Origin of the sequence: Streptomyces broussonetiae (genome assembly GCF_009796285.1) — a bacterium.
Lineage (GTDB): Bacteria > Actinomycetota > Actinomycetes > Streptomycetales > Streptomycetaceae > Streptomyces > Streptomyces broussonetiae.
Genome location: NZ_CP047020.1, coordinates 623,619 through 738,961, shown reverse-complemented (window position 1 = coordinate 738,961; position 115,343 = coordinate 623,619). Strand labels below are relative to the sequence as shown.

General features: G+C 70.7%; 92 protein-coding genes and 4 pseudogenes (2 of these 96 cut by a window edge). 56 read left to right on the top strand and 40 right to left on the bottom strand.

What is annotated here, in order from left to right; translation table 11 throughout:
* The 4 genes in view from GQF42_RS03585 to GQF42_RS03570 are tightly spaced (at most 57 nt apart) and all read left to right on the top strand, a layout consistent with a single transcriptional unit that may run on beyond the window.
* Positions 1-2,538, top strand: partial view of a non-ribosomal peptide synthetase gene (locus GQF42_RS03585; RefSeq protein ID WP_233273215.1) — the end only. 3,717 nt of this gene lie to the left of the window's left edge; 2,538 of the gene's 6,255 nt are visible here — the last part of the coding sequence; the start codon falls outside the window, past its left edge; its stop codon occupies positions 2,536-2,538.
* Positions 2,539-2,595: 57 nt separating this feature from the next.
* Entirely contained in the window at positions 2,596-9,852 is a 7,257-nt protein-coding gene (locus GQF42_RS03580; protein WP_158917537.1) for a non-ribosomal peptide synthetase, read from the top strand.
* On the top strand, positions 9,849-11,078 hold the full coding sequence (locus tag GQF42_RS03575) for a cytochrome P450 (RefSeq protein ID WP_158917535.1): 1,230 nt from the start codon (positions 9,849-9,851) through the stop codon (positions 11,076-11,078). Before GQF42_RS03580 ends, GQF42_RS03575 begins: the two co-directional genes overlap by 4 nt.
* 40 nt (positions 11,079-11,118) lie before the next feature.
* Positions 11,119-12,369, top strand: coding sequence for an MFS transporter (locus GQF42_RS03570; RefSeq protein ID WP_158917533.1), 1,251 nt, complete (start codon positions 11,119-11,121; stop codon positions 12,367-12,369).
* Positions 12,370-12,394: 25 nt separating this feature from the next.
* Here the strand turns inward: GQF42_RS03570 and GQF42_RS03565 are convergent, their stop codons facing one another.
* The 3 genes from GQF42_RS03565 to GQF42_RS03555 form a co-directional block, all read right to left on the bottom strand.
* Positions 12,395-15,370 (bottom strand): helix-turn-helix transcriptional regulator, encoded by a 2,976-nt coding sequence (locus GQF42_RS03565; RefSeq protein WP_158917531.1) that lies wholly within the window; start codon positions 15,368-15,370, stop codon positions 12,395-12,397.
* A gap of 155 nt (positions 15,371-15,525) precedes the next feature.
* Positions 15,526-15,759, bottom strand: coding sequence for a hypothetical protein (locus GQF42_RS03560; protein WP_233273213.1), 234 nt, complete (start codon positions 15,757-15,759; stop codon positions 15,526-15,528).
* Between the two features lie 80 nt (positions 15,760-15,839).
* Positions 15,840-19,010, bottom strand: a complete 3,171-nt coding sequence (locus GQF42_RS03555) for a type 2 lanthipeptide synthetase LanM family protein (protein WP_233273212.1) — start codon at positions 19,008-19,010, stop codon at positions 15,840-15,842.
* A gap of 495 nt (positions 19,011-19,505) precedes the next feature.
* Here GQF42_RS03555 and GQF42_RS03550 point away from each other — a divergent pair, with 495 nt between their 5' ends.
* Both GQF42_RS03550 and GQF42_RS03545 read left to right on the top strand, forming a co-directional pair.
* Positions 19,506-20,117 (top strand): helix-turn-helix transcriptional regulator, encoded by a 612-nt coding sequence (locus GQF42_RS03550; RefSeq protein ID WP_158917527.1) that lies wholly within the window; start codon positions 19,506-19,508, stop codon positions 20,115-20,117.
* Positions 20,114-20,725, top strand: a complete 612-nt coding sequence (locus GQF42_RS03545; RefSeq protein WP_158917525.1) for a helix-turn-helix transcriptional regulator — start codon at positions 20,114-20,116, stop codon at positions 20,723-20,725. Before GQF42_RS03550 ends, GQF42_RS03545 begins: the two co-directional genes overlap by 4 nt.
* Before the next feature lie 91 nt (positions 20,726-20,816).
* Here GQF42_RS03545 and GQF42_RS03540 read toward each other — a convergent pair whose 3' ends face one another.
* From GQF42_RS03540 to GQF42_RS03530, 3 genes are all read right to left on the bottom strand, one after another.
* A complete protein-coding gene (locus GQF42_RS03540) occupies positions 20,817-21,557 on the bottom strand; it encodes a Type 1 glutamine amidotransferase-like domain-containing protein (RefSeq protein WP_158917523.1) in 741 nt (246 codons plus the stop codon).
* Between the two features lie 143 nt (positions 21,558-21,700).
* A complete protein-coding gene (locus GQF42_RS03535) occupies positions 21,701-22,483 on the bottom strand; it encodes a 4'-phosphopantetheinyl transferase family protein (RefSeq protein ID WP_233273211.1) in 783 nt (260 codons plus the stop codon).
* Positions 22,476-22,664: an MbtH family protein gene (locus GQF42_RS03530; protein ID WP_360747833.1), complete on the bottom strand. Its 189-nt coding sequence runs from the start codon at positions 22,662-22,664 to the stop codon at positions 22,476-22,478. The genes GQF42_RS03535 and GQF42_RS03530 overlap by 8 nt, the downstream gene beginning before the upstream one ends.
* Before the next feature lie 318 nt (positions 22,665-22,982).
* On the opposite strand from GQF42_RS03530, the gene GQF42_RS03525 reads away from it, so the two are divergent.
* The 6 genes from GQF42_RS03525 (at position 22,983) to GQF42_RS03500 (ending at position 31,731) form a co-directional block, all read left to right on the top strand.
* Positions 22,983-25,307: a lantibiotic dehydratase gene (locus GQF42_RS03525; protein ID WP_158917519.1), complete on the top strand. Its 2,325-nt coding sequence runs from the start codon at positions 22,983-22,985 to the stop codon at positions 25,305-25,307.
* Positions 25,307-26,794, top strand: coding sequence for an amino acid adenylation domain-containing protein (locus tag GQF42_RS03520; protein ID WP_158917517.1), 1,488 nt, complete (start codon positions 25,307-25,309; stop codon positions 26,792-26,794). The genes GQF42_RS03525 and GQF42_RS03520 overlap by 1 nt, the downstream gene beginning before the upstream one ends.
* Positions 26,791-27,894, top strand: a complete 1,104-nt coding sequence (locus tag GQF42_RS03515) for a threonine ammonia-lyase (protein WP_233273210.1) — start codon at positions 26,791-26,793, stop codon at positions 27,892-27,894. The genes GQF42_RS03520 and GQF42_RS03515 overlap by 4 nt, the downstream gene beginning before the upstream one ends.
* Complete coding sequence (locus tag GQF42_RS03510; RefSeq protein ID WP_158917515.1) at positions 27,891-28,142, top strand: acyl carrier protein; 252 nt, start codon at positions 27,891-27,893, stop codon at positions 28,140-28,142. The genes GQF42_RS03515 and GQF42_RS03510 overlap by 4 nt, the downstream gene beginning before the upstream one ends.
* A 53-nt stretch (positions 28,143-28,195) precedes the next feature.
* On the top strand, positions 28,196-30,484 hold the full coding sequence (locus GQF42_RS03505) for a lantibiotic dehydratase (protein ID WP_158917513.1): 2,289 nt from the start codon (positions 28,196-28,198) through the stop codon (positions 30,482-30,484).
* A gap of 203 nt (positions 30,485-30,687) precedes the next feature.
* On the top strand, positions 30,688-31,731 hold the full coding sequence (locus GQF42_RS03500; RefSeq protein ID WP_158917511.1) for an FAD-dependent monooxygenase: 1,044 nt from the start codon (positions 30,688-30,690) through the stop codon (positions 31,729-31,731).
* Between the two features lie 139 nt (positions 31,732-31,870).
* Here the strand turns inward: GQF42_RS03500 and GQF42_RS03495 are convergent, their stop codons facing one another.
* Positions 31,871-34,153: an eCIS core domain-containing protein gene (locus GQF42_RS03495; RefSeq protein ID WP_158917509.1), complete on the bottom strand. Its 2,283-nt coding sequence runs from the start codon at positions 34,151-34,153 to the stop codon at positions 31,871-31,873.
* A 211-nt stretch (positions 34,154-34,364) separates the two neighbouring features.
* On the opposite strand from GQF42_RS03495, the gene GQF42_RS03490 reads away from it, so the two are divergent.
* On the top strand, positions 34,365-35,060 hold the full coding sequence (locus GQF42_RS03490; RefSeq protein WP_199272558.1) for a CocE/NonD family hydrolase: 696 nt from the start codon (positions 34,365-34,367) through the stop codon (positions 35,058-35,060).
* 19 nt (positions 35,061-35,079) lie between these two features.
* On the opposite strand, the gene GQF42_RS03485 is transcribed toward GQF42_RS03490, so the two are convergent.
* A complete protein-coding gene (locus tag GQF42_RS03485; protein WP_158917507.1) occupies positions 35,080-36,525 on the bottom strand; it encodes an EF-hand domain-containing protein in 1,446 nt (481 codons plus the stop codon).
* A 288-nt stretch (positions 36,526-36,813) separates the two neighbouring features.
* On the opposite strand from GQF42_RS03485, the gene GQF42_RS03480 reads away from it, so the two are divergent.
* The 3 genes from GQF42_RS03480 (at position 36,814) to GQF42_RS03470 (ending at position 41,205) form a co-directional block, all read left to right on the top strand.
* Positions 36,814-38,382 carry a purple acid phosphatase family protein gene (locus GQF42_RS03480; RefSeq protein ID WP_158917505.1) on the top strand — a complete coding sequence of 523 codons (1,569 nt, stop codon included), beginning with the start codon at positions 36,814-36,816 and terminating at the stop codon, positions 38,380-38,382.
* 306 nt (positions 38,383-38,688) lie between these two features.
* A complete protein-coding gene (locus GQF42_RS03475; protein ID WP_158917503.1) occupies positions 38,689-40,113 on the top strand; it encodes an alkaline phosphatase family protein in 1,425 nt (474 codons plus the stop codon).
* A 705-nt stretch (positions 40,114-40,818) separates the two neighbouring features.
* The gene (locus tag GQF42_RS03470) at positions 40,819-41,205 is read left to right on the top strand and encodes a hypothetical protein (RefSeq protein WP_158917501.1); all 387 of its coding nucleotides are present in this window, start codon (positions 40,819-40,821) and stop codon (positions 41,203-41,205) included.
* 135 nt (positions 41,206-41,340) lie between these two features.
* Here GQF42_RS03470 and GQF42_RS03465 read toward each other — a convergent pair whose 3' ends face one another.
* Together GQF42_RS03465 and GQF42_RS03460 are read right to left on the bottom strand one after the other, a co-directional pair.
* Positions 41,341-42,042, bottom strand: a complete 702-nt coding sequence (locus tag GQF42_RS03465) for a hypothetical protein (protein WP_158917499.1) — start codon at positions 42,040-42,042, stop codon at positions 41,341-41,343.
* A 762-nt stretch (positions 42,043-42,804) separates the two neighbouring features.
* Positions 42,805-43,770, bottom strand: a complete 966-nt coding sequence (locus tag GQF42_RS03460; RefSeq protein ID WP_158917497.1) for an alpha/beta hydrolase — start codon at positions 43,768-43,770, stop codon at positions 42,805-42,807.
* Between the two features lie 188 nt (positions 43,771-43,958).
* On the opposite strand from GQF42_RS03460, the gene GQF42_RS03455 reads away from it, so the two are divergent.
* From GQF42_RS03455 to GQF42_RS03440, 4 genes are all read left to right on the top strand, one after another.
* Positions 43,959-44,417, top strand: coding sequence for a MarR family winged helix-turn-helix transcriptional regulator (locus tag GQF42_RS03455; RefSeq protein ID WP_199272557.1), 459 nt, complete (start codon positions 43,959-43,961; stop codon positions 44,415-44,417).
* 411 nt (positions 44,418-44,828) lie between these two features.
* Complete coding sequence (locus GQF42_RS03450; protein WP_158917495.1) at positions 44,829-46,067, top strand: MFS transporter; 1,239 nt, start codon at positions 44,829-44,831, stop codon at positions 46,065-46,067.
* A 574-nt stretch (positions 46,068-46,641) separates the two neighbouring features.
* Entirely contained in the window at positions 46,642-47,562 is a 921-nt protein-coding gene (locus GQF42_RS03445; protein WP_158917493.1) for an NADP-dependent oxidoreductase, read from the top strand.
* Between the two features lie 133 nt (positions 47,563-47,695).
* Positions 47,696-49,021: a lanthionine synthetase LanC family protein gene (locus GQF42_RS03440; protein WP_233273209.1), complete on the top strand. Its 1,326-nt coding sequence runs from the start codon at positions 47,696-47,698 to the stop codon at positions 49,019-49,021.
* A 28-nt stretch (positions 49,022-49,049) separates the two neighbouring features.
* On the opposite strand, the gene GQF42_RS03435 is transcribed toward GQF42_RS03440, so the two are convergent.
* The gene (locus GQF42_RS03435) at positions 49,050-49,253 is read right to left on the bottom strand and encodes a type 2 periplasmic-binding domain-containing protein (RefSeq protein ID WP_158917491.1); all 204 of its coding nucleotides are present in this window, start codon (positions 49,251-49,253) and stop codon (positions 49,050-49,052) included.
* A 53-nt stretch (positions 49,254-49,306) separates the two neighbouring features.
* Here GQF42_RS03435 and GQF42_RS03430 point away from each other — a divergent pair, with 53 nt between their 5' ends.
* The gene (locus tag GQF42_RS03430) at positions 49,307-49,879 is read left to right on the top strand and encodes an FUSC family protein (RefSeq protein WP_158917489.1); all 573 of its coding nucleotides are present in this window, start codon (positions 49,307-49,309) and stop codon (positions 49,877-49,879) included.
* 104 nt (positions 49,880-49,983) lie between these two features.
* Positions 49,984-50,187 carry a hypothetical protein gene (locus GQF42_RS03425; protein ID WP_158917487.1) on the top strand — a complete coding sequence of 68 codons (204 nt, stop codon included), beginning with the start codon at positions 49,984-49,986 and terminating at the stop codon, positions 50,185-50,187.
* Positions 50,188-50,292: 105 nt separating this feature from the next.
* Here GQF42_RS03425 and GQF42_RS03420 read toward each other — a convergent pair whose 3' ends face one another.
* From GQF42_RS03420 to GQF42_RS03405, 4 genes are all read right to left on the bottom strand, one after another.
* On the bottom strand, positions 50,293-51,618 hold the full coding sequence (locus GQF42_RS03420; protein ID WP_158917485.1) for an epoxide hydrolase family protein: 1,326 nt from the start codon (positions 51,616-51,618) through the stop codon (positions 50,293-50,295).
* Positions 51,619-52,035: 417 nt separating this feature from the next.
* Positions 52,036-52,641: a CGNR zinc finger domain-containing protein gene (locus GQF42_RS03415; RefSeq protein WP_158917483.1), complete on the bottom strand. Its 606-nt coding sequence runs from the start codon at positions 52,639-52,641 to the stop codon at positions 52,036-52,038.
* A 283-nt stretch (positions 52,642-52,924) separates the two neighbouring features.
* Positions 52,925-53,182 carry a hypothetical protein gene (locus GQF42_RS03410; protein ID WP_158917481.1) on the bottom strand — a complete coding sequence of 86 codons (258 nt, stop codon included), beginning with the start codon at positions 53,180-53,182 and terminating at the stop codon, positions 52,925-52,927.
* 235 nt (positions 53,183-53,417) lie between these two features.
* Positions 53,418-54,842: an IS1380 family transposase gene (locus GQF42_RS03405; protein ID WP_267906120.1), complete on the bottom strand. Its 1,425-nt coding sequence runs from the start codon at positions 54,840-54,842 to the stop codon at positions 53,418-53,420.
* A 23-nt stretch (positions 54,843-54,865) separates the two neighbouring features.
* On the opposite strand from GQF42_RS03405, the gene GQF42_RS45570 reads away from it, so the two are divergent.
* Positions 54,866-55,504, top strand: a complete 639-nt coding sequence (locus GQF42_RS45570) for a DUF4277 domain-containing protein (protein WP_267893319.1) — start codon at positions 54,866-54,868, stop codon at positions 55,502-55,504.
* Here the strand turns inward: GQF42_RS45570 and GQF42_RS03395 are convergent, their stop codons facing one another.
* On the bottom strand, positions 55,505-56,257 hold the full coding sequence (locus tag GQF42_RS03395) for an SDR family NAD(P)-dependent oxidoreductase (protein WP_067045892.1): 753 nt from the start codon (positions 56,255-56,257) through the stop codon (positions 55,505-55,507).
* A 61-nt stretch (positions 56,258-56,318) separates the two neighbouring features.
* The gene (locus GQF42_RS03390) at positions 56,319-57,401 is read right to left on the bottom strand and encodes an aldo/keto reductase (RefSeq protein ID WP_158917477.1); all 1,083 of its coding nucleotides are present in this window, start codon (positions 57,399-57,401) and stop codon (positions 56,319-56,321) included.
* A gap of 263 nt (positions 57,402-57,664) precedes the next feature.
* Between GQF42_RS03390 and GQF42_RS03385 the strand changes: the two genes are divergently transcribed.
* A complete protein-coding gene (locus GQF42_RS03385; protein ID WP_067045898.1) occupies positions 57,665-58,480 on the top strand; it encodes an AraC family transcriptional regulator in 816 nt (271 codons plus the stop codon).
* 11 nt (positions 58,481-58,491) lie between these two features.
* Here the strand turns inward: GQF42_RS03385 and GQF42_RS45565 are convergent, their stop codons facing one another.
* The 3 genes from GQF42_RS45565 to GQF42_RS03370 form a co-directional block, all read right to left on the bottom strand.
* Positions 58,492-59,553, bottom strand: coding sequence for a transposase (locus GQF42_RS45565; RefSeq protein ID WP_233273207.1), 1,062 nt, complete (start codon positions 59,551-59,553; stop codon positions 58,492-58,494).
* A gap of 183 nt (positions 59,554-59,736) precedes the next feature.
* Positions 59,737-60,903, bottom strand: a complete 1,167-nt coding sequence (locus tag GQF42_RS03375) for an alpha/beta hydrolase (protein ID WP_158917475.1) — start codon at positions 60,901-60,903, stop codon at positions 59,737-59,739.
* 219 nt (positions 60,904-61,122) lie between these two features.
* On the bottom strand, positions 61,123-61,692 hold the full coding sequence (locus tag GQF42_RS03370; RefSeq protein ID WP_325100408.1) for an alpha/beta hydrolase: 570 nt from the start codon (positions 61,690-61,692) through the stop codon (positions 61,123-61,125).
* 9 nt (positions 61,693-61,701) lie between these two features.
* Here GQF42_RS03370 and GQF42_RS03365 point away from each other — a divergent pair, with 9 nt between their 5' ends.
* Positions 61,702-62,070: a ketopantoate reductase family protein gene (locus GQF42_RS03365; RefSeq protein ID WP_158917471.1), complete on the top strand. Its 369-nt coding sequence runs from the start codon at positions 61,702-61,704 to the stop codon at positions 62,068-62,070.
* A gap of 127 nt (positions 62,071-62,197) precedes the next feature.
* Here GQF42_RS03365 and GQF42_RS03360 read toward each other — a convergent pair whose 3' ends face one another.
* The 4 genes from GQF42_RS03360 to GQF42_RS03345 all read right to left on the bottom strand — a co-directional run bounded on the left by GQF42_RS03360 (position 62,198) and on the right by GQF42_RS03345 (position 67,240).
* Entirely contained in the window at positions 62,198-63,199 is a 1,002-nt protein-coding gene (locus GQF42_RS03360; RefSeq protein WP_158917469.1) for a zinc-dependent alcohol dehydrogenase family protein, read from the bottom strand.
* Between the two features lie 592 nt (positions 63,200-63,791).
* On the bottom strand, positions 63,792-64,046 hold the full coding sequence (locus GQF42_RS47190) for a hypothetical protein (RefSeq protein WP_158917467.1): 255 nt from the start codon (positions 64,044-64,046) through the stop codon (positions 63,792-63,794).
* Positions 64,047-64,358: 312 nt separating this feature from the next.
* Positions 64,359-65,102 carry an NUDIX domain-containing protein gene (locus tag GQF42_RS03350; protein ID WP_158917465.1) on the bottom strand — a complete coding sequence of 248 codons (744 nt, stop codon included), beginning with the start codon at positions 65,100-65,102 and terminating at the stop codon, positions 64,359-64,361.
* Positions 65,099-67,240: an ABC transporter ATP-binding protein gene (locus GQF42_RS03345; protein ID WP_233273206.1), complete on the bottom strand. Its 2,142-nt coding sequence runs from the start codon at positions 67,238-67,240 to the stop codon at positions 65,099-65,101. Before GQF42_RS03345 ends, GQF42_RS03350 begins: the two co-directional genes overlap by 4 nt.
* Positions 67,241-68,186: 946 nt before the next feature.
* Here GQF42_RS03345 and GQF42_RS03340 point away from each other — a divergent pair.
* Positions 68,187-68,672, top strand: coding sequence for a hypothetical protein (locus GQF42_RS03340; RefSeq protein WP_158917463.1), 486 nt, complete (start codon positions 68,187-68,189; stop codon positions 68,670-68,672).
* A 658-nt stretch (positions 68,673-69,330) separates the two neighbouring features.
* On the opposite strand, the gene GQF42_RS03335 is transcribed toward GQF42_RS03340, so the two are convergent.
* Complete coding sequence (locus GQF42_RS03335; RefSeq protein ID WP_158917461.1) at positions 69,331-70,023, bottom strand: TetR/AcrR family transcriptional regulator; 693 nt, start codon at positions 70,021-70,023, stop codon at positions 69,331-69,333.
* A 53-nt stretch (positions 70,024-70,076) separates the two neighbouring features.
* On the opposite strand from GQF42_RS03335, the gene GQF42_RS03330 reads away from it, so the two are divergent.
* Together GQF42_RS03330 and GQF42_RS03325 are read left to right on the top strand one after the other, a co-directional pair.
* A complete protein-coding gene (locus GQF42_RS03330; protein ID WP_158917459.1) occupies positions 70,077-71,201 on the top strand; it encodes an FAD-dependent oxidoreductase in 1,125 nt (374 codons plus the stop codon).
* A gap of 177 nt (positions 71,202-71,378) precedes the next feature.
* Positions 71,379-71,918, top strand: coding sequence for a MepB family protein (locus tag GQF42_RS03325; protein WP_158917457.1), 540 nt, complete (start codon positions 71,379-71,381; stop codon positions 71,916-71,918).
* A gap of 709 nt (positions 71,919-72,627) precedes the next feature.
* On the opposite strand, the pseudogene GQF42_RS47585 reads toward GQF42_RS03325, so the two are convergent.
* Positions 72,628-73,065 (bottom strand): annotated as a pseudogene (locus GQF42_RS47585) (glycosyltransferase); the annotation flags it as partial.
* A 26-nt stretch (positions 73,066-73,091) separates the two neighbouring features.
* Positions 73,092-73,379, bottom strand: coding sequence for a hypothetical protein (locus GQF42_RS03320; RefSeq protein ID WP_158917455.1), 288 nt, complete (start codon positions 73,377-73,379; stop codon positions 73,092-73,094).
* A 241-nt stretch (positions 73,380-73,620) separates the two neighbouring features.
* Between GQF42_RS03320 and GQF42_RS03315 the strand changes: the two genes are divergently transcribed.
* The 7 genes from GQF42_RS03315 (at position 73,621) to GQF42_RS03285 (ending at position 79,529) form a co-directional block, all read left to right on the top strand.
* Positions 73,621-74,319, top strand: coding sequence for a TMEM175 family protein (locus GQF42_RS03315; protein WP_158917453.1), 699 nt, complete (start codon positions 73,621-73,623; stop codon positions 74,317-74,319).
* 480 nt (positions 74,320-74,799) lie between these two features.
* A complete protein-coding gene (locus GQF42_RS03310) occupies positions 74,800-75,744 on the top strand; it encodes a heavy metal-binding domain-containing protein (RefSeq protein ID WP_158917451.1) in 945 nt (314 codons plus the stop codon).
* A 13-nt stretch (positions 75,745-75,757) separates the two neighbouring features.
* Positions 75,758-76,618 carry a heavy metal-binding domain-containing protein gene (locus GQF42_RS03305; protein ID WP_233273205.1) on the top strand — a complete coding sequence of 287 codons (861 nt, stop codon included), beginning with the start codon at positions 75,758-75,760 and terminating at the stop codon, positions 76,616-76,618.
* Between the two features lie 49 nt (positions 76,619-76,667).
* Entirely contained in the window at positions 76,668-77,105 is a 438-nt protein-coding gene (locus GQF42_RS03300; protein ID WP_158917449.1) for a hypothetical protein, read from the top strand.
* Positions 77,106-77,242: 137 nt separating this feature from the next.
* Positions 77,243-77,674: an Rrf2 family transcriptional regulator gene (locus GQF42_RS03295; protein WP_158917447.1), complete on the top strand. Its 432-nt coding sequence runs from the start codon at positions 77,243-77,245 to the stop codon at positions 77,672-77,674.
* A gap of 87 nt (positions 77,675-77,761) precedes the next feature.
* The gene (locus tag GQF42_RS03290; protein WP_158917445.1) at positions 77,762-78,517 is read left to right on the top strand and encodes an SDR family NAD(P)-dependent oxidoreductase; all 756 of its coding nucleotides are present in this window, start codon (positions 77,762-77,764) and stop codon (positions 78,515-78,517) included.
* Between the two features lie 742 nt (positions 78,518-79,259).
* On the top strand, positions 79,260-79,529 hold the full coding sequence (locus GQF42_RS03285) for a hypothetical protein (protein ID WP_158917443.1): 270 nt from the start codon (positions 79,260-79,262) through the stop codon (positions 79,527-79,529).
* Positions 79,530-80,263: 734 nt separating this feature from the next.
* On the opposite strand, the pseudogene GQF42_RS03275 reads toward GQF42_RS03285, so the two are convergent.
* Positions 80,264-80,407 (bottom strand): annotated as a pseudogene (locus tag GQF42_RS03275) (transposase); the annotation flags it as partial.
* Positions 80,408-81,037: 630 nt separating this feature from the next.
* On the bottom strand, positions 81,038-82,288 hold the full coding sequence (locus GQF42_RS03270) for an arylsulfotransferase family protein (protein ID WP_158917439.1): 1,251 nt from the start codon (positions 82,286-82,288) through the stop codon (positions 81,038-81,040).
* Between the two features lie 1,117 nt (positions 82,289-83,405).
* Here GQF42_RS03270 and GQF42_RS03265 point away from each other — a divergent pair.
* Positions 83,406-84,575, top strand: coding sequence for an alpha/beta fold hydrolase (locus GQF42_RS03265; RefSeq protein ID WP_199272554.1), 1,170 nt, complete (start codon positions 83,406-83,408; stop codon positions 84,573-84,575).
* Positions 84,576-84,784: 209 nt separating this feature from the next.
* Here the strand turns inward: GQF42_RS03265 and GQF42_RS03260 are convergent, their stop codons facing one another.
* The 4 genes from GQF42_RS03260 to istA all read right to left on the bottom strand — a co-directional run bounded on the left by GQF42_RS03260 (position 84,785) and on the right by istA (position 89,052).
* Positions 84,785-84,952 carry a hypothetical protein gene (locus tag GQF42_RS03260; protein ID WP_158917437.1) on the bottom strand — a complete coding sequence of 56 codons (168 nt, stop codon included), beginning with the start codon at positions 84,950-84,952 and terminating at the stop codon, positions 84,785-84,787.
* 29 nt (positions 84,953-84,981) lie between these two features.
* On the bottom strand, positions 84,982-85,110 hold the full coding sequence (locus tag GQF42_RS46845; RefSeq protein WP_267906119.1) for a hypothetical protein: 129 nt from the start codon (positions 85,108-85,110) through the stop codon (positions 84,982-84,984).
* Between the two features lie 1,897 nt (positions 85,111-87,007).
* Positions 87,008-87,805, bottom strand: a complete 798-nt coding sequence (gene istB / locus GQF42_RS03255; protein ID WP_158917305.1) for an IS21-like element helper ATPase IstB — start codon at positions 87,803-87,805, stop codon at positions 87,008-87,010.
* On the bottom strand, positions 87,805-89,052 hold the full coding sequence (istA, locus tag GQF42_RS03250; RefSeq protein WP_199272553.1) for an IS21 family transposase: 1,248 nt from the start codon (positions 89,050-89,052) through the stop codon (positions 87,805-87,807). Before istA ends, istB begins: the two co-directional genes overlap by 1 nt.
* A gap of 126 nt (positions 89,053-89,178) precedes the next feature.
* Here istA and GQF42_RS03245 point away from each other — a divergent pair, with 126 nt between their 5' ends.
* A complete protein-coding gene (locus GQF42_RS03245; RefSeq protein WP_158917435.1) occupies positions 89,179-90,081 on the top strand; it encodes a helix-turn-helix domain-containing protein in 903 nt (300 codons plus the stop codon).
* A gap of 170 nt (positions 90,082-90,251) precedes the next feature.
* On the opposite strand, the gene GQF42_RS03240 is transcribed toward GQF42_RS03245, so the two are convergent.
* On the bottom strand, positions 90,252-91,106 hold the full coding sequence (locus GQF42_RS03240; RefSeq protein ID WP_158917433.1) for a hypothetical protein: 855 nt from the start codon (positions 91,104-91,106) through the stop codon (positions 90,252-90,254).
* A gap of 468 nt (positions 91,107-91,574) precedes the next feature.
* Between GQF42_RS03240 and GQF42_RS03235 the strand changes: the two genes are divergently transcribed.
* The 7 genes and pseudogenes from GQF42_RS03235 (at position 91,575) to GQF42_RS03205 (ending at position 97,832) form a co-directional block, all read left to right on the top strand.
* Complete coding sequence (locus tag GQF42_RS03235; protein WP_158917431.1) at positions 91,575-92,528, top strand: SDR family NAD(P)-dependent oxidoreductase; 954 nt, start codon at positions 91,575-91,577, stop codon at positions 92,526-92,528.
* Positions 92,529-93,006: 478 nt separating this feature from the next.
* Positions 93,007-94,227, top strand: a complete 1,221-nt coding sequence (locus GQF42_RS03230) for a glycosyltransferase 87 family protein (RefSeq protein ID WP_158917429.1) — start codon at positions 93,007-93,009, stop codon at positions 94,225-94,227.
* 96 nt (positions 94,228-94,323) lie between these two features.
* Positions 94,324-94,581 (top strand): hypothetical protein, encoded by a 258-nt coding sequence (locus tag GQF42_RS03225; RefSeq protein ID WP_158917427.1) that lies wholly within the window; start codon positions 94,324-94,326, stop codon positions 94,579-94,581.
* A gap of 418 nt (positions 94,582-94,999) precedes the next feature.
* On the top strand, positions 95,000-95,170 hold the full coding sequence (locus tag GQF42_RS03220; protein WP_158917425.1) for a hydrophobic protein: 171 nt from the start codon (positions 95,000-95,002) through the stop codon (positions 95,168-95,170).
* Positions 95,171-95,496: 326 nt separating this feature from the next.
* The gene (locus GQF42_RS03215) at positions 95,497-96,342 is read left to right on the top strand and encodes an RNA polymerase sigma factor SigF (protein WP_158917423.1); all 846 of its coding nucleotides are present in this window, start codon (positions 95,497-95,499) and stop codon (positions 96,340-96,342) included.
* A 555-nt stretch (positions 96,343-96,897) separates the two neighbouring features.
* Positions 96,898-97,341 (top strand): annotated as a pseudogene (locus GQF42_RS03210) (DUF2867 domain-containing protein); the annotation flags it as partial.
* Between the two features lie 167 nt (positions 97,342-97,508).
* Positions 97,509-97,832, top strand: a complete 324-nt coding sequence (locus GQF42_RS03205; RefSeq protein ID WP_158917421.1) for a hypothetical protein — start codon at positions 97,509-97,511, stop codon at positions 97,830-97,832.
* A 13-nt stretch (positions 97,833-97,845) separates the two neighbouring features.
* Here GQF42_RS03205 and GQF42_RS03200 read toward each other — a convergent pair whose 3' ends face one another.
* Both GQF42_RS03200 and GQF42_RS03195 read right to left on the bottom strand, forming a co-directional pair.
* Positions 97,846-98,223, bottom strand: a complete 378-nt coding sequence (locus GQF42_RS03200; protein ID WP_158917419.1) for an ATP-binding protein — start codon at positions 98,221-98,223, stop codon at positions 97,846-97,848.
* Positions 98,224-98,536: 313 nt separating this feature from the next.
* Entirely contained in the window at positions 98,537-99,022 is a 486-nt protein-coding gene (locus GQF42_RS03195) for a MarR family winged helix-turn-helix transcriptional regulator (protein WP_199272552.1), read from the bottom strand.
* 146 nt (positions 99,023-99,168) lie between these two features.
* On the opposite strand from GQF42_RS03195, the gene GQF42_RS03190 reads away from it, so the two are divergent.
* The 7 genes from GQF42_RS03190 to GQF42_RS03160 all read left to right on the top strand — a co-directional run bounded on the left by GQF42_RS03190 (position 99,169) and on the right by GQF42_RS03160 (position 106,314).
* Positions 99,169-100,329 carry a PP2C family protein-serine/threonine phosphatase gene (locus GQF42_RS03190; RefSeq protein ID WP_233273204.1) on the top strand — a complete coding sequence of 387 codons (1,161 nt, stop codon included), beginning with the start codon at positions 99,169-99,171 and terminating at the stop codon, positions 100,327-100,329.
* 141 nt (positions 100,330-100,470) lie between these two features.
* Positions 100,471-101,355: an STAS domain-containing protein gene (locus tag GQF42_RS03185; protein ID WP_158917415.1), complete on the top strand. Its 885-nt coding sequence runs from the start codon at positions 100,471-100,473 to the stop codon at positions 101,353-101,355.
* Complete coding sequence (locus tag GQF42_RS03180) at positions 101,352-101,765, top strand: STAS domain-containing protein (protein ID WP_158917413.1); 414 nt, start codon at positions 101,352-101,354, stop codon at positions 101,763-101,765. The genes GQF42_RS03185 and GQF42_RS03180 overlap by 4 nt, the downstream gene beginning before the upstream one ends.
* The gene (locus GQF42_RS03175; protein ID WP_158917411.1) at positions 101,765-102,208 is read left to right on the top strand and encodes an anti-sigma regulatory factor; all 444 of its coding nucleotides are present in this window, start codon (positions 101,765-101,767) and stop codon (positions 102,206-102,208) included. Before GQF42_RS03180 ends, GQF42_RS03175 begins: the two co-directional genes overlap by 1 nt.
* Entirely contained in the window at positions 102,208-103,266 is a 1,059-nt protein-coding gene (locus GQF42_RS03170) for a SpoIIE family protein phosphatase (protein ID WP_158917409.1), read from the top strand. The genes GQF42_RS03175 and GQF42_RS03170 overlap by 1 nt, the downstream gene beginning before the upstream one ends.
* The gene (locus GQF42_RS03165) at positions 103,253-104,977 is read left to right on the top strand and encodes a PP2C family protein-serine/threonine phosphatase (RefSeq protein WP_158917407.1); all 1,725 of its coding nucleotides are present in this window, start codon (positions 103,253-103,255) and stop codon (positions 104,975-104,977) included. Before GQF42_RS03170 ends, GQF42_RS03165 begins: the two co-directional genes overlap by 14 nt.
* Before the next feature lie 119 nt (positions 104,978-105,096).
* The gene (locus GQF42_RS03160) at positions 105,097-106,314 is read left to right on the top strand and encodes a PP2C family protein-serine/threonine phosphatase (protein WP_158917405.1); all 1,218 of its coding nucleotides are present in this window, start codon (positions 105,097-105,099) and stop codon (positions 106,312-106,314) included.
* A gap of 10 nt (positions 106,315-106,324) precedes the next feature.
* Here GQF42_RS03160 and GQF42_RS03155 read toward each other — a convergent pair whose 3' ends face one another.
* From GQF42_RS03155 to GQF42_RS03145, 3 genes are all read right to left on the bottom strand, one after another.
* Positions 106,325-106,834, bottom strand: coding sequence for a MarR family winged helix-turn-helix transcriptional regulator (locus GQF42_RS03155; RefSeq protein ID WP_158917403.1), 510 nt, complete (start codon positions 106,832-106,834; stop codon positions 106,325-106,327).
* Positions 106,835-107,398: 564 nt separating this feature from the next.
* Positions 107,399-107,566 carry a hypothetical protein gene (locus GQF42_RS03150; RefSeq protein WP_158917401.1) on the bottom strand — a complete coding sequence of 56 codons (168 nt, stop codon included), beginning with the start codon at positions 107,564-107,566 and terminating at the stop codon, positions 107,399-107,401.
* Between the two features lie 91 nt (positions 107,567-107,657).
* The gene (locus tag GQF42_RS03145) at positions 107,658-108,650 is read right to left on the bottom strand and encodes a substrate-binding domain-containing protein (RefSeq protein WP_158917399.1); all 993 of its coding nucleotides are present in this window, start codon (positions 108,648-108,650) and stop codon (positions 107,658-107,660) included.
* A 102-nt stretch (positions 108,651-108,752) separates the two neighbouring features.
* On the opposite strand from GQF42_RS03145, the gene GQF42_RS03140 reads away from it, so the two are divergent.
* Both GQF42_RS03140 and GQF42_RS03135 read left to right on the top strand, forming a co-directional pair.
* Positions 108,753-109,403 carry a TetR/AcrR family transcriptional regulator gene (locus GQF42_RS03140; protein ID WP_158917397.1) on the top strand — a complete coding sequence of 217 codons (651 nt, stop codon included), beginning with the start codon at positions 108,753-108,755 and terminating at the stop codon, positions 109,401-109,403.
* 338 nt (positions 109,404-109,741) lie between these two features.
* Positions 109,742-110,878, top strand: a complete 1,137-nt coding sequence (locus tag GQF42_RS03135) for an ABC transporter substrate-binding protein (RefSeq protein WP_158917395.1) — start codon at positions 109,742-109,744, stop codon at positions 110,876-110,878.
* A gap of 156 nt (positions 110,879-111,034) precedes the next feature.
* Here GQF42_RS03135 and GQF42_RS47580 read toward each other — a convergent pair.
* Positions 111,035-111,262 (bottom strand): annotated as a pseudogene (locus GQF42_RS47580) (LysR substrate-binding domain-containing protein); the annotation flags it as partial.
* A 182-nt stretch (positions 111,263-111,444) separates the two neighbouring features.
* Between GQF42_RS47580 and GQF42_RS03125 the strand changes: the two are divergent.
* The 3 genes from GQF42_RS03125 to GQF42_RS03115 form a co-directional block, all read left to right on the top strand.
* Positions 111,445-111,849 carry a hypothetical protein gene (locus GQF42_RS03125; RefSeq protein ID WP_158917393.1) on the top strand — a complete coding sequence of 135 codons (405 nt, stop codon included), beginning with the start codon at positions 111,445-111,447 and terminating at the stop codon, positions 111,847-111,849.
* Between the two features lie 503 nt (positions 111,850-112,352).
* A complete protein-coding gene (locus GQF42_RS03120) occupies positions 112,353-113,126 on the top strand; it encodes a phytanoyl-CoA dioxygenase family protein (protein ID WP_158917391.1) in 774 nt (257 codons plus the stop codon).
* 57 nt (positions 113,127-113,183) lie between these two features.
* Positions 113,184-115,343: the 5' portion of a B12-binding domain-containing radical SAM protein gene (locus GQF42_RS03115; protein ID WP_158917389.1), read on the top strand. 177 nt of this gene lie beyond the right edge of the window; only the first 2,160 of its 2,337 coding nucleotides appear in the window; its start codon is at positions 113,184-113,186; the stop codon falls past the right edge of the window.

The following is a 115,343-nucleotide window of genomic DNA, read 5'->3' as shown; positions in this document are numbered from 1 at the left end:
TTGACGGGCGCTCCGGTGCTGGAGCTGCCCACGGACCGGCCCCGGCCGGCCGCGTTCACCGGCCGGGGCGGAGCCGTCGAGGTCGACCTGCCCGCCCGTCTCGTCGAGCGCGTGGACGCCTGCGCCCGTGAGCGCGGCGCCACCCGCTTCATGGTCCTGCTGGCCGTCGCCCAGGCGGCGCTGGCCCGCTGGAGCGGCCGGACGGACGTGTCCGTGGGCACCCCCGTCGCGGGGCGCGGACGGCTCGAGCTGGAACCGCTGGTGGGTTTCTTCGTCAACACCGTCGTCCTGCGCACGGACCTGTCCGGGCGTCCGACCTTCGGCGGTCTCGTGGACCGGGTGCGCGACGTCGTACTGGGCGCGTTCGACCACCAGGAGGTGCCGTTCGAGCGGGTGGTGGAGCGGCTGCGCCCGGAACGTGACCTGTCCCGCAACCCCTTGTTCCAGGTCATGGTCGACGTCCAGGACGCCACGACGGGCCGCTCCGGCCTGCCGGGCCTGGACGCCACCGGCTTCGCACTGCCCTGGGGTTCGGCCAAGTTCGACCTGACCGCGACCTTCGTGGTTCAGCGGGACCGGTTCGCCCTCAACGTCGAGTACGCCGCCGACCTGTTCGACCCCGCCACCGCCACCCGGTTCGCCCAGCACGTCGGCCGGCTGCTGGAGGCCCTGCTCACCGGCCCCGGCGTCCGCGTCGACGAGGCGTCCCTGCTCACGGCCGGTGAGCGGGACCACCTGGTGGCCTCGGCGGGCGGCGACGCCCCACCCGCGGCGCGGTTCCAGGTCGCGGGCCGGGCGGCTGCGCCTGCCGTCGTCTGCGAGGGCACGGCACTCGACCACGCGCGGCTCGACGCCCTGACCGGCGGGCTGGCCACCGCGCTGGCCGACGCCGGAGCGGCTGCGGGCGACGCCGTCGGCGTGTGCACGGGCCGGGGCGTGTGGTCGGTGGCGGCGATGCTCGCCGTGTGGCGGGCGGGCGGCGTGTACGTACCGCTCGATCCCCGACTGCCCGAGGAACGCCTGCGGTTCATGCTCCAGGAGGCCGGAGTGCGGCACGTGGTGTGCGACGCGCACACCCGGGACACGGTGGCCGCGCTCGGGGCCGCCACGGTCGGCGTCGACGGCGTCCGGCCCGCCCCGGGCGGCCCCCGGCACACACCCGATCCCCGCGACCTCGCGTACGTCATCTTCACCTCGGGCTCCACCGGCCGCCCCAAGGCCGTGGGCGTCGAACACCATGCCCTGGACGCCCATGTGGCCGCCGCCCGGGAGAGATTCGCCCTGAGTGCCGACGACCGCGTGCTCACCTTCGCCTCGACCTCGTTCGACGCCTCTTTGGAACAGATCCTGCCTGCCCTGAGCACAGGGGCGACCGTGATCGTGCGCCCGGACGAGATCTGGACACCGGAGCAGCTCGCCGACCGTGTCGCGCGGGAGCGGGTGACCGTCATGGAACTCACCCCGTCCTACTGGGCGGAGCTGGTGGCCCGCCTGGACACCCTGGCGCCCCAACTGAGCTGCCTGCGGCTGCTGGTGACGGGCGGGGAGGCGCTGCCCGCCGATTCTCTGGAGCGCTGGTTCGCCCATCTGCCCGGCGTCCCCGTGATCAACACCTACGGCCCCACCGAGGCGGTGATCTCCGCCACCGCGCACACCCTCGGCACCGTCCCGCCGGGCCGGGTGCCCATCGGCCGCGCCCTGGGCAGCCGCCGTACCTACGTGGTCGACGGCCTGGGGGAACCGGTCCCGGACGGCGTGCCCGGTGAACTGCTCGTCGGTGGGCCGGAGTTGGCGCGTGGATACCTGGGGCGGCCGGCCCTGACCGCCGTCCGGTTCGTGCCCGACCCCTTCGGCCGTCCGGGCGGCCGGCTGTACCGCACCGGCGACGTCGTACGCCGAGTGCCCTCCGGCGAGCTGGAGTTCCTGGGCCGCGACGACGACCAGGTGAAGATCCGCGGGTTCCGCGTCGAACCCGCGGAGGCCGAGGCGGTCCTGCGCGGGCACCCCGGAGTGACGGGTGCGGCCGTCGTCGTGCGCACCCTCCACGGCGAGCCCGCACTGGTGGGATACACCGCGGGCGGCGGGGCGACGGAGGAGTCCCTGGAGGCGCACTGCCGGGCTCACCTGCCGCACTATCTGGTGCCGTCGGCTTTCGTGCTGCTGGACGCCCTCCCGCTGACCGTGCAGGGCAAGCTGGACACCGCCGCCCTGCCCGAGCCCGCCACGCACGCACCACAGGCCTTCGTGGCGCCGCGCACCCCGGCGGAGACCGTCGTCGCGCAGGTGTGGTGCGAGGTGCTGGACCTGCCCCGGGTCGGCATCCATGACGACTTCTTCGTCCTGGGCGGCCACTCCCTGCGTGCGGTCGCGGTCGCCTCCCGTCTGCGGACCGCGTTCGACTGCCCGCTGGAGGTCCGGGACCTCTTCGAGCACCCCACCGTGGAACGGCTGGCCGCCGAGGTGGAACGCCGGCTGCTGGAACTCATCTCGCAGATGAGCGACGACGAGATCGACCTGTCCCTGACCGCGGACCTCTGAGGGCCTCACCGCCCCGACACAGGCTTTGTCCAACGGAGTTGAAACCGGAGTGCCCTCATGACCACATCCGACGTGCGTCCCGGCCCGCTCACCCCGGCCGGAGGCCTGTCCCCGGCCGCCCGGCAGCTCTTGGAGCAGCGGCTGCGCGGCCGGGGCACCGCACGGGACGACCGCCCGGCCCGCCTCTCGCCCCGCCCGGACCGGGTCCCGCTGTCCGCCGCCCAGCAGCGGCTGTACTTCCTGGACCGGCTCGACCCCGGCGCGCCCACCTATCTGCTGCCCGCCGCCTGGCGCTTCACCGGCCCGCTCGACATACCCGCACTGCGCGCCGCCGTCGCCGACCTCGTCGCCCGGCACGAGCAACTGCGGGTGGTCTTCCCCGCGCACGAGGGCGTCCCCCACCAGGTGGTCCTGCCCCCGGACGGCGCGACCCTCGACGTGCTGGACGTCGGCGGTCCGTGCGACGACGACCGCGAGCGGCGCCTGGCTGCCGCCGTGCACGCCGCCGCGCTGCGCCCCTTCGACCTCGCCCGCGAACCCGCCTTCCGGGCCACCCTCGTGCGAGCCGCCACCGACGACCACGTGCTGGTGCTCGGCATGCACCACATCGTCTCCGACGGCTGGTCGCTCGGCCTGATCGTCCGTGACCTGACCGAGCTGTACCGGGCCAGGACGCTCGGGCACACCGCCCGCCTGCCCGAACTGCCCCTGGACTACACCGACTACGCGATCTGGCAGCGGGGCCGCGACCAGTCCGCCGCCCTCGACCACTGGCGCTCCCGGCTCGCCGGTCTCACCCCACTGGAGCTGCCCACCGACCACCCCCGCCCGGACACTCCCGGCAGCCGCGGCGCCGCCCACACCCTCACCCTGCCGTCCGACCTGACCAAGGCGCTCACCGCCCTCGGCCGACGCACCGGCACGACCCCGTACATGACCGTGCTGGCCGCGTTCCAGGCGGCCCTGGCCTTCCACAGCGGGCAGCACGACATCGCCGTCGGCACCGTCGTCGCCAACCGCGAGCAGGCCGAGACCGAGCGCCTCGTCGGGTTCTTCGTCAACACCCTCGTGCTGCGTGGCGATCTCTCGGACGATCCGACCCCGGCCGCTCTGCTCGCGCGCACCAAAGAGCGCGTACTGGAGGCGTTCTCCTACCAGTCGCTGCCGTTCGAGCAGATCGTCGACGCACTCAGCCCGGAGCGCGACCTCGCGCGCAACCCGCTCGTCCAGGTCCTCTACACGCACACCGACGTCACGTCCGCCGACCTAGCCCTGGGCGAGGCGAGCGGGACGCCGTACCGGATCGACCTCACCACCGCCAAGTTCGACCTCACCCTCGACCTGCGCGACGGCAACGGGCACACCGACCTGGTGTTCGTCTACCGGCCCGACCTGTTCGAGGAGACGTCCGTCGCCGCCCTCGCCCGGCACACCGTCGCCCTGCTGGAGTCCTTCTGCGCCGGCCCCGACACCCCGCTCAGCGCCGTCGACCCGCTCAGCCCGGCCGAACGCGCCCACCTGCTCGGCCCCGACGGGCCCGCGCACACCGGCGACGACCGCGGTCCCGCCCCGCGCCCCGCGCCCGGCCGGCTCGCCGAGCACGTCGGCCGCACCCCGCACGCGCTCGCGGTGAGCGGATCCGGGCGCTCCCTGACATACGCCGGGCTCGACGCGGCGGCGAGCCGGCTGGCCCGTCGGCTGCGCACCGCCGGGGTCACCCGCGGCTCGCTCGTCGGCGTCTGCCTCGAGCGCACCCCCGACCTGGCCGTCGCCCTGCTAGCCGTCTGGCGCGCGGGGGCCGCCTACCTGCCGCTGGACCCCTCCCACCCGAGGGCACGCCGTGAGTTCACCGTCACCGACTCCGGGATCGAATGGATCGTCACCGACACCGCCACCCGTGCCGCCGTCGAGGGACTGCCCGTCCGGCTCCTCACGGTCGACGAGGACCACCCGCAGGACCCGGGTGAGACCGACGACGTCCTCCCGGCCCCGGACGACCTCGCCTACGTCATCTACACCTCGGGCTCCACCGGCCGCCCCAAGGGCGTCGAGATCACCCACGGCAACCTCGCCTGGCTGCTCGCCGCCGCCGACCGGCACTTCGACTTCGGCCCCGGCGACGTGTGGACACTGATGCACTCGCCCGCCTTCGACTTCTCCGTGTGGGAGCTGTGGGCCCCCCTCACCAGCGGCGGACGTGTCGTCGTCCTCACCGGCGACGAGGTGCGCGACCCGGCGGCCGTGCACCGGGTGCTGCGGGAGGAGCGCGTCACCGTCCTCAACCAGACCCCGGCCGCCTTCAAGGGACTGCGCGCACACCTGAAGGACACCGGCGCCCGCTTCTCGGACCTCGCCCTGCGCACGGTCGTCTTCGGCGGCGACGCCTTCGACGTCCGCGACTACCGGGACTGGTTCACCATGCCGGGGCACCGGCCCGCCCTGGTGAACATGTACGGCATCACCGAGACCACGGTCCACGTGACCATCCGAACCATCACCGAGGAGGACGTCACCGGAACCGTCCGCTCACCCATCGGCCGTCCGCTCGCCGGACAGCACGGCTACGTCCTCGACTCCTGGGGCCGGCTCGTGCCGACCGGCAGCGTCGGCGAACTGTACGTCTCGGGCGGCGGTGTGGCCCGCGGCTACCGCAACCGGCCCGAACTGACCGCGGAACGCTTCCTCGAGGACCCCTTCGGCGCACCCGGCGCCCGCATGTACCGGACCGGCGACCTGGTCCGGGTCCTGCCCGACGGCCGGCTGGGATATGTCGGCCGCGCCGACCACCAGGTGAAGATCCGTGGCTACCGCATCGAGCCAGGCGAGATAGAGACCGCCCTGCGCGCCCTGCCGGGCGTCGCCGACGTCGCCGTGGTGGCCCGCCGCGACGGCGACAGCGCGCGCCTGGTCGCACACGTCGTCACCCCGGAGGCCCGGCCCCTCGACCCGCCCGCCCTGCGCCAGGGACTGCGGCTGGCCCTGCCCGACTACATGGTCCCGGCTCTGTTCGTCCGTCACGAACGGCTGCCGCTGACCGCCAACGGCAAGGTGGACCGGGCCGCGCTCACCGCCGTCGTACCCGCCTGCACCGGACAGCGTGCGCACGTGCCGCCCGAGGGGCCGGTGGAGCAGACCCTGGCCGGGGTGTGGAGCCAGGTGCTCGGTGCCGAACACGTCAGCCGCACCGACAACTTCTTCGAACTGGGCGGCGACTCCATCCTCGCGCTGCGCCTGGTCGGCCTTGGCCGCCTGGCCGGGCTCGCCTTCAGCGTCGCCGACGTCTTCCGGGCCCGTACGCTCGCCGACCTGGCCACGCTTGTCACCGACGCGGCCGACGCCCCTGCCCCCGTCGCCCCCTTCTCCCAGCTCGACCCCGCCGACGCCGGACGCCTGCCCGACGGCCTCGCCGACGCCTACCCCCTCACCATGCTCCAGGCCGGCATGCTGCACGAGATGCTCGCCGACCCCCGGCGCGGCGCCTACCACAACGTCACCGACCTCAAGGTCACCGTGCCCGAGGGCTTCGACCTCGGCGCCTTCCAGGCGGCCGTGGACGCGGTGGTCGCCGGGCACCCCATCCTGCGCACCTCCGTCGACCTCGTCTCCTACCGCGAACCCCTCCAACTCGTCCACCGCGCCGCCCGCCTGCCCGTCGGCTACACCGACCTGCGCGGACTGCCCCGCGAGGAGCAGCGGGCCCGGCTGCGCCGGTTCGTGGACGAGGAGTTCGAGCGCCGCTTCGACCTCGCAGCCGCACCCCTGATCCGTATCCACCTGCACCACATCACCGACCACGACCTGCGGCTCGTCCTCACCGACTGCCATGTCGTCCTGGACGGCTGGAGCCTGACCTCCCTCGTCGCCGATCTGCTCGCCCTGCACCGCGAGGCCGTCGGCCACCAGACCGACCCGCAGCCGCCGAACGCCCCGGCCTTCGCCGAGTACGTCGCCCTGGAGCGAGCCGCACTCGACAGCGAGGAGTCACTGCGGTACTGGCGGGACCGGCTCGCCGACCTGCGGCCCGTGCGCCTGGGCCGACGCCAGGCCGGACCGGAGACCGGGCAACCCCCGGTGCACGAGGTACGGCGCTCCTACGCCCACCTCGCCCAGGGCATCGGCAGGCTGGCCAAGGAGGCCGGCGTGCCCCGCCGTACGGTGCTGCTCACGGCCTTCCACCACACCATGAGCCTGTTCGCCGAGCGCGACGACAGCGCCCTCGGCCACAGCATCGGCCTCGTCACCAACGGACGGCCCGAGGTACCGGGCGCGGACAGGATGCGCGGACTGTTCCTGAACACCGTGCCGTTCGGCGTGGCCCGCCCGCGCGGCAGCCGGCTCGCCCATCTGCGTGACGTCTTCGCGGCCGAGCAGGAGATGCTCCCGCACCGCAGGGTGCCACTGGTACGCATCGCCCAACTGCGGCCCACCGAACCGAACCTGACCGACGTCGTCTTCAACTACGTCAACTTCCACCGGCTTTCGCACGACTCCTGGGACGACTCCCTGGAGATCGCCCGGACCATGTTCCCGCTGCTCGTCAACGCGAGCGTCAACGCCTTCACCCTGGACGCCGACCCCCAGTTCGTGGCGCCCGCCACGGCCGAGCAGCTGGCCGACGTGTTCCTCGCGCAGCTGGAGGCCATGGTCGCCGACCCGCACGCACGGGTCACCCGGCCCGCACTCACCGGGCAGGCCCGCGCCACCGCCCTCGACGCATGGGCACGTGGACCCGAGACCCCCTCCTCGCCGCTGATGTTCCACGAGCACATCGCCGTCCACGCCGCCCGGACCCCGCACGCCGTCGCCGTCGAGCACCGAGGACAGCAGCTCACGTACGCCGAACTCGACGAACAGGCAGAGCAGTTGGCGCGACGGCTGCGCCGGCTCGGGGTCGGCCCGGAGACCGTGGTGGGCATCTGCGCGCAGCGCGGGGCGGACCTGGTGCGCGCCGCCGTGGGCGTGCTCCGCTCGGGCGGTGCCTTCCTTCCTCTCGACCCGCAACACCCCACCGAGCGGCTGGCGTTCATGGCCCAGGACAGCGGGATGCGCGTCCTGCTGACCCAGCGGGCGCTCGACGCAACCGTGCCGTTCGACGGGCCGGTGCTCCACCTGGACACCCCCACGGAGCCCGTCGGGCCCGTCCCGGGCCCGGAGCCGGACGCCGACACCCTCGCCTACGTCATCTACACCTCGGGCTCCACCGGAATCCCCAAGGGCGTCGCCATCCCGCACCGGGGCCTGTCCAACATGCTGGAAGGCCAGCGCGACCTGGTGCGCCCCACCCCCGAGGACCGGGTGCTGCAGTTCGCCTCCTTCGGGTTCGACGCCTCGATCCTGGAACTCACCTGGTCCCTCGCCAACGGCGGACGCCTGATCACCGCGGATCGGGAGGACCTGCGCCCCGGCCCCGACCTGGCCCGCACGCTGCGCGAGGCGCACGTCACCGGCGCCATGCTGCCGCCCAGCGCGCTCGCCGTGCTCGGCGAGGACGACTTCCCCCGGCTGCGGGTGCTCCAGGTCGCCGGAGAGGCCTGCCCGGCCGAACTGGCCGACGTCTGGGCCCGCGGCCGGCGGTTCCACAATGTCTACGGCCTGACCGAGACCTCCGTGTGGTCCGTCGCCGCCGAACTGACCCCCGGCCAGGGCCGCCCGCCCATCGGCGCCCCGATCCGCAACACCCGCATCCACGTCCTCGACGACGACCTCGAACCGGTCCCGGTCGGCGTACCCGGCGAGATCTACCTGGGCGGGCAGGCCGTCGGCCGCGGCTACCTGGGCCGCCCGGCCCTGACCGCCGCCACCTACGTACCCGACCCCCATGGCGCTCCCGGCGAGCGGCTGTGCCGCACGGGCGACCTCGGCACGCACCGGCCCGACGGCTCGGTGGAGTGGCTCGGCCGCCGCGACTCACAGGTCAAACTGCGCGGATTCCGCATCGAACTCGGCGAGATAGAGCACGCGCTCGGGCAACTGCCCGCGGTCCGCCAGGCCGTGGTCCTGCACCGTGGCGACCTACCCGGCGAGCCCGCCCTCGTCGCCTACCTCGTGGTCCACGGCCCCGAGCGGCCGAGCCCCGAGGACCTGCGCCGGTCCCTGCGCACCAGCCTGCCCGGCTACATGGTTCCGGCCCGGTTCGTCGTCCTCGACGAGATGCCCGTCAACCGCAGCGGCAAGATCGACAAGCGGGCGCTGCCGCTCCCGGCGGCGGACGTCGCCCAGAGCGACAGCGTGTACGTCGCCCCGTCCACTGCGGCCGAGAAGATCCTCGCCGAGATCTGGCGCGAGGTTCTCGGACTGTCCCGCATCGGTGTCCACGACGACTTCTTCCGCATCGGCGGCAGTTCGCTGTCCACCGTCCGTGTCTCCCTGATGGCCGTCGGCCGCGGGCTGACGGTCTCGGTCGGCGATCTGATCGAACACCCGACGATCGCCCAGCTCGCCGCACACGCCACCCGGGCGGCCGGGGCGGGGCTGCCGGCCGCCGTCACCTCCGAGGTACGGCTGCGCGAGGGCGTGGGCGAGCCCCTGTGGTGCGTGCATCCCACCGGTGGCAGCGCCGCCTGGTTCGTGCCGCTCGCCCGCGCCCTGCCGCCCGGCAGGCCCGTCCACGCCTTCCAGGCACGCGGGCTGCTCGGCGGGGTCGACCCGAGCACCGTGACCGGCATCGCCGCCAACTACGTGTCCGAACTGGCCGACCGGGACGGTGCGGGCCCGCACGCCCTGCTCGGCTGGTCCATGGGCGCCAACATCGCCCTGGAGATGGCCACCCAGCTCGACCGGGCCGGCCGGCCGGTGGTACCCCTGGTCCTGGTCGAGCCGTACCTGCCCAACAGTGCGGCCCGCGCCCGGCTGAACGGCGTCACCCAGGACCTGCGAGCGGCGCTGCGCCTGCGGGACGCACTGCGCCGGATGCCCTCGTCCCCACAGCGTGACCAGGCCGCGGCCGAACTCACCGCCGTCCTGCTGGGCGCCGGCATGAGCCCCACCGAGGCGTCCCTGGTCGAGGGAGCCCCGATCGAGGTGTGGCACTCGCTGCTCGCCGCCCTGGCCGCCTACGAGGTCCGGCCGTATCCCGGCCACATACACCTCGTGGTCGGCAGCGAGGCGGCCGGACTGCCCCGGGGCCGCACCATGCCCGGTCTGGACGTCGACTACGACACCTATGTCGACCGCTGGCGGGAGGTGGCAGGCGGTGGGCTCACCCTGCACATCAGCGACGGCGACCACATGTCGATGATGGCCGAGCCGAGGGTCGCCGGCATCGCCGAACTGCTCGAGCGGATCGAGCGGATCGGGAAGGAGGACGCCCGATGACCGCCGCCGCACCCGCCTTCACCGAGCGGTACCTGCTCTCGCCCGAGATGATCGCCGACCCGTACGGCCACCTCGACGCCCTGCGCGAGCACGCGCCGGTCCACTGGAGCCCGATGCACCACGCCTGGCTCGTCACCGGCTACGACCAGGTGATGCACTGCCTGCGCGAGCCCGCCGTCTCCGCGGACCGGGTCGGGCCCCTGATGGACGCCGTACCGCAGGGTGCCCGGGAGGACGCCGAGCGGGCCTTCGGGATCCTGTCCCGCTGGATGGTCTTCAACGACCCGCCGCACCACCGCAGACTGCGCCAGGTCTTCCAGGAGGCCTTCGCCGCCCGGGCGGTGGCCCGCTACCGCGCCTTCACCGAGAAGGCGACCTCGGCCGTACTCGCCCGCCGGGCCGTTCCGGGCCGCACCGGCGACCTCATGGCCGACGTCGCCAAGCCCCTGCCGGCGTTCGTGTTCGCCCGCTGGCTCGGCATCCCGCGCGCCGACGCCGCCGCGTTCTGGTACTGGAACGCCCGCGTCGCCGATCTCGTCCTCGGCACGGCCCAGGAGGAGAGCGAGTACCGGGCCTGCCTGCAGGCACTGGTGAGCCTGGAGGACTATCTGGCCGGCCTCGTGGCCCGACGCCGTGCCGAGCCCGGCGAGGACCTGATCAGCCAGGTCCTGAGCGAGGGCCGGGTGGGGGAGTCGGTCACCGAGGAGGAGTTCGTGGGCATGCTCACCCAGATGGCGTTCGCCGGCGGGGAGACCACCAGCAACCTCATCGCCAACACCGTCCTGGCCCTGCACACCCGCCCCGAGCAACTCGCCGCCGTCCGCGAGGACCCCGAACTGGCACAGGGGGCGGTGGAGGAGACCCTGCGCCTGGACGGTCCGTCGAAGATGTCGATCCGCACCGCCGCCCGCGACCTCGACCTGGAAGGACACCGGCTGCGCGCCGGTGACCGTCTCTTTCTCGTCACGGCCGCCGCCAACCGTGATCCGGGCCGCTTCGCCGCCCCGGGCCGGTTCGACGTCCGCCGCACCGGCGCCACCCATCTCGGCTTCGGCTTCGGCGCCCACTTCTGCATCGGTGCCGCCCTGGCCCGGCTCGTGGCGGTGGCCGCCGTGGGCACCCTGGTCCGCGAGCACCCGGACCTCGCCCTGGCCGACCCCGCCCGGCTCACCTGGCAGCCCTCGCTGCTCAACCGCAGCCTCACCGCCCTGCCCGTCCACTACTGACCGGACCTGGTGAACACGTCCGCACGACGAAAGGCACATCATGGCCACCACCCTCGCCGGCGCAGGTCCGCGGCTGTGGGCACCCGCGCGGCACCGGCCGTTCCGACTGCTGTGGCTGGGACAGTCGTTGTCCCTGCTCGGTGATGGCTTCAGCGTCGTCGCCTTCTCCTGGATCACCCTCGGCCTGACCGGCTCCACCCTCGCCCTCGGTTACGTCCTCGCCTTCCAGGCCGTGCCGCGCGCCCTGCTGACCCTGGTCGGCGGTACCCTCAGCGACTCCTGGTCCACCCGCACCCTGATGATCGCCTCCAGCTGGACCCGGGCCGCGCTGATGGCCGGAGTCGGAGCGGTCGGTCTGACCGGTCATCTGACGGTGTGGATGCTGTGCGCGGCGGCAGCCGCGTTCGGCGCCGTCGACGCCTTCTTCCAGCCCGCGCGCGTGTCCATCCTCCCCTCCGTCGTGGACGAGAGCCTCCTCACCCCGGCCAACGCCCTGCTGGGCGCCGGTGCACGAACCGCCGCCGTGATCGGCCCGGCCGTCGGCGGCCTGGTCATCGCCATGACCCGGGCCCCGGTCGCCTTCCTGGTGGATGCCGTCTGCTTCGCCCTGTGCGGGTGGTGCGTGGCGAGCATCCGCACCCGGCCCAGGCCGGCCGGCCCCCGGCAGAGTGCCGACACGACTCCGCAGCCGTCCCTCGGCGCGAGGATCCGCGAGGGCGTCACCTTCACTCTCCGCGACCCCCGGCTGCGCACGATCGTCGCCCTCGACACCGCCGTGAACTTCTGTTACGCCGGGCCTTTCACCGTCGGCTTCGCCACCCTCGCCGACCAGGTGCTGCGCGGCGGCTCCACCACGCTGGGCGTACTGAACGGCTCCCTCGCGGGCGGCGCCATGCTCGGCACGCTGGCGGGCGGCGCCCTCGGCGGCCGGCCCCGGGTCGGACTGCTGGTGGCGGCGCTCGCCGGCTGGCTGGGTGCCGGGATGGCCGTGCTCGGTCTGGTCCACAGCACCCCGGCCGTCGTGGCCACCGTGCTCGCCATGGGCTTCGCCATCGGATTCCAGGGCGTGTTCGGACTCAGCTGGATCCAGCGGAACATCCCGCAGGACGTGCTCAGCCGGGTCGTCTCGGTCGACATGGTCCTCGGTTACGCGGCCGCCCCGCTCTCCCTGATCGTGTGCGGCGCGCTGGCCCGGATCGACACGCTCGCCCTGTTCGGCGCGGTGGCCGTGGTGCTCGTGCTCACGGCGGTGGCGGTGCTCGGTTCCCGGGCGGTGCGCGGGATGCGCTAGGTGGGTGCCAGGCCCTGTCGTCGAACTACCGTCTGCCCCGCGAAGCCCACTCTCCGGGCGGACGGCGGGAATCCGACGACACGACCCAGGCGTCCCGCAGGGCGGCCGACCGGGCGCACAGCTCCGCCCGGTTGGCCGCCCCCGTCTTCGTGATCAGACTCGCGATGTGCTTCTCCGCCGTACGGGGCGAGATGAACAGCCGGTCGGCGATGTCCTTGTTGCCCAGGCGTTCAGCGAGCAGCCGGAACACCTCGAACTCACGGACGGTGACGCCCTGGGCGCGCAGGTGGTCGGGGATGCCGCTGGTGCCGGTGCGGTGCTGGTGCACGGGGGCACCGAGCCGGCGCAGCCCGGCCCGGCAGGCTCCCGTCACGGCCGGGATGTCGCGTTCGTGGAAGTAGTGCTCCGCCCGCCGCAGCCAGCTCACCGGATCGCCCCAGCCGTCCTGGTGCGCCGGGTCGGAGACCAGTCGCAGTCCCAGGTGCTGGGCCAGCGGATAGGGCTCCGCCACCGTCAGTGCCGACTCGACCGCGGCCGCGGCCTCGGCTCCCGCGCCCTCGCGGCCCAGCAGTACCGCCTCGGAGAGCAGTACGAACTGCCGGTTCCAGCGCATCCGGGCGACGGCGGTGGCGGTGATCTCCTCGTGCCGGGCCCGGTCCGCGGCCCCGGCCAGCACGTCCAGCAGCAGAAGGAGCCCGTGGGTGCCGCCGAGATGGTAGGTGGAGGGGTTGTCCGCCTCCAGCGCCAGCACGTGCCCCAGCACGGCCCGGGCCCCGGCGCGGTCCTCCTCCAGCAGGGCACAGAAGGCGCGGGCCAGACCGTGGCTCAGCGGCTCCTCCTGCGAACCGGCGCCGTCCCACTCGGCGAAGGCTGCCAACGCCGTCTCCATCGCCGGGGAGTTCGCGTGGTGCGCCTCCAGCACGGCCTGCGCCATCAGCACGTACCGCACGGCGGGGGCGAGACGCAGGCGGCGTACGACGGCCAGGCACTCGGCGGCGGCCGAACGGGCCTCGTCGTACCGGCCGCGCAGGACCGCGTCGAGTACGAGGATGCCGTCCACGGTGTGCACGATGTTCACCGAGCCGAGCCGCAGGGCCTCCTCACGCGCCGCCGCAAGTCCTGAGGTGTCGCCGTCGGCGAGCCAGGCGTTGCCGCCCATACGAGTGGCCGCGTACATGCGTTGCAGGGGCAGGCGGTGACGTTCGGCCGTGGTGAGGGCCTTGCCGAGCATCGCCTCCGACTCCTCCGGGTCCCGCTCGCGGGCGACGGTCGCGAGGAGTTCCTGCGCCTGGCAGGCCACGACCGGCAGGCCGTGGCGCTCGGCGGTGTCGGCGGCGGACCGGGCGAGCTTCTCCGCATGCAGGGTGCGGTCGGAACCGGGCGTGTCGAGGGCCAGGTAGGCGGCCGTGACGTCGACGGCCGCGGTGCTCGCCTCGTCCGGTGAGGCGGCCAGCACCTCGCGGGCGCGGGCGATCTGCCGGTTGCCGTCGCTCCATCGTCCCGCCGTGTGGGCGACCTTGGCCAGACGGGTGTGCAGGGTGGCCAGGCGTACGGGGCTCAGGCCGGAGCCGCCCAGCACGTGCAGGTCCTCGGCCAGGTCGAGGGCGCGGGCGAAGTCACCGGCCTCGGCCAGGGCCGGCAGCAGGTTCTCCAGCACCGCGGCGCGCGCCTGCGGATCGCCTGCGCCGGCCAGCAGGTTCTCGGCACGTGTGAGCAGGGTCACGGCGGAGCCGAGCGCGCCGGCGCCCAGAGCACGTCCGCCCGCGTCGGCGAACAGCAGACCGGCCTCCTCCTGGTCCCCGGCCTCGCAGCGCAGTCCCGCCGCGAGCGCGCACCAGTCGCCGCCCAGGGCGGGGTGCAGCTCCTCTACGGCCTCCGCACCCCGCCGCGCCAGCTCCGCGCGCCGGCCCGGGGTCATCTGGGTGAACAGAGCCTCGACGGTGAGGGAGTGACGGAAGGAGTACCAGTCAGGCGCGGGTTCGTCCGGTAAAACCAGCCGCGCGGCCACTGCGGCGTGCAGATGGCTGAGCAGGGCCCGGTCGTCGACGCCGGTCATGCGCTGGAGCACCGTCAGCGGGAAGCGCCGTCCGAGCACGGCAGCCGCCGACAGGAGGGTCAGGCCCTGCGCGCCGAGCCGGTCGATTCGGCGCAGGATGCCCCGGGCCAGCGTCGAGGAAACGTCACTGCGGAGATCTCCGACCGCACGCCAGCCGTCCGGTGCCTGCACCAGTGTGCCCGCCCCGATCATGGACTGGAGCAGCTCCTCGACCAGGTACGGGCTGCCCGAGCTGTCCGCCCACAGCCGCTCCAGAACCGCCCCCGGCACCTCCTCCGGGCCCTTGGCGCCGAGTTGGGCGGCGATCATCTGGTGCGCCTGGGGCCGGGTCAGCGGCGGCAGTTCGACCAGCGTGGCGGCGCCACGTCGACGGGCGGACTGAGCGAGGTCCAGGGCGTCGCTGAAGTCCGTCCGTACGGTGGCCAGCAGCAGTACGGGGGTGTACTCGAGGTTGTCCACCAAGTACTCGAGGACGCCCAGTGTCTCCGGGTCGGCGTCGTGCAGGTCCTCCAGCAGCAGCAACTGCGCCTGTCCGCGCCCGGCGGCGATGAGCAGACGCAGCACCGCCTCGCCCAGGATGACCATGGAAGTGCTGTCGCGCTCCCCGGTGTCCCAGTCGGGAATCAGCCGCCCGAGCACCGGCCGGTACGGACCGAGAGCCAGGTCGTCCATGGGCTCGCCGCCCCGGAACAGCGACATCAGGGCCTCGGTGAGCGGCCGGAACGGTACGGCCGGCCCCGTGGTGCTGCTGCGGCCCCGCAGGACCCGCATGCCGGCGCCCAGTGCTCCGCCCACGGCCTCGGCCGCGAGCCGAGACTTGCCGACGCCCGCCTCGCCCACCAGGAAGACGACACCGCCGCGTCCCTGTCGAGCGTCGGCCAAGGAACGTTCGAGCAGGGCAAGTTGAGAGTCCCGCCCGACCAGGGAAGGCGCATGGGAACGCATGAACGCAGATGGTAATAGGAAAATTGGGACCTGTGGCAGGTCGCACACACCCGAACCCGTTCCGTCACGACCGATGTGGGGTTCGGTGCCGACACGGCGGCGCGGGCCCGCCGGACGGGCCCGCGCCATCACGCGGTGTCAGGGCTGAGGCCGGGTCACCGCGGCGCGGAGACCGAGGTGTCGAGGGTGCTGAGCGTGATGACGATGCCGCTGGTCAGAACCATGCCGGCCAGGACGCGGGCGCGGGCGCAGGCGCGGTTGCGGCCCTTGAGGGTGATCCCGCCCGCGGCGTCCTGCTCGGTGGTGGTCTCGGTGACGTCGGCGGTGGTCTCGGTGAGGTGCTTGTCCATGACGGTGATCCCCTTCGGGTGTCCCGTGCCGGTGCGCACGGGGGCGGACGGTGGACGAAGTTCCGTGGCGCTGAGGAGGTGAGGAGGTGATGGGCTTGCGGGCAACGGAGCGTGATCGGTCAGTGGCCGGGCTGTCCCAGGAGCAGGACGGAGGGCACGGTCTCGGGATGGGCGAGGCGGAGTAGCCCGTAGCCGATACCGGACAGTCCGGTCAGCAGCCCGGGGGAGGGGACGTGGTCGGGGGTGGCGCAGCGGTGGCTCTGCGCCTCGACGACGGCGAGCACCTGGCCGGTCCGCCGGCTCAGCGCGCCGGCGGCGGTCGCGTCCCCGCGCTCGGCGAGCACGGCCAGGGCCTCCAGCGTGCCCAGCGTGCCGTGTCCGAGGCTGAGGTCCGGGCTTACGCCGACATCCGCGAGCCGGGCCGACAGCGCGGCGGCAGCGGGCAGATGGGCCGTGGCGGCGGCCACTCCGGCGCACCCGGAGACCCAGGAGCCTTTCGTGCACACGCCGTTCGGGTACTGGAGCGAGGCGCGCAGCAGGGTGTCCGCCGCAGCCTCGTGCGCGACGGCGCGCTCCGGGCGCCGGGTGGCATAGCGGCGCAGTGCCCAGCCGATGCCCGCCGAGCCCTGCGCGAAACCGATCGGGCCGACGGCGGCTGCGGGACCCTGGTCCCACGGGGTGCCGTCCGCGCTCCCGGGGCACCGGTGGTCCCGCGCGGCACCGGCCGTGCCCCTCGCCGGTCCGCCCACCCTGACCAGCAGTCGGTCCGCGACGATGTCCGCCAGCCGCAGTGCCTGCGCCGACCCGGTCGCCTCGTGGGCCGCCACGGCCGCGGCCAGTGCTCCGGCCGTGCCACCGGCCGGCCCCGGCTCGGGGCAGACGGCGGCGGCGTGACCGAGCGCCGTGAGTGCGTCCGGCAGGCATTCCGTCAGATCGTCCCCGAGCAGCGCCGACAGCCGCACCAGCGCGTACACGATGCCGGCGAGCCCGTCGTAGGCGCCGGGCCCGGCCGCCGCGCTCAGCTCGGGATCGGCGGCCAGCGCCTTGAGCAGGACGGGTAGCGGCCGGACCGCCTCGCGGGCCAGCGCCGCGTACCGGCCGGCCCCGGCCAGCGCGTCCGTCTGGGCCAGGAAGAGCGCGACCCCGCAGTAGCCCTGCGCCAGCCCCGCGCCCATCGGCAGCACCGCCCAGTGCGGCCCGGAAACCCGTTCCAGGCCGAGCCAGTTGGTCCGGCCGCCACCCCGCACCGCGCGTGCGGCGATCTCGTCGGCGATCCCGCACACGGCCGCCAGCAGCCGCGAGCCGTCGGGCGCGACCGCCGGTACCGGCCCGACCGCGAGTTCGGACCTGGGCCGCCCCAGCGGCGAACCGGCGCCCCGCGCCGCCAGCGTGGCCGAGATGATCCACTCCTGGTCGCGGCAGTCGACCTCGTCCATGCGGGCGATCTTCGCCCGGACCGAGGGCAGGCTCGCCACGGGCAGGACCTGCGGCAGCCAGGTGCCCTCGGCCGTCCGGACCCCCGTGCCGGACGGCCGATGCACGAACAGGGGTACATCCCCACGCCACAGGTCGGCCGTCTCGTGCTCGATGAGCCGCCGCCGCGCCTCGTCGTGCTCGGACTCGGTCCACAGCACCGCGAACACGCTGTCCCGGGCGAGTGCGTCCCGGAGCAGGGACGGATGGGTGGACTCCTCCAGCAGCGTCGCGTACAGACGCGTGGAACGAACGATGAGCCGGGCCGGACTGTCGGCACGCTTCATCAACGGGCCGTCTGTGGCAAGGAGTTGGTGACGGTGCTCGGCGAGGCACGTGTAGGCGGTCCGGAAGCCGTCCAGCAGGGCCGCCCGGTGGTCGGCGCCCGCCGCCGGCGTCGCCCGGGGCAGGGGCTGGTTCTGCGCCGCCGGGCTGACCACCGGGGCGCGTACCACCCGCATCGTGTCCTCGCCGCTGTCCTCCCAGCACAGGCCCTCGCTCGGGAACGTGCCGTCGGTGGACCGGCCGAGCGCGGAGATGTCGAGCGCGCGGTGCTCGCCGATCAGCAGATGGGGCAGCAGACAGGTGCGGTGCACGGAGGTGTGCAGGGCGTCCGCCGCCGGGTCGGCGCCGGCCGTCATGGCCTGCGGAAGCCCGGTGTGCAGCAGGGTTTCGGCGTCCACCAGCACCGGCTGGTCACCGCAGGCGATCACGTTCTCGTAGTGCATGTCGGCGCCGTCCACCGCGTACAGCAGGGCCAGCAGCGCGCCCTGACGCCGGTAGAAGGCGTCCGTCTCGGTCACCGACCGGCACCAGCGGTGCTCCACGAACTCCAGCCAGCCGTACGCACCCCGGCGCACGCTGCGCGCGGTGCGCAGTGCCGGCCCGGGCACCCTGATGTTGAGCCAGCCCACCAGATCGTCGAGCAGAGCGTGCTGCTCCAGCGGCCGGGGCTTGTAGACGAGCCGGGCGCCGCCCGCGAAGCGCAGGACCGCGACCGACCGGTTGCCCTGGTGGGCGTCGCCGAGACCCAGGTCGACCCCGGCCAGCGCACCCGGGGCGCGGTCCCGAAGGAGAGCGACGGCCAACTCGTCCCTGTCCGCCTCGAAGCGCTCCACCAGTTCGCCCGCCGCGGCCGCCGCATCCAGTGCCGTCTGCCCCAGCATCCGGGCCAGCACCGGGTAGGCGGCGAACAGCGCCGCCAGGCCCTGCCGGGCGCCCGTCGCGGCGACGAAGGAGACGAACCGCTCGCGCGGGTCCGAACCGGCGAGGCGCCCGGCGCGCCGGGCGACGTCGAGTTCGTGGACCAGGGTCCGCGCGGCCAGCCGGACCAGCTGGTGCGTCAGACGGCGCTCGAACGCGCCCTGCCACACAGGCCGTTCGACCTCCGGGACGCCCGATATCAGACCGGCCAGCCAGTCCGCCGCCGGTGCGACGAGCGGTCGTACGACGGCGGCGAAGACATCCGGACCCGTGCCGTCCGCGCTCGTTTCCTCCAGGATCTCGGGCGCCGCGGTCAGGGCAGCTTCGGCGTACTCCGCCCAACCGGGCTTCGCCGCCCGGGCCGCGAGCCTCTCGGCAGGCTCCGCCGCGAGGGCCGCCGCCGTGGCACCGTCCACTCCGAGGTGGGCCAGCCGCAGCGCGAAGCCCTCCGCGTCCCCGGCGGCCCAGGGGGCGGACCCGGCGGCGGTGGAAGCGGCATCCGCCACCGGACGTCCGGTGGCGGCGAGCCGTTCCGCGAGGGACAGCGCCGGGGCCCACCACGCGAGCGGTAGGCCGGCGCTCCGTGGAGTGGGGAGGCTGGCGGTCTCAGTCACGAGAAAGAAGGTCGCAGACCTCCCACGACCCCCACATGGGGAAGCAGCCCCCATATTCTGCGCGGGCCTGCCCCACCCGTGGGGAACGGTCCGCGCACGACCTCCCCGCACACACGGAAACAGCAGGTCGGACACGCTTGCCCAGCGCGCCCGGGTGGGCGCCGGACGGCCGTGGGACGTACCCGTGCGGACGCCGGAACCTCTCCCTGGCGCGGCCCGCACACGGGGTGACCCCCATTGCGGTGGCGTGCCGCCCGCATGTCCGCCCACCTCTCCGTCCCCGTACGCAGCCGCGCGGCGGTACCGGGCGCCGAGCAGGCCGTTCCTGCCGCGTGCCACCGGTGTCCGCCCGCCCACCCGGCGGGCCGGAGCGCGAAAGGTGGGGACCGACTACCGATGCCCCCGCACGGTCGTCGCCCGCACGCTCTGGTGCAGTACCCCCCAGACCGCCCGCAGTCCTCACGACGGGGCGGACGACCTTCCAAGGAGCAGCAGATGGGAGCACCCGTACCCGTCGGTGTGGTCGCCCTCGACCCGGTGCTGGAAGCAGGCACCCGCAGCACCCTGCTGGCGTGCCAGGAACTGACACTGTGCGAGCCGGGCGACGCCCGGGTCGCCGTGCTGACCGTGGACCGGCTGGGCCCGGCCGAACTCGACATGGTGCGTACCACCCGCGCCCACCGGCAGCGCCCCGCCGTCGTGCTGGTGGCCGGCGCCCTCGCCTCCGGCGACGCCCTGCACGCCCTCGCCGCCGGTGCCCGGGGCCTGTTGCTGCGCCGCGAGGCCGACGCCCCCCGCCTCGCCCATGCCGTGCGGGCTGCCGCCCAGGACGACTGCACCTTGCCGACGGACCTGCTGGAACAGGTGCTGGACCGGCCGGCCGACACCCGGCACGGCAGCGGCGGCTGGGCCGGCGGCATGCTCTCGGACCGGGAGCGCTCGGTGCTGCGGCTGGTCGCCGACGGACACGAGACGGCGGAGATTGCCCAGCAACTCGCCTACTCGCCGCGCACCGTGACGACCGTCGTGCACGACATCACCCAGCGGTTCCGGCTGCGCAACCGCGCGCACGCAGTCGCCTACGCCCTTCGGGCGGGTCTGCTGTGACCGCCACCCTGATCGCCGCGCCCGGTGCCCCGGCCCGACTGCGCGTCCTGCCCGCACAGGGCGCCGACCGGGTGCGTGCCCTCGCCCGCCGCGCCGGCCTGAACTGCACGCCCGGCCACGCCGGGCCCGGCACCGTCACCGTGGTCGTCGCCCACGACGTCGAACAGGCGCTGCGCGGCCCACGGGAACCCGGTCCGCTGCTGCTCGTGTGCGACACCGTCGGCCGCGGCGGCCTGCTGCGGGCACTGCGCGCGGGAGCGGTCGTGCTCAGGAGTGCGGCCCTCACGCAGGAGAGCCTGACGGCGGCCGTGCGACGCGCCGGGCACCCGCATCCGACCATCCCCTACCCGGAGCTGTCCCAGCTGCTGACCGCCGGCCCCCTTTCCGGCGACCCGGCGCAGTCCGACGCGAGGCCACCGGCACTGACGGCCCGTCAGACCTCGGTGCTGCGCCTGATGGCGGAGGGCCACGCCAACGCGGACATCGCCCGGCTGCTGCACTGCTCCGAACACACCGTCAAGAACGTCATCTACGAGATCATGGCCCGCCTCCAGGCCCGCAACCGGGCTCACGCGGTCGCCCACGCGGTCCGCCACGGACTGATCTGACCACCGAAGACGTCGACGCGGGGGACGGGACACATGGACGGCCCCGCAGCCGCCCTCCGTCACCCCGCGCGGTCGCCCCCGGTGCCCGGTGTCAGAACCGGGGCGCCGGCAGCAACCGCGGTTCGACGCGCTCCTCCACGGCACGCCCGCCTTCCCGGCGCACCATGTAGGCACTCTTTCCCGGCAGTTCGGCCACGGCCTCGACCAGCTCGGTGTTCCGGTAGACGAGCCCCACCCCGTCGTCGGTGCAGTGGGCCGCGGGAAACACGCCGTCGGCGACCAGCCGGTGGATCAGGGGCCGCCGGCCCGCGTCCGAGTCGTAGTGCACGCCGTTGCCGTACGGCAGCAGCCCCAACCCGTCGGTCACCGGCTGAAGTTGCGGCCCGAAGGAATCCGTGGCGCCGCCGTCGAACCAGCAGATGGAACCCGCGCTCACCCCCGCGAGCACCACGCCCGCCCGCCACGCGCGACGCATGACACCGTCCAGACCGTGCACCCGCCACACCGCGAGCAGGTTGGCCACCGAGCCGCCCATCACCCAGACCACGTCGTGGTCCAGGACCGTGCCCTCGATGTCGTCGACGTTCGGCATGGGGAACAGGTACAGGGGGGTGAGGTCGAAGCCCGCCACCCGGGCCGCCTCGGCCACCCGCGCCGTGACGAGTTCGGCGTCCCCCGTCGCCGTACCGACGTACAGGATGCGGGGGCGCCTGCCGTGCACCCCCGAGAGGTCGACCGCATGGTGGACCAGCGCGTCGAAGAGCACCCGGGTGCGTGTGCCGACGCGGTGCCCGCCGGAGGTCGCGAGGATGGTGGGTTCCGCAGCCGTCACGCGCGTGATCGTATCGTGCGGCGGTGCACGTCGGGCATGGGGAAAACGTGAAGGCGAAGCGTGCTGCCGCGCCGGTTCGGCGCGGCAGGAGACACGGCGGGGACCGGCCACCAGGCCGGTCCCCGCCCGCTTTCGTGTGGGTCTCACGGCCACCGCAGGGCCACCGCCGCCGCGTATCCCGACGGGACGAGTACGTCCCGCAACGTCCACGCCGGCGCGGGGTCGGCCGGTGCCGGACCGGTGCCCACGTAGTCCAGCGCGGGATCGCGCACCAGCCCCGTCCCCAGTCCCTTCAGGTAGGCCTCCTTGCGGACCCAGGCCCGGGTGAACGACGCGGAACGCTCGTGCGCGGGCAGCCGCGCCAGCTCCTGCGCCTCCGCCGGGTGCAGCGCGGACTGCGCACCGAGCACCGCCTGGGCGGTGGCCAGCCCCTCCACGTCGATACCCACCGGAGCCGGGGCGAGCGCCACCAGCACCAGGTCCCCGCTGTGCGACAGGGAGAAGTGCACTGCGGAGCCCCGCAGCGCGGGCCGCCCGTGCGGGCCACCGCAGCCGGCGCACGGTTCGCGCATCAGCGGCAGTGCCCCGGCCCGGACACCCAGCAGCGGGCTCAGCAGGCTGCGCAAGGTCGCGTGCGCGACCGCGTACGCATCGCGGTCGCCGGGCCGGCGGAAGGCGCCGGCCCGTGCCCGCTCCTCCGCGTCCAGCAGCTCACGGGCCTGCCGCAGCGCCGGCTCCCCCTGCGTCCCCACCTCGGCGAGGTACAGCTCCAACGGCCCCCGCAGCGCCCGCGGGCGCGGTACGTACGCAGGGGAGCGCAGCCCGGACAGATCCAGGACTGCGGGACACAGCCGCTCAGGGAGCGGTGCCGTCGGCGGGGCATGGGCCGGCAGGGCCAGCAGCGGACCCGGGCGCGACTCAGACATCAGCCCCGGCCAGCCGGCGACGCAGGCTGAGCGGGCGCATGTCCGTCCAGACCACGTCGATGTGGTCCAGGCACTCCTGGCGCGTGCCCCGCCGGCCCTCGGGGTGCCAGCCGGCCGGCAGTTCCCGGTCCGCCCGCCAGATCGAGTACTGCTCCTCGTCGTTGCGCACCACGAGATACACCTCGTCGGTGCCCGGGCGGGCCTCGTCGCCGGCCGCGCCGGTCGCGGAGTTGGGTTGCGTCACGGTGAACCTCCCGCAGGTGATGGGCCGGCCCGCAGGTCAGGGGCCGACGAGGTCAGCATGTCCGCCGCCGGCCGCCCCGGTCAGGGACGAACGCGCCGAACCCGAGGCGCACGTTGCTGCCGGATCTTCTCTGGTGAGGGGTGGCCGCGACGCGGGACCGTGCTGTCCGGTCGAGGGCGCCCGGCATCCCGGCGGCGCCCGCCGCCCGGCCGAGCCGCGCGACACCCGCGCACCCCATTCCGGAAGGAGCACGCGATGTCGGACGAGCACGAACCTGTCCTGCTGCCGGGCGGAGGCTGGCGGCTGTGGGAGCAGTTCGCGCTGCGCGGCCCCGGCTTCCCCGCCGACGGCGTACTGCGCCTCGCCCCGCCCGCACTGGCCGAGGCCGCCGACAAGTTCGGTCCCGGCGCCGAGCTGACCGGTCCGGAGTGGCAGGCCTTCGCCCGGGACCTCGCCACAGCCGCCGTGGACACCGCGCGCCACCTCCAGGAGATCGCCGCCCAGCCGCGCTTCCAGGCGGCCCTGGCCTGGCAGAACCCGGCTGTCCTGCGCACCGGCATCGCCCCGTTCCTGCGCTGGACCCCGGGCGCGGAGAGCCGCAGCAGCATGCCCCGCCAGCGTGAGGAGCTGGTTGCGCACTACTGGCAGCGGTTCTGCGTGAAGAACGACACGATCGGCTTCTTCGGCCCGGTCGGCTGGGGACGCTGGGACCCGGCCGCGCCGGGAGCCGTCGCCGTGAATCCCGGGCAGGGCTTCCTCGCCGCGCAGGAGGTGTACTTCTCCGGCTGGGCGATCGATGCCCTGGCGAAGCCCCTCGCGGAGGACCGCGAGCTGATGCGCTGGATCCCGCCGCGCCGGGTGTCTTTCGTGCACTGGGCCGAGGGCACCGTACGGGTCCCGGGACGCCCGCCCCAGCCGATCGGCGCATGGGAGCTGGCCGTCCTGGAGCGGTGCGACGGCACCCGGTCCCTGCCGGACATCGCCGCCGAGCTGGATCTCGACGAGGCCGAAGTGAAGCGCTTCGTGGGCCAGTTGGTCACCCGCCGCTGGGTGCAGTGGCGACTGGAGGTGCCCGCCGCCACCCACCCCGACCGCGCGCTGCGCGCCCTCCTCGAACGCGTTCCCGACGAGGCCGTACGCGCACGGGCGCTGGAGCGGCTCGCCGTACTCGAACGCGGCCGGGACGCCGTGCGCGCCGCCGGTACCGACGCCACCGCGCTGACCACCGCCATCGGCGCCCTGGAGGCCGACTTCGCCGCCCTCACCGACAGCGAGGCCCAGCGAGCCAAGGGCGAACGCACCGCGCCCTGCCGCGGGTTGGTGTACTCCGACGCCCGGCGCGCCGCCACCGCCACGGCCGGCACCGCACTGCTCGCCCACCTGGAACCGCTGCACCTGTGCCTCACGGCCGCCCGCTGGATGACGAACCGCTTCGCCGACGCCGTCCGCGCCCGCCTGCGCACGGCGTACGACCGGCTCCTGACCACTGGTGAACCGGTGAACCTGGCCGCTCTGTGGCTGCACACCCTGCCCTCCCCGCACCCCGACGCCGGCCGGCTCATCGACGAGATCCAGGCCGAGCTGCGCGCCAGATGGGCCCGCATCCTCGGCCTGCCGCCGGGCGTGCGCCGGGTGCGGCTCACCACGGCGGAGCTGGCCGAGCGGGTGCGCGAGGAGTTCGACGAACCGGGCGACGGCTGGTCGCTGGCCCGGTACATCAGCCCCGACGTGCTCGTGATCGCCGAGGACGAGGCCGCCCTCGCCCGCGGAGACGTCGAACTCGTCCTCGGCGAGATGCACTGCGCGCTGAACACGATGGGCGCGTCCCTGTTCGTCCACCAGCACCCCGACCGGGACGAACTGCTCGCCGAGACCACCCGTGACTTCCCCGGGCCGCGCCTGCTGCCCATGCTGCCCAAGGAACTGCCCCTGAAGTGGTCCACGCGCAGCAGGCCCTCGCTGGACCGGCCCGAGGACCACTACGTGGCCCTGGTCGACCAGACCGGCGACCTGCACCGTCCGCGCACGGTGATGAGCGCCGACGTCGCCGTGGAGGACAGGGACGGCCGGCTGACGGCCGTTCTGCCCGACGGCACCGCCTACGAGCTGCTCGACGCCTACGCCAACACCCTCACCCAACGCGTCATGGACCGCTTCACCCTCCGCCCGCAGGGCGAGCACACTCCGCGGATCACGGTGGACCGCGTGACCGTCGCCCGCGAGACGTGGGAACTTCCCGTCGCCGAGATCGACTTCGCCGACGAGAAGGCGGAGGCCGCCCGCTTCGTGCGCGCCCGGCACTGGCAGCGCCGGCACGACCTGCCCCGTTTCGTGTTCGTGGTCTCGCCGACCGAACCGCGCCCGTTCTACGTCGACTTCGACAGTCCCGTGTACATCACCATCCTGGCCAAGGCGGCCCGCAGGCTCGCCCGCAAGGACCCCGCTGCTCGCCTGAAGGTCAGCGAGATGCTGCCCACCCCCGAGCAGGCATGGCTCACGGACGACGAAGGACGCCGCTACACCTCGGAACTCCGGTTCGTGGCTGTCGACCGGACCGTCACCGACGCGGCGGAGAAGTGATGCGCACCATTGCCGACGACATCGCCGCACACGCCGCCCGCCACCCGCAGCGCGTCGCGCTCAGCACACCCGACGGCGACGTCACATACGCCCGCCTCGCCGCCCGCATCGAGGAGATCGTCCGCCTGCTGCGCGGCCACGGGGCGGGCCCCGAGACGGTCTGCGCCGTCGCCCTCGAGCACGGCACCGACGCGGTGGCCGCCATGGCCGCGGTGCTGCGCTGCGGCGCCGCGTTCCTCACGCTGGACGTCGGCCAGCCCCGCGACCGACTGGTCTCCTTCCTCCGCAGCGCGGATGCCGCCCTGCTGCTGACGTGTTCGGCCCTGCCTCCGGCACGGGACCTGGGTGTGCCCACGGTCCTGCTGGACGAACCGGAGCCGACGGACGGCCCGCCGCCCGGTCCGGTCGACCCGCACGCCCTCGCCTACGTCAGCCACACGTCCGGCAGCACCGGCGAACCCAGCGCCGTCCTGATCGAACACCACGCCCTCGACACCTACCTGCGGGACACCGCCCGGGCCTGCGGCCTCGGCACCGGCACCGTCGCCCTGCAGACGGCCCCCCTCGGCTACGACGCCTCGATCCGCGACACGTTCGTACCGCTGCTCGCGGGGGCCCGGCTGGTGATCGTGGCACGGTCCCGGCTGCTCAGGCCGCAGGAGTTCGCCGACACCGTCCGCGAGTACGGGGTGACGGCCCTGCTCAGTGTCACCCCCTCCTTCCTGTCCCACCTGGCCGGCCGGCCGGATCTCGCCGACCCGCTCGCGGGTGTCACCCTGGTCGCCTCCAGCGGCGAGTCCCTCAGGCCCTTCCTCGCGGCCGGCGGACGAGCGGTCGTACCCGGCCGGCTCCTCAACCAGTACGGCCCGACCGAGTGCACCATGACCACCACCCGCCACAGCGTGCCCGCTCCCGCGGACCCCTCCGCCGACCTCGTGGGCACGCCCCGCGCCGGAACCGTCGTACGCGTCCTGGACGCGGACCTCGCCCCGGTCCCCGACGGCACGGTGGGCGAGGTGTACATCGGGGGAGCGGGAGTGGCCCGTGGCTACGGCGGGTGTCCGGCCCGCACGGCCGCCTGCTTCGTCCCCGACCCGCTCGGCCCGCCCGGTACCCGCCTCTACCGCACCGGCGACCTCGGCTGGTGGGGCACGGGGGGACTGCATTACGCCGGCCGCACCGACCGTCAGATCAAGATCCGTGGCTACCGTGTCGACCCCGCGGAGATCGAGGGCGCTCTGCTGGCCCACCCGGGCGTGACGGGCGCGGTGGTGACCGCGCACACCGACGAACGGGGGCGTACGTACCTCCTCGCGCACGTCACCGGCGAACTGGCCGGCACCACGGACGCCGAACTGCGCACCCACCTCGCCCGGTCCCTGCCGCCCCATCTGATGCCGCGCCGGTTCCTGCGCCTCGACGCGCTGCCCCTGACGCGCGGCGGCAAGGCGGACCGGCGTTCGCTGACCGCAGGGAGAACTCCGTGACCACCGTCGACCTGTGGCAGGGCAACGCCGGCGGGACGACCGGCAGCGTCGCGGTGCGCCCCACGACAGGTGCGGGGCCGAGTCCCGGCAACCCCGACGTACGGCTCGGCGCCGCCGATCTGCGTACCGCCGCCGTCCGCATCGCACCCCACGTCGTCCGTACGCCCCTGCTGCCCGGTCCCGCTCCCGCCGCGTCCGGTCCGGACCTGCTGCTGAAGGCCGAACACCTCCAGCTGGGCGGCTCGTTCAAGATGCGCGGTGCCGCCAATGCCGTCCTCGCGCTGGGCGCGGAGCAAGTCGTCACCGGCTCCTCCGGGAACCATGCCATCGCCCTCGCCCGGCTGGCCCGGTGCCTCGGCATCCGCCTGACCGTCGTCCTCGCGGCGGGTGCGGCGCCGGCGAAGGCCGCCGCCGTGCGGGCACTGGGCGCCGAGACCGTGCAGGTGGGTGGCGGGGTGGCCGAGCGTGAGGAGCGCGCCCGGCGACTGGCGGCCGAGCGCAACGCCGTCCTCGTCCCGTCCTCCGATCACCCCTTGGTGGTCGCCGGACAGGGCACGGTCGGCACCGAGCTGCTCGCCGACGCGCCCGACACCCAGACCGTCTACGTGCCCACCGGCGGCGGTGGACTCCTCGCGGGCGTCTGCCTTGCCGCGCGGGACCTTCCGGTCCGGGTGGTCGGCGTCGAACCGTCCCTCACCCCGCGCTACGCCCGCTCCCTGGCCGCCGGCCGTCCGCTCCAGCTGCCGCCCTGCTCCACCGTCGCCGACGGGCTGCGCGGCCAGCGTCCCGGAGCCGTCCCCTATCCGATCATCCGCGACCGCGTCGACGACCTGATCGCGGTCGGCGACGCCGAGATTCTCGCCGCCACCGCCCTGCTGCGCAGGTACGGCGTCGACGCCGAACCGAGCGGAGCCGTCGCCCTGGCCGGAGCGCTGCGGGCAGGTCGCCGCGAACGGGCCGTGGCCATCGTCTCGGGCGGCAACACCCCCGGTCGTCTGCACGCCCTGCACCGCACCCTCACCCACACGCAGACCGACAGCGACAGCGACACCGACAGCCACGTCGACACGAACACGAACACGAAGGAGCACACGTCATGACCCCGAACGCCCCCGCCACCACCACGGTCGACCTGCTCGTGGGCATCTTCCGGGACGTGCTCGGCCTGCCCGATCTCACCGCGGAGACCGACTTCTACGAGGCGGGCGGCGACTCGCTCACCGCCTTCCAGATCACGGGCCGTCTCCAGGAGTTCCTCGGCGCCGACGTCCCGGTCTCCCTGGTCTTCGCCTACCCGACGCCGCTCGAACTGGCCGAGGTCGTCGAGGCCGACTACGGCACCGTCTGACCGGCACCCGCCGGCCAGGACCGTACACCGCGCTCGCCAAGGAGAGCCGTGCCATGACCGAAGACCTCGTGCCGTCCCTCGGCCGCTGGCGGCTGTGGGAACAGTTCGCCCTGCGTGGGCCGGGCTTCCCCGCCGACGGCGTGCTGCGCCTCGCGCCCGCCGGACTGGCGGAGGCGGCCGACAAGTTCGCCGCCGACGACCCCCTCGACGGCATCCGCTGGGAGGACTTCGCCCGGCTCTTCGGGGACGCCGCGGTGGACACCGCGCACACCCTGCAGAACATCGCCCGCATGCCGTCCTTCCGGAAGGCGGTGGCCTGGCAGAACCGGCCGGTGCTCGCCTCCGGCATCGCCCCGTTCCTGCGCTGGACGCCGAGCGTGGAGAGCCGCAGCAGCATGCCCCGCCAGCGTGAGGAGCTGGTTGCCCACTACTGGCAGCGGTTCTGCGTGAAGAACGACACGATCGGCTTCTTCGGCCCGGTCGGCTGGGGACACTGGGACCCGGTCACCCCGGGTGCCACCGTCGACACCGGTACCGGTCTGATCGCCGAGTCCTCGGTGTACTGGGCGAGTTGGGGCATCGACGCACTCGCGAAGACTCTCGACGCCGATCCCGCGCTGCGCGAGTGGATCGCACCCCGGCGCGTTCCCTTCGTCGCGCTGGACGGGAACCGCGTCCGGGTGCCCGGCCGGCGGGCGGTGACCGTGTCCGCAGAGACGGCGGCCGTCCTTGCCCGCTGCGACGGCGCCCGGGCTGCCCGGCACATCGCCCTCGACCTCCCGGACGTCGACGTCCCCGCAGTCCTGAGTGACCTCGTCGCCCGCCGCTGGGTGGTGTGGCGGCTGGAGGTGCCCGCCGACACCCACCCCGACCGGGCCCTGCGCGCCTGGGTCGAGACCGTCGGCGCGGCCGGGCCGCGCCGACGGGCACGGGAGGCGCTGGACCGGCTGGAGCGGGGCCGGGCCGCAGTGGCAGCCGCTCGTGACGCGGACGGCCTGATCGAGGCGATGACCGCACTCGAGCGTGACTTCACCGACCTCACCGCCACGGCTGCCGTACGGGAGAAGTCCGCGTCGACGGCACCCTGCCGGGCCCTGGTGTACTCCGACACACGGCGGTCCGCCACCGCCCGCCTCGGCCCCACGGTGCTCCAGGCGCTGCGCCCGCTGCGGCTGCTGATGGACAGCGCCGGCTGGCTCACCTCCGGGCTGGCCACGACGGTCACGCAGGAGACGCGCCAGGTGTACGACCGCCTTGCGGCCGAGGGCCCGGTGGACCTGGCGTCGTTCTGGTTCGCCTGCCTTCCGGTGCTGCACGGCGCCGCCCGTGCCGCGGCGAGCGACCTCCAGCGGGAGTTCGCCGCGCGCTGGCAGCGGATCCTGGCCGTTCCGGCGCAGGCCCGCCGCGTGGCCGTGGCGTCGGCCGACATCGAGGCGGCGGTACGGGAGCAGTTCCCGCACACCGGTGATGGCTGGACGGCAGCCCGCTACCTGAGCCCGGACATCCTGATCGCGGCCGACGGCACCGAGTCGATCGCACGCGGCGACTTCACCCTCGTCCTCGGCGAACTCCACCTGGCCGCCAACACCCTGGGCGCCTCCCTTTTCACCCACCAGCACCCCGACATCGGCGAACTGTTCCGCCTCACCGACCGCGACCACCCCGGCCCGCGTCTGATGCCCCTGATCCCCAAGGAGCACCGGGCACGCCTCTCGGCCCGGGTCCGCCACACCCTCGTACGCCCTGAGGACCACCAGGTGGCCCTCGCCGACTTCACCGCCGACCCGGCCCGGCCCCGCACCGTCCGCAGCGCCGACGCCCTCGTCGAGGACCGCGACCGTGGCCTCGTCGTCAGGCTTCCGGACGGCTCGGCCTTCCCCGTGCTGGACGTGTTCGCGCACGTCCTGACCACCTTGTCGATGGACCTCTTCCAGTTGCTGCCGCTGGCCGGGCACACACCCCGTGTCACGGTCGACCGCCTGGTGGTCGCGCGGGAGACCTGGCGTCTGCCGGCGGCGCACACGGAGTTCGCCGACGAGAAGGACGAGGCCCGCCGTTTCGTCCGCGCCCGCCGCTGGCGCGCCGAACTGGGCCTGCCGCGCTATGTGTTCGTCGTCTCCCCGACCGAGTCCCGCCCCTTCTACGTCGACTTCGACAGCCCCGTGTACGTCACGATCCTCGCCAAGGCGCTGCGCCGCCTGGCCCGCAAGGACCCGGACGGCACGGTCACCTTCACGGAGATGCTGCCCACGCCGGAACAGACGTGGCTCACCGACGACGAGGGGCGCCGCTACGCCTCGGAGCTGAGATTCGTGGCCTTCGACACGGCCCCGGGCACATGAGCCATGCGCCACACCGGCCCGCTGCTCCCGCGCACTTGAGGGAGCGGCGGGCGAACGGCGGCGAGAACCGGCCGTTCGGGACGGTACGAACGCGCTGGTTCAGGACCTGATGCCGATGGCTGAAACCGCTGTTGATCACCGGTTCGGGTCGGGGCGAAGCTGAGGGTCAGGACGGATCTACACATATAGACAGTGGAGGCCGCATGAAGATTCTGATCTCTGGAGCAAGTGTCGCCGGCCCGGCCCTGGCCCTCCTCCTGCACCGCGACGGGCACCAGGTGACCGTTGTGGAACGAGCCCCGTCCCTGCGCCAGAGCGGCTGGGCCATCGACTTCCGGGGTGCCGTTTTCGATGCGCTGGAAGAACTGGACATCCTGGCGGAGGTGCGCACGTACGCGACCGGGATCACCGGCACCGACCTGCTGGACGCCCAGGGCGAACGGATCGGTGAACTGCCCGCCGAGGTCTTCTCCGGCGAACTGGAGGTGCCCAAGCGCGACCTGACGCGCATCCTTCACGCACACACGGCGGACGCGGTGCGCTATGTCTTCGGCGACTCGATCAACCGTATCGAACAGGACGACAACGGCGTGAGGGTCGGCTTCGAGCGGGCCGAGCGTGACACCTACGACCTCGTGGTCGGCGCCGACGGCATCTTCTCGGTGGTGCGCCGCCTGGTCTTCGGCCCGCACGCCGAGGCGGTACACCACCTGGGCCTGTCCGGCACCGGATTCACCACGGCGAACCACCTCGGCCTGAACCACCGGGGGGCCATGTGGCAGTCTCCCGGTCGCACGGCCTACCTGTACAGCGCGGCGGACCCCGCCCGGATGTCCGCCAACCTCTTCTTCACCACCGACTCCCCGGCACTGGACCTGCTCAGCCGCGACGAGCAGGAGCGCGCCATCCATGAGCGCATGGCCGGTGCCGGCTGGCTCGTGCCCCGGCTGCTGGCGGACATGGCGACCGCCCCCGACTTCTACTTCCACTCCGCCGCCCAGGTGCGACTGGACCGCTGGTCCGCAGGCCGGGTCGTGCTGCTGGGCGACGCCGGTTACTGCGCCGCCCCCACCTCCGGCCTGGGCACCTCGCAGGCGCTCATCGGCGCGAGCACCCTGGCCCGTCACCTCGCGCAGGCCGGCACGGACCACACCAAGGCCTTCGAGGGCTACGAGCGGGAACTGCGCCCCTACGTGGCGGAGAACCAGCGGATCGGGCAGGACGGGGCGCAGCGCTTCGTCGTCTGATGCCTCAACGGCCCGGCGTCACGGGCACGGGAGCAAGGGCCGGGCAGCATGACGGCCCCGCCGGCGGGCGCATGTGTCGCATGGGGCGGTTCGCCGGCAGCGCTCGTCGACGTGCTGCCGCGGGAGCCTCCGCCCAGGGTCACAGGCCCTTCTCGTAGCGCAACGTCCGCTGCGCGTTGAGCTGTTCGACGAGTGTGAAGACGGCGACGGCCAGTGGCTTCAGCCGGGCCGTCGGTATGTTGTCCTTCATACGGCGCAGTTCGGCGACGACTGCCTCCTGGTCGGCCTGCGGTCCGACGAGGTTCTGCTGGGCGCCGAGAGCGCCCAGGGACTTGTGGACGGCTCGCGCGCCGTCCTCGTCGTCCACCGTGTTCCGCTCGGCGTCGGTCAGGTGCTCCCAGTTCTTGAGCAGGTCCGAGCCGGACGGCAGGGCGCGCAGCCAGGCGTTGCGGGTCAGTTCGACGGTGGTCCGGGTGCGGTCGTTGGCCAGACCTCGTTCGACCTCGTTGCCGAAGACGCGCTCCTCGCCGTGGCCGGTCATGTTCGCCGCCTGCAGGACGAGCGCGGCGAACGCGTCAGGGTTCGCCTGGAAGTGTCCCGTCAGGTTCGCCGGCAGCAGGCTGAAGGAGTGGGCGAAGTCGGTACGGGCCATCAGGGCCCCGGCGATCGACTTGGCGTTGGCACCCGGCTGGAGGTTCTGGCCCTGGATCAGGTACGCGGCAAGGTGCATGACGAGGCCTGTGAGTGCTTTGGTTTCGGCCCCCGACAGCGGGAATCCGAGCTGGGGGAGGAGTGCCGCGATCGCCGCGTCGGCGCCGGCCCGCGCCACGGGGAGGTCACCGAGACCGCCCGCCGACAGGTCGGCGGACGCCTGCCTGCGGCCCTTGACGCGCCCCGCCCCCAGCACGGGCACGCGCTCCAGCACGCTCAGGGGCCTGCGGTTCTCGAGGTAGTCGATCAGCTTCGGCAGACGCTCCAGGCGCGCTCCGAGAGTCGCCTGCGGGGCGAAGCTCAGGGCGTTTCCGTCCGGGTAGATCCGCAGGTTGGGCCGGGGGGTCCCGCCGCCCGCGGTCACCTCCTCGGAGCGGATGTACTCACTGTTCTGCCGGCCGTCGAGGAAGCGGGCCATGGCGGTCACGTTGTCCATGACCGTCCCGACCTCCGCGAGCGAGGTGAGCGGGTCGGTGATCCACTCCAGGTTGGAGCCGCCGGTGGGGCTGGCGTCCGCGGTCAGGTCGAACTTGTTGCCCGCCACGACGAGTCCGTCGACACGTCCCTTGCCGAGGTTCTCGCCCGCCAGGGGTTCCTCGGACACCTGACCTCGGACCATCAAGGTCGTCACCAGGCTCTGACGTTCGTCGGCGGTCACGTCGAGGCCTTCGAGGCGCTGCGCACCGGCGGAGGTCAGGAAGCCGGCGTGGTCGAACCACTGGGCCCGCAACGCCTGATCGCCGCCCTGCGCCACCTGCGTCTGCTCCTGCGGGGTGAGCCGCCTGTGGTACGGAGAGTAGGGGGAGAGGAAGATCTCCAGGATCCTGGCGTCGATCAGCCGCTGCCGTTCCTGGGAGCGCTGTTCGCGGACCTCCTGCGAGTTGGCCTCCATCCTGCGCACGTTCCACTGTGCCTCGAACTCGAACCCGACGGCGCGCTGTACGGCGGGCGTCCCGGCCTCGCCCGGGTGCCGCACGGAACGGGAGAGCGAACCGGCAAGGTCGGTGTGTCCGTCGTCCCCCGTCCGGTGCGCGGACGGCAGCGGCGCCGCCATGGCTCGCCTCGCGTTCGCCTCGGCCGCCCGCTCGAAGTGGTCCGAGGGATCACTCACACGCACTCCGGCGCCGTTGTCGGTGCCGGAGACGGGACCCTGACGCTGCTGGATGACATGGGTCAACTCGTGGGCGAGCGTGTGCTTGTCGGTGCCCCCTGCGCCGATGACGACGTTCTCTCCCGATGTGTACGCGCGGGCACCCAGTTCCTGCGCCGAGCGCCGGGCCGCGTCGCCCGTGTGCAGCCGTACGCTGGAGAAGTCCGCACCGAGGCGGGCCTCCATCTCGGTGCGCAGCGGTGCCTCCAGCGGCCGGCCCGCCGAGCGGAGCACGGTGTGCGCGGCAGCACGCCGTACGGGTTCCTCCTGGGCGCGGTTCCCGGTGGCCGCACGCTGGACCGGCTCCCCGTGGACGTGGTCCCCGGCGGGTGCGTGCCCCTTGTCGCGCGCGTGCCGGTCGGCGAGCATCGCGGCCACGGCCTGGTTCCCGACGGTGCGCTGCAGTGCGAGGAGGCCCTGGGGAGAGAACGCCCCGGGGAGGTGCACGGGGCCGGCACCGTCCGACGCGACCTTTGCCAGGCGGTCGGGGGCGGTGGGCGCGGAGTGTCGCGTCGACCGCTCCGCCGCACGGCCGTCCCGGCCGGGGTCCTGAACGCGCATGGCATCTCCGGTGGTTCCGACGGTACCGACAGCGAGGGCCGCTCCAGGATGACGGCCGGCAGGGCATGGCGGAAGATCCCCGGGGGTAACGCCTGGGCAGACTTCCTGCCCTGTCCTTGCCCGCCGCACGGGTGTGGCCCGCACGGCACGCGCTGCTGACAGAGTCCGTGCCCGGAGGGCAGACAGGGCACACGACAAAGGAGGCCGGCACATGGTCGTGATGGTCGAAGAGGATGTCCCCGCCACCATGCGTGACGGCACCGTTCTCCGTGCCGATGGCTACCGGCCCGGTACGGGCGGACCGTGCCGGGTGTTGCTGAGCCGGCTGCCCCACGGCAAGAGCGTTCCGGTGATGACCGGCCTGCTCGAGCACTGGTCGCCGACGTGGACCAGCCGGCCACCCGCGGGTACTGGGAACTTCCGTGGCGCGCTGCTGATGTCCGGCGAGTTCCGGGCAGGTCCGCTGGACCAGGCACGGGTGGAGGCCCGGCCGGACGTCCTCGTGTACACCAGCGAACCGTTGGCCGAGGACCTCGAGGTCACCGGGCGCGTCCGCGCCTTGCTCCACGCGGTCACGGACGCCCCGTCGACGGACTGGGTGGTCCGGCTCTGCGACGTCGGCCCGGACGGGGTGTCCCGCAACGTCGTCGACGGCACCGTGCGCCCGGACACCACTCCGGGCGAGTTCACCGAACACGCCGTCGATCTCTGGTCCACCAGCTACGTATTCCGCGCAGGCCACCGCCTACGCGTCCACGTCACCTCCAGCAACTTCCCCCGCTGGGACCGCAACCCCAACACCGGTGAACCCCTCGACAGGGGCACAAACGGCCGTCCGGCTCGGCAGGAGATCGCACACGACGCCGTACGGTCCTCCCGCATCGTCCTCCCGGTCGTCAGGCCCTGAACCGGCGCACCCGGGTCGCCTATGGCCGTCCGAGCAGTTGGCTGCCTGCGGCGGTGTCGCTGCGGGCCGTGAAGTATTCGGTGAATGCGTCGAGAAACTCCTCTTCGGTGATCCGGCCGTCGCCGTCGGCGTCCAGTTGGCGGAAACCGTGATTGAGTTCGGCCGGGTGCACACGGGAACCGCCGAAGACGGTGCGGTATTCGTCGGGCCCCAGGTATCCGCTGCTGTCGGTGTCGGCGGCGTGGAAGAGCCCGCGTACGGCGACATGCAGGCCCTTGTCGAGGTAACCCGGGTCGTGGTCGACACCGGCGAGCATCGAGGTGACGAACTCGGCACGGCTGACGCGCCCGTCGTCGTCGGTGTCCATGGTGCTGCACATGTGCTGCCACCAGGTGGCGAAGGCGGCGTGGACCTCGTCCTCTCCTTGAGGAGTGAGTTCGAGCTGCCAGCAGACGTTGTGGGCCATGGCCTGCAGGTCCGCCTCGTCGACAAAGCCGTCGCCGGTCTGGTCGAGGACCTGTCGGAAGAACGTCTCCAGCCGCCTGCGGCGCGTGTCGCTCGCGTGCGGGCGGCGGGGCCGGGGTACGTGTCCTGAAGGCACGGGGCCGGTGACGGGGCCGGGCGAGGTGTCGGTGGCGGGGGAGGCGGACGGTTCGACACCGGTGGGCGGGATGCGGTACCGCAGCCGGTCCGGCAGGCGGGTCAGCACCTGCCGCGTGCCGTGGTGCAGCGCCCATGACAGCATCCCGGCGCCCCGGGGCCGGGGGAGGTCGAATCGCTCGCGGAAGACGGGCGGAAGGTCCGCGACGGTCAGCACCCGCAGCGTGTGGGCGGCAAGGGTGCGCAGCAACGGCCAAGCGGGCGCCAGGCGGCCCAGCCGACCGGGCGCCGGGGACTGATGCAGCATCTCGAACAGCAGGTGGTGCACAGCCCGGTTGTATTCCAGCGTGTCACGGACCACGGTGTCGACATAGGTGGGCACGTCGGCGGCGGTGGCGGGGAGGACATGGTCGGGCAGGCCGAACTCGGCGCACACGGCCCGGAACTCGCCGTAGAGCTGGTCGGCCTCGGCGGGGGTGTACGGGTTGCCGGACAGCTCACGCATCGCTGTGATCGACTCGTACAGCGTGACCAGCACCCATGCGCGCACCCCGGGATCCTGCGCGTCGAAGGGCCTGCCCTGCTCGTCCGTGCCGCGAATGCGGCGGTGGCTGCGCTCCAGACGGGCGATCTCGCGGCGCAGGCCCTCGCGGTCGGAGAAGAACAGCCGGACGCCGCTGTCCATCGTGTGCTCGATCCGGCGCCAGGGGTGGGCCCGGTAGGTGGAGAAGCGGGCGACGCCGGCGCCGACAGCGGGGTGTGCGTTCTGCAGCACCAACAGTCGCCAGGCCACGAGTGCGATACTCCACTCTCCGATACCCCTGCGCAGCAGCGAATCGGGACCGGGAAGGGTGAGGCGGCTCATGGGTGTCTCCTGGGGCCTGTGGTGTGCGGGAGTTGAGGGGGGACGCAGGCAATGACGGCCCTGCGAGCGGGCCGACGGGCCTCATTACTAGCTCGCGCACCGGCCGCCCCGGACGGTGCCCGCCGCAAACCACTCGTCGGTGTGGCTGTCGACGACACACGGCTCGTGGCCGGGCCCCCTGGTGACCTCACGTCAGAGGTGACGGAAGCACGGCCAGAGCGTGTTTGACGTTCCGTTCATCCGGACCTCACCGTGCCGTTCACCGGCACCCCGCAAGAATCCACGGTCATGAACTCTCCTGACTCTGTTGTCCGTTCAGGCCCCAGCAGGCGCGCTCTGCTGGCGGGTGCCTCGGGAGCGGGGCTGGCCGGTGCGGCGGGGCTGGCCGGTGCCACGCCCGCCGCGGCGAGCCCGGTGCTGTGGGAGAAGCCCGGCGCCCTCGGTGCACCGCGGGTCGCCGGGCTGCATCTGCAGTTCGGGGCCGATGCCTCCCGTGAGGTCGTGGTCTCCTGGCACACCACGGCGTCCGTGTCCCGGCCCCGTGTCCTGCTCGGCACCCCGGCGAGCGGTCTCGGCCGTACCGTCGCCGCGCAGACCACGACGTACCGCGACGCCAAGTCGGGCACCGAGGTGCAGGTGCACCACGCCCGGGTGCACGGCCTCAGGCCCGACACCGACTACGTCTATGCCGCCGTACACGAAGGCGCGCAGGCCGAGTTCGGCACCGTGCGCACGGCCCCGCGCGGCCGGTCGGCCTTTACCTTCACCAGCTTCGGCGACCAGGGCACACCGACCCTCGGCCAGAAGAACGCCGCCGGGATCTACGTCAACGACAACCTCGGCTCCCCGGCCGCGGGCGACACCACCGCCGGTGTCGAGCGGATCGCTCCCCTGTTCCACCTGGTCAACGGGGACCTCTGCTACGCCAACCTGTCCACGGACCGGCTGCGCACCTGGTCCGACTGGTTCGAGAACAACTCCCGCTCGGCCCGCCACCGGCCCTGGATGCCGGCCGCCGGAAACCACGAGAACGAACTGGGCAACGGCCCCATCGGCTACGGCGCCTATCAGACCTACTTCAGCGTGCCGGATGCCGGAGCGGACGACGAACTGCAGGGCCTGTGGTACGCGTTCACCGCAGGATCGGTCCGGGTGATCAGCCTCAACAACGACGACGTCGCCCTCCAGGACGCCGGAAACTCCTACGTTCACGGCTACTCCGGCGGCGCCCAGAAGCGCTGGCTGGAGACCGAACTCGCCGCCTCCCGCGCGAACCCCGACATCGACTGGGTCGTCGTGTGCATGCACCAGGTGGTGATCTCGACCGCCGACAAGTTCAACGGCGCCGACCTCGGCATCCGTGAGGAGTGGGTGCCCCTGTTCGACCGCTACGGCGTCGACCTGGTCGTCTGCGGCCATGAACACCACTACGAGCGCTCGCACCCGATCCGGGGCCAGCAGCCCAACGACACCCGTACGCCGATTCCTGCCGCCACCGACACGCACACCGTCGACACCACCAAGGGCACCGTGCACATGGTGATCGGCGGGGGCGGCACCTCGGCCCCCTCCAACCAGCTGCTCTTCCCCACCCCCCAGTGCCGGGTGATCACCAGGGTCGGCCCGGCCGACCCGGCGACCGGCAAGCGCCCGCCCGTCTACGTCATCGAGGACGCCCCCTGGTCGGCGGTGCGCGACGCCGAGCACTCCTACGGCTTCGCCGCGTTCGAGGTCGACCCGGGACGCCCCGGCGGCACGACCTCGATCCACGTCACCTACTACTCCGTCAGCGGGCCCTACGGGGACCTCGTCCCCGTCGACCGCTTCACCCTCACCCGCCCGCGTGGCGACCGCTGACGGCAGCCCGTCCCCGTGCGGGGAATCCGGTGCCGGGACGCTCGGTCGGAGCAGAGCGACGGTCCCGGCGCCGGACGCGGCCGGGTCCCTGCAGCAGCCACCCTTTTCTCAACGCAGGGCAACATCGGTGCAACATACAGGCGTTGAATGTCATGGCTTGGCCAACTCCTTCCCGCGCGTTGGTCACAAGTTCACGGTCCTTCCCTGATGCGCCTTGCTGTCCCCGGCGAAGGATGATGACGGCCCACCTTTTCGCCGGGCCGGCCGTCACTCCTAAGCGCCTATCTCGCCTGAGAAAGGGCCGTCATGGCTGAGTTGACACGCCGTAGACTGCTGGGTTCCGCAGCCGCGCTGGGCGGCACCGCGGCTCTCTCCCTCCTCCCGCCGAGCGTCCAGAAGGCCGTCGCCGCGGGGCCGTCCAGCCAGGGATCGCTGAGCGACATCGAGCACGTGGTCATGCTGATGCAGGAGAACCGGTCGTTCGACCACTACTTCGGCACCCTCTCGGGTGTCCGGGGCTTCAACGACCCGAACGCCCTGAAGCTCGGCACCGGACGCTCCGTCTTCTACCAACCCGACGCCGTGAACCCCAAGGGCTATCTGCTGCCCTTCCACCTCGACACCCACACGTCGAGCGCCCAGGCCATCCCGTCCACCAGCCATGCCTGGGCCGTACAGCACCAGGCCTGGAACGGCGGCAGGATGGACCAGTGGCTGCCCGCACACCGCAAGGCCGACGGCGCCAACGGCCCCTATGTGATGGGCTACTACACGCGCGACGACATCCCGTTCCAGTTCGCGCTCGCCGAGACCTTCACCATCTGCGACAACTACTACTGCTCGGTGTTCGGCCCCACCTGGCCCAACCGCCTGATGTGGATGACCGGCACCATCGACCCCGGCGGCACTCGCGGCGGCCCGATCACCAGCAACGTCGCCCCCACGCCGTACCGCTGGACGACGTACGCCGAACGGCTCCAGGCGGCCGGTGTCAGCTGGAAGGTGTACCAGCAGGACGACGACTACGGCTGCAACCTGCTGGAGCAGTTCGCCGCCTTCAAGAACGCGCGGCCCGGCTCCGACCTGTACGAGCGAGGGGTACGTCCGCAGCCCGAGGGTACCTTCGAGGACGACGCACGCAACGACCGCCTGCCGGCCGTGAGCTGGATCATGCCGACGAGCTACCAGTCGGAACACCCCGACTACCTCCCCGCGGCCGGCGCCGACTTCGTCGCCTCGAAGCTCGAGGCGATCGCGTCCAACCCCACGGTGTGGAGCAAGACCGCCTTCATCCTCAACTACGACGAGAACGACGGCCTCTTCGACCACGTGGCCCCGCCCACCCCGCCCGCGGGCACGGCGAACGAGTACATCCAGGGCCTGCCGATCGGTGGTGGCTTCCGTGTCCCGGCCATCCTCATCTCGCCCTGGACCGTGGGAGGTTGGGTCGCCTCGGAGGCCTTCGACCACACCTCGGCCCTGCAGTTCCTGGAACGGTTCACCGGCGTGAAGGAGCCGAACATCAGCGACTGGCGGCGCGCCACCTTCGGCGACCTCACGACCGCCTTCCGCTTCAGCGACGCCACTGCCACCCCGCCCCAGCTCCCCGACGACACCGCGGAGCAGCTGGAGAAGGCCAAGGAGGAGGTGGCGACCCTGCCCAAGCCGACGCTGCCCGGAGCGAACCAGACGTTCCCCCAGCAGGAGGGCGGCAGCCGCCCGCACGTGTGACCCCGAGGGCCCGCGCCGCTCGTGCCCGGGCCCCCTGCCGGTGTCATCGGCCCTGCGGTGATGCCTTCGACCGGTTCCGGCGGGGTGCTGACGCGCCGCGTCCGGAGCCGGACCCGCCCCGACCTGGGCGCGGACGCCACAACCGTCGAAGAGTTCACCCGCGGGGAGTTCACCCGCGGGACCGGTGCGCCGCGCATGCCCAGCCGGTGAGCGTCGCGCTGCGCGCACCGTTCCTCGCCCCGGCCCCTTGCGGCCCCCGCTCGTGCCCCGGTCGCCACGGGCAAGCACGCAGCCGCCGGTCGAGGCTGACACCCACGCCAGGATCAGCGTCGAACTGACCGCGCGCGAGAAGGTCGACGCCATGGAGGTGGCTCCCGTCGTCCCGGCGGGCCGGCAGGTGCGCACCGTGACCGCGCCGCCCACGTCACTGGCCGCGGGCGCCTCGGCGACGGCCGTCTACGACGTCGCGGTCCCCGGCGACGTCACCGGAGGCGGGCACCGCTCGCTGATCACGGCGCGCGGCCGGTCGGCAGAGCGGTACGTGCTGGCCGACGGCGAGATCAGTCCCGTACCGCCGCGTCCGTCGAAGGTCATCTGCTCGGCGAGGACGTCGAGTCGGTCACCGGGTCCCTGCAGCCGTCGGGCGGTGTTCTCGGCTGGACGGCGACCGCCCCGGCGGGCTGGAAGGTCGTCAACGCCCCCGCCATGCCGCAGGGCACCCCGCGGCTGCAGGGCTGGACCTTCCACACCAAACGCCTGTGGCAGACCGGCGGGCAGGACCGCGCCGACTTCGACCGCGCGCTGGGCGTCGTAGCCGTCGCAGACCCGGATGACTGGGACGACACCGGCTCGCCGTCGAGCAAGGGCCGTTTCGACTCCTCGCTCGTCTCCCCGGCGGTCGAACTGCCCGCCGGTGCAACGAGGTCGTACGTGTCCTTCGACTCCCATTACCGCCAGGAAGCCCCGCAGGAGGCGGAACTGACCGCGGCCTTCGACGACGGAACCACCGTACGGCTGCTCCACTACTCCTCGGCCGCCGCTCGGCCCGACGTGCACGACAGCGAGTCGGGACGGGAGTTCCCGGATGGGTGAGGTGGCGGGCGGACAGGGCTTTGCCCGGGCACCGGGGTTGTGGTGTTCGGTGTCCGGGACTGGAGCGTGTGCCAGGTGGTGGGGGGTGGGGTCCCCGGCCCGATTCCGGCGGGCCGGGGTGGTGCGGGTTTCGGGTCAGTCGTCGTCGTGGTGCCGGATCACGCGGAAGCTGGCCACTACGCCGTCCTTGACGTGGACGCCCTCGGGAGGGCACGCGTGCACGCCGAAGCTGGCGCTGTGGGGGCCGACGGTGGCAATGGGCGCGCCGTTGTCGCAGACCGCCCCGCGGAAGACCTCGACGGTCTTGTGGCTCTCGTTGCGGACGTTCAGGCTCCTGGCGCCGAGGCCGCTGACGACGGTGATGCAGTCGCCGGGGTGCGTGGAGTAGGACCGCTCGTTGATCAGGATCCTGCCTCCCCGGCGGCCTTCGCCACCCCAGCCTCCACCACCCCAGCCACCGCCGCCGCGACCTTCGCCGCCGCGACCCTCGTCACCGCGGCCCTCACCGCCGCGACCTCCGTCACCGCCGCGGCCTCCTTCGTCTCGGCCTCCGTCACCGCCGCGGCCTCCCTCGCCGCCGCGGCCTTCATCGCCCCGGCCGTCGTTGCCTTTGCCTTGTCCGGAGTTGCTGCCGACGGGGGCGGCAGCGGGGGCCGGGGCCGTCTGGGGCGCCGGTGTGACGGCGGCCGGAGCTGCGTGGTGTGCTGGGGCGACTGCGGCCGGGGCTGCCTGGGGCACGGGGGCTGAGGAAGCCGAGGCGTAGGTGATGCCGGTCACGGCAAGTGCCGCGGCGGCTCCGGCAGTGGCGGTCACCATGGTGGAACGGGCGAGCTTCATGTCGCTTCTCCTGTCGGGTATCTCGGAGATGCCGGCTCGTCAGCCGACTGCGACCAAACGTACCTATGACGGCCATATCGGTCATATCGGAAGGTTGCGACAGGGGGCCGAAAGGGGCATGGCCGGGCCTCGCTTGTTGCGCTGCGAGAGTGCCAAATGCCCCAAAAGGCAGGCATATTGAAGTACTATTAGTCCGTACGGGGGATCTAGTGGTGTCTATCCACCTTCTGATGGCGGCGAGTCGTTGCGTCTGACGCTCGGTGGGCCGTGTTAAAAGGCCAACCGCGCGGAAATCCGGTCCCCTGTCCGGGATGGGTCGAGGGCTTGGAGCGCATGGTTCAAGGCCCGGCCGGCGGCGTGTCTGTGGTCCGTCGTGGGCGAACAGTGATCCGCCCTCCGCGCGGACCCGCAGCGGCCGTACGGGCGGCGCCGCGGATCGTCTGCGGGTCGAACCGATGTGCGAAGGACGGCATCTCCTCTTCCGCCGCTTGGATTCTCCCGCCACTTTTGCTTGGCCGCGCCCGTGGACCGCCCCGCGGTCGTGGTCTGCGAAGGTCGCCTCTCACGACGGCGGGGCGCGTTTCCGGGCTCGGTCACGCCGGGGACGCCGGCCGTTCCCGCAGTCCGCAGTCCGCAGTCCGCAGTCCGCAGCCCCAGTCGGCAGCCGGCATGGGCCGGGAGAAGCCGGGCCTCGTCACCAGTGGCCCCGCATGGAAACGCGCAGCCCCGCCGTCGTCATCTCCCGGATGCGGTCGAACTCGCTCAGGCGACGCCGAACGCGGTGCGCAGAGTGGTGATGGCCTGGTTGATGGCCGCTTCGGCGGCGTGGGTCTCGCGCAGGGCGTTGAGCATCACGAAGTCGTGGATGACGCCCTGGTACCGGACGGCCGTGACGGGCACGCCCGCCTCGCGCAGCTTGTTGGCGTAGGCCTCGCCCTCGTCGCGCAGCACGTCGGCCTCGGCGGTGATGACCAGGGCCGGGGGCAGGCCGGTGAGCTGCTCGGTGGTGGCGCGCAGCGGGGAGGCCGTGATCTCGGCGCGCTGCCGCTCGTCGGTCGTGTACTGGTCCCAGAACCACTGCATGGCGTCCCGGCGCAAGAAGTAGCCGGTGGCGAACTGGTGGTACGAGGGCGTGTCGAAGGCGGCGTCGGTGACCGGGTAGAACAGCACCTGCTGCACCAGGGGGACGTCGCCGCGTTCCTTGGCCATCAGGGTCAGCGCGGCGGACATGTTGCCGCCGACGGAGTCGCCGGCCACCGCGATGCGGGTGGCGTCCAGCCCCTTGGAAGCACCGTCGGTGATGATCCACCGGGCGACGGCGTAGTTCTGCTCGATCGCGACGGGGTAGCGGGCCTCGGGCGAGAGGTCGTACTCGGGGAAGACGACCGCGGCGTTCGCGCCGACGGCGAGTTCGCGCACCAGGCGGTCGTGGGTGTGGGCGTTGCCGAAGACCCAGCCGGCGCCGTGCAGGTAGACGATCACCGGCAGCGGTCCGTCGGCGTCGGTCGGGCGGACGATGCGGGCCCGCACCGATCCGGTGGGGCCGCCCTGGACGGTCACCCATTCCTCGTGGATCTCGGGCTTGTCGATCTCGCCGGACTGGACCTCGTCGACGGCCTTGCGTCCCTCGACCGGGCCGAGGTCGAACAGGTACGGCGGGTTGGCGGTGGCCTCGGCGAACGCGGCGGCGGCCGGCTCCAGCACCGGGCCGGTGGTGTGCACGGACATGGGGACTCCTTGAGCTGATGCCGGGGCCGGTGGCCTCGACGGCTGGTGCGCCCGGCCGTTCGGCGGGCACGGATAGAACTGTAGCGCTCGATTTGGTCGTGCACAACTTAATCGAGCGATACATGGTCGTGGGCGTCTGGAATGGGTAGAATGGCCTCTGTTGATCACCGGAGGTAAGGACCGCACTCATGGATCAAAGCGCGCAAGACGACATCGAAGAGGGTTCACTGCTGCTTCAGGACCAGCTCTGCTTCGCCCTGTATGCCGCCTCGCGGTCGGTCACCACCCGCTACCGGCCCCTGCTGGACAAGCTCGGGCTGACCTACCCGCAGTACCTCGTGATGCTGGTGTTGTGGGAGCAGGACCCGGTCACGGTGCGGGACCTGGGCGACGCCCTCCAGCTGGAATCGAGCACCCTCTCGCCGCTGCTCAAGCGCCTCGAAGCCGCCGGTCTGATTCACCGCGAGCGCCGCGCCGAGGATGAACGCTCCGTCGCGGTACGCCTCACCCGAGCCGGGGCGGATCTCCGGGAGAAAGCCCGCACCGTTCCCCTCGCCATCGGCGAGGCCATGGGCCTGACCCCCGAACAGGACGCCACCGCGAAGCAGCTGCTCCGCCTGCTCACGGCGAACGTCACCCATGGCTGAAGCACCGGCGTACGGCCGCACCCACTGACGGAGGGCTCGCTGCCGCGACGCCCTGTCGGATCCGACTGCCGCTCGGCGTCTCCGGGTGGAGAGGTCCTCGTGGGCAACCCGGGCAGGGGGGCGCGGTCGGTGCGGGTCACTTGTGCGACGCGGCGAAGTCGCCTCTGCTGTTCGTCCCTTGGCACAGACGGCGGAGCGGCAGCCGCAAGGGCATGGACATCGCCGCCCCTGGCGATGACAATGGCCGCCGACAACACATCAAGATTTCTGCCCGGTGATGGAGTCGGTGCGGGGCGCGTGCCCCCTCTCCGCGCCACCACTGGACGGTTTCAGGCGGCGACCAAGGGTCGGTACATCCGGGCACCGACGACCCAGGTGGGCCGTCCCGCCGGGCAGCGAAAAGGACTCGCCGTGCCGTCGGCGAACTACCGTTCCCTGCTGCGTACCCCGGGTGCTGCAGCCTTCTTCCTCCCGGCATCGCTCGGACGCGTCGGCGTCGCGATGACCAGCCTCGGCATCGTCTGGCTCGTGCACAGCCACACCGGCACCTTCGCCGCGGCCGGCCTGGTAGGTGGCGGGTTCGCGGTGTCCGAAGCGCTCGCGGCGCCACAACTGGCCCGGCTCGTGGACCGGTTCGGGCAGACCCGGGTCCTGCCGCCCTCCCTGCTCGCCCACGCCCTCGCGGTGGCGGTCCTCGTGTCCCTGATCGCCGCGGACGCCTCCGACGCCCTCCTCGTTCTGGGCGGTGTCCTGGTCGGGGCCAGCGTTCCCCAACTCGCCGCGATGTCCGCGGCACGTTGGGCGGCACTGCTGCGCACCGGCCGATCGGCGGAACTGCCCACCGCCTTCGCACTGGAGTCCGTCAGCAACGCGGTGGGCTACCTCGTGGGCCCGACGTTGATCAGCGCACTCGCCGCGTCCGGACATCCCGTCGTCGGAACGGTGCTGGCTGTGTCCTTGTCGGTGGTCGGCGGTCTGCTCCTCGCGGCGCAGCGCGGCAGCGCACCCGTGCCCTCGCCGGCGGTCGACAGCGCCCCGCACACCCGTGGGGAGCGGTCGTTGCTGCGCCGGGAAGTCGTTGTACTGGCGGGCCTCAACCTCGCCATCGGGGTCTTCTTCGGTGCCATGCAGGTGTCGGTCACCGCCTTCGTGGTGGAGCGCGGCGCGCCGAGCGCCGCCGCCCCGATCTTCGCCGTCTCCAATTGCAGTGGATTGCTGGCCGGTTGGCTGTACGGGCTGCGCCGGTGGCGCGCCACACCTGAGGCGCAACTGCTGGTGGCGACGAGTGCGCTGCTGCTCGGCACGCTGCTGTTGCTCACCGTAGCCTCACCGTTCGGGCTCGGGTTGGCCGTGGTGGTGACCGGTGCCACGATCCCACCCCTTCTGGTGCTCTTCTCCGTGCTCACCGAGTCGACCGTCCACCAGGCCGTCCTGACCCAGGCGTTCTCCTGGCTCGGCTCCGCAGGCGCGGCGGGCTCGGCCGCCGCGGCGGCAGTCTCCGGCTGGGCGATCGACTCGCTCGGGCCGCGCGGCGGCTTCGCGGTCACCGCCGGGGCCGCCGCCGCCATGACGCTCCAGAGCCTCGCCGGCCTACGCCTGCTGCGCTCACCGCAGGGGCGGTCGACACGTACGGAGCCGACGACGAACTGAGCCCACTCGCATGCGCCCGCATCGTGCGGGCGAGTGCGAGCCCGAGCCCGACGGGGTCACTGTTTGTTCCACGGACGGTGGTGCAGGCCGGGCCGCGGGCCGCGGACGTGCACCGGTGGGTCCACGGCGGCTCCTACGGCGTCGACGACGGGCCTTGCCGATCGCCGAGGTGCTGGGCACCTCCGTGCCGCCCGACCGCCCGACCGCCCGACCGCCCGACCGCCCGACCGTCCGCCCGGCAGCACGCCTCACGGACGCGACGCCGCGTGGCTGAGGCGAAGCAGGACACGCCGCAAGCGCCCAGGGCGGAGAGGGAACGCGTGCTCGACGCCTTCCGCGCTGCCTACGAAGCCGGGGATCCGGCCGGCCTGGTCAGGAGGCTCCATCCGGAGGCCGCCCACGTCACCGACGGCGGCGGCGAGATCGCCGCTGCCCGCAGGCTGAAGCCGGAACGCCCAACGAGACAGGGGCGTCAAATCACCATGTGGTCCAAAAGCATCGCCCATGATTGTCGGAGACGATGCGCTCCCCATTCATGGTGAAATGCCCTGCTGTGCGGCAGGAAGGACCTTTCATGCAAGCCATCACCGTGCAAGACCGCGAGGCTGGTATCGGCGGCCTCGCTCTGCGGGATATTCCCTATCCCCACGCCGCCGAGAACGACGTCGTCGTGCGGGTGCATGCTGCCGGGTTCACACCCGGAGAGCTGGAGTGGCCGGGAACGTGGACCGATCGTGCGGGCCACGACCGCACTGCGAGCGTGCCCGGCCACGAGGTGTCGGGAGTCGTCGTCGAACTGGGGTACGGCACCACCGGCTTGAGCGTCGGCCAGCGAGTGTTCGGGCTGACGGACTGGACCCGCAACGGCTCCCTGGCTGAGTACACGGCGGTGGAGGCCCGCAACCTAGCGCCTCTTCCGGCGGACGTCGACCACATCACGGCCGCCGCACTGCCGATCTCCGGGCTCACCGCCTGGCAGGGGCTGTTCGACCACGCCCGCCTCACCACCGGCCAGACCGCCCTGATCCACGGTGTCGCCGGCGGCGTCGGTTCGCTCGCGGTGCAGCTCGCACGCGAGGTGGGAGCTGGGGTCATCGGCACAGGTCGGGCCTCCGACCGGGACACCGCCCTCGCTCTCGGCGTGCACACCTTCCTGGACCTGCAGGCCGACAAGCTGGAGGACGCCGGCGAGGTCGACGTGGTCTTCGACATGATCGGCGGTGAGATCCTCGACCGTTCCACCGCTCTCGTCCGCGCCGGTGGCACGCTCGTCACGATCGCTCAGCCGCCCACCGTCCAACCCGAGAACGGACGGTCCGTCTTCTTTGTCGTCGAACCCGACCGCGACAGGCTTGCGGATCTTGCCCGGCGGCTGCGGGACGGGCGGCTGAAGCCCATCGTCGGTGCCGTGCGCCCGCTGGCCGAGGCGCCTGCCGCGTTCGCCCCGGAACGGCGTACCGCGGGAAAGACCATCATCCGTGTCGCGGAAGACTGAGTGTCGAAGCAACCCTCCGAAACGCTGTTGCCGCTGTTGCAGAAGAAGCTGCCGAACCTCAAGGGGAAAACGTTCACTGCGGCAGTTGTCGATCGATGCAGGTGGCCCGGTCGGCGGGTTGTAGCGTGACCTGGTGAGGGGCGACGTATATCGGGACGTGGGCGAGGCCGCCTGGGCCTGGGTGCTGCGTCAGGTGCGCGAGGACGAGGGTCCGTGGCTGGTGGAGACAGTGCCGGAGGACGGTCCGGGAACCATGTCACCGGCGAAGGACCGCGACTCGCTGTACGCGGGGATCGCGGGCCTGGCCCCGGTGCTGGCCGAGATCGCCCAGTACCGGAAGCTGAGCGCGAAGGAAGCAGCACTGGCGACAGGCATCGTGAGCAGACTGTCGGCACAGGCCGGGCAGAGAACGGAACCGTCGTTGTACGACGGCCTCGCAGGCGACGCCATGGCACTCAGACTCCTCGCCCCGGGCGAGGAAGCGGTCGCCCTGCGGCGGCTCGCCGTCCTGGCCACCAGCGAGGGATGGAAGACCACCCTCGATTTCGAACCGGCTTCCGACGTGCCCCTGACCGACGTCGTGATGGGCACCGCGGGCGTGGTGATGACGGCGGTCTGGGCGAACAGCGAGTTCACCGAGGCGATCGCCACGCTGGGAGGCGAGGCACTGCTGCGCGCGGCGGATCGTACGGAGGCGGGCCTCGACTGGGGCATGACGCCGGGTAGGCCATCGAGGGCGCCGAACTACTCCCACGGAACCGCCGGGATCGCGGCCGCACTGGCAGTGGCCGGCACCGCCTTGGACCGGAGCGACTTCGTCGAGGCTGCGGTGGAGGGCGCCCGGCACGTCCTTTCGGTGGGGTCGTTGGCGGACGCAGGTTTCATCGTCCCGCACACGATTCCGCCGTCGAGACGGGAGGTGGAACCGGTGACGTACACGTGGTGCCATGGCCCGGCGGGCACCTCGCACCTGTTCGCCGCACTGTCCCACGCGGGGGTCACAGAGGTGGCGGGTCACGAGGTCGACGCGCTGCGGCAGCGCTGTCTGACCTCGATCCTGACCTCGGATCTGCCGGAACGCATCCGGCCCGGCTTCTGGGACAACGACGGCCGCTGCTGCGGAACGGCGGGCGTCGGAGACGTACTCCTGGACGCGGCTCAGGACTGCCGGGCACCAGCGAGGAGACAGATTCTGCTCCAGGCCGCGCACAGGATGGGCGACGCGTTGCTGGACCGGGCCATCAGGGACGAGACGGGCGCCCGTTGGCGCTTTCTGGAGCACCGCAAGGACCCACCGCTGCTACCCCCCGGCACGGCGTGGATGCAGGGCGCGGCAGGCATCGCGGCCTACCTGCTGCGCCTCGCCCGGTACGTCGAGACCGGGCCGGACGCCCTGGTCGTGGACCGCCCGGACCAGTGGTGGGCCGTGCCGGCGCGCCTGCGCAGCACGGGATCATGACAGCAGCGGTCGCAGCGCCGTCGACCTTTCAGGCTCGTGCTGCGGACGCCTCGTTCATGGCGGCCGTCGCGCTCAGTGCGTGGTCGAGGAACCGCTGTGGCGCCGGCGGCAGAGTGCGGGAGCCCAGCCAGGCGGTGCCGATGTCGCGAACGGTCTGCACGTCGGTGACTTTCAGATAGTGGATGGGGAGGTCCGCGCTGGGCTGCGGGAGCGTCGCGGTGTCGGGCGACACGGGGGCGGTCCACGTCGTCCGGCCCCAGACCGGACGCCGGCAGGGAGCATTCGATGTCCTCGGGAGCGTCCACCGACAGGTACACGCCGCCGGGGCGGCGGTACCCGTTCAGTACCCAGGTAGGCGTTCTGAGCGGCGGTGACAGGGCGCCACGCCTTCCGCTGGCCGTCGTGGCGGGTGCCGCCGAGGCACTGGTTCAGGCCACGGGAATGTTCGAAGGACGCTGGGCGGTGCTGACGGTGTTCCTGGTGCTCAAGCCGGACTTCACCGCCACGCTCCAGCCCAGCGTGGGCCGGGCCCTGGGCACCGCCGTCGGCTCGGGCGCCGCGGCGTTGGTCGCGCTGGCCGCCCCCGGCCCGGTCGGACTCAGCGCAGCGGCCGTGCTCGCCATCGCGACGGCGTATGCCCTGTTCGACGCCGGCTACCTGCTCTACACCGCCTTCCTCACCCTCTACATCGTCATCCTGCTCGACATCCTCGGCCTGCCCGCGGACTCCACCGCGGCCGCACGCCTGGCACAGACCGCCCTCGGCTCCGCGATCGCCCTCCTCGGCTACTGGCTGTGGCACTGTGCCGCTGCCGGCTGGGCGTCACCCGAGACCAGAGCGCGTGTGACGCTTCTGTGAAGGCGGCCGGATTCCAGACTGCGAACGCAGGGGCCTGGCCGCCGATGCCTTCCCGCTACGTATGCTGGCGCATCGAACTGCCGGGCGGCTGAGGGGGTTTGCACGTGCCGCTGCACAAGGACGACCCGAGATCCATCGGTGGCTACAAGCTGGTCGATCGGCTCGGAGCCGGCGGCATGGGCATGGTGGACAGCGGGCTTCTGCCCACCGTGTGGTTCAACAAGGGCGCCCTGGTGCTGGCGACCTCCGACGGCACTCTCTTCACCCTCGACCCGGCACACCCCGAGCGGAAACCCGTCCCGGGGTGATACGGACCGGCCGCCACTGCCGAGGCGGGTCGGGCATGTGCGCGGCCCGAATTGGCCGGCATCCGGTGGGCAGACAGCAGTCGCTGTCGCGCACCGCTCCGGGCATCACTTTCCCGTGACTCCCTGTGAGCTGCGCAGATCCCTGAATGCGGCCCGGAGTTCGCTTGTGAAGATGTCCGGCACTTCCCAGGCTGCGAAGTGCCCGCCGTTGCGGACTTGATGGAAGTAGCGGAGGTCGTGGTAGCTGCGCGTTGCCCAACTCCGTGGCGCCTGGTAGATCTCTCCGGGGAATACGGTGATGGCAGCCGGTATGGATACCGACACGGCGTTGAAGTTGTTGGCGTTGTTCTCCCAGTAGAGACGCGAGGAAGAAGTCGCGGTGTTCGTGACCCAGTAGAGCGTGATGTCGTCGAGCATCTCGTCCTTGGTGAGTACACGCTCGGGATGGCCGCCGCTGTAGGTCCAGGCGGCGAACTTGTCGTACATCCAGGCGGCCAGTCCGACGGGGGAGTCCGTCAATCCGTATCCCTCGGTCTGTGGACGGGTGACCATCATGGCCGAGTAACCGGATCCGGTCTTGTAGAAAGTGGCCAGCTGGTTGTACGCGGCTTTCTCGTCTGGGCTCAGGCCGGCTGGTACGGGATCACCGCAGGCGAGTTTCCTGGCGATGTCCGGCGGGACGGTGGCGGGAAAATTGACATGGATACCGAGCAGTCCCGCGGGTTGCTGTATCGCCATCTTGTCCGAGATCACAGCGCCCCAGTCGCCGCCCTGGGAGACATATCTCTTGTACCCCAGTCGTGCCATCAACACGGCCCAGGCGCGTGCAATGCGGTCGGGGTTCCACCCGGTACTCGTCGGCCGTTCCGAGAAGCCGTAGCCTGGCATCGACGGTATGACGAGGTGAAAGGCGTCCTCGGCGCGTCCTCCGTGAGCCGTTGGGTTGCTGAGCGGCCCGATGACCTTCAAGAACTCCAGGATGGAACCGGGCCAACCATGGGTCAGAATCATGGGGAGCGCGTCCGCATGGCGAGAGCGGACGTGGATGAAGTGGATGCCGAGTCCGTCGATCTCTGTCATGTACTGCGGTAGCGAGTTGAGTTTCTCCTCGATATTCCGCCAATTGTAGACTGTTCCCCAGTAACGGGCGAGTTCTTTCATCGTGGCCAGTTGGACACCTTGGGACTGATCGTTGACCGTTTCCCGATCGGGCCACCGGGTGGCCATGATGCGTCGACGAAGATCAGCAAGGTCGCGCTCCGGGATGCCCACGCGGAAGGGGCGAATGCTCTGCCTCCCGCTCGCCGATTCCGGCTTTCCGGGGTAATCCAAGGCCTGCAGACCGAAAGCCCCCGTTGCCGCCATGGTTCCAGCAGTGGCCGATGTGTAGATGAACTTTCGGCGAGAACACATCCGGGAGAAGTCTGGCATAGCGGATCTCCTTGGAGCATCCCATTGGTTCCAGGGGTGAGAGTGCACGGGGGAGCGCATCCCCCTGTACTTTCTCGAACTTATTCGGCACGGATTCAGACGCCGATCCCGTCACCCAATGCGACGATACCTATCTCTCTGTGAGTGCGCAATTTGGCGTAGCGGACCGAATACCGGCGCTCAGCGCGAGCAATCCGGGTGCGCGGGTCCGCGGGCGGCCGTTGGGGGAGCCTCCGGGCCGGGATGCCCGGCGGCGGGACGGTGTCCCACCGGGGCTGCCGCTCCTGTGCCTGCGCCGGTGGTGCGCGTCAACCGAGAGCCGTTCCTGCGCGTGCGAACTTCATGCGCTCGGGCCTGCTGCAGAACGCACCGATCCGGCTGCTGTCCGGCGAATGACGGTATACCGAGAGCCGATTGTCAGGCCTGGTCGGCAGCAGCCCGCTTGCGCGCACGATAGTTGCGCAGATTGGCGGCGTTGCCGCAGACGCGGACGTCATGCCAGACGCCGCTGTTGTTGCGGGAGCGGTCGTAGAAGGCAGTCGCACAGCGGGTGTTGCGGCAGGTTTTCAGGCGGCGCAGACTGTCGGTGCACTGTGCCCGATAGGCCTCGATGAGGGTGAGTGACGCCACTTGCCGCCATCCCGTGCCGCGCGGCTCGGCCTGGATGGTCCCGTGCTCGTCGAGGCGCAACGCCATGGGCAAGGTCATCAGCGAGGCCGTCGGGCCGGTCTCCGGTGCCGTCTCGGCGGCCTGCGCCCGCAGGATCTGGTTCAGGTCATGGCGGAAGTCGCGGAGGCTGCGTACGTCCTCGGCCGTCAACTCCACAGCGGGTGTGGGCTGGTGGGTCTCGCTGCTCCAGCTCTTCAATGCCTGGTCGAGCCAGTCATTGGCTTCTTCGGTGGTCTGCAGCAGGTCGGGTTCGCGCGGCTTTCCGGCGGACTGTGTGTTGAGCAGGTCCTGTACGAACGCCAGCTCGCCCGGGGCGGGCTGCAGACCGTAGCGGACCGTAGCACTCCAGTACATTTTCGGATCTCTTTCCGTGGCGGCCCTCGCGACAACATGCCCATAGCCATTTTGCCTATTACGGACAGAAAGTAACCCTGCGGCGGGTTGGTGTCACCTCGCCTGAATTTTCGTAGAGACTGTGGCCCGTTCGTCTCCTGGCCTGCGCAGCCTGGATCAGTTCACCAACAGAAGCATCTGGATGTCGGGTCTGATTTCGCCCGCGCCGATCGGTGCCTCCAACCACCCGGTTCACCCTTGAGGCGGAGCGCCGGTCGATGACGGCGTGCGACGCAGCGGCCGGTCAGCCCTTGGCGGACCTGGCCGAGCCCCACAGCGCACCCTGGTTGACGCGGTCGGGATGCAGTTCCAGCATCCCGCGGTAGAGGTCGATGGTCGTCGCGGTGCGCTCTGCGACTGCCTCGAAGTCGTGGATGTACCGCCGGGTTTCGTCAATGACACAGTCGTATCTGTGCGAAACACAGTCGTATCCCTGCGAAGAGGTGAGCGGGTAATGGACTTCGAAGAAGTACTCGTACCCGCGGTCCCTTTCCGTGATCACGATGGCGCATGGCTTCGGCGGAGTCGGCGTTCAAATCGTCGGTCGCAGCTGGTTGGCCTCGATCCTTCAGCTGCCTTCGTGGGGTGATCGACTCGGCGGTTCGCCCGTAATGTCCCCATGGTCATCAGGGCGGGCCGTCGCGTGACGCTGCGGGGGCGCCGGCTTCCACGGGGCCGGTGTCCTGCCGTTCCACTTCCACTCCTTCCTGGTCCTCGTCGAGGCGGTGGCCGGAGCGTTAGGTGACGTCCGGGAGGTCGGTTAGCCGTTGCCAGGCCAGGGTGAACGCGTGGGCCCAGGACCAGGTGCGTTCGATCCGCAGCCACCGGCGGCGGGCATGGCGGGCCAGGCGGGCGGGCAGGTGGTAGATCCGGTACCGCATCGTGTCGGGCTCGGCTCGCACCAGATCGTCCTGGTCGTGCAGGGCCAGGAGACGGACCCAGCAGTCCAGGTCATGGCCGATGTTCGCGGCGAGCACCCAGCCCTGGTTGACCTGCCACTTCTTGGACGGCAGGTTGCGCAGGCCCATCGCCTTGTCGCCGCGCACGCGGTCCTCGACCGTGGCGTGGGAGCGGCTGAGGGCATCGAGCCACTGCGGCTGGTGGGAGCCGGCGATGCCCCACATGTGGCGGATGTTCGTGGCGACGACCGAGTCCTTCCAGCCGGTCTTCTTCTCGAACGCGGTCAGCTTCTTGACCTGCCGCCCGGACGGTTTGACCCGACGGACCAACAGCCGCATCCCGTCCGGCCAGCCCGACCGCTGGTTCAGCCCGGTCAACTCCGCCACCCCGTAGCTTTCGTGGGGTGTGCCGTCCTGTTCGAGCAGCGCGTCCCACGCCCGCTCGGGCAGGTGGGCGATGGCCTGCTCGTCGTCGGCGGTGATGGTCCAGCCGGTCAGGTAGCGCACAGTGCGCCGGGCGGTGTTCAGTTTCTCCAGATGCTCCAACAGTTCGTGGGTGGCGCCCGCGCCGTCGACGCGGACCAGGATCTTTGCCCGGGAGCTGTCGGGGATCTGCCCAAGCGCGTCCGCGAGCACGGCAAGGTGGTCGGCGACCGTGTTCGATCCGGCGTTGCCCGGCCTGAGCAGCATGGCCAGCGATTCCTGGGTGTTGGCGCACCACGCCGCCAAGGGGTGGAAGCCGAACGTCTTCTTGAAGGTGGCCGCGGCGCCCTCCTTCTTGGAGGAGGCCAGGATGACCGTGGCGTCGATGTCGATCACGATCCAGCCGGTCAGCACCTTGCCGGCCACCGCCAGCCAGGGGAAACCTCCCGGTCGCAGTGCGAGCAGGCTCCAGAGGTGCCGCCGGACCCGGGCTCTCGCCCTGGCGATCCGCCCCAGTTCCCGCTCGTCCATCCCCGCCAGCAGCCGGTGCGCGGTCGAGTCAGACCCGGCCGGGCCGAGGATCGCCTGATGGTGGGCCTGGAGCTGCTCGGCCTCGGACAGGTTCGTCGCCCCGAGCACGATCGCCGAGGCCAGGCCGAGGAGCACATGCGCACGGTTCCGCCAGGTTGCGCTCCCGCCCGCCGGCCACAGTCGCTGGAGCGCGACGGTCAGCCCGACCCGGTCCGCGACCCGGTGCAGCAGCACCGCCCCAGCATGCCCAACCAACCCCCTCCCGTCGGCCGTCACAGACAGCTGCCGGCCCCACCCGGTACGCTCCACCACCAGAAAGGTGCACCTGCTCTCTGCGCGGACACGACTTCGACACTCGTATCCTCGCAGGCCACGAGGCACCTTTCGCTAACTCTGAGTCAGACCAACTCGCCCGGCTCAATACCCGAGGCCAGTTCCTGCGCCGTCTGGACGTCGCCGGGATCATCGATGGGCTGTGTCCGATGCGGACCGAGGTCACCCACATCACCCACAGACAAGTCATCGAGGCGTTGATCGCCAACCGGCTCTCCTCGCCGATGCCGATGTTCAAGGTGAACAAGTGGGCTGAGCAGTGGGCGGTGGACGAGGTCTTCGGCATCACCCCGGACTTCCTCAACGACGACCGGATCGGCCGTGCTCTGCACGCGATCGCCCCGCACCTGGCCCAGATCAACGGCTCGGTGGGCGCCAGGGCGAAAGCCGAGTTCGGGATCGACACCACGCGCTGGCACTGGGACATGACCAGCATCTCCCTGCACGGCGCCTACGACTCCATGGCCGCGGTCGTGGGACATTCACAAGCACCACTGGGCGTGGATGTCCGGGAAGTGCCTGCTTGCCGCAGGGTACGGCCGCCCGGGGTCGGGCAGACCCCGGGCGGCTGGGAATGTGCTGAGCGGCATTGCGTCCAGTGTCGGCCGGTTCATACGCCGCCGACGTCTCGCCCGTGACTACGGGACGCTGTAGCCGCCGTCGACGGGCAGTGCGATGCCGGTGACGAAGCTGGACTTGTCGGAGGCGAGCCAGACGACGGCGTCGGCGATCTCCTCCGGGCGGGCGATCCGGCCCAGGGGGTGGGCAGCGCCGAACGCCTTCCGGTCCTCCGCTGGCATGTCCGCGATCATCGGGGTTTCCACCAGGCCGGGGCACACGGCGTTGATGCGGATGCCCTGGGGTGCGACCTCGAGGGCGGAGCTCTTGGTCATGGCGACTTCGGCGGCCTTGGTAGCCGTGTAACCGGAGAACCCGGGGACACCCACCAGTGCCGCGCCGGAAGACATGTTGACGATCGCGCCGGAGCCCTGCGCCACCATGTACTGGAGCTCGTACTTCATCGACAGGAACACGCCGCGCACGTTGAGGGCGAGCATGTGGTCGAGCATGTCCGTGGAGTAGTCCTTGGTGAGCTGGTACTCGCCGTCGTAGCCCGCGTTGTTCAGGGCGATGTCCAGGCGGCCGGTGTCCGCGGTCGCGGCCTTGACGGCACGCTCGATCTGAGCCTCGTCGGTCATGTCCGCCACCACATGGCGGGCCGAGCCGCCGGCGGCCTCGATCAGGCGCACCGTCTCCTTCAGGGTCTCCGCGGTGCGGCCCGCGACCGTCACCAGCGCCCCTTCGGCGGCAAGGGCCAGGGCGGACGCCCGACCGATACCGGATCCGCCGCCGGTGACCAGTGCGGTCTTGCCTGCGAACTGCTGGGTCATCTGCGTCTCTTTCATTCGTCGTGTCGCGTCGTATGCGTCGCGTGCGGGTGGCGACAAGTGGTCAGTAGCGGGTGGCACTGGCCTGAAGCAGGGGCGAGACGATGGTTTCCTGGCCGTCGACCGTCGCGCCGGCGAACGCGAGCATGGCGGCGAGCGTCCTGTTGTTCTCGGCGGGGAAGTTCAAGGTGGGGGCGGAGACCTCGTCGAGGGTCGCGCGCTGGGCGTCGGTGAGGGTGACGGCGAACGCGTCGAGGTTGGTCTCCAGCTGTGCCAGCCGGCGGGCCCCCACCAGGGTCGAGGTGATGCCGGGGCGGTTGTTCACCCAGTTCAGGGCGACAGCGGCCGGGCTGGCACCGACCTCGGCGGCGATCTCGTTGAGCGCGTCGATGACGACGTAGTCGCTCTGGCTCGGGGTGCCCACCAGGGCCGAGCGCGCGGTGTCGACCGGTCCGGTACGGGCGCTGGAGTACTTGCCGGACAGGAAGCCGCTCTTCAGCGGACTCCACGGCAGCACGCCCATACCCTTGGCCTGGGCCAGCGGAATCAGCTCCCCCTCCGAGGAGCGCTCGAGCAGGGAGTACTCCAACTGAAGCGCGACGATAGGAGCCCAGCCCCGGAACTGTGCGAGGGTGGCAGCCTCGGCGGTCCGCCACGCCGGCACGTCGGAGAATCCGATGTAGCGGACCTTGCCGCTCGCCACGAGATCGTCCAAGGTCCGCATGGTCTCCTCGACCGGCGTCACGGGATCGAAGTTGTGCAGCCAGTAGATGTCGACGTAGTCCGTCTGCAGGCGCCGCAGCGAGTTCTCGAGCTGCTGCACGATTCCCTTGCGGCCGGCCCCGCCACCATTGGGGTCCTTCGCGTAGAGGTTCCCGAAGAATTTGGTGCCGATCACGACACGGTCGCGCAGCGACCCCTTCCCGGCGATGTAGTCGCCGATGATCTTCTCGGAGTGCCCGTTGGTGTAGATGTTGGCTGTGTCGATGGAATTGCCACCGCGTTCCAGATAGGCCGCGAGAATGTCCTTCGACTCCGCCGGGCTGGTGCCCCAGCCATGGTCCTCACCGAAGGTCATGGTACCGAGGGTGAACGGACTGATTCTCAGCCCCGAGCGGCCGAGCGTGACGTACGAGTCCAGCGCCATGGTGCAACTCCCAATGTGTCAGATAACGGGAACCGGCGGAGCGGATCGGCCCCGCCGCCAGTACCTCCATCCGACCACCGACCTCGTCCCAGCCCTAGGCCAATACGCTCAGAGCAATGCACGATCCGCTCAGCTTCGCCGGGATCGTTTGCCGTCCCGGTGTGGGCGCGTGGTGGAATGGGACGGTGGACAAGCTCGACGAACTCTGCGCACAGATCACCCGGCTCGCGACGCGCAACGCCCCGCCGACACGGCTCGACGGAGTGCAGGTGTTCGCCACCGACCGAGTGACGGAACCGCTCGGCACAGTCACCGAGCCGTGCCTGGCCATGGTTGCCCAGGGGGCGAAACGCTCCGTCCTCGGAGAGCGGATCTTCGACTACCGTGCCGGCCAGTACCTGGTGGTCACCCTCGACCTCCCCCTGACCTCACAGATCACGCGCGCCGACGCGGCCGAGCCCGCCCTCTTCTTCGGGCTTCGGCTCAAGCCCGCGGTCATCGCACAGCTCCTGCTCGACGCCGGGGCCGCTCCCGGCACGGGAAGGGGAGACACGGGCGCAGCCATTGGCACGAGCGACGCCGACGACGATCTGATCGACGCAGCAGTCCGACGCCTCCGGCTCGTCGGCAACCCCGTCGACCAACGCGTCCTCGCGCCGGCGATCGAGCGTGAGATCCACTGGCGCCTCCTGACCGGCCCCCAGGCGGCCATCGTGAGGCAGATCGGACTCGCGGACAGCAGGCATTCCCTCGTGGCACGCGCCATCCGCTGGCTCCAGGCACACTATGCCGAAGTCATCCGCATCGACGACCTCGCCGCCGATGTCGGGCTGAGCATTTCCTCACTCAACCGGCACTTTCGCGCTGTCACAGCCATGAGCCCGCTGCAATACCAAAAGCAACTGCGTCTCCAAAAGGCTCGCATCCAACTCATCGCCGACCCCCACGACATCGCCGCGATCGGGCACGCCGTCGGCTACGACAGTCCGTCCCAATTCAGCCGCGAATACAAGCGCATGTTCGGCGCACCGCCCGCCCAGGACGCGGCCAGACTTCAGGGGGTGTGCGTCTCGATTTGATTTGAAGAGCATCATCGAACTGATGTGGCATCAGAAGCAATTTCCAAACCGAGGGATACAGCTGCTGCTCGAGCTTCCGCGCGCATCAGCCTCGTTCGGGTGATCGCTCCGCAGCCAGCGCATAGGAGAAGGGCCTCCTGCACAGTTCGGTGATATCGACCTCGATTCGTCTGAGCTTCTGATCGGCTGACGGTTTGTCGATTCGCCCCTTTCGTCTCGCACGGTTGTGGGCAGGGTCTTCGCGTGTCGCTGCGGCTGCGCCCGGGCTCCACGGCACCGGGGTTGTGTGTGTTCGCTCCTTCCTGCTCTCGCCGGGGTGCTGGCGGTGAGTCAGCTGGGGGCGGGCAGTGGTCGAGCAGGTCGTGGGTGGCGCCGGCGCCGTCGATCCGGATGAGGATCTTGGCGGCCGAGGAGTCGGGGATCTGCCGCAGGACGTCAGCCAGGAGGCGCAGATGGTCGGCCACGGTGTTCGCTCCCGCGTTGCCCTCGCGCAGCAGCATGGCCAGGCATTCTTGGGTGTTGGCACACCATGCCGCGAGTGGGTGGAAGCCGAACGTCCGCTTGAAGGTGGCCGCGGCCCCGGCCTTCTTGGACGCGGAGGCGATGATCGTGGCGTCGATGTCGATGATGATCCAACCGGTCAGGCGCTTGCCGACCACGCTCAGCCAGGGGAATCCGCCCGGCCGCAGTGCGACCTGACTCCAGACATCGCGGCGGACCCTCGCCCGGGCCTTGGCAATCTTCGCCAGGACTTTCTCGTCGATCGCCGCGAGCGCCCGGCGCATCGTGGAGTCCGAGGCCGGCACCCCGAACAGCGCGGCCTGGTGCGCGAGCAGGACCTCGGCGTCCAGCAGGCTCCTCGTGCCGAGCACGATGGCGACCGCCAGCATCACCACCAGCTGGCCCCGCTCGCGCCAGCCGGCTCCCGACCCGCGTGGAAGCACCTGCCCCAGCACGCCCGTCAGCCCGGTGCGGTCCGCGCAGCGGCGCAGCAGTGCCGCACCCGCGTGCCCGACCATGCCCTTGCCGTTGACCTTGTCCGACAGCCGCTCGTCCCAGCCGATAGCCTTCACCCAGAAGGTGACCTTGCTCCTGCGCTGGATATGACCTAAACACTCACATCCTTGCAGGTCACGGGGCACCTTCTACCGACTCAGCCTCAGCTCACCTCAGCCACTGAATACCCAAGGTTGGAGCCCCCCAACGCGCCACCGTCCGCACCCCGAAGCCGGGCGGCTCCATCCGCCGCGGAACGGTCACTTGCCGCCGCTTGCCCTGTGGCCGCGTGCCTTGCCGTCGTGCAGCGCCGTGTAGAGCGCGTCGGTGACCTCGGCAACGGCCTTCTTGTCCGATTCGGTGTCGGACAGGGCGTTGAGCATCATGAAGTCGTGGGTGATCGCGGGGTAGTGGGTGGCAGTGGTCGGGACCCCTGCCTTCTTGAGCTTGTCCGCGTAGGACGTCCCCTCGTCGAACAGCACGTCGGAGTCCGTGATCACCAAGGCGGACGGCAGGCCGCGCAGCTGGGCGATGGTCGCGCGCAGCGGGGCGGCGATGGGGTTCTCGCGGTCCTTGGCGTTGGGGGCGTACGTCTTCCAGAACCACTTCATGGCCTCACTGGTGAGCCAGCAGTTCTCCGCGAAGCGCTGGTAGGAGGCGGTGTCGAAGTGGGCGTCGGTCACCGGGTACATCATGACCTGCTTCTTGAACTGCGGACCGCCGCGCTGCTTGGCGAGCAGCGTGACGGCAGCGGTCATGTCGCCGCCCACCGAGTCGCCCGCAACGGCGACGTGTGAGGCATCGACGCCGATCGTCCGTCCGTTGGAGGCGAGCCACTTGGCGACCGTGTACGCCTGCTCGACCGGTACAGGGAACTGCGCCTCGGGCGACGGGGAGTAGTCGACGAAGACGACCGTGGACCGCGATCCGGTGGCGATCTGCCGCACCAGCCGCTCATGCGTCTTGAAGTTGCCCAGAATCCAGCCTCCGCCGTGGATGTAGACGATGCCCGGCAGATCGCCCGTGACGCCCTCGGGGCGAACGACGTGCACCGTCACCGGACCGGTCGGTCCGCCGGGCACGCTGCGTTGGCTGATCTCGGCCGCCGGCATCTGCACCGGCCCGGCCTGCAACTTGTTGAGCGCCTCCCGGGCGGCGGAGTAGGAGAGCTTGTACAGCGGCGTGCCGTCCGCGGCTGCCAACTGGTTCAGGAACGCCTGGTCCTGCTTCTCGAGCCGTACGGGCGGGTTCCCGCACGAGACATGGGAGGTGGATGCCGCGACCGCAGGAGCGGCGTCCTGTTCAGTGCCGACACTCTGCGGGGTTCCGCAGGACGTGAGCCCCGCGGCGGCTGTGAGCGCGACGGCTATGACGCCGACGCCACGGGATCTGCCGCGTGACGTGATGGGTGAGTGGGCACCGCGCATCGATGGCTCCTAGCTGACGTGATTGCCCCCGGCCAGCGTGCGATCATCCCGGCAGCCCGGACAAGCGGAGGTCGGCCAGGAGAGTGAAGAGTCGCGCACAGCGCTGGATCGGTAGCCCTCGCAGAGGGTCCGCAGTTCCTGCACGTCCATGTCCGGTCAGTCGATGAAGTCGCCGCGGCCGTCGTCCATGGAGTGGGCCGCTGGGGCACGGTCGGTCCTTCAGCTGGTTCCGGCGGCACGGTCCGCAGCGGGTCGCCCCCTCATCAGGTGCTCGCGGAACCAGGCGCGGGCGGCGGCGCTCGCCTGGTCGAACTCGCTGGTGTACGGGTCGAAGTGGCCGCTCGGCATCACCCGCAGCCGCTTGGGCTCGAGCGCACGCTCATAGGCGGCGAGCGCCATGTCGGTGAGGGTCACGGTGTCGTTGACGGCCGCCACCCTGAGCAGGGGGGTGGGGGAGACACGGGTGATCCAGATCCCGGGCTCGTACCTACGGGCCGCCCGGGTGGAGCGGACCGTGACCGTGTTCTCCCATACGCCGTCGGGAACAGGCTGTAGGCAGAAGTCGATGGCGTCCTGCGACCGGTACGACGCAGGGACGGCCGGGTCGCTGCTGACGACGGTCTGCGTCCGCGGGGCCTCGCCCCGGAACCGTGCCCGCTCGTCCTCGGAGAAGGTCTCCTCGAGGGCTGCGACGACCTCCGGCGCGACGCGGCGCAGGCCCTGCTCGTGGCCGCTGATGGTCGGCATCTGGGAAACCACGGCGCGCAGCCGGCGATCGGTCGCGCCCAGGACGATCGCGTGGCCGCCGGCGTAGCTGGTACCCCAGAGCCCGATTCGTTCGGCGTCGGCCTCGTGGCCGTCCCCGGCGGGGCTGCCTTCGCCGCGGACGTGGTCGAAGAGTGCGCCTCCGTGGCCGCCGCGGCCGGCTACCCCGTGCCTGCCCCTGCCTTGCGGCAGACGCTCGCGACCGTCACGGAGGAGGGCTCCCCGCTCACCTCGTCCCTGTATTGCGATGTGGCGGAGAACCGCAGTGCCGAGGTGGAACACATCATGGGCGACCTGGTCTGCCGCGCTCACCGGCTCGGGCTCACCGTTCCCTTGCTGGACCTGGCCACGATGCAGCTACGACTGCACCAGAACCGCGTCGAAAGCGCCCACCGCGGATGACGCGACGCCATCGTGTCCGCATGGCGTGACCGTGCGACGGGCGGGGCCGGGCGAGATGGCCGCATCCGAGGACAGTCCATGGCAGTCCATGGGTAACCAGGCCGGCACCGCGTGCGGCGATCGCCTGCTACTTGCCTCCGGGGACAAGGAACACCTTTCCCTGCCTGCCCTTCTGCTCCGTCTGAACGACTGCCTCGCTGATGTCGTCGAGCGAGTACTTACGCCCGGGAGAAGTCTCCACAACTCCAGCACGCATGAGATCCACGATGTCCTGGCCCAGCTGCCTTCGCTGCGCGTCAGTGAGCCTTGGCAGCCAATATCCCAGCCAGTAGACCTCCAGGATGCGGCGACCGGCCAGGATGAAACGTGGGTCGTCGCCGACGCGGATCGGCTCGCCCGTGAGAGAGCCGTAGACCAGCATGCGTCCGTCCTCGTGGAGTGCCTTGAAGATCTGCGTGCCGGTCTCTCCCGCTACAGGGTCAATGGCGTATTTGACGCCCGCCGGGTCAACGACCTTGCGCACCTGTTCGTCGATCGGCCCGTCAGCGGTGACGAGCACGACATCGGCGCCGAGTCGCTCCAGTTCTTCTGCGGACTCTCGTCTGCGGACGATGTTGACGGTACGAATGCCGTCCCGCTTGGCCAGTCTGATGACCATGCGTCCCAGTTCGGGCCCGGCCGCGGACTGGAGCAGCCATTCTCCTTGGGGGACTGCCAGAACATGGCGGACCATGAGAATGACAGAGGCCGGATTGATGACGAAGGAGGCCACTTGGTCGTCAGGGATCCCGTCCGGTACGAGGAACAGGTCGCCGGCCGGGACGACGGCATATTCGGCCCAGTTGCCGCCCTGGCCGTTGACGACCGATACGCGTTGTCCTTCAGTTACTTCGGTCACTCCGGGTCCGAGAGCTTCGATGATGCCGACGCCTTCAAATCCGGTCGGTGCCGGGAAATGTGGCTGTACACCCGCATAGTGTCCCCGCACATAGAGGAGGTCGGACGGATTCACCGGCGTCTGCAGGATGCGGACCCTCACTTGTCCTTCGCCGGGCTCCGGAACGGACACGTCCTCGACGACAAGGACATCGGTAGGCTCCCCATGCCGGGCGAAACGAATAGCTTTCATTCTCGACTCCTGGGCGTGGTCGGCGCCAGAACAGACGATGGAGGCCGCCTCTGTCGCTCATGGCGTTCGGGGGCACGGCGCGTTCGGGGGCACGGCGCGAAAGACGGTTTCGTCGGTGCCCCTGCCAGGACGAATGCCTGGGGGTCAGAACTCCGCCCAGCGACAATAGCTCGCCTGACCAGGCGCCGCATGTCGAGTCCTGTGCCGTCGGAATTCCGGTGCCGGTTGGCGATCACTGGCGTTCGGAGCGAAGACGGGTGGGTGGGTCCGCGAGGTCAGATGGCCACTACCGGGCGGTGGTTCGGCTCTCACATCGCGGCTCGGACCACGGTGTTGATGTCGTCGCCGATGGTGGTGCGCGCCGCGCCACGCCGTCGCGGGCCGCGGCTCGGGCAACAACCGTGGCCACGGCGGCAGAGGTCTCACGCAACTGCTGAGTGGGTGGGAGCAGGGGGCTCCGGGAGCAGTGGAGCCGAGGGAGTCGTAAGGGTCCTGGAACATGCCCCCGGTGCAGGGGCGCCAATTGCGCGTCGAGGCGGGGATGCCCCGGACAGGTCAGCGCAAGCGGCCCGAACGACGTCGTCATCCCGCGTCACGGCGCGATTGTGGCGCCCGCGAGTGTGATTCCGGCGCAGGTCATGGCGTCCAGGTGGGGCTGAGTCCGGGGCTGGTCGGCACAGCCGATGTCCGCTGCCACGCGTGCGGCACTCTGCCCTGCCGAGAGCCGGCGAGCCGCGTGGTCGAAGGGGACGAGCCGAGCGGCGCGCTCGGGGGTGAGGTCGAGCCGGAACGGGACCGGGACCACGGACGCACCGGTCGGCCAGAAACACCAGGAGATCCGGTCCATCTCCGGGACGCAGGGGCCGCGTTGGGAGATGGTGGTCCCCGTATCTGGTCCAGGCCCGGGCGTTGACGGCTTCGGGTTCCGTGCTGCGCGTGGTGCTCCTTGGTGTCGGGGCATGGACGGGGCCGCGCCGGCCGGCGCGGCCCCGTTGACTCGTGCTCGTGCTCGTGGTCGCCGGTCAGCGGTCGTGTCGACGCCGAGTGTGAAAGCAGCGTTGCCAGTTGATCCGGCAGTTCACGCGGCGCCTTGCCATGCCCACTGCTCGACCGTGTCCCGGATCCGCGCAGCGGAGCACGAGATCCGGGTGGGTGGTGGTCAGTCCGTCGGTTCGAGATCTCGTGAAGCGATCTTCTTCAGGTGCTGGTCGAACCGGCTCTGAGCCTCGGCGGGCGTAAGGCGCTCGAGAGCGACCATGGCCGTGGTGATCACGTCGCACACTTCGGCCTCAACGTCGTCCCACGTGTGGGAGAAGCCCTTACGAGGATTCTGCCCGCACACCCCGACGACGGCTTCGGCCACCTCCCCGAGTTCCTCTTGCAGTTTGATGATCTGCATGAGGACCCGCTGTTCGCGCGGTAGCCCGCTGTGCCTTTCGAGCCTCTCGTTCAGACGTCCGATGGTTTTCCAGACGTCGATGAGGCCGCCCGCCTCCTCCTGGTGCCGTTCCGCCAGTTGCAGACTTGGATCGAACAGGTGCAAGCACTTCTGGGCGAAGTCGCTGATGTTCAGCATGTGAAGCTGGCGGGCGTTGAACCAGCGGAACATGATGCCCTCGGTCACCTCCAGGGCATCGGCGTCGCCGTCCCAGTGGGTGTGGAAGACGGCAACCTCCGCGCCGTTGCGCTCAAACGTGCCAAGGGCGGTGAGGGAGAGGTCGAGACCGCTCTCCTCCACCAGCTCCCGGTACGCGTTCTCCTCGGGGCTCTCGCCGGGCTCGCGCATGCCTCCGACGGTCGCCCACGTGCCCGGGGCGCAGATGCCGGCCTTGTAGTCCCGCAGGTGGAGCAGGAACTCGCCCTGGGAGTTGGTGATGACGACGTTCGCGGAATCGTTGCTCATGCGGAGTGCTCCTTGCCGGGGGCGCGTGGAGGTTCTGTGACTTCGCGCGCGCTGGTTTCTTCGGAAACGTCGGAATCCGGGCCGCGTCGACCGGGTGTACGCATCGCTTCGGCCGCGGCGTGGTCCGGCGACGGCTCACCTTCGGTATCCACCTTGGTCGCACGATCCATTGCGTACTCAGGCGCGGATGTGCGCATGGGGTGTGCACCCTCAGCCGATGTTGCACATTGAGCCGTGGATTCTGCGGCGTGTTGGGAGGGGATGCCGCGGTCGTTCTGGAGCAGCCACAGTTCCCGGAAGAGCCCTGGGGCCGCGACGAGTTCGGAGAACGTTCCGCTCTGGATGACGCGGCCGCGGTCGAGCACCACGATCTTGTCGGCGACGGCCACATTGGCGAGGCGGTGTGTGACCAGGACGACGGCCCGGTCGGTGGCGACCTCCCGCAGGCCGGTGAAGATGCGGTGTTCGGCGCGGGCGTCGAGGGCGCTGGTGGGCTCGTCCATGACGAGGAGGCCGGCCGGCCGGTGGAAGGCCCGTGCGATGGCGATGCGTTGCCACTGCCCGCCGGACAGCTCCACGCCGCCGAACCACTCGCGGGCCAGGAGGGTGTCGAGGCCGCTGCGCAGGCTTTCGACGACTTCGTGGGCTCCGGAGCGTTCGGCGGCCTGGTGCACGCTCTGGTCGCCGCCATGGGGCTGGCCGAGTGTGATGTTGTCGCGGGCAGTGAAGGGCCAGTGTGCGAAGTCCTGCGGCACGACGGCGGTCTGGCTCCACAGCGCGTGCGGGGCGAAGTCGCCGACATCGCGGCCGTCCCAGGTGACCCGGCCGGAGGTGGGCAGGTACAGGCCGGTCAGGAGCTTGGACAGGGTCGTCTTGCCGGAGCCGTTCTCACCGACCAGCGCGAGGACTTCCCCGCGGCGCACGGTCAGGCTCACGTTGTCGAGTGCGGGGTGGTCGGCACCTGGGTAGGTGTAGGTGAGTCCGTCGGCGCGGACGGCTTTCGGGGGTTCGGGGGTGCTGGTGCCGCGCTGCATGCGGTGTCCGCCGGCCTCTTCGATGAATTCGACCCAGTCATCGAAGTACAGGCCGGTCCTGAAGAGCTGGGTGCCGTAGCCGACGAGGCCGCGCAGGGAGGACCCGATGCTGCGCAGCGCGAAGACAGCTGTGCCGACAGAGGCCACGGACATGTGGCCGGTGGCCAGCAACAGCCCGAGCACGCTCCACAGCAGCGCGGAGGCGAGCCCGCCGACGACGGCGCCGACGAGGGCGTAGCGGGCGCCCTGATGGACGGCCCGGTCGGTGGCGGCGTCCACGCGCGCGCCGATGCGCCGGTAGAGGGCCAGCAGGAACGGTGCGATCGTGCCGGACCGCACTTGGTCGGCGACGTCCTTGTCGGCGATGTACCAGCGCAGCAGGCCGAGGGTACGACGCTCGGCGGCCATGGCGCGGCTGGAGGCGTACTGGACGCGGGCACCCTTCATGCTGGCGACGCCCTGCGGGAGGACCGCAAGGACGATGAGGGGCAGTAGCACCGGATGCAGGAGGGTGAGGACGGAGGCGGCGGCGACAATAGAGGCGACGCACGACATGAGCTGCTGCGACTCGGTGATGAGGTCCTTGGCGACGTCGGCACCCCGGTCGGCGTTCTCCCAACTGTCGTTGAAGCCGGGCTGGTCGTAGGCCGTCAGCTCGGTGCCCACGGCGGCTTCCAACATCTCCAGTTCGGCTTCACGGGACAGACGCGGGGACAGGCGCGAGGAGAGGTTGACGACGGCGATTGCGAGGAGCGCCCGGCCACCGGCAGCTGCACCGATGACCCCGATGGGGGGCAGCGCGCTGCCGAGACGGTCTTGGATGTGGCCGGAGGAGATCAGGGCGCTGATGGTGCCCGTGGTGGCCACGAGCCCGAAGGCTTCCAGCGCAGCGGATGCTGCCTGACAGGCCAGGAGGAGGACGACTGCGCGAGAGTCGATCTTCCAGGCGAGAGCCAGGGCACGGCGTACGAGGTGAGGGAGCCGCCGCGTCATGGACCAGGTGGTGACCGACGCCTGTTGTTCTCGGGTGAGGAACTGCGATTGGTACCGGAGTTCCTCGGACGGTGTGCCGCCCGGATGTTCGTTGTCAGTCTCCGTACTCAAGTCGGTCCTTTCGTGAGGAAGTTGAGCATTTCAAGAAGTACTACCTCTTCCCGGTGCAGCGATGCCCCCGATCTCTCGCTCGGCACAGCTGAGCAGAGCTGTGGGCAAAGCCGTCGCGTTACTCACGCCCCCACCTCGGTGACGGTCGTGATGCGGAGGTGGTCGGGGCACTGCGAGCGTCCCCCGGGCGCTGGAGCACCGGGTGCTTGACGGGCCGAGCGGGAGGATTTTCGAATGCGGGGTGGGTGGCAGGGAGAGAACGCATCGGATCCACGGATTTCTCTTCTGTAGGGATCGGTTGGAGCACCCCGGACAACGTGGCTGATCACGGAGCCGATACGGGGCGGAGAGGGCGACGGGTCGAGCGCAGGTTCGAGGTGCGGTGCGGCGGGCAGGCGCGGGCGGGGCCCAGGCCCGTTCGATTCACTCGTCAAGGGGACAGCGGCGAAGGCGTAACCGAAGGGGGATTGCGTGCAGGCGTCGAAAGCACCGGTCTCCTCGATGAGGCGTGATGGGGCTGTGGACGGAACCCTCGGCCACACCACTGACAATCAGGCGGGTGCGGTGCCGGGATCCGGACAATCCGAGCGGCCCATCCGGCGTCGGGCAACGGTTCTGGAGCCGGCCCGATGGCCTGGGGCGGAGCCGGGAGAAAGGATTCTCGAACCGGTCGGTGGACTGCCGAAGTTGAGCGGTTGGTGAAATGGCTTGAATTGTCCGGACCGTGGGGTCGGTGAGGTCGGGCTGCGGAGTGGCGGACCGCGGTCAGGCGGACCGGCGGCTGGAGTCAGTACCTTCGACGTCGGTCGCCGGGCGCCCGCGAGGGCGGAGCTCAGCAAATCCGTGGCGCGCCGGGCCGGAGCACCGATACGTTCGGCTCCCCGGCCGGGCCCCGTCTGCTCGGCCGTTAGCCGTGGCCTGCGGGAAGGTGACGAAGGGGCGCAGCATGGCCATGGCCGGCCCGCAGATCCACGAGGCGATCGCCGCCTGCCTGCGTGGCCGTCCAGCCGAGCAGGTACTGCTTCAGCCCCTCCTCGACCGCCTGGCGGCCGGCCGCGACGTCACCGACGGCACTGAATTCCACGGTCACATGACCAGCTCGGGCGTCGTCAACGATTACGACGAAGGCCTGCTGATCCACCACAAGGCTTCGGAGCGACGCATCCAGTCCGGCGGTGAGGACAAGTATCTTCACCGCCGTCACCGCAAAGGCCGGGGCGGCGACGGCCGCTTCGTTGCCGCTCGCGACATCGACGACTACTTCATCGCCACCGTCAACGCCAACCGCGAGCACACCGGCCTGGAGGAGATCCCCGAAGCACCGGTGCGGCCCCACATGCTCCGGCACACCGTGTCGATCACCGTGGCCCGGGAGTCCGACGGCGAGATCACGCTCGGGCTGCGACTCGAGCACGACGCACGGCGGGCCTGACGAACCGCACCACCCTCGCCTACGGCAAGCCCGACGCGCGGTGGTCCGCGGAGCGCCAAGGAGTTCGACATCCAGCTGCAGGTCGCCGCGGCCAAGAAGCTGGTCCACCTGCTCCAGGCCCGCCGGGCCGGTCGGACCACCGCTGTCGGTCCCGGTGCCGCGCGTTTCCACGCCGGGCTCGACAAAGTCAACGACGTCATCGAGCAGCGTTCGACACTTCCTGCCCGGCTCGCCGACGAACGCCTGGAGTTCACCCTGCTTCGGGACGAATTCGTCAACCTGCACCTCGGCACGGTCAACCACCGCCTGTGGAACGCCCCCACGACCGAGTGCCGGAACCAACTCCGGCCCGATCAGCGCGGGCAGGCCCCGCTGTCGGGAGCCCGCCTGCCGTCCCGATGCCGTAACTCGGTACTCGCACTCGCCCATGCGCCGATCTGGAGGAGGTCCTGGCCGAGTTGGATGCCCGGGTCGCGCATCCCGTGCTCCGTACGCCGGGAGAAGTCCAACGCGACGAGACCATCGCCGACTTGCGCCGTCGTCAGCGCTGCGGCCAAGCTGGGGCGCCCGGTGATGCGAAGAATGCGAAGACGAGGCCCCGGAAACGGTTGCTGATGTCCGTCAGGGGCCGGCGGTCGCGTTCGGCCGGAGCTGAGCGTCACGCCGGCGGCCGTGTCAGCTTGGCGGCCACGGCGTCGAGGACCCATTCCAGGCAGGTCGCGAAGGATGTCTCGGCGTCCACGTCCGTGCCGTCGTACACGGCCTTGGTCAGCGCCGGGAAGCGGCCTGTGGCCAACATTCTCGTCACGTGCGGGCCGGAGGCGCGCTGCCAGTCGCGTTTGGACAGGCCCGTGGCGCGCTCGGCCCGCAGGTTCGCGATCTCGCGCCTGATCGCGCCGGTGCAGTAGGCGCTGACGGTCTCCACCACGCGCATGACGGTGTCGATGTCGGTGAGGCCGTCGAGAGCGGCCAGCCTGGCCTCGGTCACGGCGAGGCCGTTCGGGCCCAGGGCCGGTCGGCCGCCGAGCAGGTCGGCCAGCCATTCGTGACGAAGAGCGGTCTGCCTGGTGCGGTGGGCGAGGATGCGCAGCGCCTCGCGCCAGTCACCGGACTGCTCCTCGGGGAGAATCTCGGCATGGATCTCGTCCACCATGAGGTCGAGCAGCTCCTCCTTGGTGGACATGTATCCGTACAGCCGCATCGGGCCGGCGTTCAACCGGGCGGCGACCTTGCGCAATGACACCGCTTCCAGCCCGCCCTCGTCAGCCAGCGCGATGGCGGCGGCTACGATCCGCTCCCGGTCGAGCGGCACGGGGCGAGTCGGCGGCTCCGGCCGGTCCCACACAGTCATGGTCACACCGTTCTCTTGCGATGCATCGTATTGGGGAAATACAGTGTATCGGCATGAGACATCGTATCGCCGTGGTCGGGAGCGGCCCTGCCGGCCTTACCTTTGCCCGTGTCCTGCACCGCCATGGCTACCCCGTCGCCGTCCTCGAACGCGATCCCGCCCCCGACGCCCGCCCCCCGGGCGGCACGCTGGACCTGCACGCCGGGCTGGGACAGCTCGCGCTGGACAAGGCTGGGCTGCTGGCGGAGTTCCAGGCGCTGTCGCGCCCCGAGGGGCAGGCCATGCGCATCCTGGACGCGGACGGGACCGTCCTGCGCGAGTGGCGACCCCGGCCGGATGACCGGGCCAATCCCGAGATCGACCGCGGGCAACTCCGCGATCTGCTGCTCGGCCCTCTCGATGTCCAGTGGGGCCGGGGTGTGACGCAGGTGGTGCCGGGGACCCGGGATGGCGTACAGGTCCATTTCGCCGACGGGCGACAGGAGACGTTCGACCTCGTGGTCGGCGCGGACGGCGGCTGGTCCCGGATCCGCCCGGCAGTCTCGTCCGCGACGCCGCACTACACCGGCGTCACCTCGGTCGAGACCTCCCTCGACGACGTCGACGCCCGCCACCCTGACCTCGCCCGGTTGATCGGCGACGGTTCCGTGGCTGTGTACGGCGTGAACCGATCCCTCGTCGCCCAGCGCAACAGCAGCGGCCACGTCAAGGTGTACGCCAAGTTCCGCGCGCCGCTGGACTGGCACACACACCTGGACCTGGCTGACGTCGAGGCCGTGCGATCGAGTCTGCTGGCGCTGTTCGACGGCTGGGCCGCTCCCGTCCTCGAGCTCTTCCGCCACGGCACCGCTTTCGTCCACCGCCCCTTCTACGTCCTGCCCGTGTCCCACACCTGGACCCACGTCTTCGGGGTGACGCTACTGGGCGACGCCGCCCATCTGATGCCCCCCTTGGGGGCGGGCGCGAACCTCGCGATGCTGGAAGGAGCCGAACTCGCCGAGGCCATCGTCGCCGCGCCTGGGCCTGGAGATCTGGACGAGGCCGTCCGTGCCTTCGAGGAACGGATGTGGGCACGGGCCGGCAGGTGGGCGAAGATCACGACGGCCGGTCTGGAACGCCTGGTGAGCACGGACCCCGCCGAAGCCCTCGCCCTGTTCGACCAAGTCCAGCCATCCTGACTGCTAAGCGCGAGGGCCCAGGCGTGCAGGCACATGACCCCCGGCTCGTACGTGCAGGCTCAGCGGGCTCTGGGCGACGAGACGCCCGGCGACGTCCGAGACGCCGGCTGGGTGTGGGGAACCCGGTGGTGTGGCGGGGCAACCCGACGCGCACGGGCTCGATGGCACGATGAGGCCATGGTGACGAATCAGCCGTGGGTAGGACTTCACAGTGACCTGCTGTCGGCGAAGGCGTTGGTGTACGACCCGGGCAGCTTCGCTTGCTCGCTTCCGGTACCCGAACCCGAGAGCGCCGAGTACGCGGCTTGCGCGTTCACGGTGGACGGCCGCTCGGTCCGGTTCCGCTCGGCCAAGACCACTCCGACGAAGGTAGGCCAGTTCGTCACCGTGTGGCAGCGGTCGGAGGAAGGGCCGATCCGGCCCTTCGACGCCGACGACCGAGTGGACCTGTTCGTCATCAGCAGCCGCGACGACAGCAGCCGCGACGACGACCGTTTCGGGCAGTTCGTCTTCCCGCGCGAGGTGTTGTGCGAGCGTGCCATCGTGTCCCGCAACGGCTCCGGCGGGAAGCGCGGATTCCGCGTGTATCCGCCATGGGCGACCACGCCCAACCAACAGGCTCGCAGCACTCAGGCATGGCAGGTGAACTACTTCTTCCCTCTCGGCCGACAAGGCTCCGTCGACCTGGCACGCGCCCACGCCCTTTACCACCCGTAGAGTCCCGGAGCGGGTGCCCCGCAGACATCTCGCGAAGCCATGAGGTGAAGCCGCAGCGGCGAGCACGGTGGCTGTTCCGCTGTCCCGGAACCCCGATTTGGGATCCTGGCTTGGCGGAGTGTGCGTCCGGAAACGGGCTGTGGTCGCACGCACTCAGGCTCTCGGCCAGTCGCCGCCCTGCCGCCCCGTTGTCCCGTTGTCCCGAACAATGGGGCGGAAGGGCCGGTGGGGGGCCACCGGAGGGTTCCGTGCCCGAACTCCGGGAGGCGTCCGCACCACTACGCGCAGCCACGCCGTGCGCCGCTTCATCCACTCGTGGTGGGCTCGGGATGGATCCCGCTGTGTTTCGCCTGCCGAACGAGGTTGATGGAGGTGTCGCCACAGCGGGCTTCTGCTCATTGCCGCCCTCGCCGACCTGGTCCCCCTGCACAGGCATCGCCGTGCTGACGGCCGGCATCCGCTCTCTGCTGATGGGGCTGACCGTGAAGGCCATCGATGGCCACATGGCCACACCTGGACCGAGGCCGCTGTGCCGCCGGTCGACGTCGGAAGCCGTGGGTGAGATTGTCGGTGATGTCTCCGCCGGCGGGGACGACCACGGGGATGTCGGAGGCCATCGCCTCGACGACGGTGCGGCCGAGGGTCTCATAGGGGGATCCGGTGCAGAACGTGTGGCAGGAGGCGGGAGGGCGCCGCGGACGAAGCCGAGGAGATGGATCCGGGGTGAGACCGCGGCCAGTGCCGTCATCTGGTCGGTGACGTCAAGGGGGCCGTCCCCGGCGATGAAGAGGGAGAGGCCTTCGTTTCCGGGCAGGTCGCGCAGCCGGTGGAAGGCCTTGATGATCAGGTCCAGACGCTTCTCGCGGGCAAGGCGGCCCAGGTGGAGAAGGCGTTTGCCGCGGCCGTCGTGGCGCGGTGCCTGGGCGAGTTCAGCGACGGGCCGCCGCGGCGTGCGGGGTGGCGCACAGAGCTGCGTCGAAGTGGCGGTACACGTACCGCATGACGGACCGGACACCGGGGTGCGCAGGTGGCGCCAGAAGGGGTGGCTACGGGCGAAGTTGAAGTAGTCGCTCTGATACTGCGCCACATACGGCACACCGTGCCGCCGCGTGCATGCGTGCCCGGGCCGCCCCCACGCGCCGAACATGAAGAACCGTCCGGGGTCGGTGACGATCACCAGGTCCGGAGCAATGTTCTCAGCATGGCGTCGATCTGTGCGAGCGCGGCCCGACGTGGAGTGCGCACCATCGCGTGGGGCAGCCACGGCTTGGCGGCATACGGGAACAGCTCCAGACCGGAGGTGTCCGACCCGGTTCGCGTCACGCCGTCGGGAAGATCGGGCACCAGCAGGCACAGCCGTACGTCCCGCCGTGCGGCGAACCACCGGGCCCGCTCCGGATTCCCCAGTGAGACGCCGCTGACCCCAGGTGGAAAGCCCGCGGTGAGCCATACGACGGTCAACGGAGGGGGTTCGGCACGCGGGACCAACAGGCGACCGCCCTATGGGACTTGGCCGACCCGGTTCCCAGGAGGGTGGGAACGCCTACAACGACACCGTCCGAGACCATGGCATGAGGCTGCCTTGCCCATCCGCGCCTTCTTGGTGTCCAAGAGCGCACAACGCCTTGCTCGGTGGACGCTGTGAAGCAGACAGCACACGGATACTTGTGAACGACATTGAGCCAGTACTTCAGGAGCCTGCTTGTCCCGCACCCGCCCCCGCAAGTTCTCACGTTCCGAGACCACACGGGCCGAGGCATTCAGCGACGGTGTCTTCGCCATCGCCGTCACTCTTCTCGTCCTCAATCTCGCCGATCCTCCGCACAGACCGGGCGGCCTTGGCCGGGCTTTGCTGGCTCAATGGCCTGCCTACCTCGGCTACGTGGCGTCCTTTGGCTACGTTGCGGTGATCTGGCTCAACCATCACCAGGCGTTCGTCCGCATCAGGACCATGGATCGCGGGCTGCATGCCGCCAACCTGTTTCTGCTCCTCACCACGGGTTTGCTTTCCTTTCCGACCGCGGTGGTGGCGGACGCGCTGCAGGCCGATCCGATGGGTACGGACGCACGAGTGGCCGTCGCGCTGTACGCCGGCATCGCCGCGGCGATGTGCCTGAGCTGGGTGGCCTTCTACGAACAGATGACCCGCCGGCCCGAGCTACTGGACCCCGACGTGGAGGACGCATACGTGCGGCATGGGCGGCTTCGTTCCTGGGCCGGTGCCCTCGCGTACACCATGGCCGGGCTTCTTGGGGCGTTCGTCGCACCGTTGCTGGCGATCGCCGTGTTCGTCCTCCTCCCCGTCTTCTACTTCGTCACCAGCGAGGGCCTGCCGGGCGGAACGGTTCCGCCCGGTGCCGGACATCGGGCCGACCAGACAGGTCGTGACGGTGCGGTCTGACGTGTCCTGACACCCGGGGGGCACGTCGTCGGCCAGCCAGGGGTGCCGCACGGATGTCCGGTGTCCTGGATCAGCCGAGGTGATCCCCTTGCGGTCTGCGACGCGGACGGCCTGCCGTTCTTCTTGGCCAGGAGGATGAGGCGCCTTCGGTTGCCGCCCTCGCCCAACCGGGCGGCCATCGGCTCTACCGACCTGCGCCGGCAGGCGGAAGGGGCCGCTGGCTCGAGGGCGTGGGCGTCTCGTCCGTCGAGAAGGTGCGCAGACCAAGCCGGTACGGCAGGTACGTCGCGTCGTAGCACCCGACTGCCGGCCTTCTGATGCGTCGTGGCTGTTCGGCCGCCCAGCGCTTTCGTCCGCGTCACCGTGGCCCCGGTGCGTCATCCGTACCTTCCTCGAGTGCCCCGGACGGCCGGGCGTAGACTCGAGCAGCCATGCCCGCGGGGAGGGCAGGGCGGGGCGCGACGTGGGGAGTTGGTGTCCATGAGCGGGGAATGGACGGGGGCTGGGCTGCCCCCGGTGGCAGCCGCCCGCATTGCGGAGGTGCGGAGCAGCGGGACGTGGTCCTCGGCTCTGTCCACCGGTGAGTTCACCGCGCTGCGCGCCGTGGGGTTCGAACCGGTGGGTCAGGTCATGGGATCGGCCGTCTACCACGTGGGTCGCAGCGGCCGGTACTGGGGTTATCACGACTGTCTTTACGCGGGCGCACGGTACACCTTCGGCGGTGGTGCCGCGCCCCTGGCCCTCTCCGGACAGGGCGCCCCCTCCGCCGGGCTCGTCCAGGTTCTCGACCAGGCCCGTCGTTCGGCTCTTGAGCGGATGACCGCGGAGTGCTCGGTCCTCGGCGGAGACGGAGTCGTCGCGGCGCAGCTGACGGTGGCCCCCTTCGTGGCACAGCCCAACTGCCTGGAGTTCAAGGTGATCGGGACCGCGGTGCGCGCGGCCGGAACCGTACGCGCGCCGCAGCCGTTCACCTGCCACCTCGACGGCCAGGGGTTCGCGAAGCTGGTGAGCGCGGGATGGGTCCCCGTGGAGCTGCTGTACGGGATGTCCGTCGGTGTACGCCACGACGACTACACCACCCGCGCACAGGCGCGCTCGTGGAGCAACGTCGAGGTCACCGGCTGGAGCGAACTCGTGCAGGCGGTGCGCGCCGACGCCCGCGCGCATCTGCGTGCGCAGAGCGGGCGGCGGGGCGGCGACGGTGTGATCCTCTCCTCGGGCCGCCTGCGCATCTGGGACGAACCCTGCATACGCAGTGGCAACAACGACCAGAAGGACCATGTGGCCGAGGCGACGCTCCTGGGCACCACCGTCGCCCGCTTCACCACGGCTCGCGAGCAGCCGCCCCGCACACTCACCGTGATGCCGCTCGACCCGGAACGCCGCCGGCGGACCACGCGCCGCACCGCCACCGACATGCGATGAGGGGAACCCGCACATGACCGTCTTCAACCCCGCCGATGGCACTCCTGACGGCATGTCCGCCCAGGGCGTGCCGGCCGACGCGATGCGGCGGCTGGCCGAACTGCAGCCTGGCCGACCGGGTTCGATCTTCACCAGTGACCTGTCGGTCAACGAGTTCCTCCTGGTGCGCGAGGCCGGATTCAGGCCCATCGGCCTCGTACTGGGCAGCTCGATCTACCACGTGGGCATCCAGCTGGGCCGCTGGGGCAAGAACCAGGAACTGACGACGCTCAGCCAGGCGATGTACCACGCCCGTGAGCTGGCCATGACCCGCATGGAGGCGGAGGCGGCCCAACTGGGGGCGGACGGCATCGTGGGCGTACGGCTGAGCGTGGAGGCCCGTGAATTCGGCAGCGACATCGCGGAGTTCATCGCGATCGGCACCGCCGTCAAGGCCGACCACCCGGCGCCGGGCGGTAACGGCGGCAGTTGGCGCAACCTCAAGGGGCAGCCGTTCACCTCGGACCTCAACGGCCAGGACTTCTGGACGCTCATCCGCGCCGGCTACGCCCCGCTGGGCATGGTGATGGGCACGTGCGTGTACCACATCGCGCACCAGAAGATGGGGCAGATGTTCTCCAACATCGGCAAGAACGTGGAGATCGAGCAGTTCACGCAGGCGCTGTACGACGCGCGGGAGCTGGCCATGGCGCGGATGCAGCACGAGGCCGAGGAACTGCGGGCCGAGGGCATCGTCGGCGTGCAGCTCAACGCGCACAACCACCGGTGGGGCGGCCACACCACCGAGTTCTTCGCCATCGGAACGGCGGTGCGGCCGCTGCGCGACGACCACGTCATCGAGCGCCCGACCATGGTGCTCAGCCTGGACGGCTGAGCGCCCGGCAGCGGACTTGGATCAACCGGACACCACGAGAGGCGCCGCGATGACCTCGCCACACGACCCTGTTCCGTTCGAGTCCAACGGGGAAACGGACTCCATCGACCTGCTGACGGCCGCGCTGCGCAGGGACGCCGCCGATCTGGAGGTCTACGCCCAGGTACTCACCGGGACTCTCACGGAGGCGCTGCCACCGGGTTCCGTCACCGCCCAGCGCAAACGGGGCTTGGCCGACCGGCTCGCGGGGCGGGACGGCCGCGTCGAGCGGGTCGAGGTCTTCCTCGGTGAGCAGCGCCTCGTGCTCGACCTGGCCGGCGGGCGTCCCAAGGGCGAGGTGTGCAAGGAGGTCCGCGGCGTGGTGCTCTCGCGGCGCCCGGTGGCGCTCGACGAGTGGGTACGCGAACTTGCCCTCGCGGTGGCGGTCCGCGCACGGTCCGACGCACGGGCACGGGCGGTGCTGGAGCGGCTGGTGCACGGGGAGTAACGATGCCGCCCCTCGGCCGCCCCTCGATATCGCACAGTCCCGCAACGGGCTGCCACGGCAGGCATCGATCTCGCCGGGGTACTTGCCGCAAGTAGTCGTAACGATTACAGTTACAACATGGTCGGAGGTGGTGAGCGATGAGTGCCAACAGTAGATTGACCGTCGCCGCACACGCCCTGACCTGGATCGGGCTGTATCAGCGCCGCGGCCACGAGGTCGCCACGTCCGAGCAGATCGCGACAAGCGTCAACACCAATCCCGTGGTGATCCGCCGCTTGCTGGCTCAACTGCGCAAGGCCGGCTTGGCCGACTCGCGAAGGGGTGCGGGCGCCGGTTGGACGCTGTCGCGGGACCTGTCGGCGATCACCCTGCTCGATGTCTACGAGGCGGTGGGACCGGGGCCGATCTTCGCCCTGCATCCCGCCACTCCCGACCCCGAGTGCGTCGTGGGTCACGGCATCGGGGCGGTGATGGGCGCCGTCTACGACGGGATCGAAACGACCCTCCGCAAGGAGCTGTCAAGAACCACGCTCGAGGACGTACTGCGCGACGTACTGAAAGCCGCCTAGCCCCGACCGTCGGCCCGGCCGGGACGAGGCGCTTTCTGCACCCTGAAATGTAACAGCAATGGTTACATCAAGAATCCGGAGTGACTCATGGGACAGCTGGACAACAAAACCGCCCTCGTGACCGGGGCCTCCACCGGCATCGGCCTGGCCGTCGCCCGGCGGTTCGCCCTCGAGGGAGCGACCGTGTACCTCACCGGCCGCCGCAGGGCCGAGCTGGAGGCCGCCGTCGAGCAGGTCGGCAACGGTGCCATCGGTATCCAAAGTGACGTATCGAAACTCGACGACCTCGACCGGCTCTTCGGCGAGATCAGCGAGCGCAGCGGTCATCTCGACGTCGTCGTGGCCAATGCCGGCGTCGGCGACTTCGCTCCTCTCGGCGCGATCACCGAGGAGGCGTTCGACCGCACCACCTCCATCAACCTCAAGGGCACGGTCTTCACCGTCCAAAAGGCGCTCCCGCTACTGTCGGCCGGTGCCTCGGTGATCCTGCTCTCCTCCAGTGCGGCCCTGCGCGGCGTTCCGGGACTGGGCGTGTACGCCGCCACCAAGGCCGCGATCCGCAGCCTCGCCCGCACCTGGGCCGCCGAACTCGCCGGTCGCGGCATCCGCGTCAACGCCCTCACCCCCGGCCCTGTGGCAACCCCCGGCGGCGACGAGTTGCGGGCCGCATTCCCGCAAGGCGATCAGGCCTCCGCGGCGACCGAGTCCGCTGCGCCGACCCCGCTCGGCCGAGCCGGCCGTCCCGACGAGGTCGCCGCCACAGCCCTCTACCTGGCCGGGGACCAGAGCTCTTTCACCACCGGCGCGGAACTGTTCGTCGACGGCGGTGCCACCCAGCTCTAGACCGACGCTGTTGCTCGCCGCCACCGGTCCGTGACCTGCCCGGCTTGGGGCGCACCGTTGCGGATCACGGAACGGTCCAGCCGGCGGAAGCCGAGCGGCCGGACTTCAGACACCGTCCCGCCGCGGATCAGGGGCCGGCGCCGGGCGGAACCGGCCCCATCCGCGCACCGTTCGTCTGCGCCCCGCGCTGGACGGCCCGGCACATCCGCAGATGGTGGGTGCGTCCCGTCCGGTGCCGGTGGGCCCGGCGAGTCAGTTGCTGGCCGCGCTTGCCGCGGTGGCCGCCAGTACCGTGACGCCTACGCCGAGATGCACTGCAGGCTCTGCCTGCTGGATCGTGTTGCGCTCGGCGTGGACACCCGTCTGGCCCTGGTCTGGCTGTTGGCGGCGGGGGGATGGTGAGGCCGGGCGCCGTTACCGGCTGTACGCCGGGTGGATGAAGCAGGGCAGTGTCGTCCCGGTGCTTTTCCCGTCCGGCGGGTCAGGGGCTGGTCGGGGCCGGGTGGGGTGGTGATGCGCTGCGTGCCCGGGGGAGAGGATCGCGGTGGCCGGGCCGGGGTCGGCCGCCTTCAGCTGCCCCATGGCCGACGTGCGGCTGTCGGGTCTTCCCGGGTGACTGAGAAGCCTGGGGCTGGAACTGACACCGCGTGACGTCATCCTGTTGGCCTGCGCCGACCGGCAGAACTGTCCGGCCGCGGTGAGGATGAGCGGGACAGGAGGGGGGAACCGAAAGGAGCCGATCATGTTCCGCTCGATGGCCACGGTACTGGCCGCTACTGCCCTCACCGGATTCCTGGGCGCCGGTATCGCCAGCGCCGTGCCCGACCAGTCCCCGGCCCTTGCGGCCGTCACCCAGCAGGTACGAGGCGGTGACGGCGACGGTGTCGGTGGCGTCGGCCCCGGCGGCAGCGACGTCGGTGTGGGCGTCGGTGGTCTCGACGCCAGTGGCACCGTCGGTGTCGGCGGTCTCAACGCCAGCGGCAACGAGGGCACCGGCGTCGGAGGCCTGTGAGGTTCCCGCCACTGTTTCCTGTCGGCCCCCGCCTCGTGGCGGGGGCCGACAGGCTGCGGGGCACCGCCCGGCGTAACGTGGCTCCTCACGGCATTTCCCTGCACCAGGGCTCGCGCTCATGCGGGCGTGGCCCCAGACTTCGGGCGGCGGCAGCCGCGGGGCGAGTGATCACGGGCTCGTGCCGGCCGCCGGATAGGGCCGGCTCCCCGCCTGCCCGCACTGGCCCGGTCCGGCCCGATGGCGCTTGAGGCCCTCCCGTTGCGGTGGCTGCTGGAAAGCACCCCGGCATGACGGGCGAAGACCAGTAGGTTCGTCTGGTCGAGGGAGATGACCGAGCCCGCTCGCAGGTGCGTTCCAGTGACTGCGCCGCCGGTGAGGGCACAAGCGCATCCCAGGTCGATATCCTCGCTCGCGGTACTGGATACTCGATCCGTCACATGATCGGTTCGCAGCTCGGCGAATGCCGTCGCGCCCACCTCAGAAGGCAGCTCCCAGCGTGTTCCATGAAACCCCGATATTCAACCGTCTTGTCGCCGAACGTGGAGATGTGCCGGCCCAGGCTCGTGGTGAAGCCGACCGTGTACGCCACGAGCTGGCGCGGGTCTTGCCCTCCGCTCCCTGGCCTGTCGCCCGCACGGTTCGTCAGCAGCCTCAACTGCCCGGCGGAAGCGTCTTTCCGGCCGCCCTGTGAGACACGCGTCCGGGGCCGCCGGGCCGCACGATGTGCCGATGTCGTAGTAGGCGCGGGAGGCGGGGCCGGCCAGGGCAGCGAACGCGGACAGGAAGAAGGCCCGCCCGAGCTGCCTGCTTCCCCGCCGGGAGGGCTGTTCGCCCCGGATCGAGGAACCCGAACTTCTGGTTTCCCGGGCGTTGCCAGAGACGCCTTCCACCACGTCCCGTGGCAATCATGCAGCTCCGGTACTTCGCCCTGGACCATTTGCTCGGGCCATCGGACCTGGGCGTCCAGGACGTCGGTGGGCGTACTCACCCGTCCATGGGCGAGTAGTACCTATTGCCGTCGCCCCGCGGCCCTCCACCAGGTCGGCTCCGCCGTCGCGTCTCCCATCGTATGCAGTGCGGTTGGGCGCGAGAAGACCGGCGCACCGCGATCCCGTGGACCGCGGCGGCGCCGGCTACCCGGCCGGGCACGCCGCTGGACTGAACGACCGACGCCGCCCTGTTCTGCCGCAGACGATGCTGTGGCCTTCGCCGTCACGCAGTGGCCGGCCGGAGTGCCCGGCCCGGCCAGGCCAGTTGAGCCGCGTCCCAGGCGGCAGAACCACTGTGCGGCCGGCTGCCGCGTTTTCCCCCGCCCGGGTGCATTGCGGCGAGTGGTTCCTGGAGAGCGAATGCCGTCGTCTGCGCTCGGGCGGGTCGATAGCACCGTGATCACCCCCGCTGCTCATCCCGCCCGGGGCTACGCCCACTCCACACCCAGCTGGGCGAATGCTGCCCCCTGGGTGCTGCCGTCGTAGACGAGGTCCCCACCGGCCGACGTTCGGAGGCCCTTAGGCAGGCTGCTGCGCCCTCTCGAGACCGGCCTGCTTCCAGGGGAAGCGGTACGCACGGTAGGTGTTCACGCCCGTGGGGAACTGGGCCTTGAACACGACCTTCCCGGAGGCGTTGAACTCGGAGACGTACGGAAGCGACCCCCATCCGACGAACACTCCTCCCCGGCGCAGCGGCTGCGCGTTGCCCTGCGAGGACGCGCTGAGGCCGTCCGGCTGATTCACGGACTTCACCAGCGTCGCCGTACGCGTCTTCTCGTCCACGCGGACGGTGACCACCCGGCTGAACGGAAGCTCCTCCACCGTCCCGGCCCCCGTGTTCGCGACCCCCGCGGACTCGTTGTCGAACCAGCTGTACAGGCCGCCGCCGAGCGGTTCGGGATCGTGCTGCCAGGAGAAGATCGTCCCGGCCGTGTTCAGGTACTGGCCGGGCGCGGCCTGCTCCTTGAACGTGCCGGCCTTGCCGCCGAGCTGCCACAGCACGGTGCCGTCGTGCCGGTCGACCTTGTACGTGGTCCACGTGTTGCGGGCATCGATGAGCAGGTCACCATCGGTGTCGGGCTTCACCGCGTTGATGTGGAACCAGTCCCACGGCTTGTCCGGCGACGACGGCAGCGGCTGCTCACTCTGCGCGTACGGCACGTGATCGGCCGCCTTCCACTGGAACAGGACCCGGCCCGTACGGATGTCTATCTCCTGTACCACGCCGTCGATGACCGCCTGGTGCGCCGATCCTCCGATGCCCGTCAGATCGGCCGTCTCCTGCTTGTACGCCAGGATCAGCGCGGTGCCGCGACCCGTGATCAGGAACTCGTGCCCGTCGGCGGTGTACCCGTTCCCGGCACGGACCTCGGCGACCTTCTGATACCGGTTGTCATAGACGTAGTTCACCCCGCTCGCGAGGGAGCCGAGCCCGGTGCCCTGCCACCAGGTCAGAACCGGCCTGCCCCGGTAGGTCTGGGCGCGGAAGTCCGTCGCCTGCTGCCCGGCCGGCACCTTGTGAGACCACACGACGTGCCTACCGTTGCCGCTCAGGATCTCCACGCCGTTGGAGTAGGCGCTGTTCGCCGAGTTCGGCGAGACGAAGATGTCCCCGTGGCTTGCTGTGCCCCTGTCGGCAAGGACGGTCAGTGGCGGCAGCGGCTTGCCGTCCGGGGCTGCGGATGCGGTGCCGGCCAGGGGCAGCAGGCCGGTGACGGCAGTGGCGGCAGCCGCGATCAGGACCCGCGCGGGTATGGAGTTGTGACGCATCAGGTGTCCGTTTCTGGCAGCCCGAAGCCGAACCGGTCGGCACGGTCACGGGCATGCGAGGAAGGCGCACACCCGACCGGGCATGCGCAGTGCGAGATGGTGACTTACAGGAAGGTGCTACAGGAAGGTGCTGCCGCGCACAGCCCGTGAGGCTGTCGGGCGCGGACAGGTGCCGCTGGAGGCTAAACGGCTCTCAACAGGGGCGACACGCGGCAGAACACACCCGCATGTGGTCGATGTGACCGCGAGTCGTGAGGATCTTCCGCCGCTGCATGGGCCAGAACGTAGCCGCGCACGGACCGGCGCGTCAATCAATGTCCACACAGCGAACAGCACGAAGCGCCGCTCACAGCGCCGTGGAAGAGGCGACAGTTGGGCACGGCCCGGAGGTGCCTCGCCTCCTTCCCCCGGATCCCACCCCGCTTCCTGGTGCGGGTCTGACCGTCGGACCGTGACTGGGCCACCCGGTGGCGGCAACTCGACGGTCGGACAAGCAACTTGACAGGTTTTCGCAATCCGGATGGGGCCGTCGATGTACGCGACGTCGACGGTAGTGGTGCCCAGGCGCACGGGGCCGAGGCGCTGCGCGTAGACGTCCATACCGATCTCGCTTCGCAGCGGAACAGACCGGCGGTCTTCGTGTCCCTGATGGGCAGCGGCGGCGACATCGACCAGGGAGCGGACCGCTCCGATGGCCCAGCTCGCCGGGCTGCGACTGCCAGTGTTCTGCCGTGCCCAAAGGTCCGCACGTCCCTTCCGACTCGGGCCATGTGTCGCCAGAGCCCAGCGTTCCTCTCGGAGCAGGCGGTGTCGGATTTGGACCGTCTGCTCGGGGCGACCTGCACGGCAAAGGAGCGGACGGAGTCCGGCCGGAGAGCTTTCGGGCGTCCTGTTGCAGCGGATCGCGATGTGGTGTTTGCACAGGTGGGCGCCGTTGGCGCGGGAGGGGCAGCGGAGGGCCGTACTCCTGGCGGGGTAGTCGCACAGCCTCTCCACAGCGGATGTGTCCGGTGATCGCCGCGGCGCATGCTGGCCGCTGTCACCGCCACGAGGTGGTGCACATTCATCGGACAGGGGGCGAACGATCATGCCCGAGCTGAGCAGGAGGGCGTCGCGCGTGGGCAGGAGGTCATTGCTGGCCGCAGCGCTGGGTACAGCGGCCGTGGGTACGGTCGGGGCTGCCGCGCCGGCGGGCCGAGGGCCGGAGCGGCGGCCCGAGGGCTCCGTGGAGGGCGGCCCGGCGATCCGCCACCGGGTCGTACGGACGAACGGCATACACATGCATGTGGCGGAGGCGGGTCAGGGACCGGCTGTCCTTCTCCTGCACGGCTTTCCCGAACTCTGGTACTCCTGGCGGCATCAGCTGCCGGCTCTTGCCGCGGCCGGATTCCGGGCCATCGCTCCCGACCTGCGGGGCTACGGCCGTACGGATGCCCCTGCGGACGCCCGTAGCTACAGCCTGCGCAACAACCTGGCCGACCTGGCCGGCCTGCACGACGCGTTGGGCATCGACTCCGCCGCCCTCGTCGGCCACGATCAGGGTGCCACGATCGCGTGGGCGGCGGCGCAGCTGATGCCTCGACGATTTCCGGCGATGGTCGCGCTGGGGGTGCCGTATCCGGCTCGTCCCCCGCTGCCCATCACCCAGCTGATCCGCAAGAACAACCCGGGCAAGTTCAACGTCGTGCTGTACTTCCAGCAACCCGGCGTCGCAGAGACCGAGTTGGACGCCGATGCCGCCCGCACACTGCGCATGACCATGTACGCGCTGTCCGGCCAGGCGCCCGCCGATCTGGTTCCGCGCTGGCTGCTCGACACGCCGGAGCCCTCCGGCTACCTCACCCCGCTCCCCGACCCAGGGGCCCCGGCCCACTGGTTCCCATGGCTCGGCGACACCGAACTCGACTACTACGCAGACGAGTTCAGGCGCACGGGATTCGCCGGCGCGATCCGCCGCTACCGCACCTTCGACTTCGACTGGTCGGACCTGCCCGAGGTCGGCACACTTCAGGTCCACCAGCCCACGCTGTACATCACGGGCGAGCTCGACTCCGCCTACCGGTTCAGCTCCCTGGACCCCATGCGTGCCCTGGTGCCCGGTCTGCGGGACATCATCAAGCTGCCCGGCTGCGGCCACTGGACCCAACAGGAACGCGCCCCTGAGGTCAACGATCACATCGTGTCCTTCCTCCACTCCGCATACGCACCTGGTGGCTCTCGGTACAGGAACCGCGACGCCCAGGTGTCGGCTTCGGGTGTGATCAGGCCGCCTGGCAGAGTGCATTGATTCCGTGACGGCAGCCGTCCGGTCGTGGGAGCCGGAGAGGGATTCGGCGGCACGGCGCCGGACGTCGGGGGCCGGGTCCCGGAGCAGGCCGAGCAGGCTTTCGTGAGCGGGGCGGGTGGCGCAAGGCCTCTGTGCGGCGGTGCAGTTACTCGGCATCCCCCGTCCCGTACCAGTCCCGAGCGAGGTCGAGCAGCCGTTTTCGTTCGGCCTCAGCGATCCGCAGCCGGGGGGTTCTTGCCGAGCGCGGCGCCGACCAGTGCCGGGGAGCCGAGGTCGACCGCCCGCAGGAGCGGTGTTGCACCGTCCGGCAGCACGACGCACGAGTCGGCGCCGCTGTCCGTCAGGGCGTCGGCGGTCTCGTGGCCGAACCCGCGCACGGCGGCGCAGAGCAACGGGAGGCCGGGGCTCAGGCGTTCGGATCGGCGCCGTCCTGGAGACATGCGTTCACCGCGTGTGAGTCCTTGGCGATCACGGCTGCCACAAGCTGGTCGTTCGCATCGGTCGGGTTGCGCAGATCGTGCTGTGGTGCGGTCATCTTCCCCCCGGTGATCCACCGGACAGCACGCCGTCCGGCGCCGAGCCCGGGCTGAGCCGACTCCCCGGCCTTCGGCCGCTACCTGCCCGGGAGGCAGCGGCCTGACGCGGTGGACGCCCGAGAGCGTGCTCGCAAGAGTGTCGAACGCTACTGGATCGAACGCCATGTCGACCTGTGGGGACCGGGCCGGCGGCCGGAGCGTCTCGGCCTGCTCCTCGCCTTTCACCGCATCCTGTGGTGGTTGCTGTCGTGTCCGCACCGACGAGCGGAGTGATCCTCCGCAGCGGGCGGCCGAGCCTCGGGCCGTGCGTGCCCGGTCTCGAGGAGGGTCGGATCACCTGAGAGACCACTTGCGTTCGTCGCCGTCCTCCCTCCGCCGTGCGGCCGGGGATCCGGGCCGGGCCTGTGGTGGAGGTGCTCTCCGCTTGGGTGCGGCCCGGGATTGTCCCGTTCCGGCGTTCCAGGCAGCCCGTCTCTGCCCCGGGCATGGCCCGTTTTCGTATCCCAGCGTCCTGAAGTGCCGCGATGGCCTTGTGGCTGGGACGGGGCGCCTCACAGGCTCGGAGCGCTCAGACTCGCAGGGCCGCAGGCTCGGCCGAGCCCGTGACCCGGCGGGCTGGAGTCTGCGTGTGCCTGCTGAAGGCGGGCGTATCTGGATCAAAGTCCCGAACCGCCCGCCGCAGGTCATCGAGATCGAAATCCTCTGACGCGTCGGCGGGCCCCGCCATTCACCCGGCGTGAGGCGATCGCTGCCGACTCACCGATGCCGGCCATGCCTTTTGGGGCGTAGCCGGCATCGGCTGGTACGAGAGGCTACGCGCTGCTGGGCGTCGACGGGCCGGGCACTTCACCGGTGGGGTTGCCGCTGGTGCTCGAGCACCGGCGTGGGCACGGTGCGTCCACGTCTCGAGGCCCGTCCCACAGGCTGCCCCGCACGCTGCTGCGGAGCGACCTGCCGACATCGAACACATCGCCACCGCCTCGGTCCGGCAACGCGTTCCTGGTAGGCGGGCAGGTCATCGATCTCGGCAGGGGAGTTCCGGAACGGCACCGGATCCGGCACCGGTACGGTCTGCACCGGTGCTCCTCCCGGGCCGCGGCAGGGAAGCGTGCCGCCGTCGCCCGGGCGCGGGCCACCGATTGCCGTTGGACCGTGGACGCGTTCCCGCGCCGGTTCGCCGGCAGTACCCGCACCTCTGCCGTGACCTCGAACCGATCCCCGATCGGGCACCCGGGCGGTCCTCGCACCAGGACCAGCTTCGGCTCGCAGGCGCGACCGTCATGCCGAATCGGTGGCCGACGCGGCCGGGGGAGGTTCTCGAGTTCGTTGTCCGAGGTCTCGGTTGCAGGCTCGTGGTCACGTAGGGAGGCTGCCCCGCCGCTGTCACTGCCAACGTCGGCTGCAAACGATCGAGGGGCGGCTTCGTGAAGACCGCTCCTGATGGACCTTCAGCTCGCCAAAATCACCGCGAGCAGCATCTGATCAGGCAAGACGTCGAAGTTCAGCGGTAGCAGTCCCGGCTGCCGAGCGCGGACGGCTCATCGACCGTACGTCGACATACCGCCCCTCGTCCGTGTGCGGAATGGGTGTCCGGTTGGTCGTTGAGGCCGGTGGGCTGCTGGGTGGGGTGTGCGTTGAATGCCGTTGGCCTCGCGAGGGCAACGGCCGTTGCTGACGCATAACCTGCTTCCCAGGCCGTCTACGCTGCAAGACCATACAGGTGCGGCAGAATCGGCCTTGCTTCCGGGCGCTGCGGCGGCTGTCCACACGGGGGTGTGACTCGAGGGTGATGACTGTTTCCAGCCGGGACTGGCCGGCATCCGTGTCGGCGGTCTTCGAAAGCTGACCCGGTGCTCGACTCCGAAGATGGACCCCCGCTGCGTCAGTTGATGTTGGTCATTCCCCGGTGTTGGCCGCGGGAACCCGTCCGAGGTCGCGGCCGCGCATGCGGTAGCTGTCGCCCTTCAACGAGATGACCTCTGCGTGGTGGACGAGGCGGTCGATCATCGCGGCGGCAACCGTGTCGTCGCCGAATACCTCGCCCCAGCGTCCGAAGGGCTTGTTGCTGGTCACGATCACGGAGGCGCGTTCGTAGCGGCCGGAGATGAACTGGAAGAACAGGTTCGCGGCCTCGGGTTCGAAGGGGATGTATCCGACCTCGTCGACCACGATCAGGGGGATCCGCCCGAGCCGGGTGAGTTCGTCGCTCAGGCGGCCGGCTTGATGGGCGTCGGCGAGGCGGGCGACCCACTGGGCGGCGGTGGCGAAGGCGACCCGGTGGCCAGCCTGGCAGGCCCGGATCCCGAGCCCGGTGGCGAGGTGGGTCTTGCCGGTGCCGGGCGGCCCCAGAAAGATCACGTTCTCCTTCCCGACGACGAAGTCCAGCGTCCCGAGATGGGCGATGACCTCGCGTTTCACGGACCGCTGGTGATCGAAGTCGAAGTCCTCCAGCGACTTGCGGGAGGGGAAACGGGCCGCCCGGATGCGTCCCTCGGCGCCGTGACTGTCGCGGGCGGCGACCTCCCGCTGCAGGCAGGCGGCCAGATACTCCTCATGACTCCAGCCCTCATCCCGGGCCCGATCGGCCAGCCGCACGGCTGCGTCCCGCAATGCTGGGGCCTTCAACGCCTTGGTGAGATAGGCCAGTTCGGAGGAGACGTCGCGGGCTTTCGAGGTCTGCTTGCTGGTGGCCATCAGGCGACTCCCTCGCCCGTGCTCAGGCCGCCGTCGATGACGCCGAAGATCCGGTCGTAGGTGTCGAGCGGTCGCTGTTCGACGTCGAGCTGGTCGGCTGCGACCGGCTGCTGCCGGGCCCGTTCGCGGCCGGCCTTCGCGGCGGCCGCGTGGGAGGGGTCGGTGAGGGACTGGTGGCGGGCCCAGCAGCGGGCATGCCGGGCGACTTCGGTGCCCTCGCAGAAGGCCAGGACCTGGTCCAGGTCGGCCTTCACCTCGATGCGGCGGCCGATCGCCAGGGGATGGATGGAGTAGTCGTTGGTGTCGATGCGGACGTAGTGGTCGCGTGGCAGTCGGAGCGATGTTCGCCACCAGCCCGGTGGATCGACCGGCGGCAGCGACAGCATCCTGGCCTTGTCCGTCTCGACCCGGTCGGCCGGGCGGGCCTGCAGGGTGCGGTGGATGCGCCGGTTGGCCTTGGTCAGCCAGTCGGCGAGCTGGATGTTGAAGTCGGTCGGCGAGGCGAAGATGCGGCCGGGCAGGAAGCTGGTTTCCAGATAGCCGTTGGCCCGCTCGACCAGGCCCTTGGCCTCCGGGTCGCCCGGCCTGCACTGGATGATGCGGATGCCCAGCAGTCCGGCGAACGCTGCGAAGTCTTCGGTGAGTTGGGGCCGTCCGCCCCGCCAGGAACCCACGGCGGCTTCGTTGTCCCAGACGAGCGCCTTGGGCACCGCCCCGAGCCCGGTCAACAGCCGCCAGTGCCCGGCAATCAGGTCGGCCGCGGTCTTCGTCGGCAGCATCCTGGCCGTGATCCAGCGCGAGTAGCCGGCCACCATCACCAGCACCGGCGGGCTGCCGGTCTGCCCGAACCCGAGTGGGATCTCTGCCGGCGGGAACCACAAGTCGCACTGGGCCAGCTCGCCCGGCTCATAGCCGGTCCGCGAGACCGGGTCCGCCGCCTGATAGACCGGCCGCAGTTCCCGCACCCGCCGCCGGACCACCGCATAGGAGCGACTCCAGCCGATCCGTTCGGCAATCACCGTCGCGGGCATCTCCGGGAACCGCTGCAGCAGCTCGCGGATCTGCGGCTCGACCGCATCGACGATCGAGCCCTTCGGCTCCCGCTGATACTTCGGCGCTGCCTCGCTCTTCAGGGCCCGCCGCACCGTGTTCCGCGAGATTCCCAGATGCCTCGCGATCGCCCGGATCGGCATCTGCTCGGCCCGGTGCAACCGGCGGATCTCCGCCCAGTCCTCCACGTCGATCACCCTTCCTCCCGGCCTGACTCAACGAGTCAGACCACTGGAGGGGGTCAACATTCAAAGTCGGAGAGTGGTCCCCTTTTCGAAGTTCACCGACAGGCATCCGAGCGATTCAGCTGGTTTCGTGAGCTGGTGGCCCGCGACATTGCGCCGTACGACATCGTCACCGAACACGTCCAGGACTTTCCGGCCTCAGCGACGATATTGCCGCTGGATGACCGAATCGGTATCTCCAGCCTGACGTTTCCCGCGATGCAGTCGATTCGTTCGCGCCGTCTCATCCAGCGTTCCGATCCCGAACTGTGGGTACTGGCCCTGGACCTCAGGGGGGCCATACAGAGGGAGCAGGGCCGCAGTCATGTCGATCTGCGTCCGGGTGACATGGTGCTCTACGACACCTCCCAGCCGTTCTGGGCATCAGTCGCCACCGACGATGTGGCCCAAGCCGTCATGCTGCAGCTGCCTCGGCACATGGTGCCCGTTCCGGAGCAGGCACTGCGTCGGCTGGTGGCTACTGCGATGCCGGCCAGAACGGGCGTCGGCGCCCTGTTGAGCGGGATGCTCGGCGGGCTCATCGAGCAGGGGCCACATTTGGCAGCGGGTCAGGCCGCTCGGCTGACGTCCGTGGTGGTCGACCTGACCACCGCCTTCCTCGCCGGCCTGTGCGAGGCTGACGGCCCGCAGACCAGCGCGGCGCGGAAGACGGCGCTGCTGCACCAGATCAAGTCCTTCATCAGGTCCCGGCTCGGCGAGCCCGAACTCACGCCGGCGGCCGTCGCCGCAGCACACCACGTCTCGTTGCGCAGCCTGCACTACCTGTTTCGGGAGGACGGCAGGACAGTCGGCGAATTCATCCGCGAGCAACGGCTCCAGCGGTGCCGGGCCAACCTCTTGGACTCCCGCATGGCCGACCGTACTATCGCCCAGATCGCGCTCCGCGCAGGATTCTCCGATGCAGCCACCTTCAGCCGGGCCTTCAAAGCACGCTACGGAACGTCCCCGGGTGAATTCCGTCGAAATCGTGGAGAACCATAGGCCCTGGCTGCGAGGATGCCTGGGTCGGCAGCCCGCGTGCATCGAGGACCTCTGCGACATCACCACTGCTGCGCCAGCGGGGCCATGATCCTGGTGGTACCCCACATCCTGCGCCGGCACGGATATGGGTGCTGTCCTCGCTTCTGGCGCCGTTCCGCTCGGGCGAGGCTTCAGCCACCTCTCAGCCTCACGCCGAACCGGGTGCGCAGCCGGTGGATCTCCCAGCATGCGATCGCCGTCACCGTGGCCGGACCGCCGACGAGCAGCGCATAGGCGATCGGCGTCGGTCCGCTGGGCAGTTTCGCGGTGGCCGCGAACGCCCAGACCAGGAAAATGGCCAGCACAGGCGGGGCCGCAGGGTGAACCGCGGCCGCACCGAAGCCGGTTCGCGCGACAGCGGCCGAGGCGAACAGGAACATGAACACCGCCCACACGACTCCCACCAGGAACGCCATGGACAGCCACGTACCCACAGAGCCGCCGAGCCGGGAGGGGTCGGACACGCTCCAGCCGACGACCAGTACGACAATGAACAGCAACGTTCCTACGAACAGGCCGAGTTGACGCAATGAAGCACGCGTGGCGGCCCACATCGCCGGCCGGCGGCTGGGCGACGCACACCAGACGAGGACCATGAAGACGACCGGGGCGCCGACGACGAGCAGCCACGGCGTGGAAAGGAGCGCGCCCCAGCGATCCGAGAGCGACTCGCGTATGTCCTGCACGGAGCCGAAGGCCACGACATCCGCGACAGACGCCGCGATCGCCGCACACGTCCGGAGCCTCTTGACGCGTGCCACGCCCGGATCGTGCACGGTGGCGGAGCCTGCGCCGCGCAGGAACAGACGCCAGGCGACGCGGCGGGCGCTGCGGGCGAGGCGGTACAGCCCGACCACGGGAGCGAGCAGCAGCAGAACCGGTGACAGAAGGAACAACACGCCGCCGGGCAGGCGGCCGAGGAGCCTGCGCAGTGAGGGCCAGTCCCGGAAATGTGCCGTGCCGCCGGTGCCAGAGGTAGGTGGCACAGGCACCCCGTTCAGCGCCGAGGCCGGCACTGGGCCGCTTCCCGGTCGGATGGAGTCCATGTCCGCACACCTCGCCCTCGGGCTCCGCTACGCCTTCAACGCATCCCCCGGCAAGACGTGCGGGTCGCACGATGCGGTTCCCGCATGATGTCGTGTGAGACCGAGCGGCCGAGTTGGCCTGTGAGTGTCAGGGGCGGCCCGCCGGGGTGTCGAGGTTGGCCTGCGTGGGCTCAGCACCCGTTCCCGCCGGATGCACTCGGACGGGGCCGGTGTACCGCTTGCCCCTGAAGCTCTCCGTGGCGGGCCACTGGGAGCCCGATCGCGCGCCCACGCGGCAGAGTGCCGGCCGGCTGACGGGGCTGTCGGTGATCTGCAGGCGATGTGTCGGTGGTTGCCCGGATCGTGGGCGGAACGCGCTCCCTGTGAGCGTCCGCCTTCTGATCGTTCAATCGCAAAGGGGCTGTCGCCATGTCGTCGTCCGTGCCTTCGACCTCGCTCTGGGACGTCCACCGGCTGCCACGTGCCGATGACCGGCTCTTCCTGGTCACTGGTGGCAACGCCGGGATCGGGTACTTCATCGCGGAGCAGTTGTCCGCGACCGGCGCCACCGTCGTGCTCGGCAGCCGGAGGCAGGAGAAGGCCAAAGCCGCCCAGGCCGCGATCCGCGACCGCGTCCCCGGTGCTCGGGTGCGTACTCTGCGGCTGGACCTCGCCGACCTCTCGTCGCTGCGCAAGGCCGCGGACGCACTGGGGTCCGCACACCTCGACGCGGTGGTCCACAACGCCGGGATCGCGCTCGACGACCCGCCGCGCCGGGAGACCCGAGACGGTCACGAGGTCATGTTCGGCACGAACCACCTTGGGCATTTCGCCCTGACCGGGTGGCTGATGCCGCTTCTGTCAGCCGCGCCTGCGGCCCGCGTCGTGACCATGGGCAGCTTCGCGGCGAAGTCCGAGCGGCTGGACCTGGGCGACCTGCAGTCGCGGCAGGACTACCGGCCCAAGCGGACGTACGGACGGTCCAAGCTGGCGCAGATGTACTTCGGGCTCGAACTCGACCGCCGCCTGCGCGCCACCGGCAGCACGGTGAAGAGCGTAGTGGCCCATCCCGGCGGAGCCCTGGACTCTCTTACCCCTTCGCGTCCGCCCGTGCAGGTACGGTCCTTCGGCACCTGGTTGCGCGGGGCGCCTGCCGGCGTCCTCCTCCAGGGCAAACACGCCGGCGCCTGGCCTGCGGTGCGAGCCGTGCTCGACCCGACCGTGCACGGCGGCCAATTGTGGGGACCTCGCGTGTTCAGCCTGCGCGGCAGGCCCCGGCTCGATCCGGTGTGGCCGCATCTTGCCGATACCGCCGTCGCGGCGGAACTGTGGGGCGTGAGCCGCGACTTGACCGGCATTGACCCCTGCAGCATCCCCGAATAGCGCAGACGTGGGAGCAACTGGCTTGGTCCATGTGGCCGTGGGCCAATTTCACCATGCCGCTGGACTTGGCCCCGCTTGGCTTCGGCGCGGCCGGGCAGCCCGCAACTCACCGCGCCCCTGGGGCCGTTGGTCGGCAACCAGCCGGCGGCCGCGGTCCTGAACCCGTCAGGGCCCGGGCACGTGGTCCGGGGGAGTGGTCGATATCCAGTGCGAAGACCTGGCGCCGGGTGGCGGTGTCGGTGTGCTCGACGGTTCCGGGGACGCGCGGGCCGTGCTGTGACGGGTGGCGGCGTGGTCGTTCGCTTGCAGCCATTCACAGGGCGGCTCGACAAGATAACGTACTAAGTTCATCGTGTTGTCACCTTCATGCGGGTCGCCACCGGCAGTGTGACCCGTGTAAGGCGGTTGACGGAGAGGTCCTGAAAACGTGGCGGTGTGGTGGCGTGGAACGGTGACCGCGGGTCGCTCAAGGACGTGGATGCCGGTGCTGGCCTGGGCGGTGACGCGAGCCGTACTGCTGCTGACGCTCTTCGGCACTCTGCGCTTCCCCGGTGACGACGTCCGCCCCGACGTGGTCGTCATCTACCACGGCTGGTACGAACGGCTGGTGACCGGTAGCTTTCCGGTCCACGATGTCACCTGGCAGTACCCGCCCGCTGCGGCGGCGGCCTTCCTCGCCCCGGCACTGCTGCCGTTCCTTACTTACTCGCACGCCTTCTACCTGCTCGCCTGCGCCGCCGACGCGACGGTCCTGGCGATGCTGCTGAGGGCCGGGCGGGCCCGCGGCCGGGACCTGGCCGGCGCCTGGCTGTGGGTCGCCGGGGTCGCCGTGCTCGGCCCGCTGGCCCTGGCCCGCTACGACGTGATGGTCACCGCGCTCGCGGTCGCCGCCCTGCTGGCCGCCGCACGGCACCCCCGGGTGGCAGGCGCGCTGGCCGCCATCGGCGCGCTGGTCAAGGTCTGGCCGGTACTCGTGCTCGCCGGTGTGCGGCCGGGCCGTACGACCCGTCGCTCCTGGGGGGCGGCGCTGGTCACCACCGTCGGAGTCAGCGCCGCGTTCCTGGCATTCACCCGGGGACCGTTCACGTTCCTCACCGAGCAGCGTCAGCGCGGCGTCGAGATCGAGTCGCTGGGCGCCCTGCCGTTCCATGTCCTGCGCTGGCTCGGCCTGTGGCACGGCACCTCCCGGCTGCACTACGGGTCGTTCGAGTTCCTCGGCCCGTACGTGCCCACCGCGGCCCGGATCGCACTGGCCGGCGCGGTGCTGGCCTTCTGCTGGCTGGTCTGGTGGCGGGTACGGGCCCGCACGTTCAGCGACATCGCGCTCTACGACGCGGCGTTCGCCGCGGTGCTGGTGTTCGTCACCACCAGCCGGGTGATCAGCCCGCAGTACCTGATCTGGCTGCTCGGCCTCGGCGCGCTCTGCCTGACCAGCCGCTCCACAGTCCAGCGCCGGCCTGTGCTGCTCATTCTGGCCGCGTGCTTCTTCACGGTGCTCGAATTCCCCGTCGGCTTCGGCCAGGTCGTGCGGAGCGATCTGCCGGGCATAGTCGTACTGCTCATCCGCGACGGGCTGCTGCTGGTGGCGACGGTCTCGGCCTGCCGCCGGCTCTGGCGCAGTACGGCGTCGCGGCCCGAAGCGACGCCTGACGACGCGGCGTCCTCGGACGCGGACTACGCGGTGGCACACACGGGTTGAGCGACCCCAGGACCGCGGGGCCGTGGGCCGTCACAGCGGAAGTGGACGGAAGCGGCGGAGACGGCAAGCAGGTATTGAGCGGCGATCCCCGTGCCGGTGCTGGTGTCGAGAATCGAGTGCCGGTCACGGCGGGCGGCCCGGCTGGTGCCGGTGCGGCTGTTCTACGACTACCTCGTCGAGGAAGGCTCCTCCGCACTCCCGGTACCGCACCTGCGCGAAGACTGTGTCGCGACGGTCGGCGCGTTCACGTGCGCGCATGAGGACGCCGCCTGGCGCGAGCTGAGCCTGTCCACCGACAGCGACGGACTCCCCGACCTCGTGGAGATGCCGGTCGCCCGCGTCGTCCGACCCTGAACACACGAACTCGCGGCGGCAGCACACAGCCTCCGCACCTGCCGGAAATCCGGCCTCACGAGAAGCCGCGCAAGCGTGACACCCCGGGGGCGAGCCCACGCGGGGACTTGCTCGCGCGGTTGGGCGACTTGGCCTTCCCGGTTGTACGGAAACGACGACCGTCGGCATCTTCATCCTCTTTACACTGACCGTGGCCGTCTCACCGCTGGGCATCGGCCTGGTGGCCACTCCACGCGGGCAGAACGGTGCCGGTCTTTGAAGACGTCGTTTCGCCGGACGCCATGGTGAATCCGCCTCCTGTAGCGGTGCCGTCTTAGGGATGGGTTCTCGCCGACTCTCGGTCATCCTCCGTAAGCGAGGCACTCGGGGTGCATGATCGACAAATCGAAGGGAAAACGGGCTGTAGGAGGTTGTGACTATGGTTCCCCTGTTGCTCGTTCTGCTCTTGGCGCTGCTGCTGTTCGGTGCCGGTTTCGCTCTGAAGATCCTGTGGTGGGTCGCGGTCTTCGTGCTGGTGGTGTGGCTGCTCGGGTTCGCCGTCCGCTCCGTCGGTCCCGGCGGTGGCCGCAGCCGCTGGTACAGGTGGTGACCTGGCCGCGACACCCGCCGGTGTGCCGGCGGCCAGGGCTCGGCCGGATGTCCGGCCGGGCCTGTCGGCGGCGCGGGCGAGGCGGTCCCGCCGGCGGCCTCGATTCTTTCGTAACGCCCGGCACAAGTGCTGGGCGAAGCCCCCCCAGTCCTGCTGTCCGACGCGGTTCGTCTGTACGGGCGAGTCGGCGCGGCCCGCGCACTTGCGGCCGCGGGCGGTCTGTGTGAGGGCAGGAATGACATGACGATCTTGGGGTAGCAGCGCGACTGCCGACTGCTACCGGTGGCCGGCGTTCTGGTTGGTTCCAGGTCGGGAGGGATACAGAGATGACGCTCATGGACACCACGGCGACGCACACCCAGACGACGGAGCTGCCGGAGGTCGCGGCTCCCTCCCAGGTGACGCCGAGGGACGCGCGCGAACTGTCCAGGCTCTTCTTCGACCAGCTGCAACAGCTGGAGGAAGGCACGCATGAGTACCAGTACGCGCGGAACACGCTGATCGAGATGAACATGTCCCTGGTCCGCTACGCGGCGGGCCGGTTCCGCAGCCGGGGGCCGCAGGAGGCCGAGGACATCGTCCAGACCGGCATGATCGGACTGATCAAGGCGATCGACCGGTTCGAGCTGTCCCGTGAGGTGGAGTTCACCTCCTTCGCCATTCCCTACATCGTGGGCGAGATCAAGCGGTTCTTCCGGGACACCACCTGGGCCGTGCACGTGCCGCGCCGGCTGCAGGAGGCCCGGACCCAGCTGGCCCGGGCGACCGAGGAACTCCAGACGCGTCTGGGCCGTACCCCCACGGTGACGGAACTGGCCGGCCTGATGTCCCTGTCGGAACAGGAGGTGGTGGAAGCTCGGTTGGCATCCAACGGCTACAGCTCCGCCTCCCTGGACGCAGCCCTTGGCAACGGTGATGACGGCGAAGCGGCCCTGCAGGACTTCATCGGCACCGAGGACCAGGCTCTGGAACTGGTCGAGGACTTCCACACCCTGGCCCCGCTGATCGACCAGCTCGGTGATCGGGACCGGCAGATCATTCACCTGCGGTTCGTGGAGGAACTCACCCAGGCCCAGATCGGCGAGCGCCTCGGCGTCTCCCAGATGCACGTCTCCCGCCTGCTCACCCGCTGTCTCAAGCGGTTGCGCGAGGGCATGCTCACCACCCACTGACGGACGACCTGTACTTGATGGTGGGCCCGTCGCGGATGCGACGGGCCCACCACCGGTTCTGGCCTGCCCGCGCATCGGCCGACGCTCGTAGCGTCGCCCGCGCCGCTTGGACGTTTCATCGAGTCTCCGGGTCGCCTTCGGGAAGCGGCCACTGCGACCGGTTGGGGGCGCCGAGGCAGCGGTTTCAGCAGCCAACGCAGCTCTCCACCTCCCGGTCCTTGGCTCCCCTCCTCGTCGGCTCTCCAAGCCTGTCCCGTTCTGGGGCCGATGCCCCAGGGCCAGTCCCGGGCGCCGACTGGCTCAATGACAACGCGCTTGCGCCGGGGCGGGCCGGCTGATTCCAACTGGTGGCTCAGGCAGCTGCGTTGGCGAGAGAACGGGGTCATGAATGAACGACGCCGTCCCGGCCGCGCCCTGGCACATGGGTGGCTTCGTCCAGCAGGGCGATACCCGGTCACCGGGGTGCTGAGCTGCGGCGGGACGGGCGTCGCGCACTGGGTCAGGCATCCGGAGGGGGCATCGACCTGGCCAAGAGGAGTCGAGGCGGACGTGGCGCCGGAGGTACTGTGGCAGGTCATCGAGGGCATCGGCGGCGAGAACGGCTGGTACTCCCTTCCGCTGGCCTGGGCCGCGCGCGGCTGGCTCGACCGCCTCGTCGGCGGCGTCGGCCTGCGCCGGGGCCGGCGGGATGCCCGACGGCTGCGGGCCGGTGACTCGCTCGATTTCTGGCGGGTCGAGGAGATCGAACGCGGCCGGCTGCTGCGGCTGCGCGCCGAGATGCGGCTACCCGGCCTGGCCTGGCTGGAGATGCGAGTGGACGGCAACGGCAGTGGCCCTGTCCGCTACCGGCAGCGGGCGCTGTTCCACCCCCGCGGCCTGCTGGGCCATCTGTACTGGTGGAGTATCAAGCCCCTCCACGCGGTCGTCTTCGGAGGCATGTCCCGCAACATCGTCCGCGCCGCCGCCCGCGTCCAGCACGACCACCCCCCACACCGCTGAGCCGGCCACGACCGGCCGCATCGCATCCGGAAGCGCCGATTCGGAGGCGGGGGAGAGAAGTTGAAGCCCATGCGCGGTACAGCATGCGGTCGGCCAGGCCCCAGGTCGGCTCGTGCCACGGATGTTCGGTGACATCGGCACCCACTTCGGCGACGAGAGACGATGACATGCGCCGGATCGCGGGGCGGCCGGTCGGGTTCGAATGCCCGGCGCAGCGCGGCGACGAACGTACGCAATGCGCCAACGGTGCGGGCTGGCGGATCGGTCCACAAGCCGCCAGAACCGAGAAACCCAAGATCACCTCGAACCTGGTCGAGCCGGGCGTCACCCTCGCGATCGCCCGTACCTGTACCGTCCCGCTGCCCGCCTCGGGGTGGGGCAACCGGTCGCTGCTCTTCCGCGTCCCAGCCGGCAGCCTCGTCAACTTCTCTCCCGCCCCGGCACCCGGCGACTGTCGAGAAGTTCGCGCAGTGAGCGGCGAGGTGGGGTGACCCCGCGCTGGACTCAGCGCGCCAGTGCGAGCACCGCCTCGATTGTCTTGCCGGACCTGTGTGTGCTGACTCGTACCTCTTCCGCCAGCTCCAGGACCAGCGGCCAGCCGAATCCACCGGGCTCCCCCAGTGGAGTGTCGCGCTGGTACGGCGGTGTGGGGCTGGCGTCCGCCACGCGGACGGTCACGGTCTCCTCGTCTGCCTGCAGTCCGAAGCCGGTGACTCCGCCCGCGTGCCGGATGGCGTTCGTGACCAGTTCCGACACGGTGAGAAGTACCGCATCCGCCTGGCTGGAGTCGTCGGGCTCCAGCACGGACAGGAAGGTCCGCGTGATCCCGCGTGCGTCCTCGGCGAGGCGAGGGCTGCCGGCGGACGAGTGTGCATCCTCCATGAAGGGGAGCACGATCACTCACCTCCGATCTCAATGGGCACTTTTGTCCGCTTACCCGGCAGGGCTGTGATTAGACGCGTTCCACCGCGAGGCGAGGCCCACAGTCGACTGAAGGCGGTCTGGGGGTATCCGAAGCCGTGAAAGCCCCTCAAGACGTTCATTGCCGTTTGACAACAATGGCCCTAGGGCAACAAAGTAGCCGTGTCGTACCGCACGGGGAAGGATGTGGAATGTTCCGGTGGGCGGGGACCGCTCCGCGCGCTGGCCACCGGCGTCCCGAAGTGTCGGGAAATCCGGTCGCGCAGCCTTGCGTTCAGGCCGTGCGGTCGCCGTGCTGCGCACCTTTGTCGTGTATCTGCAGCGCCGCCGCGTCGCAGAACGCCTCCAGTCCCTCCAGCAGCGCCGCTCGTTTGCCGGCGGGCATGAGGCTCAGCACCGCCTGCAACTCCTGCTCCCTGCGCGCGCGCAGCTCGTCGAGGAAGGCCCGGCCCCGGTTGCTGAGGTGCAACCGGACCTCACGCCGGTCCTCCTCGCCGACCGCGCGCTCGACGAAGCCGGCTGCGACCAGCCGGTCGCACAGCCGGCTGGTGGCGGGGGGTGCGGAGGAGAGCGCGTCACACAGCGTGCGCAGGTTGATACCGTCCTGGTGCTCCAGGGTCAGCAGCACCCGCATCTGCGACGCCGACGCCGGTGCGGTGGAGGCCCGGCCCCACAGGACTTCCAGCAACTCTCCAGCTGTCGCGGTCACTCGAGCGACCTCGACGGGTTCCGGGCGGGGGCGGAAGACAGCCACTGTCACACTCTCGCAGGCACTGGGACGGTCGCCAGCGTACTAGGCGCCCGCAGCGGCAACAGATGGTTCGGACGGCTTGGCGCGGCTACCGAGCGGCCTCGTCGCGAGCGAGGCGGGGAAGTGTCCGCCGAAGGATTGGTGTATTTACCACCGTGAACAGATATGTGACCGCCGAGCGGGCTTTGCGCGCGGCGGCACCCCATGAGTTGCTCGATGCCGTCCGTCGTGTGCTGGTCGAGCAGTACGGGGCGGAGTCCGTCGACCTGCTGATGGCCGACTACGGCCTGACGGTGCTTCAGCCCGTGTCGGCGCTGCCGCACACCGTGGAGCCGGTGTCCGTGCACAACAGTGCGCTGGGCCGTGCTTTCGGTGCCCAGGAACCAGTTGTGGAATCCGCCTCCGACGGTCGCGTGCGCGTGCACCTTCCGGTCAGCGTGCGTGGGGACCGGCTGGGCGTGCTGTCCGTGACCCTGCCTCAGGAGAGCGGGGTCCAGGAACTGCTCGGCGAACTCTCCGACATCGCGGAGGCGCTCGGCCATGAGGTGGTCGTCGCCGAGCGGGACACCGACATCTACTTGCTGGCACGTCGCAAGGACCGGCTGACGCTGGCCGCCGAGATGCAGTGGCAGCTGCTGCCGGGACGCTCCTGCTCCCGCCCCGAGTACGACCTGGCCGCGCAGTTGGAGCCGGCGTACGCGATCTTCGGCGACAACTTCGACTGGTCCGCCAGGGCCGACCACCTGATGCTGTACGTCACCAACGGCATGGGTGAGGGAATAGAAGCCTCCCTGCTGACGAACCTGGCCATCAACGCCCTGCGCAACGCCCGGCGCGCCGGACTCGCCATCGACGACCAGGCCGCCCTGGCCGACCAGGCGGTGTACGCCCACTACCGGGGCCGCTGCTACCTGTCTGTGCTGATGTTCGACTTCGATCTCACGACGGGCCGGGCCAAGGTCGTGGACGCCGGCTCGCCGCAGATGCTGCGGCTGCGCGGCGGCAGGGTGGAGCACGTCGCCTTCGAGGCGCAGCTTCCGCTGGGCATGTTCGAGGAGACCGACTATGTGGCGCAGGAGTTCCAGGTCGAGCCCGGCGACCGGCTCGTCTTCGTCAGCGACGGGGTGTACGCCGTCGCCGATCCCATGGGCCGGGCGTACGGGGACGTCGAGCTGGTCCGGGCGATCCAGGCCACCCGGCTGCTGCCGGCCGCCGAGGTCCCGCGCGCCATCCTGCGGGAGTTGACCGGCCACCGCGGTCGTTCCGTTCCCGACGACGACGCGCTCGTCGTCTGCCTCGACTGGCACGGAATCTGACCGAGGCCCGGATCGCCGGTCGCCCGCCTTGATGTGTGGCGATCTCGTGTTGTTTGCGCCGGACCGTCGACGCTAACGTTTGCCATGAGGCAATAATCGCGTCTCAGGCGTGGTCGATCGACGGCCCTGACAGAGGAGGCGATGAAGGTGTCGGAGCAAGAAGCGGTCGAGTCGACGGCGCGGCGGCTGGGAACTTTCCTGGCGCGCCGCCGGGAGCAGATCGCTCAGCGCTGGGCCGACGCGCCGCTCTTCCGGACGGTGTTCACCGTGTCGCGTGAAGAGTCGATCGAGGCGTCCAAGGCGGTCGTGGACGCACTGTCCGACGTCGCCTCGTCCGGACGCTTGGAGGACATCGCCTCGTCCGGCTTCGACAGCGCGCGCGACCAGCTGGGACGCATGTCCGATGCGCGGATCCGGGCGGGGTGGAGCCCGGCCCGGATCGCGGACGAGGTGGCCGCCCTGCGTCCACCGGTCGCCGAGTTGCTGCGGGCCGAGTTCTCCGATCCCGCCACGCCCGAGGCGGCCGAGGGGCTGCTGGCGTTGACGGCCCTCATGGGCACCCTGCGGCTGGTGGTGATGCAGACCGCGCTGAGTTCGGGCGAGGAACTGATCGCACGGCAGCGGCAGCAACTGCTCGAAGTGGCCACGCCGGTCATAAGCCTGTGGGAGGGTGTCGTCGCCGTACCGCTGATCGGCACGCTGGACAGCGCCCGCAGCCAGGTCGTCATGGAGTGCCTGCTGGAGGGCATCGTGGACCAGCGGGCCCGGTACGCCATCCTGGACATCACCGGTGTGCCCACGGTCGACTCGCTCGTCGCGCAGCACCTGATGAAGACGGTGGCCGCGGCGCGGCTGATGGGCGCCGAGTGCATCGTCTCCGGCATCCGCCCGGCCATCGCTCAGACCATCGTGCAACTCGGCATCGATCTCAGTTCCGTCCTCACCCGCGCCTCACTCGCCGACGCCTTGGCCTACGCCCTCGGTCGGCTGGGCATCGAGGTGTCTGACCGTGCGAGCATGCGGTGACCGCTCCGTTCCCGGGCCACGCGACCGTGGTGCCGGTCCTGGCGCTGGGGGAGACCCTGTTGGTCAGCCTTCAGGGGGAGCTGCACGACGGCACGGCCGAGCAACTCCACCAGGACATCAGCCACCGAATCGCCGACAGCGGGGCGAGCGGGATGATCATCGATATCTCCGGTGTGGAGGTCGTCGACTCCTTTCTGGGACGGATCCTCGCCGAGATCGCGGCGAGCGCCAGTCTGCTGGCGGCCCGCACGGTCGTCGCCGGCATGCGGCCGGCCGTGGCGATCACTCTGGTCGAGCTGGGCCTCACCCTGCCCGGACTGACCACCGCGCTTGACGTCGACCGCGCACTGGAACTCCTCAACCGGACGTCCACGCCGAGCGCCTCGGACGGACGCGAGGGGGGAACGTGATGCCGGCCTCCGACCCCACCGTCACAACAAGCCTGCCGATCCACTCGGACGCGGACCTCGCGTGGGTCCGCCAGCGGGTCCGCCAGAGCGCAGCCGACCTGGGCTTCGGACTGGTGCAGCAGACGAAGCTGGTCACCGCCGCAAGCGAACTGGCTCGCAACACCCTGGTCCATGGCGGCGGCGGGCACGTGGAGGTCACGCCACTGACCCGAGGTGTGGCTCGGGGGCTGCGGCTGTCCTTCGTCGACAGCGGTCCCGGCATCCGCGACGTCGAGCTGGCCATGACTGACGGATACACCAGTGGCGGCGGACTGGGACTCGGCCTCAGCGGTGCCAGACGCCTCGTCGACGAGTTCGAGATCGACACCGAACCCGGCTGCGGCACGACCGTCACCGTCATCGCCTGGACCACAGGCGTACCCGCGGCACGGCCGGGGGTGTGATGGGACGCGTCTGGGACATCCCGGTGCACGACTCCACCCGCGTACGGGACGTCCGGGTGGCGGTCGAGGCGGCCAGCAACGATGTCTGTCTCGACCCGCACCGCACCGCGGTCGCGGCCCTGGTCGCTACCGAGCTGGCCACCAACCTGGTCAAGCACGCCAGCGGCGGCCGGGTCCTGATCGACCTCCTCGACCGGCCCGGCGTGACACACACCCCCGCGGTGCAGGTGACAGCCATCGACTACGGTCCAGGCATCCACGACATCAGTGCGGCCATCCGCGACGGGTACACCACCAGCGAGGCGTCACTCGGCGCCGGCCTGGGTACCTGCCTGCGCATATCCAGCGATTTCGACCTGTACAGCACCCCTCGTGGCACCGTCGCAGTCGCCCGCGTCGACCAGGAACCCGGGACAAGTCGAGGACCGAGGAAGCAGACCCCGAGGGCGGGAGGGATCAATGTACCCCTCGGCCGGGCCGAGTACTCGGGAGACGCCTGGAGCTGCGCCCGGTCGGGCACCCGACTGACCCTGATGCTCGCCGACGGCCTCGGCCACGGCGCCCAGGCAGCGCAGGCGTCCAGCGCCGCCGTCGATGAGCTGTACCGCTCGGCACACCTGCCACCGGAGGAGATCCTGCGTCACATGCACCCGGCCCTTCGGCCCACCCGAGGCGCGGCGGTCGCCGTGGCGCAAGTCGACACCGACAGCGGAGAACTGGCGTTCGCCGGCGTCGGCAACATCGGTGCCCGCCTGCATGTCGGCGACTCCTGGGACCACCTGATCTCCCACCCGGGCATCGTCGGCGCCCAGTTCCCGGCGACCGTGCCCGTACGACGCCGTCCCTGGTGGCCGGGCAGTCTGCTCGTCCTGCACAGCGACGGTCTGCCCAGCCGATGGGTACCGCCCAAGGATCCCGGTCTCCTCACCCATGAGCCGGCGGTGGTCGCGGCGACCATCGTGCGTGATGCCAGCAGCGCCGCCAGCCCTGTGCGCGACGACACCACCGTGGCCGTCGTGGCCTCCGACCCCGTGGACCCACGCCATGATCCCGCCTGACGTCCGAAAGATCACCACAGCCACCGAGGCCGCCCGAGCCCGGGCCTTCGTGGCGCACCTCGCCGCGTCGCTGGGCGCGCCCGAGGTCGAACGAGCGCGCTTCCTCACCGCGCTCAGCGCACAGTTGCGAGAGTCCCTCGGCCAAGGCGGCGCCGAACTCACCCTCACCGTCCAGCGGCCGGGCCAGGACAAGTCCGTGCGCGTACGGGCCGTCGTACGGCCGGCCACGCCGGCCCCGGAACAGGCCCCGTCCTGGCACCTCGTCCTCTCCTGCCCCGGCTCCATGACACAACACCCCTCACTCCCGGCGCACCCGGACGCCACCGCGCCGGCCGAAGCCCTACTGGCAGCGGACGAGGAGACGGCGGCGGTTCTCCGGAGGCTGGACGAGTCCGAGAACCTGCTCAGCCTCCACCGCGAGGAACTGCACCAGACCAACCAGGGCGTGCTGGCCCTGCACGCCGAACTGGACGCCGCCGCGCTGACCCAACAGGAACTTCTGGATGCGGAACGGGTCGCGCGCGGTGAGGCGGAGAAGGCACGACGCCTGCTGACCTTCCTCGCCAACGCCAGCGCGGTGGTCACCGCGTCGCTCGATCACGAGGACATCGTGCGCCGTCTGCCCGAACTGCTCATTCCGGAGTACGCGAGTCGGGTCGACGTCTGGCTGTTCGACGAAGACGAGCGGGCGGCCGGAAACAGCCTCCACTCCGCCGCCGCGGTGGCCGCCGCCCGCACCGGCCGCCCGCAGCACGCCGGGCCGCACCCCGCTGAGCTGCCCGGCGCCGACGACCTCCCGCCCTCCGCCCTGTCGCCGGACCGGCCTCTGCTGTGCGTCCCCCTCACCGTGCGGCGATCTCTGGGCGTCCTGACGCTCACGGCGCCAGAGAACGGCTTCGACGCCGACACCAGCGTCATGCTGCTCGAACTGGCCCGTCGCATCGCCATTGCCCTGGACAACGCCCTGCGCTTCGAACACCACCGGGACACCGCCGAGGAACTGCAGCGCGCCCAGCTCACCGACCTGCCTGCCGCCGACGGCCTGCACCTGGCCGCGCGGTACCTGCCCGCCACCCGCGGCCTCAACATCGGCGGTGACTGGTACGACGCCTTCTTCCAGCCCGACGGCAGCCTGTTGACCGTCATAGGAGACGTCACCGGACATGGACTGCGCGCCGCCGTCATCATGGGCCAGCTACGCACGGCACTGCGCGCGTACGCGATCGAGGAGGCCAGCCCCGCCCGGATCCTCACACGGCTGCACCGCATGCTCTGCCACCAGCAGCCCAACCTCTACGCCACCGCCATGATCGCGCGCTTCAGACCCGACGACCCCCAGGTGACGTGGGCCGCCGCCGGCCACCCGCCGGCCGTGGTCCGCGCTCCCGGCGGAGCCGTGCGTGTCCTGGACGACAAGCCCGGGGTCATGCTGGGCGTGCCGATTCCCTTCGAGTACGCGGACCACACGACCGAGATCGAACCGGGTTCGACACTGGTGCTCTACACCGACGGCCTGGTCGAGCGGCGTAGCGAAGGGATCGACGTCGGGATCGAGTTGCTCGCCCAGACCCTGGCAGCACTGCACGAACCCGACCTCGAAGACCTGGACGCGAGCGCGGAGTCCCTCCTCAAACCCCTTGTCCACGAGTCCGAACGCGACGACGACGTCTGCCTCCTCCTGTGCCGCACCGCCCCGCTCCCGACGTCCTGACGGGCGGCACGGACAGGCACGCGGCCGATGCCGTTCCCGGCCGCAGCGTGGTGCTTCGCTCTGCCGCGCTCCGTGGCGGGCCTTCGCCGCGATAGCGTGGAGGCCCAACGGGCGAGAGGGTGGACGCTGTGAATGCCGCTGAACCGTTCCCGTCCGTGGAGAGCCGGCTCCGGGCCGCTCCGCCCCATGCACTGGCCGCCACCGCCGGGACGCTGCTGGCCGAACTCTTCGGCGCCCGGGAGGTCACCCTTCTGCTGGCCGACTACGGCCTCAGCGTCCTGCAGCCGGTCACCGACATGCCGCACACCGGCGACCGGGTCTCCGCTCACGACGGCCCTGCGGGCACCGCCTTCACCAGCCAGAAGCCGGTTGTGGAGGTCACCTCCGACCCGGCCACCGAGCTGATCCACCTGCCCCTCACCGTCCGCGGCGACCGGCTCGGCATCCTTTCCGTACGCGTTCCCGCCACGGCGGCGGACCCGGCCACCCTGCTCAGCCTCGGCGAGTTCGCCACGGCCCTCGGGCACGAGGTCGCCACGGCAGGCCGGGACACCGACCTCTATCTGCGGGCCCGCCGCACCCGCCGCCTCACCCTCGCCGCCGAGATGCAGTGGCAGCTCCTGCCGGGGCTCGGCTGCGCCCGCCGGGAGTACGTCATCGGCGCCCACCTGGAGCCTGCCTACGCCACCGGCGGCGACAACTTCGACTGGTCCACCAGCGCCGACCACCTCACCGTCACCGTGACCGACGGCATGGGCCAGGGCATCGGCGCCTCCCTGCTCACCAATCTCGCCGTCAGCGCCCTGCGCAACGCCCGCCGCGCCGGCATCGGCCTCGCCGACCAGGCCGCCCTGGCGGATCAGGCCGTCTACGCCCAGTACGGCGGCAGGGCGTACGCCTCGACGCTTCTGCTCCGCTTCGACCTGGGCACCGGGACGGTGAGCGCGGTCGACGCCGGCTCCCCCCGGCTGTACCGCGTCGGCGAAACCGGGATCGAGCTGATCGAGCTGGAAGCGCAGCTCCCCCTCGGGATGTTCGAGGAGACCCCGTACGAGGAACAGACCTTTCACGTGGAGCCCGGCGATCGCCTGGTCGCCCTGAGCACCGGTGTGCACGGCACCCGCTCGGCGACCGGAGACCCCTTCGGGGAACGCGCGCTGCACCGGATCCTGGGCGCGACCCGCCAGAGCCCGCCGCACGAGACCGCCCGTGCGGTCGTCGCCGGGCTGATCGAGCACTTCGGCAGCAAGGACCTCACCTCGGACGCCGCCGTCGTCTGCGTCGACTGGACCGGAAGGGCCGTCGACACCGGACGGCTCACCCCCGAGCCCCACTGAACGAGCCCCGTCACCGCTCGGAGGGCGGGTCTCCCGGGGCGGGCAGCACCCCGCTCCGAGCGGCGAGAAAGGCCCTCATCCCGCGGCTCAGTGCCGACCGCTCCGCCGGTTCCATGGCCTCCAACGCGAGTGTCAGCACCTCTGCCCGGCGCGACGCCACATCATCGAGCACCCGGCGTCCCTGTGTGGTGAGGCTCAGCCGGACCTCGCGGCGCTTTTGCGGGTGCAGAGTTCGTTCCAGCATCCCCGCCGCCTCGAGCCGGTCACACAGCCGGCTGGCCGTGGGCAGCCCTATGTCAAGCCGCTCGGCCAGCGTGGTGAGGTTCAGTCCAGGTGCCGTCTGTAGCGTCCGCAACGCCCGAAGCTGGTGCAGGGACAGGCGCAAGGCCGCCTCCTGAGCGGCCAGCGACCACAGGTTCGTGAGACTCTCCACAGCATCGGCGATCTCCAGCGCGACGGCGTCCGGGCCGTCGCCCGACGTCTCCATACGGTCGTCGCCTGGGCCGTCGAGACGGGTCACGAACACATCGCTTTCACTGGGTTTCGGACGCTGAAGAGATAATCCTCATTCAATCGCTGTACCCGACGGCAAGGCGGGCAAGCCGCTCCCGGGTCGGCCGGACGTCGCCCGGACAGCGTCGGCGCCGGGCCGCGAGGCGGGGCGAAGGGACCCGTCTGGGCGTCGCTCCATGGTAGGAGTTGCCCGCGGCCTCCCGGGCCGAGCCCGGGAGGCCGCGGGCAGACCGACTCATGCACGAGCGCGCCTCAAGTAGGTGACGGCGGTTTCCCCGCCGGAACCGGGGGTCACCTGTCATAGACGGTTGGTTCGCGCCCGCGCCCGCCGACCGGTATGTTCTGCTTTGCTCTGTTTCACGAGCCGGTTGTGGAGGGTCTCGCTGATCGCGAGCGGGAATCCGATGGCGGGGGTCCGTCGCCACTGCCGCCAGAGGCTGTTCCCTGTGCGGTTCGCCGCGGCCGCGGGCCGGGCTGGGAGCCGTTCGGCCCGGCCCGCGTTGCCTGTGACAGCGCCCGGTCCAAGCAGTCGCTGCCGCTCCGGTCACTTGGCGCGCCTGCGTGGACCGCGTCAGCTGACTGTGAGGCGGTGCCAGTCGCAGACGCAGCTCTTGAGGCCGGCAGGCGCGGGCCGGTCCAGGACGGCCTCGAGCTGCCCGGGCCCGACGAGGATGAGCGGACCTTCGGCCGGCCCCTGCACCACCGCCACCTCGCCCGCGACCACGAGACCGACTCCCACCGTTTCGAAGCCATAGAAGTCATGTCGTTTGGCGAGTGCTGTCGTGGACCTTGGCACCGGACATCGCGGCAGAGCGGGGCAGACCGGTCCGCTAAGTGTCGAGGAACTCGGGAACGAAGATGTCCTCGCCCGTGAGCAGACGTTCGGAGAGGCCCTGCTCGTGGTGGTAGCGCAGGAACGTGTCGACGGCTTTGCGGTTCGCGCGGACGCCGTAGGGCCACCAGTCCTCGCCCAGCAGACGCCGGTTCTCGTCGAACAGCTTGCTGAACCAGGGGGTGACCACGCTCATGTGCTGCTTCGCCGCGTCCTCCCTGTATGTGCGCTCGGCGAGATCCTTCGCCTCGCAGAAGGCGCGGTACACGACCTGAAGGAGATCGGGCCGCTGTGCCAGTTCCCTGCGGACGGCGACGATGTGCATCGGCGGGAAGATCCCGGTGCGCCGATAGTAGTCGCGCTCGACGGCCTCGTAGTCCGGGAACAGGCGAGTGATCGTCGAGGATCCGTCCAGCACGGCCTGCGGGACATCGACCGAGATGAGCGCATCGATCTCACCGGAGGCGAGCATCGCCCCGAGCGTCTGGCCGTGCCCTGCATGGCGGATCTCGACGCCGGTCGGCACGGGCTGGGGGATCCAGTCGAAGGCGGGGATGGGGTGGTTGGTGCCGCCGATGACCCAGCGGCACTGGTCGGGGGTCACAGCGTACTCGTCGGACAGAATCCCTTTGGGCCAGATCCCGGCGTCGTGACCGTAGAGCGCGAATTCGCCGACAGTCTTTCCGACGAGGTCCTGCGGAGTGCCGATCCCGGCTGCCGTGTTCACGAAGATCGCCGAGTGCCGGAAGTTGCGGTTCGGAAAGATCGGCAGCGCCAGGAACGGGGCATCCTCGAGATCGAAGGTCCGCAGGAAGTAGGTCAGGCCGAGTTCGGCGACGTCGTAGCGTCCTTCGACAGTGCGGCGAAAGATGTCCGAGACCAGCGGCGCCGTCTCGAACGCGGTGTCCACGCCGTTGATGGCGACGCGGCCGTCGAACAGCGCCCGGGTGTGCTCGTACGTGTAGGCGCCGATCCTCAGTTTCGTACTCATCGGACGATCCTCACTTCCGTAAATGAGCATTCACTTTTAGAGTCTATCTGCGGCCACCGGGCCGTCAAGATGAATGACCGTTCACGGTGAAGGGAGCCGACCATGCCGCGCCTCACACCCGAGCGCCGCGAGGCGAAACGCGCGGAGATCGTGGCAGCGGCCCGTCGCTGCTTCTCGCGCGACGGATTCCACCAGACCTCGATGCCCGACATCGCCGCGGAGGCCGGCGTCTCGGCCGGAGCGCCGTACCGGTACTTCGCGAGCAAGGAGGAGATCATCCTCACCATTGCCGGCGACGCGTTCCGAATGATCTTCGAACCGGTCCAGCGGCTGGCCGCAGTCACCGACGAAGCCTCCATCGCCGACCTGGCGACGGCCTCGCTCACGGCGCTCAGCGTCGAGACGGCCACCGACGCAGCGGGGCTTCCGGTGCCGGTCGAGGAGTTGCTGCGCTGCGCCGTGCAGACCTGGTCGGAGATGTTGCGCAACGACGCCGTGTTGGCCCGCGCCACCGAGGGCTTCGATGCTGTGTGCCACAGCATCGCGGGAGCGCTCCGCCGCAGTCAGTCGGCCGGCGCCATCCCGGCCACCGTCGAGCCGGAGCACGGTGCGCGGGTAGTGATGGGACTGCTGCACGGCTTCTTGCTCCAACGGGTCGCCTTCGGCCTGACGGACGCGGAGGGATTCACCGACGACATCCGCACGCTGCTCACGGCGAACCGCCATGGTTCGCATGGAGAACCGATGTCATGAAAAAGCCGAGTCATGGCACGACCGACCGCCGCCGCTCACCCGCACGACCCGCCTTGCGCAGGGCACGGCACGTGCCATGGCGCCACAGGACGGTGAAAGCATCAGGCCTCTCCACGGCGGTGCTGTGCCGAAGGCGGAAAGGTTCGGCACGAACCTGCCGGCCAGCGAGTAGACGCGGCGTTATCAGCAGGCCGCGCGCATTGCCCGACCTGGGCAGTCACCCGGCGTGGGTACGCTGGCCCTGATGACGACAGGGCCGACGCGGCGGCCGTACCGTGTGCAGGCCCCCGAGAGTTCCGCAACTCCACGATCGCGCCGCCCCACCCTCTGGAGCCGTCGTGACCACACCCCGTGTCCGAGCCGCGGCCGCGCTCGGCTGCCTCGGCCTCGCGGCACTGTGTCTGAACGCCTGTGGAGGCACGCCGACCGCCACGAGCGAGAAGCCGTCGGCGGCGGCCTCCGCGGCGAACGCGGGCGGAATACGTGCCCTGGTCGCCGCGGCGAAGAAGGAGGACAGGCTCACGGCGATCGCGCTTCCGGGTGACTGGGCCGACTACGGGGGCCTGATCGACGGCTTCGAGAAGAAGTACGGCATCAAGGTCACCGTCGAGGATCCGTACGCGCACAGCCAGGATGAGATCAACGCCCTCAGCCGCGGGAACCGGCCGACGGCCCCCGACGTGATCGACGTGGGCGACGCTTTCGCGCGGGCGGCGGCTCGGCAGAACCTGCTCGCGCCGTACAAGGTCGAGGCGTGGGACGCGATCCCCGCAAACCAGAAGGACCAGGGGGCCCACTGGGCCAACAACTACGGAGGCTACATCTCGATCGGCTGCGACGCCGGGCGTGTCAGGCCCTGCCCCGGGACCTTCGCCGATCTGCTCAAGCCCGCCTACCGCGGCATGGTGGCGCTCGAGGGGGACCCGACCCGGGCTGAATCCGGCTTCGCCGGCGTTTACGCGGCCGCGCTGGCGAACAACGGGTCCTTCGACGACATCCGGCCCGGTCTCGACTTCTTCGCCCGGCTGAAAAGGACCGGCAACTTCAATGCCACACAGTCCACCTCAGCCACGATCGAGGCCGGCCGGACGCCCATCAGCATCAACTGGGACTTCCTCAATCTCGGCTACGCCAACCAGCTCCGTGGCAAGGGCGTGAACTGGCAGGTCGCGATCCCCTTCCACGGCAGCTTCGCCCAGTACTACGCGCAGGCGATCAACAAAGACGCCCCGCATCCGGCGGCCGCCCGCCTGTGGGAGGAGTACCTGTTCAGCACACAGGGCCAGAACCTCCGGCTCCACGGCCATGCCCGCCCGGTCCTCATGGACGTCATGCAGAAGGAGGGCACGCTGGACAAGGCAGCCGCCGCCCGGCTGCCGATGGTGGAGGGAACGCCGCAGTTTCCGACGGACGCGCAACTGGAGAAGGCGAGGCAGACCGTCGCCCGCGGATGGACGGCGGCAGTCTCCGGCTGACGGCAACCGGCCGAGGCTGTCGCTCAGCCGGAGTCCGGTGCCCTGGCAGGCCCGGCCTCGCAGACGTCGGCACCATGCCTGCGCCGACGGCTTGATCCACCACATCCGCAAGTCCCGGCAAACCCGCAGACTCGTTGGCCAACTCACCCGGCTCGGCTACGACGTGACTCTCGACGTCGTCCGTGGTGTACCCGCTGGTTGGGGGCGCTCGGGGGCGTGGGCGGGATCGCTGCGCAGACGAGCCAGGGAGATGTCCCGGCGCCCGGCGAGGGGGTGGTGCGCGGGCAGCAGTGCGACCGGGTACTCCTCTCCGATGTCGCTTCTTTCAAGACCGATGGGGTCCTCGGTCGCACACAGCAGGGCGACGTCGGCCCGCCCGCCGCGGACGGCCGCGGCCCGATCGCGACGAGCTGTTCCACCCGAGCCGGCGCCGGGCTCGCGGCCCGCGAGCGTTGGTTGCCGACCCTGAGAGTTCTCAGGTTACGCGGGCGCAGACGGTCCACCACAGTGATGTGAGGAGGGGGCCTGCCAGCCGCATCCTGTCCGAGTTCGAAGGGGGAGCTTCGATGACTTCGAAGCCGAGGAAGAAGCTGATCCGCACGCTGGTCGTCGGGGCGGCTGTGCTCGGCTCGCTGACGCTGACGACATCCGCTCACGCGGCGGCGGGCAGCGGCCCCCTCAACATGGGGGAGGCCCTGTACCCGGGCCAGAGCATCTCGAGCGGGACCACCTCCGGCACCCTGACCATGCAGGACAACGGAGACCTGGACCTCCAGGCCTCGGACGGCCGCGTCTGCCGGCACAGCAACACGACCACCGGCTCCTACGACCGGGTTGGCCGCCGTCCCGGCTTCCGCCACGCCCATGGCCGGTGCCGTCCGTCCGGCCCCGGCCGCCACCTGCGGCTGGACGCCGTCGGCGCCCGTATATTGGCCGGACCAGCACCTCCGGAAACGCCCAGCACCTGCTGACGGACTCCACGTCCCGGCCGCGGGCTGAGGCGCCGCTCCTCAACGACTCTCTGGTGACCGGATGCCGACTCCTGAACGCAGTTCACTCGAACGGGTGATATCCCCTGCCTTCGAGGCGCTCGGGCGTCCAATTCGCTTTCCGTGACGGACTGTTCGGCTGCTCCGGTGGGCGCCGGCGGTAGACCTGCTGACTACCTGCCAAAAGGCTGCCCCGATGGCTCGTCGATCAGCCCGCCGAGAGATCGGCAATTCAGTGTTTGAAACACAGGAAGTCCAGTTTGTGTGGTTGCGGTTCGAGGATGGCGCACGCCGTGATCATGGACGCTGCGAACGGAGCGCTGCTAGCCTCGCGACGTTCGGTCAAATGAGTAACGGGGGCTCCGTTGACGAATGTTTCTGGGTCGCTTTCTCGTCTTTCCGAGAGCGCATGCACCTCCGCGAGTTCATCCGAGAAAATCGCGTCCACTTTCCTTCGGGACGGATACGTCCGGGTAAGAAATGCCGTGGACCTCACGCCTGGATCGCGCCTCCGGACGCTGTTCGACACCACGCTCCGGCGCGAGGGGCTGACCACGGACGGACGGCTCACCGTGCCGACGGGCCTCACCTCGCTGCCTCCGAGCCGCGTCGCGGACCTCGCGGACGTGGCCCCGGTGCTCTGGTCGACCGTGTGCACTCTGCTCGGCGGCGCCGGTCGGATCAGTCGGCCAGCCCGCCTAAGCAACGCCCTGATCTGCAATTTCCGCACCACGCGACTGTCCGAGAGCTGGCATGTGGACGGTGACTTCTTCGTACACCATCCCGACAGCCCCGAACAGGCACTGCTGTTGTTCGTCCTGTGGTCCGACGCAGGCGAAGGCGAGGGAGCCACCCGTGCCGCGCCCTCGGCCACGGCGGACATCCTTCGCCATCTGGCCCGCCATCCGGCCGGACTGACCAGTGCGCACATTCCCGCCCGGGATTACATCGGCAGTCCGGCGGACCACCTTTCCCTCACCGGAAATGCGGGCGACGCCTGGATCCTGCATCCGCTGACCGCACACCAGTCGGCACCCAATCCCCGAGGCCGGCCCAGATTCATCTCCAACCCGGTCGTCGCCCTCGCCGAGCCCATGAATCTCACGGACGACCCGGAGGAGAAAAGCCCTCTCGAGGAATTGACGCGCCGCCTCCTGGGACAACCCTGGACACCGGGGGAGAGCACGGTACGGGAATCCTTCGTACCGGGCCGTATCACCCGTTGGAACGGCGAAGGCACCTACACCGACCGTTCCTGAAATCCCGCGCCGCACCACACCCCGACCGATTCCCCCACAAGAGGGCGAGGTGAGCCCATGTCCGCGCACAACCCCACGCTCCCGCACGACCGGCCCGTCCCGTCCCGGGTGCTGCTGATCAACCCGCCGCTGTGGAACCCGTACGCCCCACACCTCGCCGTGCCCCTGCTCCTGGCGGTGCTGCGCCGGCACCACGTGGCCGCCTCCGCGCTGGACCTGTCGGCCGAGACGATGCGACATCTGCTCAGTCCGGACGGTGCCGGGGCGTATGCCGCCGAGCGCGACCAGGCACTCGGCACCCGGGCCCGCGACCAGTTCGAGGCGGCCCGCTCGTCGGTGGACCGCGCGGTGGCCTTCCTGCGCTCACCGCAGAGCATCACCGACGTCGACGGCCACCGCGCCGCGACGGCCGTCTGCCAGGCCGTCCTCGACGGCATCGCGGCCCTGACCCCGGGCGCGGAGCTGAGCTTCGACCGGTTCGACCTGCGTCACCGTCCCGTCTCCAGCCGCCAGGTCGTACGCGCCGTGGCCGACGCAGTGCACAACCCGTACGTGCACGTCTTCGAGCGCGTCCTGGTACCCCGGCTGCGCGCGCTGCCGGACCTGGAGGTCGTCGGCCTCTCCGTGTCCGCCGACTCCCAGCTGATCGCCGCGCTGACCGCCGCGCGTCTCATCAGACGCGAGCGGCCCGAGGTGCACATCACCGTCGGGGGGAACTTCGTCACCCGGATCGCCGACCGGCTGTGGCCGGGCCACCCGTTCTTCACACTGGTCGACTCCCTGGTGTGCTACGAGGGCGAGGAGTCCATCGTCGACCTCGTCGACCGGCTGCTGTCCGGCCGTCCGCTGCACGGCGTCCCCGGCATCGTCGTACCGGACGGCGACGAGCTGCACCGGAGCCCGTCCGCGACCGCCTCGCTGGCCGAGCTGCCCGTACCCGACTTCACCGACCACCCGCTGGCCGACGGCTATCTGGCCCCGGGCCCGGTACTCCCGGTGATCGCCTCCCGCAGCTGTGCCTGGAAGTGCGCCTTCTGCGCGATCCCCTTCGCCTCCGACAAGTTCCGTATCCGCGCACCGCAGGCCGTCGTCGTCGAGATGGACGAGCTGCACCGGCGCCACGGCACCCGCTTCTTCCAGTTCGTGGACGAGATCCTGACCGTCCGCAGCATGCGGGCGCTCGCGCACGGGCTCGCAGACCGTGACTACCGCTGGTACGGCGAGACCCGTTTCTCGCCGACGATCGACCGCCGACTGACGGACGCGCTGTACAAGGCCGGCTGCCGCCGTCTCGACCTGGGACTGGAGTCGTACAACCAGGACGTCCTGGACCGCATGCGCAAGGACATCAAGCTGCCGTGGATCGCGCCCAACCTCGACGCGCTGCTGGCCTCAGGCATCAGCGTGCACCTGTTCGGGATCGCCGGGTTCCCGGGCGAGGCGCGCTGGCAGACGGCACGTACGGTGGAGTTCGCGGCGGCCACGCTGGCCCGCTCCCGCGAGCGGTACGCGGTGCCGGACAGCACCTTCGGGATCGGCCCGTTCGTCCTGGACGCCCTCTCCCCGGTCGCCGCCGCGCCAGGCGACTACCAGGTACGGGTGCTCCACCAGGACCCGGGCGACGACCTGCAGATGGCACTGCGCTACGACTACGTGGGCAAGCTCACCGAACCGGTGAGCGCGGAGGACCGGGACGTCGCCGCCCGAGCCGAACGCATCCTCGGAGGGACCCTCGGCGACCAGGACCGGCCCGCCGAGGAGGTCGTCTTCCTGCGGGCGGCCGCCCGGCGCCCGGGCGAGCGCGGCGACGACGGTCCGCCTGCGGTTCCCTGCCCCGGACCGCACTGGGAGCGCACGGTTCTGCGCCCGGCCGGGGACTGGGTCGTCCGGCTCCGCGAAGGGGAGCGGACCCTGCTGTACGAGCCCCGGGACGGCGCCCTGTTCAGTCTCCCCAGCAGACTGCTGGACGGTCTGCCCGCGACCGCCGCCGAGCTGTGCCGCGACTCCGCCGAGCGTTCGCTGATGCGGGCCGCGCTGCACCACCGGTGCCTGGAACCCGCCGAACCGGGCCTGGGACTGCTGACCTCCGCCGCCCACCTGACCGGCGATCTGCTCCTGCGCCTCGGCCCCGGCACCCAGCTGATCACCGAGGGCACCGAGGTCTTCCTGACCTCGCGGATCACCGGTCAACGGCTGCGGCTGTCCGCCTCGGGCGCC

What these genes read in the sequence shown, in the direction of transcription:
- GQF42_RS03420 (WP_158917485.1), bottom strand. Translation starts at nt 51,618, where the DNA reads ATGCCAGACTTCTCCCGGATGTGTTCTCGCCGAAAGTTCATCTACACA.
- GQF42_RS03270 (WP_158917439.1), bottom strand. Translation starts at nt 82,288, where the DNA reads ATGCGTCACAACTCCATACCCGCGCGGGTCCTGATCGCGGCTGCCGCC.
- GQF42_RS03185 (WP_158917415.1), top strand. Translation starts at nt 100,471, where the DNA reads ATGAAGGTGTCGGAGCAAGAAGCGGTCGAGTCGACGGCGCGGCGGCTG.
- GQF42_RS03460 (WP_158917497.1), bottom strand. Translation starts at nt 43,770, where the DNA reads ATGTCCGTGCACACCACCGGCCCGGTGCTGGAGCCGGCCGCCGCCGCG.
- GQF42_RS46845 (WP_267906119.1), bottom strand. Translation starts at nt 85,110, where the DNA reads ATGACCGCACCACAGCACGATCTGCGCAACCCGACCGATGCGAACGAC.
- GQF42_RS03430 (WP_158917489.1), top strand. Translation starts at nt 49,307, where the DNA reads ATGTCCTCGGGAGCGTCCACCGACAGGTACACGCCGCCGGGGCGGCGG.
- GQF42_RS03165 (WP_158917407.1), top strand. Translation starts at nt 103,253, where the DNA reads ATGATCCCGCCTGACGTCCGAAAGATCACCACAGCCACCGAGGCCGCC.
- GQF42_RS03480 (WP_158917505.1), top strand. Translation starts at nt 36,814, where the DNA reads ATGAACTCTCCTGACTCTGTTGTCCGTTCAGGCCCCAGCAGGCGCGCT.
- GQF42_RS03360 (WP_158917469.1), bottom strand. Translation starts at nt 63,199, where the DNA reads ATGAAAGCTATTCGTTTCGCCCGGCATGGGGAGCCTACCGATGTCCTT.
- GQF42_RS03510 (WP_158917515.1), top strand. Translation starts at nt 27,891, where the DNA reads ATGACCCCGAACGCCCCCGCCACCACCACGGTCGACCTGCTCGTGGGC.
- GQF42_RS47190 (WP_158917467.1), bottom strand. Translation starts at nt 64,046, where the DNA reads ATGGACCGGATCTCCTGGTGTTTCTGGCCGACCGGTGCGTCCGTGGTC.
- GQF42_RS03490 (WP_199272558.1), top strand. Translation starts at nt 34,365, where the DNA reads ATGGTCGTGATGGTCGAAGAGGATGTCCCCGCCACCATGCGTGACGGC.
- GQF42_RS03395 (WP_067045892.1), bottom strand. Translation starts at nt 56,257, where the DNA reads ATGACCCAGCAGTTCGCAGGCAAGACCGCACTGGTCACCGGCGGCGGA.
- GQF42_RS03495 (WP_158917509.1), bottom strand. Translation starts at nt 34,153, where the DNA reads ATGCGCGTTCAGGACCCCGGCCGGGACGGCCGTGCGGCGGAGCGGTCG.
- GQF42_RS03335 (WP_158917461.1), bottom strand. Translation starts at nt 70,023, where the DNA reads ATGACTGTGTGGGACCGGCCGGAGCCGCCGACTCGCCCCGTGCCGCTC.
- GQF42_RS03415 (WP_158917483.1), bottom strand. Translation starts at nt 52,641, where the DNA reads ATGTACTGGAGTGCTACGGTCCGCTACGGTCTGCAGCCCGCCCCGGGC.
- GQF42_RS03295 (WP_158917447.1), top strand. Translation starts at nt 77,243, where the DNA reads ATGAGTGCCAACAGTAGATTGACCGTCGCCGCACACGCCCTGACCTGG.
- GQF42_RS03390 (WP_158917477.1), bottom strand. Translation starts at nt 57,401, where the DNA reads ATGGCGCTGGACTCGTACGTCACGCTCGGCCGCTCGGGGCTGAGAATC.
- GQF42_RS03235 (WP_158917431.1), top strand. Translation starts at nt 91,575, where the DNA reads ATGTCGTCGTCCGTGCCTTCGACCTCGCTCTGGGACGTCCACCGGCTG.
- GQF42_RS03535 (WP_233273211.1), bottom strand. Translation starts at nt 22,483, where the DNA reads ATGTCTGAGTCGCGCCCGGGTCCGCTGCTGGCCCTGCCGGCCCATGCC.
- GQF42_RS03445 (WP_158917493.1), top strand. Translation starts at nt 46,642, where the DNA reads ATGCAAGCCATCACCGTGCAAGACCGCGAGGCTGGTATCGGCGGCCTC.
- GQF42_RS03550 (WP_158917527.1), top strand. Translation starts at nt 19,506, where the DNA reads ATGGGAGCACCCGTACCCGTCGGTGTGGTCGCCCTCGACCCGGTGCTG.
- GQF42_RS03350 (WP_158917465.1), bottom strand. Translation starts at nt 65,102, where the DNA reads ATGAGCAACGATTCCGCGAACGTCGTCATCACCAACTCCCAGGGCGAG.
- GQF42_RS03340 (WP_158917463.1), top strand. Translation starts at nt 68,187, where the DNA reads ATGGCCATGGCCGGCCCGCAGATCCACGAGGCGATCGCCGCCTGCCTG.
- GQF42_RS03565 (WP_158917531.1), bottom strand. Translation starts at nt 15,370, where the DNA reads ATGCGTTCCCATGCGCCTTCCCTGGTCGGGCGGGACTCTCAACTTGCC.
- GQF42_RS03140 (WP_158917397.1), top strand. Translation starts at nt 108,753, where the DNA reads ATGCCGCGCCTCACACCCGAGCGCCGCGAGGCGAAACGCGCGGAGATC.
- GQF42_RS03300 (WP_158917449.1), top strand. Translation starts at nt 76,668, where the DNA reads ATGACCTCGCCACACGACCCTGTTCCGTTCGAGTCCAACGGGGAAACG.
- GQF42_RS03170 (WP_158917409.1), top strand. Translation starts at nt 102,208, where the DNA reads ATGGGACGCGTCTGGGACATCCCGGTGCACGACTCCACCCGCGTACGG.
- GQF42_RS03285 (WP_158917443.1), top strand. Translation starts at nt 79,260, where the DNA reads ATGTTCCGCTCGATGGCCACGGTACTGGCCGCTACTGCCCTCACCGGA.
- GQF42_RS03580 (WP_158917537.1), top strand. Translation starts at nt 2,596, where the DNA reads ATGACCACATCCGACGTGCGTCCCGGCCCGCTCACCCCGGCCGGAGGC.
- istB (WP_158917305.1), bottom strand. Translation starts at nt 87,805, where the DNA reads ATGGCCACCAGCAAGCAGACCTCGAAAGCCCGCGACGTCTCCTCCGAA.
- GQF42_RS03525 (WP_158917519.1), top strand. Translation starts at nt 22,983, where the DNA reads ATGTCGGACGAGCACGAACCTGTCCTGCTGCCGGGCGGAGGCTGGCGG.
- GQF42_RS03325 (WP_158917457.1), top strand. Translation starts at nt 71,379, where the DNA reads ATGGTGACGAATCAGCCGTGGGTAGGACTTCACAGTGACCTGCTGTCG.
- GQF42_RS03485 (WP_158917507.1), bottom strand. Translation starts at nt 36,525, where the DNA reads ATGAGCCGCCTCACCCTTCCCGGTCCCGATTCGCTGCTGCGCAGGGGT.
- GQF42_RS03520 (WP_158917517.1), top strand. Translation starts at nt 25,307, where the DNA reads ATGCGCACCATTGCCGACGACATCGCCGCACACGCCGCCCGCCACCCG.
- GQF42_RS03470 (WP_158917501.1), top strand. Translation starts at nt 40,819, where the DNA reads ATGCCGCAGGGCACCCCGCGGCTGCAGGGCTGGACCTTCCACACCAAA.
- GQF42_RS03575 (WP_158917535.1), top strand. Translation starts at nt 9,849, where the DNA reads ATGACCGCCGCCGCACCCGCCTTCACCGAGCGGTACCTGCTCTCGCCC.
- GQF42_RS03220 (WP_158917425.1), top strand. Translation starts at nt 95,000, where the DNA reads ATGGTTCCCCTGTTGCTCGTTCTGCTCTTGGCGCTGCTGCTGTTCGGT.
- GQF42_RS03175 (WP_158917411.1), top strand. Translation starts at nt 101,765, where the DNA reads ATGCCGGCCTCCGACCCCACCGTCACAACAAGCCTGCCGATCCACTCG.
- GQF42_RS03330 (WP_158917459.1), top strand. Translation starts at nt 70,077, where the DNA reads ATGAGACATCGTATCGCCGTGGTCGGGAGCGGCCCTGCCGGCCTTACC.
- GQF42_RS03145 (WP_158917399.1), bottom strand. Translation starts at nt 108,650, where the DNA reads ATGAGTACGAAACTGAGGATCGGCGCCTACACGTACGAGCACACCCGG.
- GQF42_RS03305 (WP_233273205.1), top strand. Translation starts at nt 75,758, where the DNA reads ATGACCGTCTTCAACCCCGCCGATGGCACTCCTGACGGCATGTCCGCC.
- GQF42_RS03505 (WP_158917513.1), top strand. Translation starts at nt 28,196, where the DNA reads ATGACCGAAGACCTCGTGCCGTCCCTCGGCCGCTGGCGGCTGTGGGAA.
- GQF42_RS03290 (WP_158917445.1), top strand. Translation starts at nt 77,762, where the DNA reads ATGGGACAGCTGGACAACAAAACCGCCCTCGTGACCGGGGCCTCCACC.
- GQF42_RS03475 (WP_158917503.1), top strand. Translation starts at nt 38,689, where the DNA reads ATGGCTGAGTTGACACGCCGTAGACTGCTGGGTTCCGCAGCCGCGCTG.
- GQF42_RS03200 (WP_158917419.1), bottom strand. Translation starts at nt 98,223, where the DNA reads ATGGAGGATGCACACTCGTCCGCCGGCAGCCCTCGCCTCGCCGAGGAC.
- GQF42_RS03570 (WP_158917533.1), top strand. Translation starts at nt 11,119, where the DNA reads ATGGCCACCACCCTCGCCGGCGCAGGTCCGCGGCTGTGGGCACCCGCG.
- GQF42_RS03465 (WP_158917499.1), bottom strand. Translation starts at nt 42,042, where the DNA reads ATGAAGCTCGCCCGTTCCACCATGGTGACCGCCACTGCCGGAGCCGCC.
- GQF42_RS03500 (WP_158917511.1), top strand. Translation starts at nt 30,688, where the DNA reads ATGAAGATTCTGATCTCTGGAGCAAGTGTCGCCGGCCCGGCCCTGGCC.
- GQF42_RS03205 (WP_158917421.1), top strand. Translation starts at nt 97,509, where the DNA reads ATGCGCCGGATCGCGGGGCGGCCGGTCGGGTTCGAATGCCCGGCGCAG.
- GQF42_RS03375 (WP_158917475.1), bottom strand. Translation starts at nt 60,903, where the DNA reads ATGCGCGGTGCCCACTCACCCATCACGTCACGCGGCAGATCCCGTGGC.
- GQF42_RS03230 (WP_158917429.1), top strand. Translation starts at nt 93,007, where the DNA reads ATGCCGGTGCTGGCCTGGGCGGTGACGCGAGCCGTACTGCTGCTGACG.
- GQF42_RS03125 (WP_158917393.1), top strand. Translation starts at nt 111,445, where the DNA reads ATGACTTCGAAGCCGAGGAAGAAGCTGATCCGCACGCTGGTCGTCGGG.
- GQF42_RS03215 (WP_158917423.1), top strand. Translation starts at nt 95,497, where the DNA reads ATGACGCTCATGGACACCACGGCGACGCACACCCAGACGACGGAGCTG.
- GQF42_RS03455 (WP_199272557.1), top strand. Translation starts at nt 43,959, where the DNA reads ATGGATCAAAGCGCGCAAGACGACATCGAAGAGGGTTCACTGCTGCTT.
- GQF42_RS03310 (WP_158917451.1), top strand. Translation starts at nt 74,800, where the DNA reads ATGAGCGGGGAATGGACGGGGGCTGGGCTGCCCCCGGTGGCAGCCGCC.